Annotated in this window: 104 protein-coding genes and 1 pseudogene (2 of these 105 running past the window's edge); 52 read left to right on the top strand and 53 right to left on the bottom strand. The window is 60.4% G+C overall.

The genetic code is table 11. From position 1 onward, the window contains the following. The 4 genes from CAG02_RS21515 to CAG02_RS21500 all read left to right on the top strand — a co-directional run. A protein-coding gene (locus CAG02_RS21515; RefSeq protein WP_007954664.1) for an ABC transporter permease crosses the window boundary here: on the top strand, positions 1–542 show its 3' portion. Its footprint begins 394 nt before the window's first position; 542 of the gene's 936 nt are visible here — the last part of the coding sequence; its start codon lies off the left edge, out of view; the stop codon is at positions 540–542. Then, entirely contained in the window at positions 532–1,341 is an 810-nt protein-coding gene (locus CAG02_RS21510; RefSeq protein WP_085711626.1) for an ABC transporter permease, read from the top strand. The genes CAG02_RS21515 and CAG02_RS21510 overlap by 11 nt, the downstream gene beginning before the upstream one ends. A 50-nt stretch (positions 1,342–1,391) precedes the next feature. Then, on the top strand, positions 1,392–2,816 hold the full coding sequence (locus tag CAG02_RS21505) for a gamma-aminobutyraldehyde dehydrogenase (protein ID WP_085711627.1): 1,425 nt from the start codon (positions 1,392–1,394) through the stop codon (positions 2,814–2,816). A gap of 145 nt (positions 2,817–2,961) precedes the next feature. Continuing rightward, the gene (locus tag CAG02_RS21500; protein WP_085711628.1) at positions 2,962–4,446 is read left to right on the top strand and encodes an APC family permease; all 1,485 of its coding nucleotides are present in this window, start codon (positions 2,962–2,964) and stop codon (positions 4,444–4,446) included. A 58-nt stretch (positions 4,447–4,504) separates the two neighbouring features. On the opposite strand, the gene CAG02_RS21495 is transcribed toward CAG02_RS21500, so the two are convergent. Both CAG02_RS21495 and CAG02_RS21490 read right to left on the bottom strand, forming a co-directional pair. After that, complete coding sequence (locus tag CAG02_RS21495) at positions 4,505–5,062, bottom strand: hypothetical protein (protein ID WP_064382403.1); 558 nt, start codon at positions 5,060–5,062, stop codon at positions 4,505–4,507. A gap of 5 nt (positions 5,063–5,067) precedes the next feature. Continuing rightward, on the bottom strand, positions 5,068–5,649 hold the full coding sequence (locus tag CAG02_RS21490; RefSeq protein ID WP_085702555.1) for a ComF family protein: 582 nt from the start codon (positions 5,647–5,649) through the stop codon (positions 5,068–5,070). Between the two features lie 345 nt (positions 5,650–5,994). Here CAG02_RS21490 and CAG02_RS21485 point away from each other — a divergent pair, with 345 nt between their 5' ends. Both CAG02_RS21485 and CAG02_RS21480 read left to right on the top strand, forming a co-directional pair. After that, positions 5,995–6,507 carry a Bro-N domain-containing protein gene (locus CAG02_RS21485; RefSeq protein ID WP_085711629.1) on the top strand — a complete coding sequence of 171 codons (513 nt, stop codon included), beginning with the start codon at positions 5,995–5,997 and terminating at the stop codon, positions 6,505–6,507. Positions 6,508–6,607: 100 nt separating this feature from the next. Then, positions 6,608–6,811 (top strand): hypothetical protein, encoded by a 204-nt coding sequence (locus tag CAG02_RS21480; protein ID WP_011332629.1) that lies wholly within the window; start codon positions 6,608–6,610, stop codon positions 6,809–6,811. Positions 6,812–6,821: 10 nt separating this feature from the next. Here CAG02_RS21480 and CAG02_RS21475 read toward each other — a convergent pair whose 3' ends face one another. Beyond that, entirely contained in the window at positions 6,822–7,007 is a 186-nt protein-coding gene (locus CAG02_RS21475; RefSeq protein WP_085711630.1) for a hypothetical protein, read from the bottom strand. Between the two features lie 403 nt (positions 7,008–7,410). Between CAG02_RS21475 and CAG02_RS21470 the strand changes: the two genes are divergently transcribed. After that, the gene (locus CAG02_RS21470; RefSeq protein ID WP_085711631.1) at positions 7,411–9,039 is read left to right on the top strand and encodes a glucan biosynthesis protein D; all 1,629 of its coding nucleotides are present in this window, start codon (positions 7,411–7,413) and stop codon (positions 9,037–9,039) included. Between the two features lie 121 nt (positions 9,040–9,160). On the opposite strand, the gene CAG02_RS21465 is transcribed toward CAG02_RS21470, so the two are convergent. The 4 genes from CAG02_RS21465 to CAG02_RS21450 all read right to left on the bottom strand — a co-directional run bounded on the left by CAG02_RS21465 (position 9,161) and on the right by CAG02_RS21450 (position 13,437). Beyond that, on the bottom strand, positions 9,161–9,694 hold the full coding sequence (locus CAG02_RS21465; protein ID WP_085711632.1) for a GNAT family N-acetyltransferase: 534 nt from the start codon (positions 9,692–9,694) through the stop codon (positions 9,161–9,163). A gap of 91 nt (positions 9,695–9,785) precedes the next feature. Further along, positions 9,786–10,892, bottom strand: coding sequence for an NADH:flavin oxidoreductase/NADH oxidase (locus CAG02_RS21460; protein ID WP_085711633.1), 1,107 nt, complete (start codon positions 10,890–10,892; stop codon positions 9,786–9,788). A 238-nt stretch (positions 10,893–11,130) separates the two neighbouring features. Continuing rightward, positions 11,131–12,840 (bottom strand): single-stranded-DNA-specific exonuclease RecJ, encoded by a 1,710-nt coding sequence (recJ, locus tag CAG02_RS21455; RefSeq protein WP_085711634.1) that lies wholly within the window; start codon positions 12,838–12,840, stop codon positions 11,131–11,133. Between the two features lie 54 nt (positions 12,841–12,894). Then, positions 12,895–13,437, bottom strand: coding sequence for a YaeQ family protein (locus tag CAG02_RS21450; RefSeq protein ID WP_007954646.1), 543 nt, complete (start codon positions 13,435–13,437; stop codon positions 12,895–12,897). A gap of 146 nt (positions 13,438–13,583) precedes the next feature. Between CAG02_RS21450 and CAG02_RS21445 the strand changes: the two genes are divergently transcribed. Together CAG02_RS21445 and CAG02_RS21440 are read left to right on the top strand one after the other, a co-directional pair. Next, complete coding sequence (locus CAG02_RS21445) at positions 13,584–14,783, top strand: CaiB/BaiF CoA-transferase family protein (RefSeq protein WP_085711635.1); 1,200 nt, start codon at positions 13,584–13,586, stop codon at positions 14,781–14,783. Beyond that, complete coding sequence (locus CAG02_RS21440) at positions 14,731–15,690, top strand: TIGR02285 family protein (protein WP_256578225.1); 960 nt, start codon at positions 14,731–14,733, stop codon at positions 15,688–15,690. Before CAG02_RS21445 ends, CAG02_RS21440 begins: the two co-directional genes overlap by 53 nt. 175 nt (positions 15,691–15,865) lie before the next feature. Here CAG02_RS21440 and CAG02_RS21435 read toward each other — a convergent pair whose 3' ends face one another. The 7 genes from CAG02_RS21435 to xerD form a co-directional block, all read right to left on the bottom strand. After that, the gene (locus CAG02_RS21435) at positions 15,866–16,147 is read right to left on the bottom strand and encodes a DUF3509 domain-containing protein (RefSeq protein WP_085711637.1); all 282 of its coding nucleotides are present in this window, start codon (positions 16,145–16,147) and stop codon (positions 15,866–15,868) included. 164 nt (positions 16,148–16,311) lie between these two features. Beyond that, positions 16,312–16,719 (bottom strand): response regulator, encoded by a 408-nt coding sequence (locus CAG02_RS21430; RefSeq protein WP_085711638.1) that lies wholly within the window; start codon positions 16,717–16,719, stop codon positions 16,312–16,314. 118 nt (positions 16,720–16,837) lie between these two features. Beyond that, a complete protein-coding gene (locus CAG02_RS21425; protein WP_085711639.1) occupies positions 16,838–18,211 on the bottom strand; it encodes a transporter substrate-binding domain-containing protein in 1,374 nt (457 codons plus the stop codon). A 119-nt stretch (positions 18,212–18,330) separates the two neighbouring features. After that, positions 18,331–19,740, bottom strand: a complete 1,410-nt coding sequence (thrC, locus tag CAG02_RS21420) for a threonine synthase (RefSeq protein ID WP_085711640.1) — start codon at positions 19,738–19,740, stop codon at positions 18,331–18,333. Between the two features lie 66 nt (positions 19,741–19,806). Beyond that, positions 19,807–21,111 carry a homoserine dehydrogenase gene (locus CAG02_RS21415; protein ID WP_011332618.1) on the bottom strand — a complete coding sequence of 435 codons (1,305 nt, stop codon included), beginning with the start codon at positions 21,109–21,111 and terminating at the stop codon, positions 19,807–19,809. Between the two features lie 131 nt (positions 21,112–21,242). Then, positions 21,243–21,974: a bifunctional protein-disulfide isomerase/oxidoreductase DsbC gene (gene dsbC / locus CAG02_RS21410; RefSeq protein ID WP_085711641.1), complete on the bottom strand. Its 732-nt coding sequence runs from the start codon at positions 21,972–21,974 to the stop codon at positions 21,243–21,245. A gap of 141 nt (positions 21,975–22,115) precedes the next feature. Further along, positions 22,116–23,012 (bottom strand): site-specific tyrosine recombinase XerD, encoded by an 897-nt coding sequence (xerD, locus tag CAG02_RS21405; protein ID WP_085711642.1) that lies wholly within the window; start codon positions 23,010–23,012, stop codon positions 22,116–22,118. 108 nt (positions 23,013–23,120) lie between these two features. Here xerD and CAG02_RS21400 point away from each other — a divergent pair, with 108 nt between their 5' ends. After that, the gene (locus CAG02_RS21400) at positions 23,121–24,932 is read left to right on the top strand and encodes a sodium:proton antiporter (RefSeq protein ID WP_085711643.1); all 1,812 of its coding nucleotides are present in this window, start codon (positions 23,121–23,123) and stop codon (positions 24,930–24,932) included. 114 nt (positions 24,933–25,046) lie between these two features. On the opposite strand, the gene CAG02_RS21395 is transcribed toward CAG02_RS21400, so the two are convergent. The 6 genes from CAG02_RS21395 to ffh all read right to left on the bottom strand — a co-directional run bounded on the left by CAG02_RS21395 (position 25,047) and on the right by ffh (position 29,122). Continuing rightward, positions 25,047–25,460 (bottom strand): acyl-CoA thioesterase, encoded by a 414-nt coding sequence (locus CAG02_RS21395; protein WP_085711644.1) that lies wholly within the window; start codon positions 25,458–25,460, stop codon positions 25,047–25,049. 91 nt (positions 25,461–25,551) lie between these two features. After that, complete coding sequence (rplS, locus tag CAG02_RS21390; protein WP_009047143.1) at positions 25,552–25,902, bottom strand: 50S ribosomal protein L19; 351 nt, start codon at positions 25,900–25,902, stop codon at positions 25,552–25,554. A gap of 45 nt (positions 25,903–25,947) precedes the next feature. Continuing rightward, positions 25,948–26,700: a tRNA (guanosine(37)-N1)-methyltransferase TrmD gene (trmD, locus tag CAG02_RS21385; protein WP_085711645.1), complete on the bottom strand. Its 753-nt coding sequence runs from the start codon at positions 26,698–26,700 to the stop codon at positions 25,948–25,950. A 2-nt stretch (positions 26,701–26,702) separates the two neighbouring features. Beyond that, on the bottom strand, positions 26,703–27,239 hold the full coding sequence (rimM, locus tag CAG02_RS21380) for a ribosome maturation factor RimM (RefSeq protein ID WP_085711646.1): 537 nt from the start codon (positions 27,237–27,239) through the stop codon (positions 26,703–26,705). A 5-nt stretch (positions 27,240–27,244) separates the two neighbouring features. Further along, entirely contained in the window at positions 27,245–27,496 is a 252-nt protein-coding gene (rpsP, locus tag CAG02_RS21375) for a 30S ribosomal protein S16 (RefSeq protein WP_003198088.1), read from the bottom strand. Between the two features lie 249 nt (positions 27,497–27,745). After that, a complete protein-coding gene (gene ffh, locus CAG02_RS21370) occupies positions 27,746–29,122 on the bottom strand; it encodes a signal recognition particle protein (RefSeq protein WP_085711647.1) in 1,377 nt (458 codons plus the stop codon). Positions 29,123–29,331: 209 nt separating this feature from the next. On the opposite strand from ffh, the gene CAG02_RS21365 reads away from it, so the two are divergent. The 3 genes from CAG02_RS21365 (at position 29,332) to CAG02_RS21350 (ending at position 32,950) form a co-directional block, all read left to right on the top strand. Continuing rightward, a complete protein-coding gene (locus CAG02_RS21365) occupies positions 29,332–30,144 on the top strand; it encodes an inner membrane protein YpjD (RefSeq protein ID WP_085711648.1) in 813 nt (270 codons plus the stop codon). 12 nt (positions 30,145–30,156) lie between these two features. Further along, complete coding sequence (locus CAG02_RS21360) at positions 30,157–31,398, top strand: transporter associated domain-containing protein (RefSeq protein ID WP_085711649.1); 1,242 nt, start codon at positions 30,157–30,159, stop codon at positions 31,396–31,398. A gap of 235 nt (positions 31,399–31,633) precedes the next feature. Beyond that, on the top strand, positions 31,634–32,950 hold the full coding sequence (locus CAG02_RS21350; protein ID WP_085711651.1) for an MFS transporter: 1,317 nt from the start codon (positions 31,634–31,636) through the stop codon (positions 32,948–32,950). 46 nt (positions 32,951–32,996) lie between these two features. On the opposite strand, the gene purT is transcribed toward CAG02_RS21350, so the two are convergent. The 5 genes from purT to CAG02_RS21325 form a co-directional block, all read right to left on the bottom strand. Next, positions 32,997–34,178 carry a formate-dependent phosphoribosylglycinamide formyltransferase gene (gene purT / locus CAG02_RS21345; protein WP_024011715.1) on the bottom strand — a complete coding sequence of 394 codons (1,182 nt, stop codon included), beginning with the start codon at positions 34,176–34,178 and terminating at the stop codon, positions 32,997–32,999. 100 nt (positions 34,179–34,278) lie between these two features. Next, positions 34,279–34,746, bottom strand: coding sequence for a preQ0 transporter (locus tag CAG02_RS21340; RefSeq protein ID WP_085711652.1), 468 nt, complete (start codon positions 34,744–34,746; stop codon positions 34,279–34,281). Between the two features lie 96 nt (positions 34,747–34,842). After that, positions 34,843–35,052, bottom strand: a complete 210-nt coding sequence (locus tag CAG02_RS21335; protein ID WP_085711653.1) for a DUF1289 domain-containing protein — start codon at positions 35,050–35,052, stop codon at positions 34,843–34,845. After that, on the bottom strand, positions 35,049–35,573 hold the full coding sequence (locus CAG02_RS21330) for a gamma carbonic anhydrase family protein (RefSeq protein WP_034154816.1): 525 nt from the start codon (positions 35,571–35,573) through the stop codon (positions 35,049–35,051). The genes CAG02_RS21335 and CAG02_RS21330 overlap by 4 nt, the downstream gene beginning before the upstream one ends. 28 nt (positions 35,574–35,601) lie before the next feature. After that, the gene (locus tag CAG02_RS21325; RefSeq protein ID WP_085711654.1) at positions 35,602–36,201 is read right to left on the bottom strand and encodes a CoA pyrophosphatase; all 600 of its coding nucleotides are present in this window, start codon (positions 36,199–36,201) and stop codon (positions 35,602–35,604) included. Between the two features lie 147 nt (positions 36,202–36,348). Here CAG02_RS21325 and CAG02_RS21320 point away from each other — a divergent pair, with 147 nt between their 5' ends. From CAG02_RS21320 to CAG02_RS21280, 8 genes are all read left to right on the top strand, one after another. Continuing rightward, the gene (locus tag CAG02_RS21320) at positions 36,349–36,900 is read left to right on the top strand and encodes an NUDIX hydrolase (RefSeq protein WP_085711655.1); all 552 of its coding nucleotides are present in this window, start codon (positions 36,349–36,351) and stop codon (positions 36,898–36,900) included. Between the two features lie 103 nt (positions 36,901–37,003). Further along, positions 37,004–37,519 (top strand): murein L,D-transpeptidase family protein, encoded by a 516-nt coding sequence (locus tag CAG02_RS21315; protein WP_085711656.1) that lies wholly within the window; start codon positions 37,004–37,006, stop codon positions 37,517–37,519. A gap of 330 nt (positions 37,520–37,849) precedes the next feature. Next, a complete protein-coding gene (locus tag CAG02_RS21305; RefSeq protein ID WP_007954613.1) occupies positions 37,850–38,581 on the top strand; it encodes a GntR family transcriptional regulator in 732 nt (243 codons plus the stop codon). A gap of 30 nt (positions 38,582–38,611) precedes the next feature. Then, a complete protein-coding gene (gene nagA, locus CAG02_RS21300) occupies positions 38,612–39,718 on the top strand; it encodes an N-acetylglucosamine-6-phosphate deacetylase (RefSeq protein WP_085711658.1) in 1,107 nt (368 codons plus the stop codon). Beyond that, positions 39,699–40,721, top strand: coding sequence for an SIS domain-containing protein (locus CAG02_RS21295; RefSeq protein WP_139831898.1), 1,023 nt, complete (start codon positions 39,699–39,701; stop codon positions 40,719–40,721). Before nagA ends, CAG02_RS21295 begins: the two co-directional genes overlap by 20 nt. Positions 40,722–40,756: 35 nt before the next feature. After that, entirely contained in the window at positions 40,757–43,270 is a 2,514-nt protein-coding gene (gene ptsP, locus CAG02_RS21290; RefSeq protein WP_085711660.1) for a phosphoenolpyruvate--protein phosphotransferase, read from the top strand. A 23-nt stretch (positions 43,271–43,293) separates the two neighbouring features. After that, entirely contained in the window at positions 43,294–45,009 is a 1,716-nt protein-coding gene (gene nagE / locus CAG02_RS21285; RefSeq protein WP_085711661.1) for an N-acetylglucosamine-specific PTS transporter subunit IIBC, read from the top strand. A gap of 312 nt (positions 45,010–45,321) precedes the next feature. After that, entirely contained in the window at positions 45,322–45,537 is a 216-nt protein-coding gene (locus CAG02_RS21280; protein WP_085711873.1) for a hypothetical protein, read from the top strand. 162 nt (positions 45,538–45,699) lie between these two features. Here CAG02_RS21280 and CAG02_RS21275 read toward each other — a convergent pair whose 3' ends face one another. Then, positions 45,700–46,011, bottom strand: a complete 312-nt coding sequence (locus CAG02_RS21275) for a YqfO family protein (RefSeq protein ID WP_085711662.1) — start codon at positions 46,009–46,011, stop codon at positions 45,700–45,702. 5 nt (positions 46,012–46,016) lie between these two features. After that, positions 46,017–49,913, bottom strand: a complete 3,897-nt coding sequence (gene purL / locus CAG02_RS21270; RefSeq protein ID WP_085711663.1) for a phosphoribosylformylglycinamidine synthase — start codon at positions 49,911–49,913, stop codon at positions 46,017–46,019. Positions 49,914–50,198: 285 nt separating this feature from the next. On the opposite strand from purL, the gene mltF reads away from it, so the two are divergent. Then, positions 50,199–51,659, top strand: coding sequence for a membrane-bound lytic murein transglycosylase MltF (gene mltF / locus CAG02_RS21265; protein WP_085711664.1), 1,461 nt, complete (start codon positions 50,199–50,201; stop codon positions 51,657–51,659). Between the two features lie 43 nt (positions 51,660–51,702). Here the strand turns inward: mltF and pdxJ are convergent, their stop codons facing one another. From pdxJ to lptF, 8 genes are all read right to left on the bottom strand, one after another. Then, on the bottom strand, positions 51,703–52,446 hold the full coding sequence (gene pdxJ, locus CAG02_RS21260) for a pyridoxine 5'-phosphate synthase (RefSeq protein WP_038357694.1): 744 nt from the start codon (positions 52,444–52,446) through the stop codon (positions 51,703–51,705). Positions 52,447–52,493: 47 nt separating this feature from the next. After that, positions 52,494–53,183, bottom strand: coding sequence for a DNA repair protein RecO (gene recO / locus CAG02_RS21255; protein WP_039769514.1), 690 nt, complete (start codon positions 53,181–53,183; stop codon positions 52,494–52,496). Between the two features lie 168 nt (positions 53,184–53,351). Continuing rightward, positions 53,352–54,254 carry a GTPase Era gene (era, locus tag CAG02_RS21250; protein ID WP_011332590.1) on the bottom strand — a complete coding sequence of 301 codons (903 nt, stop codon included), beginning with the start codon at positions 54,252–54,254 and terminating at the stop codon, positions 53,352–53,354. Further along, positions 54,247–54,936: a ribonuclease III gene (gene rnc, locus CAG02_RS21245; RefSeq protein ID WP_085711665.1), complete on the bottom strand. Its 690-nt coding sequence runs from the start codon at positions 54,934–54,936 to the stop codon at positions 54,247–54,249. Before rnc ends, era begins: the two co-directional genes overlap by 8 nt. A 182-nt stretch (positions 54,937–55,118) precedes the next feature. Further along, positions 55,119–55,973: a signal peptidase I gene (gene lepB / locus CAG02_RS21240; protein ID WP_065261873.1), complete on the bottom strand. Its 855-nt coding sequence runs from the start codon at positions 55,971–55,973 to the stop codon at positions 55,119–55,121. A 9-nt stretch (positions 55,974–55,982) separates the two neighbouring features. Beyond that, complete coding sequence (lepA, locus tag CAG02_RS21235) at positions 55,983–57,779, bottom strand: translation elongation factor 4 (protein WP_085711666.1); 1,797 nt, start codon at positions 57,777–57,779, stop codon at positions 55,983–55,985. 173 nt (positions 57,780–57,952) lie between these two features. Beyond that, positions 57,953–59,014: an LPS export ABC transporter permease LptG gene (lptG, locus tag CAG02_RS21230; RefSeq protein ID WP_085711667.1), complete on the bottom strand. Its 1,062-nt coding sequence runs from the start codon at positions 59,012–59,014 to the stop codon at positions 57,953–57,955. Further along, positions 59,007–60,128, bottom strand: a complete 1,122-nt coding sequence (gene lptF, locus CAG02_RS21225; RefSeq protein ID WP_085711668.1) for an LPS export ABC transporter permease LptF — start codon at positions 60,126–60,128, stop codon at positions 59,007–59,009. Before lptF ends, lptG begins: the two co-directional genes overlap by 8 nt. A 308-nt stretch (positions 60,129–60,436) precedes the next feature. On the opposite strand from lptF, the gene CAG02_RS21220 reads away from it, so the two are divergent. The 5 genes from CAG02_RS21220 (at position 60,437) to rlmF (ending at position 66,963) form a co-directional block, all read left to right on the top strand. Then, the gene (locus tag CAG02_RS21220) at positions 60,437–61,927 is read left to right on the top strand and encodes a leucyl aminopeptidase (protein WP_085711669.1); all 1,491 of its coding nucleotides are present in this window, start codon (positions 60,437–60,439) and stop codon (positions 61,925–61,927) included. A gap of 60 nt (positions 61,928–61,987) precedes the next feature. Further along, the gene (locus CAG02_RS21215) at positions 61,988–62,416 is read left to right on the top strand and encodes a DNA polymerase III subunit chi (protein WP_085711670.1); all 429 of its coding nucleotides are present in this window, start codon (positions 61,988–61,990) and stop codon (positions 62,414–62,416) included. Between the two features lie 8 nt (positions 62,417–62,424). Next, positions 62,425–62,820: a DNA polymerase III subunit chi gene (locus CAG02_RS21210; RefSeq protein WP_085711671.1), complete on the top strand. Its 396-nt coding sequence runs from the start codon at positions 62,425–62,427 to the stop codon at positions 62,818–62,820. Between the two features lie 140 nt (positions 62,821–62,960). Beyond that, positions 62,961–65,807: a valine--tRNA ligase gene (locus tag CAG02_RS21205; RefSeq protein ID WP_085711672.1), complete on the top strand. Its 2,847-nt coding sequence runs from the start codon at positions 62,961–62,963 to the stop codon at positions 65,805–65,807. A 133-nt stretch (positions 65,808–65,940) separates the two neighbouring features. Then, positions 65,941–66,963 carry a 23S rRNA (adenine(1618)-N(6))-methyltransferase RlmF gene (rlmF, locus tag CAG02_RS21200; protein WP_085711673.1) on the top strand — a complete coding sequence of 341 codons (1,023 nt, stop codon included), beginning with the start codon at positions 65,941–65,943 and terminating at the stop codon, positions 66,961–66,963. Positions 66,964–67,084: 121 nt separating this feature from the next. On the opposite strand, the gene CAG02_RS21195 is transcribed toward rlmF, so the two are convergent. After that, the gene (locus CAG02_RS21195) at positions 67,085–67,366 is read right to left on the bottom strand and encodes an HU family DNA-binding protein (protein ID WP_003221909.1); all 282 of its coding nucleotides are present in this window, start codon (positions 67,364–67,366) and stop codon (positions 67,085–67,087) included. Positions 67,367–67,762: 396 nt separating this feature from the next. Here CAG02_RS21195 and yejK point away from each other — a divergent pair, with 396 nt between their 5' ends. Continuing rightward, entirely contained in the window at positions 67,763–68,767 is a 1,005-nt protein-coding gene (gene yejK / locus CAG02_RS21190) for a nucleoid-associated protein YejK (protein ID WP_085711674.1), read from the top strand. Further along, positions 68,767–69,117 (top strand): glutaredoxin family protein, encoded by a 351-nt coding sequence (locus tag CAG02_RS21185; RefSeq protein WP_085711675.1) that lies wholly within the window; start codon positions 68,767–68,769, stop codon positions 69,115–69,117. Before yejK ends, CAG02_RS21185 begins: the two co-directional genes overlap by 1 nt. A 30-nt stretch (positions 69,118–69,147) precedes the next feature. Here the strand turns inward: CAG02_RS21185 and CAG02_RS21180 are convergent, their stop codons facing one another. From CAG02_RS21180 to CAG02_RS21160, 5 genes are all read right to left on the bottom strand, one after another. After that, positions 69,148–70,083, bottom strand: a complete 936-nt coding sequence (locus CAG02_RS21180) for a glutathione S-transferase family protein (RefSeq protein WP_085711676.1) — start codon at positions 70,081–70,083, stop codon at positions 69,148–69,150. A gap of 738 nt (positions 70,084–70,821) precedes the next feature. Beyond that, on the bottom strand, positions 70,822–71,124 hold the full coding sequence (locus tag CAG02_RS21175) for a GIY-YIG nuclease family protein (protein WP_085711677.1): 303 nt from the start codon (positions 71,122–71,124) through the stop codon (positions 70,822–70,824). Between the two features lie 39 nt (positions 71,125–71,163). Further along, positions 71,164–71,637 (bottom strand): nuclear transport factor 2 family protein, encoded by a 474-nt coding sequence (locus CAG02_RS21170; RefSeq protein WP_085711678.1) that lies wholly within the window; start codon positions 71,635–71,637, stop codon positions 71,164–71,166. Positions 71,638–71,737: 100 nt separating this feature from the next. After that, a complete protein-coding gene (locus CAG02_RS21165) occupies positions 71,738–73,042 on the bottom strand; it encodes a CynX/NimT family MFS transporter (protein ID WP_085711679.1) in 1,305 nt (434 codons plus the stop codon). Then, entirely contained in the window at positions 73,032–73,691 is a 660-nt protein-coding gene (locus CAG02_RS21160) for a FadR/GntR family transcriptional regulator (RefSeq protein WP_085711680.1), read from the bottom strand. The genes CAG02_RS21165 and CAG02_RS21160 overlap by 11 nt, the downstream gene beginning before the upstream one ends. 166 nt (positions 73,692–73,857) lie before the next feature. Here CAG02_RS21160 and CAG02_RS21155 point away from each other — a divergent pair, with 166 nt between their 5' ends. Next, positions 73,858–74,166, top strand: coding sequence for a type II toxin-antitoxin system MqsR family toxin (locus tag CAG02_RS21155; protein WP_085711681.1), 309 nt, complete (start codon positions 73,858–73,860; stop codon positions 74,164–74,166). Continuing rightward, entirely contained in the window at positions 74,163–74,651 is a 489-nt protein-coding gene (locus CAG02_RS21150) for a type II toxin-antitoxin system MqsA family antitoxin (RefSeq protein WP_085711682.1), read from the top strand. Before CAG02_RS21155 ends, CAG02_RS21150 begins: the two co-directional genes overlap by 4 nt. Before the next feature lie 52 nt (positions 74,652–74,703). Here CAG02_RS21150 and CAG02_RS21145 read toward each other — a convergent pair whose 3' ends face one another. From CAG02_RS21145 to CAG02_RS21130, 4 genes are all read right to left on the bottom strand, one after another. Then, complete coding sequence (locus CAG02_RS21145) at positions 74,704–75,468, bottom strand: amino acid ABC transporter ATP-binding protein (protein WP_003221897.1); 765 nt, start codon at positions 75,466–75,468, stop codon at positions 74,704–74,706. A gap of 11 nt (positions 75,469–75,479) precedes the next feature. Beyond that, entirely contained in the window at positions 75,480–76,577 is a 1,098-nt protein-coding gene (locus CAG02_RS21140) for an amino acid ABC transporter permease (protein WP_085711683.1), read from the bottom strand. A 10-nt stretch (positions 76,578–76,587) separates the two neighbouring features. Continuing rightward, complete coding sequence (locus CAG02_RS21135; RefSeq protein ID WP_085711684.1) at positions 76,588–77,769, bottom strand: amino acid ABC transporter permease; 1,182 nt, start codon at positions 77,767–77,769, stop codon at positions 76,588–76,590. Between the two features lie 65 nt (positions 77,770–77,834). Then, a complete protein-coding gene (locus tag CAG02_RS21130; protein ID WP_085711685.1) occupies positions 77,835–78,866 on the bottom strand; it encodes an amino acid ABC transporter substrate-binding protein in 1,032 nt (343 codons plus the stop codon). A 467-nt stretch (positions 78,867–79,333) separates the two neighbouring features. Between CAG02_RS21130 and CAG02_RS21125 the strand changes: the two genes are divergently transcribed. The 5 genes from CAG02_RS21125 (at position 79,334) to CAG02_RS21105 (ending at position 84,525) form a co-directional block, all read left to right on the top strand. Then, positions 79,334–79,990 (top strand): alpha/beta hydrolase, encoded by a 657-nt coding sequence (locus CAG02_RS21125; RefSeq protein ID WP_085711686.1) that lies wholly within the window; start codon positions 79,334–79,336, stop codon positions 79,988–79,990. Positions 79,991–80,100: 110 nt separating this feature from the next. Beyond that, complete coding sequence (rhlB, locus tag CAG02_RS21120) at positions 80,101–81,579, top strand: ATP-dependent RNA helicase RhlB (RefSeq protein ID WP_085711687.1); 1,479 nt, start codon at positions 80,101–80,103, stop codon at positions 81,577–81,579. Positions 81,580–81,703: 124 nt separating this feature from the next. Continuing rightward, positions 81,704–82,648, top strand: coding sequence for an ornithine cyclodeaminase family protein (locus tag CAG02_RS21115; RefSeq protein WP_085711688.1), 945 nt, complete (start codon positions 81,704–81,706; stop codon positions 82,646–82,648). Positions 82,649–82,662: 14 nt separating this feature from the next. Then, positions 82,663–83,790 (top strand): FAD-binding oxidoreductase, encoded by a 1,128-nt coding sequence (locus tag CAG02_RS21110; RefSeq protein ID WP_085711689.1) that lies wholly within the window; start codon positions 82,663–82,665, stop codon positions 83,788–83,790. Between the two features lie 93 nt (positions 83,791–83,883). Next, a complete protein-coding gene (locus CAG02_RS21105; protein ID WP_085711690.1) occupies positions 83,884–84,525 on the top strand; it encodes a transcriptional regulator in 642 nt (213 codons plus the stop codon). Between the two features lie 108 nt (positions 84,526–84,633). Here the strand turns inward: CAG02_RS21105 and CAG02_RS21100 are convergent, their stop codons facing one another. The 6 genes from CAG02_RS21100 to CAG02_RS21075 form a co-directional block, all read right to left on the bottom strand. After that, positions 84,634–85,410 carry an ABC transporter substrate-binding protein gene (locus tag CAG02_RS21100; RefSeq protein ID WP_085711691.1) on the bottom strand — a complete coding sequence of 259 codons (777 nt, stop codon included), beginning with the start codon at positions 85,408–85,410 and terminating at the stop codon, positions 84,634–84,636. A gap of 278 nt (positions 85,411–85,688) precedes the next feature. Continuing rightward, positions 85,689–86,141, bottom strand: a complete 453-nt coding sequence (gene moaE / locus CAG02_RS21095) for a molybdopterin synthase catalytic subunit MoaE (RefSeq protein WP_085711692.1) — start codon at positions 86,139–86,141, stop codon at positions 85,689–85,691. A gap of 3 nt (positions 86,142–86,144) precedes the next feature. Beyond that, positions 86,145–86,387, bottom strand: a complete 243-nt coding sequence (moaD, locus tag CAG02_RS21090) for a molybdopterin converting factor subunit 1 (RefSeq protein ID WP_085711693.1) — start codon at positions 86,385–86,387, stop codon at positions 86,145–86,147. Continuing rightward, positions 86,384–86,857, bottom strand: a complete 474-nt coding sequence (moaC, locus tag CAG02_RS21085) for a cyclic pyranopterin monophosphate synthase MoaC (RefSeq protein WP_007957321.1) — start codon at positions 86,855–86,857, stop codon at positions 86,384–86,386. Before moaC ends, moaD begins: the two co-directional genes overlap by 4 nt. Before the next feature lie 101 nt (positions 86,858–86,958). Continuing rightward, complete coding sequence (locus CAG02_RS21080; protein ID WP_085711694.1) at positions 86,959–88,353, bottom strand: PhoH family protein; 1,395 nt, start codon at positions 88,351–88,353, stop codon at positions 86,959–86,961. 350 nt (positions 88,354–88,703) lie between these two features. Next, positions 88,704–89,828, bottom strand: coding sequence for a polysaccharide deacetylase family protein (locus CAG02_RS21075; protein WP_085711695.1), 1,125 nt, complete (start codon positions 89,826–89,828; stop codon positions 88,704–88,706). A 139-nt stretch (positions 89,829–89,967) separates the two neighbouring features. On the opposite strand from CAG02_RS21075, the gene yaaA reads away from it, so the two are divergent. From yaaA to CAG02_RS21010, 13 genes are all read left to right on the top strand, one after another. Further along, positions 89,968–90,747 (top strand): peroxide stress protein YaaA, encoded by a 780-nt coding sequence (yaaA, locus tag CAG02_RS21070; protein WP_085711696.1) that lies wholly within the window; start codon positions 89,968–89,970, stop codon positions 90,745–90,747. An 810-nt stretch (positions 90,748–91,557) separates the two neighbouring features. Beyond that, positions 91,558–92,874, top strand: a complete 1,317-nt coding sequence (locus CAG02_RS21065; protein ID WP_085711697.1) for a nucleotide sugar dehydrogenase — start codon at positions 91,558–91,560, stop codon at positions 92,872–92,874. 83 nt (positions 92,875–92,957) lie between these two features. After that, positions 92,958–94,439 carry a mannuronan synthase gene (alg8, locus tag CAG02_RS21060; protein WP_162803455.1) on the top strand — a complete coding sequence of 494 codons (1,482 nt, stop codon included), beginning with the start codon at positions 92,958–92,960 and terminating at the stop codon, positions 94,437–94,439. Positions 94,440–94,474: 35 nt separating this feature from the next. Continuing rightward, positions 94,475–95,644, top strand: a complete 1,170-nt coding sequence (locus tag CAG02_RS21055; RefSeq protein WP_085711699.1) for an alginate biosynthesis protein Alg44 — start codon at positions 94,475–94,477, stop codon at positions 95,642–95,644. Between the two features lie 9 nt (positions 95,645–95,653). After that, a complete protein-coding gene (gene algK, locus CAG02_RS21050) occupies positions 95,654–97,165 on the top strand; it encodes an alginate biosynthesis TPR repeat lipoprotein AlgK (protein ID WP_371856516.1) in 1,512 nt (503 codons plus the stop codon). After that, positions 97,162–98,643 carry an alginate export family protein gene (locus CAG02_RS21045; protein ID WP_085711701.1) on the top strand — a complete coding sequence of 494 codons (1,482 nt, stop codon included), beginning with the start codon at positions 97,162–97,164 and terminating at the stop codon, positions 98,641–98,643. Before algK ends, CAG02_RS21045 begins: the two co-directional genes overlap by 4 nt. A 26-nt stretch (positions 98,644–98,669) precedes the next feature. Continuing rightward, positions 98,670–100,256: a mannuronan 5-epimerase AlgG gene (gene algG / locus CAG02_RS21040; protein WP_085711702.1), complete on the top strand. Its 1,587-nt coding sequence runs from the start codon at positions 98,670–98,672 to the stop codon at positions 100,254–100,256. A gap of 10 nt (positions 100,257–100,266) precedes the next feature. Beyond that, positions 100,267–101,718 carry an alginate O-acetyltransferase gene (locus tag CAG02_RS21035; protein ID WP_085711703.1) on the top strand — a complete coding sequence of 484 codons (1,452 nt, stop codon included), beginning with the start codon at positions 100,267–100,269 and terminating at the stop codon, positions 101,716–101,718. Positions 101,719–101,726: 8 nt separating this feature from the next. Continuing rightward, positions 101,727–102,851 (top strand): mannuronate-specific alginate lyase, encoded by a 1,125-nt coding sequence (locus CAG02_RS21030; RefSeq protein WP_085711704.1) that lies wholly within the window; start codon positions 101,727–101,729, stop codon positions 102,849–102,851. A gap of 193 nt (positions 102,852–103,044) precedes the next feature. Further along, on the top strand, positions 103,045–104,610 hold the full coding sequence (locus CAG02_RS21025; protein WP_085711705.1) for an MBOAT family protein: 1,566 nt from the start codon (positions 103,045–103,047) through the stop codon (positions 104,608–104,610). A gap of 10 nt (positions 104,611–104,620) precedes the next feature. Beyond that, positions 104,621–105,796, top strand: a complete 1,176-nt coding sequence (locus CAG02_RS21020; protein ID WP_085711706.1) for an alginate O-acetyltransferase — start codon at positions 104,621–104,623, stop codon at positions 105,794–105,796. 14 nt (positions 105,797–105,810) lie between these two features. Beyond that, complete coding sequence (locus CAG02_RS21015; RefSeq protein WP_085711707.1) at positions 105,811–106,467, top strand: alginate O-acetyltransferase AlgF; 657 nt, start codon at positions 105,811–105,813, stop codon at positions 106,465–106,467. 105 nt (positions 106,468–106,572) lie between these two features. Beyond that, on the top strand, positions 106,573–108,024 hold the full coding sequence (locus tag CAG02_RS21010; RefSeq protein ID WP_085711708.1) for a mannose-1-phosphate guanylyltransferase/mannose-6-phosphate isomerase: 1,452 nt from the start codon (positions 106,573–106,575) through the stop codon (positions 108,022–108,024). A 79-nt stretch (positions 108,025–108,103) separates the two neighbouring features. On the opposite strand, the gene CAG02_RS21005 is transcribed toward CAG02_RS21010, so the two are convergent. Then, the gene (locus CAG02_RS21005; protein ID WP_085711709.1) at positions 108,104–110,947 is read right to left on the bottom strand and encodes an RHS repeat domain-containing protein; all 2,844 of its coding nucleotides are present in this window, start codon (positions 110,945–110,947) and stop codon (positions 108,104–108,106) included. A 111-nt stretch (positions 110,948–111,058) separates the two neighbouring features. On the opposite strand from CAG02_RS21005, the pseudogene CAG02_RS21000 reads away from it, so the two are divergent. Next, positions 111,059–111,205, top strand: a pseudogene (locus CAG02_RS21000) (hypothetical protein); the annotation flags it as partial. Between the two features lie 81 nt (positions 111,206–111,286). Here the strand turns inward: CAG02_RS21000 and CAG02_RS20995 are convergent. Beyond that, positions 111,287–113,992 (bottom strand): RHS repeat domain-containing protein, encoded by a 2,706-nt coding sequence (locus CAG02_RS20995; RefSeq protein WP_085711710.1) that lies wholly within the window; start codon positions 113,990–113,992, stop codon positions 111,287–111,289. Between the two features lie 183 nt (positions 113,993–114,175). Here CAG02_RS20995 and CAG02_RS20990 point away from each other — a divergent pair, with 183 nt between their 5' ends. Both CAG02_RS20990 and CAG02_RS20985 read left to right on the top strand, forming a co-directional pair. After that, a complete protein-coding gene (locus CAG02_RS20990) occupies positions 114,176–114,640 on the top strand; it encodes a multidrug transporter (protein ID WP_085711712.1) in 465 nt (154 codons plus the stop codon). 35 nt (positions 114,641–114,675) lie between these two features. Continuing rightward, positions 114,676–115,343, top strand: partial view of an SDR family oxidoreductase gene (locus CAG02_RS20985; protein ID WP_085711713.1) — the 5' portion only. It continues 157 nt past the right edge of the window; 668 of the gene's 825 nt are visible here — the first part of the coding sequence; it begins with the start codon at positions 114,676–114,678; its stop codon lies off the right edge, out of view.

Raw genomic sequence — 115,343 nt, 5'->3', positions numbered from 1 at the left:
CCAGTTACATCGTCAAGGCCTACGCCTGGACGCTGCTGCTGGCCAAGGGCGGCGTGGCGCAGTGGTTCGTGCAGCACCTGGGGCTGGAGCCGGTTCTGCAGTTCATTCTGGGGATTCCCGGAGTCGGCGGCAGCACCTTGTCGACCTCGCATCTGGGGCGCTTCATGGTGTTCGTCTACATCTGGCTGCCGTTCATGATCCTGCCGATCCAGGCCTCGCTGGAGCGCCTGCCGCCCTCCTTGCTGCAAGCCTCCGCCGACCTCGGGGCCAAGCCACGCCAGACTTTCATGCAGGTGATTCTGCCGCTGTCGGTGCCGGGGATTGCCGCAGGTTCGATCTTTACGTTCTCGCTGACGTTGGGTGACTTCATCGTGCCGCAACTGGTGGGCCCGCCGGGCTACTTCGTCGGCAGCATGGTCTACGCGCAGCAAGGCGCGATCGGCAACATGCCGATGGCTGCGGCGTTCACGCTGGTGCCAATCGTGCTGATCGCCATCTACCTGTCCATCGTCAAACGACTGGGGGCCTTCGATGCACTCTGACAAAGCATCCATAGGGCTGAAAATCGCAGCCTGGGGCGGGTTGGTATTTCTGCACTTCCCGATCCTGATCATCTTCCTCTACGCCTTCAACACCGAAGACGCCGCGTTCAGCTTTCCACCGAAAGGCTTCACGCTGCACTGGTTCAGTGTGGCGTTTTCCCGGCCGGACGTGCTGGAAGCGATCAAGCTGTCGTTGCAGATCGCCGCCATCGCCACACTGATTGCGATGGTGCTCGGCACCCTTGCTTCAGCGGCGCTGTACCGCCGGGACTTCTTCGGCAAACAGGGCATTTCGCTGATGCTGATCCTGCCGATTGCGCTGCCGGGAATCATCACCGGGATCGCGCTGCTGGCGACTTTCAAGACGCTGGGGATCGAGCCGGGGATGTTCACCATCATCGTCGGCCACGCGACCTTCTGCGTGGTGATCGTCTACAACAACGTCATCGCCCGCCTGCGCCGTACCTCCCACAGCCTGATCGAGGCGTCGATGGATCTCGGCGCCGACGGTTGGCAGACCTTCCGCTACATCATCCTGCCGAACCTCGGCTCGGCCCTGCTCGCCGGCGGCATGCTCGCATTTGCGCTGTCGTTCGACGAAATCATCGTCACCACTTTCACCGCCGGCCATGAACGCACCTTGCCGTTGTGGTTGCTCAACCAGTTGAGCCGCCCACGGGACGTGCCGGTGACCAACGTCGTGGCGATGCTCGTAATGCTGGTGACCATGCTGCCGATCCTCGGCGCCTACTACCTGACCCGGGGTGGCGAGAGCGTGGCCGGCAGCGGCGGCAAATGAATTCCCTGACCTTTCCCACCCTGAATTTGCAGTAGAAAGAGGACAACAACATGCAAACCAAACTCTTGATCAACGGCCAACTGGTCAACGGCGAAGGCCCGGCGCAACCGGTGCTCAACCCGGCGCGCGGTGAAGTGCTGGTGGAAATCAACGAAGCCACCGAAGCCCAGGTCGATGCCGCCGTGCGCGCCGCCGACAGTGCCTTCGCCGAGTGGTCGCAGACCACGCCGAAAGACCGTTCGCTGTTGCTGCTCAAACTCGCCGACGCCATCGAAGCCCATGGCGAAGAACTGGCGAAACTGGAATCGGACAACTGCGGCAAACCCTACAGCGCCGCGCTGAATGACGAGATTCCGGCGATTGCCGACGTGTTCCGTTTCTTCGCCGGCGCCAGCCGTTGCATGAGCGGTTCGGCCGGCGGCGAATACCTGCCCGGCCACACCTCGATGATCCGCCGCGACCCGGTGGGCGTGATCGCCTCCATCGCGCCGTGGAACTACCCGCTGATGATGGTCGCCTGGAAAATCGCCCCGGCCCTCGCCGCCGGTAATACCGTGGTGCTCAAGCCGTCGGAACAAACCCCGCTGACCGCGTTGCGTCTGGCCGAACTGGCGTCGGATATTTTCCCGGCCGGCGTACTCAATCTGGTGTTCGGGCGTGGGCCGAGCGTGGGCAGTCCGCTGGTGACCCATCCGAAAGTGCGCATGGTGTCGCTGACCGGTTCCATCGCCACCGGCTCGAACATCATTTCCAGCACCGCCGACAGCGTCAAACGCATGCACATGGAACTGGGCGGCAAGGCCCCGGTGATCATCTTCGACGACGCCGACATTGATGCGGCGGTCGAAGGCATTCGTACCTTCGGCTTCTACAACGCCGGCCAGGATTGCACTGCTGCGTGCCGGATCTACGCCCAGCAAGGCATCTACGACAAGTTTGTCGAGAAACTCGGCGCAGCGGTGAGCAGCATCAAGTACGGCTTGCAGGATGATCCGTCGACCGAGCTGGGGCCGCTGATCACCGCCCAGCATCGCGACCGCGTGGCCGGGTTTGTCGAGCGCGCCGTGGCGCAATCGCACATCCGTTTGATCACCGGCGGCAAGGCTGTCGAAGGCAACGGTTTCTTCTTCGAACCCACCGTTTTGGCGGACGCCCAGCAGGACGACGAAATCGTCCGCCGCGAAGTGTTCGGGCCGGTGGTGTCGGTGACCAAGTTCATTGATGAAGCTCAGGCGCTGGAATGGGCCAACGATTCGGACTACGGCCTCGCTTCCTCTGTGTGGACGGCGGATGTCGGACGCGCCCATCGCCTGTCAGCACGGTTGCAGTACGGCTGCACTTGGGTGAATACGCACTTCATGCTTGTCAGCGAAATGCCCCATGGCGGTCAGAAACTGTCCGGCTACGGCAAGGACATGTCCATGTACGGACTGGAGGACTACACCACGGTTCGGCATGTGATGTTCAAGCACTAAAGGCATTTCCCGGCTTCAAGGCAGAAACCGGTCATCCGCACTACCAAGGCATTCAAAACAACAACTACCGATCCGGGCGGCGCTCACCAAGCCCCGCCACGGCTTCGGCCATCCGAAATCTGCCGATTTCACGGAGCAAACACACATGAGTGCATCACCCGATCTCTCAGCCGCCGTTGCCGACAGCGATGCCGAACAACTGCGCCAACTGGGCTACACCTCCAACTTCAACCGCAGCATGAGCCTGTGGGAAAACTTCGCGCTGGGCTTCACGTATCTGTCACCGGTCGTAGGGGTTTATACCCTGTTCGGCCTGTGCCTGGCCGCCGGCGGGCCGCCGATGTTCTGGGCCTATTTGCTGGTCGGTTGCGGGCAATTGCTGGTGTGCCTGATCTTCGGCGAAGTGGTTTCGCAGTTCCCGATTTCCGGCGGTGTCTATCCGTGGGCGCGGCGCCTGGTGGGCAAAAAATGGGCGTGGATGGTCGGCTGGATCTACTCCATCGCCCTGTGCGTAACCATCGCCGCTGTGGCGGTCGGCGCCGGCCCGTACCTTGCGGCCATGCTGGGCTTTGAGCCAAGCAATAACACCAACATCGTCATCGCCCTGGTGCTGACCCTGTTCGCCACCCTGGTGAACCTCAGCGGCACCAAAGTGCTGGCGCGGATCGCCATGTTCGGCTTCCTCTGCGAACTGGTGGGCGCGGTGATCGTCGGCGTGTACCTGCTGATTTTCGAGCGTCACCAGCCGATCAGCGTGCTGTTCAACACTTTCGACATCAGCGTCGACGGCTCCTATCTGCCGGCGTTCCTCACCGCGTCGCTGGCGGGGATGTTCCTCTACTACGGCTTCGAGGCCTGTGGCGATGTGGCCGAAGAAACCCCGAACCCGAGCAAGAAAATCCCGGTGGCCATGCGCATGACCATCTACATCGGCGGCATCGCGGCGATGTTCGCTTGCCTGGCGCTGATCCTCGCCGTACCGGACATGCAGGCGGTGATCAACGGCACCGACAAGGACCCGGTCACCACGATCCTCAACAACGCCTTCGGCCCGATCGGCTCGAAAGTGGTGATGGGCGTGGTGATGATTTCCTTCATCTCCTGCGTCATCAGCCTGCAGGCGGCGGCGAGTCGTCTGCTGTATTCCTACGCTCGCGATGAAATGGTCATCGGCAGCCGACTGCTGAAAAAGATTTCTCCTACGACCCAGGTGCCGGTTGCTGCGCTGTTCGTGTCCGGCGTCCTGCCCGGCCTGATCATCGCCCTCGGCTTCTTCCTGCAAGACGCCGTGGCCACCATCGTCAGCTTCGCCGCCATCGGCATCTACCTCGCGTTCCAGATGATCGTGCTGGCCGCCCTGTACGCCCGCAGCAAAGGCTGGAAACCCAGCGGCAAATTCATCCTCGGCGCCTGGGGCTGGCCGGTGAACATCGGCGCGCTGGTCTACGGCGTCGGCGCAATCATCAACATGGCCTGGCCCCGCACGCCGGATGCGGCGTGGTACATCAACTACGCGATGGTGCTGAGCACGGTGATCGTGATTGGACTGGGGTTGGTTTATATGTGGATTGGCAAGCCGTATGACCATGGGAAGGCGCCGGCTGGGGATGCCTGGAAGGTGAGTCGCTAAAAGATTTTGGCCCCGGCACCGATAGAGTGCCGGGGTTCAAGAAAGCCGACGCAAAACATCAAAAGAAAAGCTCGGACTGATCGTATTTCAGCGAGGAAATACGATCGAACAGTTTGATTTTTTCGTTGGCTTTTTGCTTGGCGTGGTCAGACATGAATGCAATCAACTCTTCGAGCTGATTGACGTCTCCCACCACTTTGAATTCCTTCTCCTTGTTGACGAAGACAAGGGACTTCTTCTTTCTCGACAACAGTTCTATGACGTTGCTGAGCGTACCGGTGCTCTTCGCATCCCATATCATCAAGCCGTAGTCAGCGGCTTCGGCCATCACCACGTCTTTCTCGGTGAAGAAGGCCCTCGATCCTTTGGAATGTTTGGAGTCCACTGTTCTGGCAGGCCACTGTCCGAGGTTGTTCCGCGGCGCTGGACCGCTACAGAACACAGTAGTTTTGGATCGCTCAAGACTCAGCAGATATTCCTGAATGGAGGTATCGGCACCACCCGCATCACCAACGACCACCTCGAATTCAGACGCAACGATATTACTGATACGCTCCTTAACCTTCGGATCAAGGTTCTTGATGTTGATAGAGCCAGCAATAAATACAGTCGTCATTGAATTCACTTCCAGGTTAGCGCCGCTACGTAGATCTTCCCCACCTTCGGATATTCACGCAAGACAGCACAAGCCGCGTCCATCGACGCTCCGCTATCAAACAAATCGTCTACGACCAAAACATTCCAGCATCCCTCTGTCGTAATTTCGTCGTTGACGCTGAAACTGTTTCCAATCGCAGCAACCTTGTCTGCTTTGGAGTGCAAATCCTTGAGTGACTTTCCCGTAGTCGCTTTTCGAAGCAAATCCGAGAAAACCGGCCGCCCGACAATTCGTCCCAACTCCAGAGCGACCTCAGTTACCGGTTGTCGCTGACGGATATTTGAAGCAGGCATAGGCAGCACAAATCCTACTTGATCCAACATAGGGAACACATTTGTCGCCACCGCTTGGGCCAGTGGGCCGACCTGAGTCCAATCCTTCTGGTATTTGAGCTGGTAGGTCGCCTCACCAATCTCTGTGCGCTGATTATCGAAACATGGGTGTCCGCGATCATCGTTGCCGAGAAAGGTACTACTTACCATGTGCTTGTCTAGCACCCATCCCTGATCCCATGGGCCGTTGATCTGTTTGAGGGACACCTTCATTGAATTCTCCATTATTCACAAAAATCCTTTGGGCCCAGAGACCAAGGGCCGAGCATCCGGGGGATGCCTGAGATTCAGATAAATAAAGGAAAAATCACGCTTCAGGTGCAGTCTGGCTGGCGGCCATACAAAAACAGGCATTTCCTACAGACGCTACCTTCGAGAAAGATCTTCGATTCCTACAACAAGCGTCGATTAACCGGGCTTGGCACCATAAGCACCTGACCGATACGCTTCTTCTCGGCAGCGAAGTCGGCAGCCCGGTGTCGAAGCCGGAACAAAGTCAAAATGGCGCAACCGCACTCATTCGAGTGGCGGCTCTATTCTCAATATTGGAGTCGACGAATGCCCAATCAAACTCAAAATCCCTCTAAAGATCATCCTTACTTCATTCCCACCGTATTCACCCGCCACAACCGCTTCCTCCACGCTCTCCTTCTCGATCACCAAGCCTGGTTCTGCGCTCAAGATTTGGGCCGCATGATGGGCCATCCCTTGAACCCACGCGTCACCCTGAAACTCGACCCCGACCAACGCCGTACCGTCCGGCTGCGCAAGTACGGCAAAGTTATCGAGACGCCAATGGTCAGCGAATCCGGCATGTACGCGCTGCTCGTCCACCATTTCATCCCGGAAAACCGCAACCTGCGGCAATGGCTGAGCAATGAGGTGATTCCCATCCTGCGGGAAACCAGCTCAACAACAGCGGAAAACTGTCCGAGCCTGAGCTCGGTGCATTGGGCCGGCGTCACCGTGCCGCTGTTGCACTGGCAACAGCAGGCTTGGGTGAAATGGCGTGATATGCCGGAATTGGTGCTCGGTCAGCAGCCATCTCAGATATCGGGGACATGTAGCTGACGGCCTCACTTGGCCCAATGAAAAAAGGGGCGGACTCCAGAGCCCGTCCCTTCAATGTTCACCATCTACCTCGACCAATTTCTGACCGAGTCCCTAACAGATGCACAACGCCATCCCTGCACTACCGCCCATTCTCGAAATCATCCCGAGCGACGAGAATTTTGCTGAAGACTACCTGCAAAAACTCGTCAAACAATGTGCGGTTGCCGAGCATCTGCACGCAATCCATGTCGGCATCGCCGATGCTGACGCGGGTAAGTTGATTGATCTGGCCACCGTGAAAGCCAAATGGCTTTCACGGTGAACCTCCTGTTTCAAAACCGCGAAACACTCCTCATCGCATCCACCAGATACCGCATCGCAATCCGGTCGCTTTCCGACAACTCCCGGTAACGCTCCACCAGTTTCAGTTCATCGGGACTGAGCCGGCGTCTTCGCCGGACGTTGGTGAGGCAGGGAAAGATGCCCAATATTTCGGTGATGCCTTGTCCTTTTGTCATGGACGATGTCCTTTTCCAGTACGTCAGAAATTTTCGAAAACCGCATCGCCCTGCTCCTTTAAGCAGCGATTTGAGCCCTGCCGGTCGGATGGGTCGTGACCGGCGATGCCCATAGAATAGAAATTTAATCGGCGCTGAAAAGCGGTTTTTAGAGTAATTAGTCGAAAAAAGCAGATATGCCCTCTAAATCAGAAAAGGCTGTGGGATAAGTAACCGTAACGTCTTGTTTCATTGAGACGCTGTCGCCGTGTAATCAATGAATTTTGCAAAATCAGCGAACGGATTAAGCTAGCGCGCATCTGTTACTAGTCCGTAGCGTTTGGCCGAAGGCTTGTCCGAACCGTAATTTCTGATCCAGTACGTGCCAGGAACGGCGCGGGATTGTCCACGACAGGTTGTATCTATGCACCGCAGGAATTTGCTCAAAGCGTCCATGGCCATTGCGGCTTATACCGGCCTATCGGCCACGGGCCTGCTGGCCTCCCGCGCCTGGGCCGCCTCTGGCGGTGCCGCCGACGGTGAAGCCCAGGCCTTCGACTTCGAAACGCTGAAGCGCCAGGCCAAGCAACTGGCCGGCAGCGCGTATCAGGACACCAAACAGGTGCTGCCGCCGACCTTGGCGACCATGACCCCGCAGAACTTCAACGCGATCCGCTACGACGGCGAGCATTCGCTGTGGAAGGAGAACAAGGGTCAGCTCGATGTGCAGTTCTTCCACGTCGGCATGGGTTTCCGCCAGCCGGTGCGCATGTACAGCGTCGATCCCAAGACCCGTACGGCCCGCGAGGTGCATTTCCGCCCTCAGCTGTTCAACTATGAAAACACCTCGGTCGACACCCAGCAGCTCAAGGGCGACCTGGGTTTTGCCGGTTTCAAGCTGTTCAAGGCACCGGAACTGGATCGCCATGACGTGGTGTCGTTCCTCGGCGCCAGCTACTTCCGTGCGGTGGATGCCACTGGCCAATATGGCCTCTCCGCCCGTGGCCTGGCCGTCGACACCTACGCCAAGAAACGCGAAGAATTCCCTGACTTCACCAAGTTCTGGTTCGAGACTCCGGATCAGAACGCGACCCGCTTCGTGGTCTACGCCCTGCTCGACTCGCCGAGTGCGACCGGGGCCTATCGTTTCGACATCGATTGCCAGGCCGAGCGCGTGGTGATGGAAGTCGATGCTCACATCAACGCCCGCACCGCCATCGAACAACTGGGCATCGCCCCGATGACCAGCATGTTCAGTTGCGGCACCCACGAGCGCCGGATGTGCGACACCATCCACCCGCAAATCCATGACTCGGATCGTCTGGCGATGTGGCGCGGCAACGGCGAGTGGATCTGCCGACCGCTGAACAACCCGGCAACCCTGCAGTTCAACGCCTTCGCCGACACCGATCCGAAAGGTTTCGGTCTGGTGCAGACCGACCACGAATTCGCCAACTATCAAGACACCGTCGACTGGTACAGCAAGCGCCCGAGCCTTTGGGTAGAACCTACAACCGCGTGGGGCGAAGGCTCCATCGATCTGCTGGAAATTCCTACAACCGGCGAGACCCTCGACAACATCGTCGCGTTCTGGACGCCGAAGAAACCGGTGGCCGCCGGGGATTCGCTGAACTACGGCTACAAGCTCTACTGGAGCGCCCTGCCGCCGGTCGGCACGCCGCTGGCGCGGGTGCATGCGACCCGTTCGGGCATGGGTGGATTCGTCGAAGGCTGGGCACCGGGTGAGCATTACCCGCCAGTCTGGGCCCGTCGTTTTGCCGTGGACTTCACCGGTGGTGGTCTGGATCGCCTGCCCCAGGGCACCGGGATCGAACCGGTGGTCACTTGCTCCAACGGCAAGGTGCAGGACTTCAGCGTGCTGGTGCTGGATGACATCAAGGGTTACCGGATCCTGTTCGACTGGTACCCGACCAACGACAGCGTCGATCCCGTGGAGCTTCGCCTGTTCATCCGCACCAACGACCGCACGCTGAGCGAAACCTGGTTGTACCAGTACTTCCCGCCGGCGCCGGACAAGCGCAAGTATCCTTGATGATTCTCTAGCGTCAGATCGGGTCTCATCGCTGGCAAACCAGCTCCCACATGGATATCGATTAATCACAGAGTTTGTGTACAACCGAAAACCTGTGGGAGCGAGCTTGCTCGCGATGGCGTCAGTCCAGGCGACAGTAAAAGTGAATATCGTGAGGTTCGAGTGCAAACAGCTCGGGATCCGGTTGCGCCAGCAACCGGCAACCCTGGCGCTGATAGAACTCCACGGTATTGCGCGACTCGGTCGCCGAGACGTACAACGCATCGGCGCCGACCTCTCGGCCATACTCGCAAGCCAGGGCAAACAAGCGTCCGCCGTGGCCCTGTCCACGGTAAGCACGGCTGATGTGCAGGAACTTCAACTGCCGCATCCTCAGGCCCTGATTGTGAATAACACGGTTATCCACAACCACTGCCGCCACCAGAGTCTCACCATCGAAAAGGCCGTGTAGCCAGCCGCCGCTGCGCCAGCACTTTTCCAATACCCGCGCATTCTCCTCCGCCTCCCCTTCGGGCCAGCCGCGCATGTCGAAACGCGCCGGATAAAGAATCAGCTCACCGTTTTCCACGCGATAACATTCCTCGACCAACTCACTACGGTCGATCAGCGCCAGCAGTGGCAAGTCGGATTCAGTCAGCGCTCGTTCGATCAACATTGCGGTTCATTCCTTTGCAATCCCGGACAGCAGGCAAGAAAAAACCCGCCGGTTCAATGGCGGGTTTTATAGGCTTTACGACAGGTTGGAATCAATCCCGCAGATCAGACTCGTGAATCGGCTGATCCCGATGGGTCGCACGTTGATACTGCGCCGGCCATACCGCTTTGCGTCCGCCCAAGTCATCGTCGGCATGCAGTGGCCAGTAAGGGTCACGCAGCAGCTCACGGGCGAGGAAGATGATGTCGGCCTGACAGGTCCGCAGGATGTGTTCGGCCTGGGCCGGCTCGGTAATCATTCCCACGGTGCCGGTGGCGATGCCTGACTCCTTGCGCACCCGTTCGGCGAAGCGCGTCTGATAACCCGGTCCCACCGGAATTTCCGCGTTCGCTGCGGTACCGCCAGACGACACGTCGATGAGATCCGCGCCGAGGGTTTTCAGGCGTCGCGCCAGCTCCACGGTTTCATCGGGGTTCCAGCCGTCTTCCACCCAGTCGGTGGCCGACAGGCGCACAAACACCGGCAACTCTTCCGGCCAGACGGCACGCACCGCCTCGGTCACTTGCAGCACCAGACGAATGCGGTTTTCGAACGAGCCGCCGTATTGGTCGCGGCGCTGATTACTCAATGGCGACAGAAACTGGTGCAGCAGATAACCATGCGCCGCATGCACCTCGACCACACTGAAACCGGCGGTCAGCGCACGTTTGGCTGCGGCCACGAAGTCCTGGATGACTTGGGCGATCTGACTCTCATCAAGTTGTTTGGGTTGGGTGTGTTGCGGGTCGAAGGCAATCGGCGAAGGCCCGACCGGGGTCCAGCCGCCGTCATCCGGTTTGACGCTGCCATGCTTGCCGATCCACGGCCGATGGGTGCTGGCCTTGCGCCCGGCGTGGGCCAGTTGAATGCCGGCCACTGCGCCCTGCGCGTTGATGAATCGGGTGATGCGTTGCAGCGGTGCGATCTGTTCGTCGTTCCACAGGCCCAGGTCTTCGGCGGTGATCCGCCCGTCAGCCGTGATCGCCGTGGCTTCGGTAAACACCAGGCCCGCGCCCCCTACTGCACGGCTGCCGAGGTGCACCAGATGCCAGTCGTTGGCCAGGCCATCGACACTCGAGTACTGGCACATGGGCGACACGGCGATGCGGTTGGACAGGGTCAGTTGGCGAAGGGTAAAGGGTTCAAGCAGCAGACTCATGGGGCACCTCTCAAATCAGTGGTCAGGCTCCAGGGTTCTGTTTGAAAAGTCGACGAGTGACAGGAAAAAGGTGCAGCACCCGCCCCCGCGGGCAAAAAATTCGACAAGACGTCACAAGGCCAATCAAGCAGTGCTTAGAGCCTAGTCGACATCCGGGGATGAGGGTGGGTTCAGAGTGATTCTGTGTGTGTAAGTCCGCTTTCGTCGGAACGCCGCCCGGAGCAAGCTCGCGAAAGTGTCAGCGCGGTTCGATGTGGGCAATCATCAATTGCACGGTTTCATTACCGCGAAACTCGTTGAGATCGAGTTTGTAGGCCAGTTCGACCCATTTGATCGTCGGGTTCGGCCAGATATCGCGATCGATGCCGAACGCGATGCCATCGAGCTTCACCGAACCGCATTCGGTTTTCAGCACCACTTTCAGGTGCCGCTCGCCGACCACTCGCTGCTCGACCAACTGGAACACGCCGTGAAACAACGGCTCCGGGAAATGCTGCCCCCACGGCCCGGCGTGACGCAGAGCCCGGGCCAATTCCAGATGAAATTCCTCGACCGCCAGCGTGCCGTCCGACAGCAGGCGTCCGGTCAGATCCTCTTCGCGAAGCTGCCTGCGCACCTCGGCGTCGAATGCCTCGGCGAACAACGGAAAATTCTCCTGCGGCAAAGTCAAACCAGCCGCCATCGCGTGGCCGCCGTACTTGGCGATCAGATCCGGATGTTGCGCCGCGACCACGCTCAGCGCATCGCGAATATGAAACCCCTGCACCGAGCGCCCGGAGCCCTTGAGCAAGCCGTCGCCAGCATCGGCGAAGGCGATGGTCGGGCGGAAATACCGCTCTTTCATCCGCGAAGCCAGAATACCGATCACACCCTGGTGCCACTCCGGATCAAACAGACACAACCCGAACGGCATCGACTCGACCGGCAAATCCTTGAGCTGGGCCAGCGCCTCGCGCTGCATGCCCTGCTCAATGGATTTGCGATCCTGGTTCATGCCGTCCAGTTGCGCGGCCATTTCACGGGCCAGCGCAGCGTCGTGGGTCAGCAGGCATTCGATGCCCAAGCTCATGTCGTCCAGACGCCCCGCCGCGTTCAGACGCGGGCCGACGATGAAACCGAGGTCGGTAGACGTAATGCGCGAGGCTTCACGCTTGGCCACTTCCAGGATCGCCTTGATTCCTGGCCTTGCACGCCCGGCGCGAATCCGTTCCAGACCCTGGTGCACCAGAATCCGGTTGTTGGCATCCAGCGGCACCACGTCGGCAACGCTGCCCAGCGCCACCAGATCCAGCAGTTCGCCAATGTTCGGCTGTGGCTTGCTCTCGTACCAGCCGAGGCTGCGCAGACGCGCACGCAATGCCATCAACACATAGAAAATCACCCCGACCCCGGCCAGCGCCTTGCTCGGGAACCCGCAGCCGGGCTGGTTCGGATTGACCAGCGCATCGGCTTGCGGCAGTTCGTCGCCGGGCAAGTGGTGGTCGGTGATCAAAACCTTCAGGCCGTGACGTTTCGCGGCCGCCACACCTTCGACGCTGGAAATACCGTTGTCGACCGTGATCAACAGTTGCGGCTCGCGGGTCATCGCGACTTCGACGATTTCCGGGGTCAGGCCGTAGCCGTATTCGAAGCGGTTCGGCACCAGATAATCGACGTGCGCCGCGCCAAGCAGACGCAAACCGAGCACGCCCACGGTGCTGGCCGTCGCGCCGTCGGCGTCGAAGTCACCGACAATCAGGATCCGCTGACGCTGCTCCAGCGCCGTCAACAGCAGGTCCACCGCCGCATCGATCCCCTTGAGTTGCTGGAACGGAATCAACCGCGCCAGGCTCTTGTCCAGCTCCGCCTCGGACTGCACGCCCCGCGCCGCGTACAGGCGGGTCAGCAGGGGTGGCAGTTCACCGAGAAACGGCAGAGTGGCGGGCAACGGGCGAGGATCGATACGCATGGGGTGACAGAAGCTTCTCTTGAATACGTGGGATTTTTCGGGAGTAACGCGGACTTAGCCGCGCTCGCCTTGCAGCCAGGTGAGCTGGACTTCGTGCTGGCCGCGATCATCGGTGACGAAGATCGTGCCTTCACTGATCATCACGTCCCACTTGATGACGCGGGGCATGTCCTGGGCCAGGGTTTCCAGCACTTCCTGCGGAACGGCAGCAATGTTGACGTTCTTCAGGTTTTTGATCGCCGGGATCACCTTGCCTTCCCACACACGCAGGCTGCCGTAGGCCAGCAGGCTGGTGCGTTCGGTGCGACGGGAGCACCAGGTCAGGCGATCCGCATCTGGTTGGCCGACTTCGATCCAGTGCAGGACGCGGTCGTCCAGGCTCTTTTCCCACAACGCAGGTTCATCGACATCCGACAGACCACGACCAAACGACAGTTGCTCGTTGTACCAGAGCGCGTAGGCCAGCAGGCGTACGGTCATGCGTTCTTCGGTTTCCGAAGGGTGACGGGCGATGGTCTGCTTCACGTTCTCGTAGACGCTGCGGTCCAGATCGGTGAGGTTCAGTTCGAATTTGTAGGTAGTGGACGGCTGGGCCATGAACGGGCTTCTTGATACGAGGAAAGTCGGCAAGTCTAACCGATGCTGTAGGCAATCCACGAATTGATGGCGATCAACCTTGCGCGACTGACAGCCGGCTATGTTAAAACGCTGTATCTGCTCAGCCTTGTCCTACAGGATTTCGCATGCCGTTCGCCAACAAACCGCTCAGCGGTCTGAAAGTCATTGAATTGGGTACCTTGATTGCCGGGCCGTTTGCCTCGCGCATTTGCGGCGAGTTCGGTGCCGAAGTGATCAAGATCGAATCGCCGGACGGCGGTGATCCGCTGCGCAAGTGGCGCAAATTGTATGAAGGCACCTCGCTGTGGTGGTTCGTCCAGGCTCGCAACAAAAAGTCCCTGACCCTGAACCTGAAACACCCCGACGGCCTGGCGATCCTGAAAAAACTGCTGGGTGAAGCCGACATCCTGATCGAGAACTTCCGCCCCGGCGTGCTGGAAAAACTCGGCCTGAGCTGGGAAACCCTGCACGCGCTCAACCCGAAGCTGGTGATGGTGCGCCTGTCCGGTTTCGGCCAGACCGGGCCGATGAAGGATCAGCCAGGTTTCGGCGCGGTCGGCGAATCCATGGGTGGCCTGCGCTACATCACTGGCTTCGAGGACCGGCCGCCAGTGCGCACCGGGATTTCCATCGGCGATTCGATTGCGGCCTTGTGGGGTGTGATCGGCGCGTTGATGGCTTTGCGTCATCGCGAGGTCAACGGTGGACTCGGCCAAGTGGTCGATGTGGCGCTGTACGAAGCGATCTTCGCCATGATGGAAAGCATGGTGCCGGAGTTCGATGTGTTCGGATTCATTCGTGAGCGCACCGGCAACATCATGCCAGGCATCACACCCTCCTCGATCCACACCAGCGCCGACGGCAAGCATGTGCAGATCGGTGCCAACGGCGATGCGATCTTCAAGCGCTTCATGCTGATCATCGGTCGTGAGGATCTGGCCAATGACCCGACACTGGCCAGCAATGACGGGCGCGACAGCCGCCGCGACGAGCTGTACGGCGTGATCGATCGCTGGGTCAATTCGCTGCCGCTGCAAACCGTGCTTGATCTGCTGAACCAGGCCGAAGTGCCGGTCAGCCGAATCTTCAGCGCCGAAGACATGTTCAACGATCCGCAGTACCTGGCCCGGGAAATGTTCCTGCACGCCAAACTGCCGGACGGCAAACCTTTCAAGATGCCCGGCATCGTGCCGAAACTCTCTGAGACACCCGGCACGTCCGAATGGGTCGGACCGCAGCTCGGTGAACACAATGCGCAGGTACTCCACGATCTTGGCTACGACGAGAAGCAGATCGCCAGGCTGCGCGAAGACGGAGCCATCTGAGCTGAAACGCCGGCAGGCCTCAGCCTCCAACCGCGCCCGCCACTGGTGGACGTGGCGGCTGTTCGGCCTGCTTTTTCTGCTGGTGCTGCCAGCCTGGGCGCAGGCCAAGCCAACGCTGATCTGGCTGTTGCGCGACCTGCCGCCGCTGACCATTCTCGAAGGCCCGAAAAAGGGCCAGGGCGTCATCGATCAACTGATGCCGATGCTGATAGCCGGCATGCCGCAATACGAACACACCCTGATGCGGGTCAACCGCGCCCGGGGCCTCCAGATGCTCCATGAACATCCGTTTGCCTGCGATCCGTCGTTGCTCTGGAACAGGGAGCGGGCGCAGTGGATTGCATTCTCCATCCCTGCTTTTCGCGCAGTCAGCAATGGTCTGGTGGTTCGTCGCAAAGATCGCGAAATGCTGGAGCCTTTTCTGGTCGAAGAGCAAGTCGATCTGTCGGCGTACCTGGCCAACGGCGAGAGAAAAGTCGGGGTGGTGGCCGAGCGCAGTTATGGCGAATACGTCGACAAGCTGCTGCGCCAGGCACCCAGTGGCTCGCTGACGCCGCACTATGGCAACGATGCCCTTAGCAGTCTGCTGTCGATGCAGCGACTGGGTCGGCTGCAAGCGGTGCTGGGTTACTGGCCGGAAATCCGCTACCAGGCGCGTCAGGTTCAGATCGCCGAAGACGAGCTGGAGTTTTTCCCCGTTCACGGTGCGGAAAAATACATCTCGAGCCATGTCGGCTGCACCGACACCACCCAGGGTCGCCAGGCGATCCGCGAAATCGATCAACTGCTGCGCACCCTGCCCCACGAACACCTGAACCAGCTCTACGCCCAGTGGCTCGACCCTGAAATGCGCCCGGACTACCTGGAGCAGGCACGGACTTTCTTCCAGCAGCAGGCCGCGCAGTAGATTCCGGGCAAAAAGAAACCCCGAGAAGTGGGGAGACGACTCGGGGTTAAACGTGGTCTGTATCAAAGACCCGTAGCAGCAAGCGACAAGCACCGGAGCACAATGCTTGATCCTACTGTTATGGGGTCTGACTGACCTGGATGCAGGAAGGTTCCCACAAAAAAACCAATCAGTTTCAGAGCACCGGGCGCTTGTCGCGGGCAACGTTGCGCAATGCAGCGATCACACAGGGTTCCAGCCGGCCTTCGGCGATCAGGATGTCGCGATGCAAGCCATCGACCACATCCGTCAGCTGGCGCTTGTCGCTCAACTGCGCCCGATTGAATTCTCGTTCCACCACGATGGCGCCACTGCCGTTCTTCAGTGTCACCAGGCATTCGCCCTGCAGACCGCGAGGGGTCAGCGTTACCTGATACGGGCTCAGAGCCTCACCGAGCAATAGACTGATACTTTCCATCTCGATCTCCACTCAATAGTCCGAAAACATTGTGCCTGGGGCGTGTCCACAGTAAATGACCACCGGCCCGAGAAGAAAGTTCTGCATATCGGCGACCTCTGCGGGAGCGTCACCGACCTGTCGGAGCATGCATGGAGAAGATGACAGAAAAATAACCGATGGTTTCAGGCGCTGACCGAACGTCGGGGCGACGACAGATAGCGATCGAGCAGATTGCGCATCAGCACCGCCGAAACCGGCGTGTACAGTCGGCCCAGGAGCTGTACCCCGCTCTCATCCAATAAAGATTCCAGGTCGGCCAGTACGCTGGGAGCGACCACACCCAGCAGAATCAACGATCGAGCATCCCGTCGGGCAACCAGATGGTTGATCAGTGCCAGCCCCTCACCATTTTTGAGCTGCGGATTGCAAATGGCGATATCGACAGCCCCCCGACGATCCAGCGAGCGCTTTGCCGCTCCCAGCGAAGGCGCGGTCAACACGTCGTAGATTCCAATGGCGTTGAGCATCTGGTGCAACGCCATCAGTTGAAACGGGTCGGGTTCGAGAAGCAGGATTTTGAGCGAGCGCATTGGACGACCTCTTGCAAGACAATCGCGGTTTCTCGCCGCAGTGGCTTGTCACTCTAGGGCAGTCGTCCTAAGCCTCCCATCAGAAAAGTAGCCAGGCTTTATAGGACATTTCCTATCTTCAACGCAGACATCGACACCCGCTATCGGTCTGCCTTTGAATGATGTCCGTCCACCCCCCCAGCAAACCGCGCAGCGCACCATCGGCACCGTAAAAAGGCACCGTCCACTGATAGACCTGCCGCGAACCGCCCTTGAACATCAGCTGTCGCCTGCTGAAGCGCGTCTTGCGCGTGCGCAGTTGCGCCATGAACTCATCATGAAGCATCAATGCCGTGGCTTGCGGAAGCACGTCGAGCTCACACAACGTCCGTCCCTTCACCTGTTCAAGACGCACGCCGAGCGCCTCTTCATAACTGCGATTGCACATGATCAGACGCCCCTGCAGGTCACGTACGAACACCGGGTCTGGCAAGGCATCGATCAACGCATGCTGAAAAGCCAGTTGATCGCCCAGATCCTTCTCCACCTTACGTCGCTGCTTGATCTCGACAGCGAGACGGCGACTCCATAGCAGCAAAAACAGGCCGAACACGCCGAGTACGCCCATGCCCCAGCATCCCCACTTGATCACCAGCGTCCCGAGCGAGGGCGCTGGAGCAGGGGAAATCCCGTCCAGCCATTTCATCCGCATGGCACGCAATTCGGCTGCCGAGAAGGCCCCGAGGGCTTTGTTGAGAATGCTCAGCAACTCAGGCAAGCCCTTGCGCACTGCCAGATGATCCGCCTCCCACTTGCCCTCCACCAGACCTCCGACCTTGAGCAGGCCCGATGGAAACAATTGCGCACCCATTTCGTTTTCAATCGTGGCGTATGCCTCGCCACTCTCCACCAGCGCCCGGGCCTCGGCATAGGTTTTGACCGAACGTATTTCAATCAGCGGATGCTCGCGTCGGATAATGTCCTCCAGTGCATGCCTGGCCGGCAGCACCAGAACCCGTTTCTCCAACTCTTCAAGCGACTGCACCGCCGGCAAACCTGCCCGCCCGACGAATACCCACCCCGCTCCCCCGAAGGCATGGCTGAAATCGAGAAACTGCTTGCGCTCCTCGTTCATCGCCAGCGTGGTACTGATGTCGGCGACGCCACTTTCGAGCCGCTCCAGCATATGGTTGGTGGAGAACGACTCGTGATGCACGAACTGCAAACCGGTCATGGCGCTGATGTGCTTGAGCACATCGTTGTTCAGGCCGGTCCACTGACCGTGTTCGTCCTGAAACAGATACAAGGGATACTGCACCGAGGCGACTGTCACCCTGGGGTTTTCACGAATCCACTGTTGCTCCTGCGCGTCCAGCTCAATGGGCTGGATGTTCAACTCTGCCCCTTCTGAATGCATCGTCAGATGGGCCGCTTCGGTCAATTGCAGAACCCCCGACAGCCCCAATAAAAACAACCAGCTCAGCGCTGGCCTCAATCCTGAATAAAACCGCATTGCCACATCCTTCGTCATCGACTCGCCCGTCCTTCGTGGGCGAAACACGCGCAGTGTGGCATGCAAAAACAAGAAAGCCCGTCAGGAGACGGGCTTCAAAATGTGACAGCTTTCAGGGCTTAAAGCGGCTTGCCGCGATTGCCATGCTGGCTGACAAAGGCTTGCACGGCTTTCAGCTCGTTTGCCAGAACGGTGCAGCGCTCTTCTCTCTCAAACAAATCAGAAAGGTGTGCAGGCAGTTCGAGAGCTTTTCCTACGCCGGCTTTCTCCACCGCGTCCGGGAACTTGACCGGATGCGCCGTACCCAGGATCACCATCGGGATATCCAGGCTGCGACGGCATTCGCGAGCGGCTTTTACGCCGATGGCGGTGTGCGGATCCAGCACTTCACCGGTCTGCTCGTAGACTTCGGCGATGGTTTCGCAGGTTTGCGCATCGTCCACGGCCAGCGAGTCGAACAGTTTGCGGGCTTCGGTCCAGCGTTCCTGTTCAACGCTGAAACCGCCGCCCTGCTTGAACGAGTCCATCAGCCCGGCAATCGCCGCGCCGTTGCGACCGTGCAGGTCGAACAGCAGGCGTTCGAAGTTCGACGAAACCATGATGTCCATCGACGGCGACAGCGTGGCGTGCAGGGTTTCCTTGACGTACTGGTTGCCGCTCATGAAGCGGTGCAGGATGTCGTTACGGTTGGTGGCGACGATCAACTGGTTGATCGGCAGGCCCATATTGCGGGCCAGGTAACCGGCGAAGATGTCGCCGAAATTGCCGGTCGGTACCGAGAACGACACCGAACGAGCCGGGCCGCCCAGTTGCAGCGCTGCGTGGAAGTAGTAAACGATCTGGGCCATGATCCGCGCCCAGTTGATCGAGTTCACCGCCACCAGGCGCGTGCCCTTGAGGAAGCTCTGGTCGGCGAAGCTGGCCTTGACCATTTCCTGGCAGTCATCGAAGTTGCCTTCGATGGCGATGTTGTGGATGTTCTCGCCGAGGATGGTGGTCATCTGCCGACGCTGCACTTCGGACACACGGTTGTGCGGGTGCAGGATGAAAATGTCGACGTTTTCGCAGTGCTTGCAGCCTTCGATGGCGGCCGAGCCAGTGTCACCGGAGGTGGCGCCGACGATGACAACGCGCTCGCCGCGCTTTTCCAGCACGTAGTCGAGCAAACGACCGAGCAGTTGCAGGGCGAAGTCCTTGAACGCCAGGGTCGGGCCGTGGAACAGCTCCATGACCCATTCGTTGCCGTTCAACTGACGCAGTGGCGCAACCGCGTTGTGGGCGAACACACCGTAGGTTTCTTCGAGAATCCTTTTGAAATCGGCGTCCGGAATGCTGCCGGTGACGAACGGGCGCATGACGCGGAAAGCCAGCTCGTGATACGGCAGGCCGGCCCAGGAAGCGATTTCTTCCTGAGTGAAACGTGGCAGGTTTTCCGGGACGTATAGACCGCCGTCGGTGGCAAGACCGGCCAGCAGGACGTCTTCGAAATTCAGGGCCGGTGCCTGGCCGCGGGTACTGATGTAACGCATGACTGACTCCAATGGACAGTGTTCACAACACCGGGCCCGCAGACGGGCCCGGTGAAGGAGATCGGCTTAGTTCAAGTGCTCGACACGGATCCGCACGACCGGACCGACAACACCCGCCAGGGCTTCAAGGGCGGCGATCGCATCGTTGATGTGCTGTTCCAGCACGCGGTGCGTCAGCAGGATCATCGGCACCAGACCGTCGTGTTCCTCGACTTCCTTCTGCATGATCGACTCGATGTTGATGCCGCGCTCCGAGAGGATGCTCGCCACCTGAGCGAGTACGCCCGGATGGTCCTTGGCCTGGATGCGCAGGTAGTAGGCGCTTTCGCAGGCTTCGATCGGCAGGATCGGATGGGCCGACAGCGAGTCCGGCTGGAAGGCCAGATGCGGCACGCGGTTTTCCGGGTCAGAGGTCATGGCGCGAACCACGTCCACCAGATCGGCGATCACCGACGACGCGGTCGGCTCCATGCCGGCGCCGGCGCCGTAGAACAGGGTCGAACCGGCAGCGTCACCGTTGACCATTACCGCGTTCATCACACCGTTGACGTTGGCGATCAGGCGATCGGCCGGGATCAGCGTCGGGTGCACGCGCAGCTCGATACCGGCGGCGGTGCTGCGTGCCACGCCCAGGTGCTTGATGCGGTAGCCCAGCGCTTCGGCGTAGTTCACGTCGGCGGTGGTCAGCTTGGTGATGCCTTCGGTGTAGGCCTTGTCGAACTGCAGCGGAACACCGAACGCGATGGACGCCAGGATTGTCAGCTTGTGCGCGGCGTCGATGCCTTCGACGTCGAAGGTCGGATCGGCTTCGGCGTAACCCAGCGCCTGCGCTTCGGCCAGCACGTCTTCGAAGGTGCGACCCTTCTCGCGCATTTCGGTGAGGATGAAGTTGCCGGTGCCGTTGATGATCCCGGCGACCCAGTTGATACGGTTGGCGGACAGGCCTTCACGGATCGCCTTGATCACCGGAATGCCGCCGGCTACCGCCGCTTCGAACGCCACGATCACGCCTTTCTCGCGGGCCTTGGCGAAAATTTCATTACCGTGAACGGCAATCAGAGCCTTGTTCGCGGTGACCACATGCTTGCCATTCTCGATGGCCTTGAGTACCAGCTCGCGGGCAACGGTGTAGCCGCCCATCAGCTCTATGACGATGTCGATCTCAGGGTTCGTGGCCACTTCGAAGACATCGTTGGTAATCGCAATACCGGTCGTCTGGAACTGAGGCTTTGGCGTGCGCATGGCAATTTGTGCCACTTCGATTCCACGCCCGGCACGACGAGCAATTTCCTCGGCGTTGCGCTGAAGTACGTTGAAGGTTCCGCCACCGACGGTCCCTAACCCACAGATGCCTACTTTGACCGGTTTCACTGTGAACTCCCCATAAAACGGCCGACGCGAGGCCGGCCGTGAAAACAACCGCGCAATCGCGGCTCTCTATTGATGGCCCGGCCATGTTGCCGCCGGGCCACGCTCGTCACGCCTTGGCGCGACGATGCGAATTACTTCGCGCCCAGCGCCAGTTTGGCGACTTGTGGCGCAGGCTGGTAGCCCGGAATGACTTGTCCGTCAGCCAAAACGATGGCCGGCGTGCCGTTCACGCCGATCGACTGACCGAGGGCGAACTGTTTGGAAACCGGGTTCTCGCACTTGGCGGCCTTGATTTCCTTGCCATCGACCATTTTGTCCATGGCCGCTTTCTTGTCTTTCGAGCACCACACGGCTTGCAGTTGCTCGTCACCCGGCGAGCCCAGGCCCTGGCGCGGGAACGCCACATAGCGCACTTCGATGCCGCGCTTGTTCAGCTCAGGCACTTCGGCGTGCAGCTTGTGGCAGTACGGGCAAGTGGTGTCGGTGAACACTGTAATGTGCGACTTGGTCTCGCCCACGGCCGGGTAAACCACGGTCTCGGCGACCGGAATCCCGTTGATCAGTTTGGAAATGCCCAGGCGTTCGGTCTTCTCGGTCAGGTTGACCGGTTTGCCGTCCTTGAGCTGGAACATGTAGCCCTGAACGATGTACTGGCCGTCGGCGCTGGCGTAGAGCACGCGGCTGCCCTTGAGCTTGACTTCGTACAGGCCCGGCAGCGGGCTGGCGGTGATGGTGTCCACCGGAACGTCGAGCTGGAGGTTTTCCAGGCTCTGGCGGATGGCTTTGTCGGCCGCATCATCGGCGACGGCAAAGGTGCTGACCAACGCAATGGCTGCGGCGGCGAAAATCTGGGTCAGACGCATGTGAACTCCTGAAGGCGGACAAATGGAACGATCAGAACGCCCGTGCCGGAACACCGGGTCATAACCGTCCATCGTGCAAACCGGCAAAGCCTACCACATAAGGCTCCCGTGGCCGAATGCGCCTGTCGCAAGGCAGAACGCTCAACCGCGAGGGTGATGCTTGGCATGCAGATCCTGCAACCGCGCACGGGCGACGTGCGTGTAGATCTGCGTGGTCGACAGGTCGCTGTGGCCCAGCAGCATCTGCACCACCCGCAAGTCGGCGCCATGGTTGAGCAGGTGCGTGGCGAAGGCGTGACGCAGAGTATGCGGCGACAGCGACTTGCCGATCCCGGCGACCTTGGCCTGATGCTTGATGCGGTGCCAGAAGGTCTGCCTGGTCATCTGTTCGCCGCGCTGACTGGGGAACAGCACATCGCTGGGGCGCCCGCCCAGCAGTTCGCTGCGACCATCGCGCAGATAACGCTCTACCCAGACAATTGCTTCCTCGCCCATCGGCACCAAGCGTTCCTTGCTGCCCTTACCCATAACCCGCAACACGCCCTGGCGCAGGTTGACCTGCTCCAGGGTCAGGCTGATCAGCTCGGTCACTCGCAAGCCGCAGGCGTAAAGGACTTCGAGCATGGCACGATCACGCTGCCCGATGGCTTCGCTCAAGTCTGGCGCCTTCAGCAGCGCTTCGACGTCAGCTTCCGACAGGGATTTGGGCAACGGCCGGCCAAGTTGCGGCATGTCGACACGCAAGGTCGGGTCGACCGAGATCAGTTTTTCCCGCAGCAAATAGCGATAAAAGCCACGCACGCCCGAGAGAAATCTCGCGGTGGAACGGGGTTTGTAGTTCTGCTCCAGACGCCAGGCCAGGTGATCGAGGATCAACTCGCGACCCGCGTTGATCAATTCGAGGTTTTTCTCCTGCAGCCAGCCGTTGAACAGCGCCAGATCGCTGCGATAGGCATCACGGGTGTTGTCGGACAGGCCTTTCTCCAGCCACAGGGCATCGAGGAATTGGTCAATCAGCGGGTGGTCGATGGCAGACATGGGCACTCTGGGCGCGCCGGCACAGGCACGACGCGCAAATAAACAGTGAACGGTTGAAAGGCTCGCTAGTCTTTCATAGCCCGCTATTTCAAGGAACAGGGAGCTTCAATGAACGAGCAGCAAATCCTCTTGGCCTTCGGCGGTATCGGTGCTGCCGCTCTGGGCTGTCAATGGCTGGCGTGGCGGCTGAAGTTGCCGGCGATTCTGTTTCTGCTGCTGACCGGCATTCTCGCCGGCCCCGTGCTGGGCTGGCTCGACCCGCAGGAAATGTTCGGTCCGCTGCTGATGCCACTGGTGTCACTGGCAGTGGCGCTGATCCTGTTCGAGGGCAGTCTGACCCTGCACCTGTCGGAGTGGCGCGAGATCGGCAGCGTCGTGCATCGGCTGGTGACCCTCGGCGCGCTCTCGACCTGGACAGTGATTGCGGTGGCGACCCACTGGCTGCTGGGCTTCGACTGGCTGCTCGCCATCCTGTTCGGCAGCCTGACGCTGGTTACCGGGCCGACCGTGATCGTGCCGATGCTGCGCGTGGTACGACCGAAGGCTTCGATCGCCAACATCCTGCGCTGGGAAGGGATTGTGATCGACCCGATCGGCGCGCTGCTCGCGGTGGTGGTCTACAGCTTCATCATTGCCCGGACCGAAGGCCATGGCCTGGAACAGAGCCTGCTTACGTTCGGCGGGGTGATTGTCTGCGGCAGCGCGTTCGGCATCGCCGGTGGCTGGCTGCTCGGTACGATCATTCGGCGTCAATGGCTGCCGGAGTATTTGCACAATCTGGCATCGCTCGCCGCCGTACTGGGGATATTCATCGCCGCCAACCAGACCATGCACGAATCCGGGCTGCTGGCGGTGACGCTGATGGGCATGTGGCTGGCGAACATGAAAGGCGTGGATGTACGGCACATTCTGCACTTCAAGGAAAACCTCAGTGTGCTGCTGATTTCCGGTTTGTTCATTCTGCTGGCGGCGCGGCTGGACCTGAACGCGCTGATCGGTCTCGGGCCACTGGTGCTGATTCTGTTGTTGGTGATCCAGCTGATCGCCCGACCACTGAACGTCGTCTTGAGTACCGCCGGTTCGAGCCTGAGTTGGCGTGAGCGTGCATTGTTGTGCTGGATCGCCCCGCGCGGGATCGTCGCGGCGGCAGTCTCGGCGATCTTTGCGATTCGCCTGGATGCTGCCGGCCATGAAGGTGCGCTGTTGCTGGTGCCGCTGACCTTCGCCGTGATCATCGGCACCGTCGTGCTGCAAAGCGCGACTGCCCGGCCACTGGCACGTCTGTTGAAGGTGGCGGAACCGGCACCCAGCGGCTTCCTGATCGTTGGTGCAAACGGCCCGGCGCGCCTGCTCGGCAAGTCGCTGCAACAACTGGGCAGCCGGGTGTTGCTCACCGACTCAAGCTGGGAAAACATTCGGGCGGCGCGCATGGATGGTTTGCCGACCTACTTCGGTAATCCGGCCTCGCAGCACGCGGATGCGCATCTGGATCTGGTGGGGCTGGGACATTTGCTGGCGCTGTCACCGTCCGGCGAACTCAATACGCTGGCAGCCATGCGTTTTCGACATGACTTTGGCCATCAGCGCCTGTTCGGACTGGCCAGCGGTCATGAAAGCCGGCGCAGCGACAAGCATCGCGCCAGCCTGGAGCATCGTGGCAATCAACTGGGAAGCGAAGCGCTGACTTACGCCAGGCTGGCCAGCCAGTTGGGCCAGGGCGCCGATCTGTACAGCACGACGCTGACGGACGGGTTTGGCTGGGACGAGTACCGGGCGCTGCATGGCAACCGCGCGACACTGCTGTTCATGCGCGATGACAGTGGCTGGGTGCATGTGGTGACGCCGGAAACCGTGCTGAAACCGGGGCCGGGGTGGACGTTGCTGGCGTTGATTCAGCCTGAGATTAGCGGCGGCGCATAAATCCAATCGCGGGCAAGCCCGCTCCCACAGGGTTCGTGTCGAGCACAACACCAGCAGGCAACACAAAATCTGTGGGGGCGGGCTTGCCCGCGAATGCCGCGGTTCGGTGCCGGATCAGGCCGCGAAGCCCGGCAACACGGGCACCGGCCGCTTGTCATCATCAATCGCAACAAAGCTGAACTGCCCGTGAATGGCTTTCTCACGCCCGTCGCAGCTCATGCTTTCAACGAACACTTCCACCTCGACCTTGAGGCTGGTGTTGCCGACCTTGATCACCAGCCCGACCAGCTCGACGATGGAACCTGCCGGGATCGCATGGTTGAAATCGATCCGGTCGGTGGAGACCGTCACCAGCGGCAGACGGCAGAAACGCGTGGCAGTGATGAACGACACTTCATCCATCCAGGCCAGCGCGGTGCCGCCGAACAGGGTGTTGTGGTGATTGGTGGTCGGCGGGAAGACCGCCTTGGTCACGCGGGTCACCGAGAGTTCGGTACGGCGTTCGATTTCTTGCTCGCGAGATGTCATGGATACGGCCTGAAGCGATGGTGCTGTGGATAAATTGCGGACAACAAAAAAGCAGCCCGTAGGCTGCTTTTTTCTGCATCGGAAGCTGGACTTAAGCCAGTTTTTCCTTGATGCGAGCTGCTTTACCCGACAGGTCGCGCAGGTAGTACAGCTTGGCTTTACGTACGTCACCGCGACGTTTGACAGCCATGCTGTCGATCTGCGGGGAGTAGGTCTGGAAAGTACGTTCTACGCCAACACCGTTGGAGATTTTACGAACGGTGAACGCACTGTTCACGCCGCGGTTACGCTTGGCGATTACAACGCCTTCGAACGCTTGCAGACGGGAACGATCGCCTTCCTTCACTTTCACCTGAACGACAATGGTGTCGCCCGGGGCAAAGGCCGGGATCTCTTTGGTCATCTGCTCTGCTTCGAGTGCAAGGATGATTTTGTTGGTCATGCTGTGCTCCTAAGGTAAATCGTCGGATCTACCATCGATACGTTGTTAACTATCGTCCCGCTCGCGGATGTATTCCTCGAGCAGCTTCTTCTCTTCTCCAGAAAGCGAGCGGCTTTCCAGAAGATCGGCGCGTCGTTCATAGGTCCGACCAAGGGACTGCTGTAAACGCCAACGCCGGATGTGTGCGTGATTGCCACTTAGCAATACGTCGGGAACACGCTGATCCGCATACACCTCCGGTCGGGTGTAGTGCGGGCAATCCAGCAAACCATCCGTGAAGGAATCTTCCTCCGCGGAGTCCGCATGCCCTAAAGCTCCGGGCAGCAGTCGTGTAACCGCATCTATCAGGACCATCGCCGGCAGCTCGCCGCCAGACAGGACATAGTCCCCAATCGACCACTCTTCATCGACATGAGCATCAATAAAACGCTCGTCAATGCCTTCATAGCGACCGGCAATCAGGATCAATGCATCCGATTTCGCCAGTTCGCGTACCGCCGACTGAGTCAGTTGACGGCCTTGGGGGGACAGGTAAATCACCTTCGCCGCCTCCCCGGCTGCTGCCTTGGCCTGAACCAGAGCATCTTCCAGGGGCTTGATCTTCATCACCATGCCCGGACCACCGCCAAACGGGCGATCGTCCACAGTGTGATGCCGATCCGTCGTGTAATCCCGCGGATTCCAACAGGTCAGCTGCAAGAGCCCCTGTTTGACCGCTCGACTGGTGATGCCGTAGTCGCCGATGGCGGAAAACATCTCGGGAAACAAACTGATCACTTCTACGCGCAAGTTAGCCACGCTTAGAAGTCCGCGTCCCAATCCACCTTCATCTCGCCCGCTGCGAGGTCGACGGCCAACACGCATTGCTCCGTATAGGGCAACAGGCGTTCGCGATCATCCAGGCTGCCAGCGCAAGGCTTGACTACCATTACATCATTGGCGCCGGTTTCCAGAAGATGATCGATTTTCCCGAGCAGTTGCCCAAGTGTGTCGATGACCTTCAGACCTTCCAGCTGGTACCAGTAGTACTCGCCTTCGGTCAATTCAGCGAACAGGCTGCGCGGCACGCAGATCTCGTAACCGGCCAGAAGACGAGCTTCTTCACGATCATCAAGACCCTTGAGCTTTGCGACCAGGAACTTGTCGCTCCCGCGTCCACTGACCAGCTCGACCTGTTTGACATTGCCTTCGCGCTTGAGCGTCCAGGTTTTGTACTGCAACAGGTTTTCAGTCGGATCAGTAAAGGAATAAACCTTCACTTCGCCGCGAACGCCGTGAACAGAATAAATTTTGCCAATAACGATCAAATCATCGGCAACAGCAGGCGTCGCGTTCATATTGCTCAGGCCGCAGCCTTAGCCGATTCCTTCAGCAACTGAGCAACACGCTCAGAAGGCTGTGCACCAACGCTCAGCCAGTAGGCTACGCGCTCTTGGTTCACGGACAGACGAACTTCCTGACCACGGGCAACAGGGTTGAAGAAACCAACCTGTTCTTTGTGGGAACCGTCACGCGGGTTGCGGGAGTCGGTTACGGTCAGGTGGTAAAACGGGCGCTTTTTGGAGCCGCCAAGGGCAAGACGGATTGTTAGCATGTGAACATCGTTCCTGTAGTCGGTGCTGCAAATCTAAATGCACAGCGGGCATGGGTGCCCGAAAGGCCGCATATTCTAAGGAATATCCGGACTTTTGCAAATGACTTTTTCCGGCGCCTATGGCATGCCGTGCTGATTTGCGGTAGAGCCGTCAATGAAAACGGCCAGTCAGCTCCCGCCGAATGCGGGTTTGCTGTTGATCCCGCGTCCTTGCGGGGTCTGCGCCGGTACGACGACCGGCGAGTTCTTTTACAGTTTTGGCATGCCGCCGCCGGGCAACATACCGCCCATGCCGCGCATCATTTTCGCCATTCCGCCCTTGGCGGAGAATTTCTTCATCATCTTCTGCATCTGCTTGTGCTGCTTGATCAAGCGACCGATGTCCTGCACCTGGGTGCCGGAGCCCATGGCGATCCGGCGCTTGCGCGAGCCACTGATCAGCTCGGGGTCGCGGCGCTCGGCCGGGGTCATGGAGTTGATGATGGCCTCCATCTGCTTGAACTGCTTCTCTGCCGCACTCTGGGCATTGCCCATCTGCGACAGGTTGACGCCACCGATGCTCGGCAGCTTGTCCATGAGGCCGCCGAGGCCGCCCATGTTCTTCATCTGTTGCAGCTGATCGCGGAAGTCTTCGAGGTCGAAGCCCTTGCCCTTCTTCAGTTTCTTGGCCAGTTTGTCGGCCTTGTCCTTGTCGAGGGTCGCTTCAGCCTGTTCGATCAGGCTGAGCACGTCGCCCATGCCGAGGATCCGCGAGGCGATACGCTCAGGGTGGAACGGGTCGAGGGCTTCGGTCTTCTCGCCCATACCGATGAACTTGATCGGCTTGCCGGTGATGGCACGCACGGAAAGCGCGGCACCGCCACGGGCATCACCGTCGACCTTGGTCAGGATCACGCCGGTCAGCGGCAATGCATCGCCGAAGGCCTTGGCCGTATTGGCGGCGTCCTGGCCGGTCATGGCGTCGACCACGAACAGGGTTTCGACCGGGTTGATCGCGGCATGCAGCGCCTTGATCTCGCCCATCATCTCTTCGTCGATGTGCAGACGACCGGCGGTATCGACGATGACCACGTCGATGAATTTCAGTTTTGCTTCTTTAATAGCCGCGTTGGCGATGTCGACCGGCTTCTGGCTCAGGTCGGACGGGAAGAACGTCACGCCGATGTCGTTGGCCAGGGTTTCCAGCTGTTTAATAGCAGCAGGACGATAGATGTCCGCCGACACGACCATGACCGACTTCTTCTTGCGCTCTTTAAGGAAGCGCGCCAGCTTGCCGGCGGTAGTGGTTTTACCGGCACCCTGCAGACCGGCCATCAGGATGACGGCAGGCGGCACGGCGCTCAGGTTCAGGTCTTCGTTGGCCGCGCCCATCAGGCTTTCGAGTTCGGCCTGGACGATCTTCACGAACGCCTGGCCCGGCGTCAGGCTGCGCGACACCTCGGTGCCGACAGCGCGTTCCTTGACCGAATTGACGAAGTCCTTGACCACCGGCAGGGCAACGTCGGCTTCGAGCAACGCCATGCGCACTTCACGCAGGGTGTCTTTAATGTTGTCTTCAGTCAGTTTCGCCTTGCCGGTGACATGGCGCAGCGTCTGCGAGAGACGGTCGGTTAAGTTTTCAAACATTGCGCGATCCTTTCAGGCCCTGTGTAGACCGGGATAATGGCGGCCCGGACCGGAATCAACATGTACTCGGCGAGCCTGCGGCGTGGGCAGGTCGCGGATTATAGCGAAGACTGCGTCTGGCGGACACCTCGCTGTCAGCTTGCCGGTCTTTCGTGCGATGACCGTTCTATGCCAAACTCAGCGCCTTTCGGGCTTGCCTAACAGGATTTATGCTCCCCTTGTCACCGAGTTTGCTGACCACCCTCGCCGCCGCCCTTCTCTATGCCGCTGCGACCCTTTATCAGGGCACCCGCCTGGCCACTGGCGCCAAGGCCAACAAGCGCCTGCTGGTCACGCTTGGCGTGCTCGCCGTGCTGGCCCACAGTGCCAGCCTGCTGACTCATCTGCTGACGCCGATCGGTCTGGGCCTGGACTTCTTCAGTGCGTCGAGCCTGATTGCCGCAGCGGTCATTGCCCTGACCCTGCTGGCCTGCTCGCGGATCCCGGTGGAAAACCTGCTGGTCCTGCTGTTCCCGCTGGGGGCGATCACCGTGTTGCTGGCGCAGTTCGCGCCGACCGGCACCGTGCAAATCATCGATGAAGAGCCGGGCATCCTTGCGCACATCCTGCTATCGATCCTCGCCTACGGCATGTTCACCATCGCAGTGTTCCAGGCCTTGTTGCTGCTGGTGCAGGATCACCAGCTCAAGAACAAGCACCCATCCGGGCTGATCAAGAACTTCCCGCCGCTGCAAACCATGGAAAGCCTGCTGTTCGGCTTCCTCTGGGCCGGCTGGACGCTGCTGTCGCTGTCGCTGATTTCCGGCTGGCTGTTCGTCGAGAACCTGTTTGCCCAGCACCTGGTACACAAGACCCTGCTCGCTTGCCTGGCCTGGATCGTGTTCAGCGTGCTGTTGTGGGGCCGCAACCGCCTGGGCTGGCGTGGCCATAAAGCGATCCGCTGGACCCTCGCCGGTTTCTGTCTGCTGATGTTGGCGTATTTCGGCAGCAAACTGGTCCGTGAATACATCCTGCACATCTGACGGGCGGCATAAATGGACGGTTTGCCCATAGGGCCGATGCTCGCGGTATTTGTCCTGCTGATTCTCTGGTCGGGGCTGTTTACCGCCATCGAAGTCGCGCAACAGCATCTGCTGGCACAGCGCACCGCATCGCGCGCCAGTGACAAACCACTGGCGAAATTCAGCTTCCCGCTCGACAGCCTGATCCTGTGCAACACCCTGTGCCGCGCCCTCGCCGTGGTGCTTGCCACGCTACTGGCGATTTTCCTCTGTGAAGAAAACGGCCCCTGGGCAGCCACTCTGGGTGCCGGCGCCGTCCTGCTGGTGTTCGCCGACTATTTCCCGCGCACCCTTGCCCAACGTTATCCGGACGCCGTGCTGTCATTCGGCAACACGTTGCTGGCAGTGCCGCTGAAAGTGATCTATCCGCTCGCATGGCTGCTGAGCAGCATCAGTGGTTTGCTGCTGCGTCCGCTGGTGCGCAAGCAGCAGGTCGTGCAACAGAGCGAAGACGACGTCCCGCCGGAACGCCATGACGACCCGGAACATCCGTCACGCACGCACCCGGTTTCCGGTATCCACGCACTGGACAACATCACGGTCAACGACATCCTGGTGCCGCGCAGTGACGTCGACGGCATCAATCTCGACGATCCGATCGAAGAGATCATCGAGCAGTTGCGCCACAACAAGCGCACGCGCCTGCCGGTTTTTCACAGCGACATCAACCAGGTCGAGGCCGTCCTCAATACCCGGCAGGTCCGTCATTTGCTGGACAATCAAGCCCTGACCCGGGAAGCGCTGCTGGCCGCCAGCTACGAGCCTTATTTCGTACCGGAAAGCACGCCGCTGCAACTGCAGCTGCTGAACTTCCACAAGCAGCAGCGTCGTCTGGGCATGGTGGTGGACGAGTACGGCGAAGTGCTGGGGATCGTCACCCTGGAAGACATTCTCGAAGAAATCGTCGGCGAATTCGAAAGCGAGCACAGCCTCGACAATCCGCATATCCATCCGCAGGCCGATGGCCGCATGGTGATCGATGGCGCGGCGTCGATCCGCGAACTGAACAAATGCCTGGGCTGGCACCTGCCCAGCGACGGCCCCCGGACTCTCAATGGCCTGGTGACCGAAGCGCTGGAAACCATCCCGGAAAGCGCGGTCTGCCTGAAGATCGGCCGCTACCGGCTGGAGATTCTCGAAACCGAGGAGAACCGGGTGAGCAAGGTCCTGATCTGGCATACCACTTCGGCCCCGGCGCTGGCCACGGCGCGCTAGACAGCCCCTTGTTCAATCGTTAGCCACCTTCCTATAATCGCGGTGCTTACCCAAGCCCCGCCGAACCGCGTGCTTACCCCGCACCCGACAGGTTCCGGCCGGTTCATCGCCGCTTTCCGCATCACACCGACGACTGTTCCTACCTGAAACAGCGCTCGCGCCCTATCCCACATCCCCGGGTAGTCGACCATAATAATTCGCTCCAACGGAGCTCATGACTGTCAGGGATCACCGCATGACGACCAGCACAGCTTACAGCGACACCACGCCTGCCCAACCGGCCAACTCCACCACCCGGGTGGCCACCGCGAGCTTCATCGGCACGGCCATCGAGTTCTACGATTTCTACGTCTATGCTACCGCCGCCGCACTGGTGATCGGGCCGGTATTCTTTCCGCAGACATCCGGCACCGCGCAGATGCTCTCGGCCTTCCTCACCTTTGGTATCGCCTTCCTCGCCCGCCCGCTGGGTTCGGCGCTGTTCGGCCATTTCGGCGACCGGATCGGGCGCAAGTCCACACTGGTGGCTTCCCTGCTGCTGATGGGTGTCTGCACCACGCTGATCGGCGTGCTGCCAGGTTACGACAGCATTGGGGCGTGGGCACCGATCCTGTTGTGTGTGCTGCGCTTCGGCCAAGGCCTCGGACTGGGCGGAGAATGGGGGGGCGCGGCATTGTTGGCCACCGAAAACGCGCCAAAGGGCAAGCGGGCGTGGTTCGGCATGTTCCCGCAGTTGGGCCCTTCGATCGGCTTTCTGGCAGCCAACGGCCTGTTCCTGACGCTGGCCATGACGCTCAATGACGAACAGTTCCGCAGTTGGGGCTGGCGGATTCCGTTCCTGCTCAGTGCGGTACTGGTGATGGTCGGGCTGTATGTGCGCCTCAAACTCCACGAAACGCCAGTATTCGCCAACGCCATCGCCCGTCAGGAGCGGGTGAAAGTGCCGCTGGTCGAGCTGTTCAGCCAATACTGGGCGCCAACGTTGCTGGGGGCCGCCGCCATGGTCGTCTGCTACGCACTGTTCTACATCTCTACGGTGTTTTCCCTGAGCTACGGCGTGTCCACATTGGGCTACAGCCGCGAGACATTCCTCGGGCTGCTGTGCTTCGCCGTGCTGTTCATGGCAGCCGCCACACCGCTGTCAGCCTGGGCAAGTGATCGTTACGGGCGCAAGCCGGTGCTCATCGTCGGCGGTGTTCTGGCGATTCTTTCCGGATTTCTGATGGAGCCGTTGCTGACTCAGGGCTCGACTTGGGGCGTGGCACTGTTCCTGTGCATCGAGCTGTTCCTGATGGGCGTGACGTTCGCCCCGATGGGTGCCCTGCTGCCGGAACTGTTTCCGACGCACGTGCGGTATACCGGTGCATCGGCGGCCTACAACCTCGGCGGCATCGTTGGGGCCTCGGCGGCGCCATTCTTTGCGCAGAAACTGGTGGCGATGGGTGGTTTGAGTTACGTCGGCGGATATGTGTCGGGGGCGGCGGTGCTCAGCTTGATCGCCGTGCTGTGCCTGAAGGAAACGCGCCATAACGACCTGAATCAGGTGTCGTAAGCGCAATGATCGCTCCCGCACGGGCGGGAGCGATCAGATAGCGGGATTACAGCTCTACAACGACAGCCTGAGAAGCGCGGGTCGCCTTGGCACGAGCGGCCTCGATCGACTCGTCACGGGCCAGTGCAACACCCATGCGGCGCTGGCCGTTGACTTCAGGCTTGCCGAACAGACGCAGCGCGGTATCCGGCTCGCTCAGCGCAGCGCCGAGGTTGGCGAATGCGGTCTGGGTCGACTGGCCTTCCACCAGAATCACCGCCGATGCCGATGGACCGAACTGACGGATCAGCGGCACCGGCAAACCAAGGATTGCCCGGGCGTGCAGGGCGAACTGCGACAGATCCTGGGAAATCAGGGTCACCAGACCGGTGTCGTGCGGACGCGGCGACACTTCGCTGAACCACACCTGATCGCCCTTGATGAACAGCTCGACGCCGAACAGGCCACGGCCACCCAACGCCTCGGTCACGGCTTTGGCAACGCGCTCGGACTCAGCCAGAGCAATCGGGCTCATGGCCTGTGGCTGCCAGGATTCCTGGTAGTCGCCCTTTTCCTGACGGTGGCCGACCGGTGCACAGAACGTGGTGCCGCCGATATGACGCACGGTCAGCAGGGTGATTTCGTAGTCGAAATCGATGAAGCCTTCGATGATCACCCGGCCTTTACCGGCACGACCGCCTTCTTGTGCGTAGTCCCAGGCTTTCTGCACGTCATCGGCGCTGCGCAGCAGGCTCTGGCCCTTGCCCGACGAACTCATCACCGGTTTGACGACGCACGGGAAGCCGAGGTCCTGAACAGCCTTGCTGTAGTCCTCGAAGGTGTCGGCGAAGTGGTAAGGCGAGGTCGGCAGATCCAGCTCTTCAGCGGCCAGACGACGGATACCTTCGCGGTTCATGGTCAGTTGCGCGGCGCGCGCGGTCGGGATCACGGTGAAGCCTTCGGCTTCCAGTTCGACCAGAGTGGCAGTGGCGATGGCTTCGATTTCCGGCACGATGAAGTGCGGCTTCTCGGCTTCGATCACCGCACGCAGGGCGGCGCCGTCGAGCATGTTGATCACGTGACTGCGATGGGCAACCTGCATGGCCGGCGCATTGGCGTAACGGTCAACGGCAATCACTTCAACGCCCAGGCGCTGCAGCTCGATCACCACTTCCTTGCCCAACTCACCACAGCCACACAGCAATACGCGGGTCGCGGTCGGCGACAATGGAGTTCCGATACGGGTCATCTCAGGTCCTCAAAGAAGCGGATCATCGAGGAAAGCAACGCCAGACGCGCTTTCCATGGGGAGAAAGCGCGGCATTTTACATGAACCTGAGGGTTTGGCTTCAGCCGGCGACAGCCTGTTTGCGATCGCGCCAGGCCATGATCAGCCAGACCGCAGTCACACCGGCGAACTTCGAGGCCAGGGCGGTGATGATCACCGGCGGCGTCAGCAGGTCGATCATGCCGAAAAAGATGAAGGTATCGAGGGGAATGCTCAGCGCCGAACTGATCCACAGACGATCACGCAACGGACGCTTGGTGATGCTGAACACCAGCCAGTCAATGCACTCGGACACCGCGAACGCCGTGGCACTGGCCAGCGCGATCGATGGATCGGAGGTGACATAGGACAGCACCAGCGCCGCCAGCATCGCCACAATCGCGCCATGGCCAAAACGGATCTGCACCATGTCGCGCAGCACGAACACCAGCCCGCCCCAGGCAGACCAGATGATGTCCAGGTGCGGCGCGGTGGAGAACGCAAAGTTGATCAGCACGACGCTGCTGATGTAGGCAATGAGGAAAATCATGGGGAGCGACCTGTCAGATTGGCGCACAGGTTACTTGAGGAGGAGAGTCCGGCCAAGTCGGGGAGCAAATTGTATACACCTGACGCCAGACAAGCATCAGCGCTTGGCAGGGATCATCCAAATCAATCCACTCGCCTTCGCCCGCTCATGACACAACCCGAGCACCACCCGCCGCTCGTCGTTGGTCATCCGGCTCCAGCGGGTGATTTCCTCGACCGCGCGCTGGCAACCGGTGCAAATGTCATCCTCGTCCAGCGCGCAAATGCTCACGCACGGCGAGGCGACGGGTCTTTCCGGGGTTGTCATTCTTCCTGCTCGACCAGATCGCGCGCATAGCGCTGGGAGTTATGCACATAGTGCGCGGCGCTGGCTTCGAGCATCTTTTTCTGCGGCTCGGTCAGTTCGCGCACCACCTTGCCCGGCGAGCCCATCACCAGCGAACCATCGGGAATTTCCTTGCCTTCACCGATCAGCGAATTGGCGCCGATGATGCAGTTCTTGCCGATTTTCGCGCCATTGAGGATGACGGCGTTGATGCCGATCAGGCTGTAGTCGCCGACCGTGCAACCGTGAAGCATGGCGTTGTGGCCGATGGTCACGCCGGTGCCGATGGTCAGCGGAAAGCCCATGTCGGTGTGCATCACCGTGCCATCCTGCACGTTGCTGTTCTTGCCGATCAGGATCAGTTCGTTGTCGCCGCGCAACACGGCGTTGAACCAGACGTTGGCGCCCTCTTCCAGCTTGACCTTGCCCACCAGCACGGCGTTGGGGGCGACCCAGCTCTGCGGATGGGTTTCGACGCGGGCGTCGCCCAGGCGATATTTCATCTTGTTTTCCTCAGGGCTCACGATGGCTTCAGGTATTGATAAAGCTTTTTGGCGGTCGATGCAGGCTGATTTTGGCGTCATAGAGCAGGTTGATCAACTCGACGATCATGATCGCCGTCAGCCCCCAGATCTTGTATTCGCCGTAACGATAGCTCGGCACGTACCAACTGCGACCCTGATAGTCGATGCGGTGGGTGTGTTCGCGCGGGTCCTTGCGGAAGAATTCCAGGGGCACGCTGAACACCGCAGCGATCTCGGCATCATTGGCCTGATATTCGACGAAGTCGGGAATCACCCCGACATACGGCGTGACCTTGATGCCGTGCAGGGAAATCAGCGGGCTGAGCGGGCCGATCACTTCGACCAGGCCGGGTGGCAGGCCGATTTCCTCTTCGGCTTCACGCAGCGCGGTGAAGATCAGGTCCGGGTCTTCCGGGTCGCGCCTGCCACCGGGAAAGGCGACTTCGCCACCGTGGGTCGAGAGCCCGCTGGCGCGCAGGGTGAGGACAAGCTCGGGTTCGTCACTGCGAGTAATCGGCACCAGGACGGCGGCCTCGGGGAAACGCGTGTCGGTCTCCAGCGTGCGCGGCGTGTGATTGCTTACCCGGTGCAGTAGCTCGTCCAGCATAAGTGTTCTCGATCTGTGCCTTGCCCTGCATCATGCACCAATCAATGCGACCGCCCAAGCCCTGAACAGGGGTCATGTCGCGAAACGACAACTTGCCGACTGACACCGCTGCACGCCAAGATAGGCGCAGCATTCAGGAACCCCAGCATGAAATTTTGCAGCCAGTGCGGCAACCCGGTGACCCAGCGCATTCCCGAAGGCGACTCGCGGCTGCGATTTGTCTGCGACAGCTGTCAGACCATTCACTACCAGAACCCCAATATCGTGGCCGGCTGTGTAGCGACCTGGGGCAGTAAAGTCCTGCTCTGCCGCCGCGCCATCGAGCCACGTCTCGGTTACTGGACGCTGCCCGCCGGTTTCATGGAGAACGGCGAGACCATCGAACAGGCTGCCATCCGCGAAACCGCCGAGGAAGCCTGCGCCCGGGTGCGCAACCTGAGCATCTACACCCTGATCGACGTGCCGCACATCAGTCAGGTGCATGTGTTCTTTCGTGCCGAGCTAACAGACCTGGATTTTTCCGCCGGCCCCGAGAGTCTCGAAGTGCAACTGTTCGACGAAGCGCAGATTCCATGGGACGAGCTGGCTTTCCGCACGGTGGGCCGTACCTTAGAATGCTTCTTCGCTGACCGCCGCGCCGAGACTTACCCCGTGCGCTCGGAATCGATTCCGCCGCTCGCTCAACCGGCCATCACTTGATTTCAGCGCCAGCCGGCCGATAACCCGCGTGCGCAGCCCGCGACAGCGCCTGCATAAGATCTATAAATAAATTATCTGCATCACCTTCTGGGGAATCGTTTCAATGCGCTGGTTGCTTGCCCTGTTTTGCCTGTCGTTCGTCACCGTCTCCCAAGCGTCGTTCGTGACCACCGTGACGCCTTCGAACACCCCGCTCATCGAAAAAATACTGGTGCTCAAATCGGCTCATCAACTGCAGTTGATCGCCGACGGCAAACCGCTCAAGAGCTATCGCATTTCCCTGGGCAAGGGCGCGAAGAAAGGTCCGAAACTGATTGAAGGCGATAAACGCACACCCGAAGGTTTCTATTGGATCGACTGGCGCAAGACCAGCGACAAATTCAACCTGTCGATGCACATCTCCTACCCGAACATCAGCGACTCCGCCCGCGCCCGCCGCGAAGGCGTCGAGCCCGGCGGCATGATCATGATCCACGGCACGCCGGATTCCGCAGAGAACCCGGAAAACCTGTTCCACACCCTGGACTGGACCGACGGCTGCATCGCCATGCGCAACGTCGACATGCGCGAAGTCTGGAACCTGGTGCCGGACGGCACGATGATCGAAATCCGCCCCTGATTCTGTCACCAGGGCACCTGCTCTCCCCGGGCCGCGAAGCGGCCCTTCCCCCTGACCATTGGTCGCCCGCAAAAAAATAAATACAAAAGATCGCAGCCTGCGGCAACGCCTGAACGGTGATACCACTTTCACCCGCCGGAACTGCCGCAGACTGCGATCTTTTGCATTTCAGCACCCACCTCTAATACCACTTGAAACCACCCGCCCTCAAACACCCGATTCCAAAGGACCAGAGGCATTTCCACTGCGTTGACATGGTATTCAAGTGGTATTAGTTTTCGCCGAAACAGCGAGCGACAACAATTCAATATCAGCTCCGGAAGTGCCTGCATGAACGATCTCCACGCCCTGCGCCCTGACGACTCCCAGCCGACGCCGCTGTACCTGCAACTGGCGCGCAACCTGGAAGCGGCGATTCATGCCGGCCAGTGGAAAGCCGAACAGGCGATGCCGTCGGAGCGCAATCTCAGCGAGATGCTGGGGATTTCCCGGGTCACCGCGCGCAAGGCCCTGGAAGTCCTGCTCGATCAAGGTTTGATCCGCCGCCTGCAAGGTTCCGGCACCTTCATCACTCCGCGCCTTGAACAACCGCTGTCGCGTCTGTCGGGTTTCAGCGAAATGCTCCGTCTCAAGGGTTTCGTGCCCAGCTCGCAATGGCTCGAGCGTGAAATCACCCTGCCCACCCACGAAGAATTGATCCGCCTCGGCCTGTCGCCGAACGACAAGGTCGCGCGCATGAAACGCCTGCGCAAGGCCGACGACACGGTGATGGCCATCGAGATGAGCACCCTGCCCGCCTCGATCATGCCCAAGCCACAAGTGGTGGGCGATTCGCTCTACGAACACCTCGACAGCATCGGCAAGCCGATCGTGCGCGCCTTGCAGCACATCCAGGCGATCAACGCCTCGGACGAGTTCGCCGCGCTGGTCGGCATCGCCCCCGGCACCGCGATGCTGCTGATGACCCGGGTCGGCTACCTGGAAGACAACACGCCGATCGAAGTCACCGACACCTATTGCCGCAACGACTACTACGACTTTGTTGCAGAGCTGCGCCGCTGACCGGCAGCCAGGCCAAACGAGAGAAGCGAAATGTCCGAAGACAACATCCTCACCGCTGACGGCTGGATTCGCGGCCGGCTGATCCACGAACACGGCAGAGTCGTGTCCATCGAAGGCGTGCCCTGCGATCCGGCGGACAACGACCTGCCTTACCTGCTACCGGGTTTCATCGACCTGCACGTTCACGGCGGTGGCGGCAAAGACATCATGGAAGGCACCAGCGCCTTCGAGACCATCACCCGAACCCACGTGCGTTTCGGCACCACCTCGCTGCTGGCCACCACCATGACCGCGCCGAGTGCCGAGATTGCCAGCGTGCTCAAGGATGTCGGGGAATTCTGCGAGCAGCGTCCGAAAGGCGCCGCCCGGGTACTCGGCGTTCACCTCGAAGGCCCGTACATCAATCCCGGCAAACTCGGCGCGCAGCCGAACTTTGCCCACACCGCATTGATGGCCGAAGTTGAAGAGTATCTGGCACTGGCACCGATCCGGGTGATCACCATCGCCCCGGAAATCGCCGGTCACGGCGGTTTGATTCGTGAACTGAGCCGCCGAGGCATCCGCATGCAGATCGGCCACACCCTCGGCAGTTACGAAGAAGGTGTCGCCGCTCTCGAGGCCGGCGCCACCAGTTTCACCCACTTGTACAACGCCATGAGCCCGCTGCATCACCGCGAACCGGGCATCGTTGGCGCGGCACTGGCCCACGCCAAATTCGCCGAACTGATCCCGGACTTGCTGCACGTGCACCCCGGCGCGATCCGCGTGGCCCTGCGCTCGATTCCGTGCCTGTATTGCGTCACCGATTCGACCGCCGCCGCCGGCATGCCTGACGGCGAGTACAAGCTGGGCAGCCACACCGTCACCAAATGCCTGGGCGGCGTGCGCCTGCCGGACGGCACGCTGGCCGGTAGCACCCTGACCATGGATCAGGCCCTGCGCAATCTGGTGAAGATCGGTCTGCCGATCGCCGAGGCCTCGCAACGTCTTTCGCAATTCCCCGCCGACTACCTCGGCATCACCGAACGCGGGCGCCTTGCACCTGGCGCCTGGGCCGACTGCGTGCGGCTGGATCGCTCACTCACACTGACCGCCGTCATGGTCGAAGGAGAAGACATTGACTTCAAAAATGCTTGAGGAGGCGCTGTCCTCGTTCGAGGCCGTGCAAGCCCAACTGCAACAGCTCGATGCTTCGATGATCGAGATCGCCGGGCGCCTGCGTCGTCAGCCGCCGCAAGTGGCGATGACCGTCGCCCGTGGCAGTTCCGATCATGCGGCGAGCTACTTCGCCTACCTGACTATGCAGCAACTGGGGATTCCGGTGGCATCGCTGCCGATGTCGGTGGTGACCATGCAGCAGGCGCCGTTGAAGGTCAGCGGCCAGGTCGCGTTCGCGTTTTCCCAGTCGGGCCAGAGCCCGGATCTGGTCAACAGCCTGCGTCTGCTGCGCAAGCGCGGCGCCTTGAGCGTGTCGATGGTCAACGCCTCCGATTCGCCGTTGGAGGCCGCGTGCGAATTCAGCCTGCCTCTGCTGGCCGGCACCGAAAGCAGCGTCGCCGCGACCAAGAGTTTTATCGCCACCCTCAGCGCCAGCGCACGCCTGATCGCCCACTGGAAAGAAGACGGCGAATTGCTGGAGGCGCATAACGCCTTGCCCGAAGGCTTGCGTGATGCCGCGCAACAGGACTGGAGCCCGGCCATCGACGCCCTGCGCGATTGCGAGCGCCTGATGGTGATCGGCCGTGGCGCCGGATTTGCCATCGCCCAGGAAGCCGCATTGAAATTCAAGGAAACCTCGGCGATCCAGGCCGAAGCCTTCAGCAGCGCCGAAGTGCGTCACGGCCCGATGGCCCTGATCGACGCCAACTACCCTTTGCTGGTGTTTGCCCCGCGCGGCGCCGAGCAGGCCGGCCTGCTGAGCCTGGCGGCGGAAATGCGTCAGCGTGGTGCCCGTGTACTGCTGGCGGCGCCGGATGATGTGCTCGAACGCGACCTGACCCTGAGCCGTGCCGAACACCCGGCGCTCGATCCGATCCTGGCGATCCAGAGCTTCTACGTGATGGCCGCCAACCTGGCCGTGGCACGTGGCATGGACCCGGATCAGCCGCGCCATCTGAGCAAAGTCACCCGTACGCACTGAGTCCGAACCGAACGTTTTCCTGATGAGACCGAGCCATGCACAACAACAATAAAGAGCTGACTTTAAGCGCCCCGCTCAGCGGCCCGGTGCTCACGCTCGCCAAAGTTCCGGACGCGGTGTTCGCCAGCGGCGCGATGGGCGACGGCATTGCCATCGATCCGCTGAACGACACACTTTATTCGCCTTGCGCCGGCTTGGTGATCCACGTCGCCCGCACTGGCCATGCGCTGACCGTGCGTGCCGACAACGGCGCAGAAATCCTCCTGCACCTGGGGCTCGATACCGTCGAGTTGCAGGGCGAAGGTTTCTCGATGCTGGTCAAGGAGGGCACCCGGGTCAGCAGTGGCCAGCCATTGCTGCGCTATGACCTGGACAAGGTCGGCCGCCAGTGCAAAAGCCTGGTCAGCCTGTTGATCCTGACCAACAGCCAGGATTTCCAGGCGCGTCCCATCACTCTGAAAACGGTGAAGGTCGGCGAACCGCTGCTGCACATCGTCGCCCGCCACAGCACGGCGGCGAATGCGGAAGAATCCGGCGGCCCGGAAGTTTACGGTCATGTGCGGGTCGCCCATCGTGGCGGTCTGCATGCGCGTCCGGCGGCGTTGATTCGCCAGACGGCGCAAGGCTTCAAGAGTCAGTCGCAGCTGCATTTCGCCGGCAAATCGGCACCGTGCAACAGCCTCATCGGTTTGATGGGCCTGGCGATTGGCGAACAGGACGAAGTGCAAGTCAGTTGCCAGGGTTCCGACGCGCAAGCGGCGTTGCAAGCCTTGCTCACTGCCTTGGCCACCGCCCTGCCGGAGGATCATCACGCCGCTGCACCGGTTGCTGCCGCGCCGCGCAATCGCCCGGCCGAGGCCGGCGTGTTGCACGGTGTTTGCGCTGCACCGGGCTTGGTCGGCGGGCCGCTGTTTCGCCTGAACGCGATCAGCCTGCCGACGGATACAGGCAATCATCAGCCCGAGCAACAATTGCAGATCCTCGATACGGCGCTGAATCAGGTTCGCAGCGAAATCGACGGCACACTCGCCCAGGCGAAAAAACAGCGCAACGCCGACGAAGAAGCGATCTTCGCCGCGCACCTCGCATTGCTGGAAGACCCGGCCCTGCTTGACGCCGCGCAGCAATCGATTGAAACCGGCACTGCGGCGACTCACGCCTGGAGTCAGTCCATCGACGTGCAATGCGAAGTGCTGCAAAACACCGGCAGCCCATTGCTGGCTGAGCGCGCCAACGATCTGCGCGATTTGAAACAACGGGTGCTACGCGCGCTGCTCGGTGAAGCCTGGCATTACGAAGTGCCGGCCGGTGCCATCGTCGCCGCTCACGAACTGACGCCGTCGGACCTGCTGCAACTGAGCGCGCAAGGTGTCGCCGGCTTGTGCATGGCCGAAGGCGGCGCGACTTCCCACGTGGCGATTCTGGCCCGGGGCAAAGGCCTGCCGTGCATGGTCGCACTGGGCTCGGCGCTGCTTGATCAAACGCAAGGCCAATCGGTGGTGCTCGATGCCGACGGCGGACGCCTCGAACTGACACCGGACACCGAGCGCCTGGCCGAAGTCCAACAAGCGCAAATCGACCGTCAGCAACGTCGCGATGCCCAGCAAGCCAAAGCCCATCTGCCGGCTGAAACCCGCAACGGCGTGGCCATCGAAGTGGTCGCCAACGTCGCCTCCAGCCATGAAGCGGCGGATGCGTTTGCCAACGGCGCCGATGGCGTCGGCCTGCTGCGCACCGAGTTCCTGTTCGTCGATCGCCACACCGCGCCGGATGTCGAAGAACAGCGCGCCGCCTATCAAGCGGTGATCGATGCCATGGGCGACAAGTCGGTGATCATCCGCACCATCGACGTCGGTGGCGACAAACAACTCGACTATCTGCCGCTGCCAGTGGAGGCCAACCCGGTGCTCGGTCTGCGCGGTATTCGCCTGGCCCAGGCCCGCCCGGAAATCCTCGATCAGCAACTGCGCGCCCTGCTGCAAGTCAGCCCGCTGCAGCGCTGCCGGATCCTGTTGCCGATGGTCACCGAAGTCGACGAACTGCTGCACATCCGCCAGCGGGTCGATGCGCTGTGCCTGGAACTGGGCATCAATCAACGTCCGGAAATCGGCGTGATGATCGAAGTCCCGGCCGCTGCGCTGCAGGCCGAACAACTGGCCGAACACGCGGACTTCCTGTCCATCGGCACCAACGACCTGTCGCAATACACCTTGGCCATGGACCGCGACCACGCCGGCCTCGCCGCACGGGTCGATGCCTTGCACCCGGCGCTGCTGCGCCTGATCGCCATGACCTGCGAAGGCGCGGCGGTGCACAAGCGTTGGGTCGGCGTATGCGGCGCCCTCGCTTCCGATCCGCTGGCGACGCCGGTGTTGATCGGTCTGGGCGTGACCGAACTGTCGGTGAGCCCGGTACAAATTGGTGAAATCAAGGATCGCGTGCGCCAGCTGCACGAAGCCGAATGCCAACGCCTCGCCCGGGACTTGCTCAAGCTGAGCAGCGCCGCCGCGGTGCGTCATGCCTGTCATCAACATTGGCCTCTGCGCTAACAAAAACAACAAGGACAAACGCCATGTACCAACTCTTCATCGAAGGCCTGCAACGCCTCGGCCGGGCGCTGATGCTGCCGATCGCGATCCTGCCGATCGCCGGCCTGCTGCTGCGCCTGGGCGACACTGACCTGCTGAACATCGCGATCATCCACGACGCCGGCCAGGTGATCTTCGCCAACCTGGCGATGATCTTCGCCATCGGCATCGCGGTGGGCTTCGCCAAGGACAACAACGGCACCGCAGGTCTGGCCGGGGTGATCGGCTATCTCGTGATGATCTCCACCCTGAAGGTGCTCGACGCCAGCATCAACATGGGCATGCTCGCCGGGATCGTCAGCGGCCTGATGGCCGGCGCGCTGTACAACCGCTTCAAGGACATCAAGCTGCCGGAGTACCTGGCGTTCTTCGGCGGCCGGCGTTTCGTGCCGATCGTCACCGGTTTCGCGGCGGTCGGTCTGGGCGTGGTGTTCGGCTACATCTGGCCGCCGATCCAGCACGGCATCAACAGCTTCGGCAGCCTGATGATGGAAAGCGGCAGCTTCGGCGCCTTCGTCTTCGGCGTGTTCAACCGCCTGCTGATCGTCACCGGCCTGCACCACATCCTCAACAACATGGCGTGGTTCGTGTTCGGCAACTTCACCGACCCAACCACGGGTGCGCTGGTGACTGGCGACCTTTCACGCTACTTCGCAGGTGATCCGAAGGGCGGCCAGTTCATGACCGGCATGTTCCCGATGATGATCTTCGGCCTCCCCGCCGCGTGCCTGGCGATGTACCGCAACGCCCTGCCGGAACGGCGCAAGGTGATGGGCGGGATCTTCCTGTCGATGGCCCTGACCTCGTTCCTGACCGGCGTCACCGAACCCATCGAATTCGCCTTCATGTTCCTAGCACCGTTGCTGTATCTGGTGCATGCGCTGCTGACCGGCCTGTCGATGGCAATCACCAACGCCTTGAACATTCATCTGGGCTTCACCTTCTCCGGCGGTTTCATCGACATGGTGCTGGGTTGGGGACGTTCCACCAACGGTTGGCTGGTGATTCCGGTAGGCCTGGCTTATGCGGTCATCTATTACGCGGTGTTCGATTTCTGTATCCGCCGCTTCAACCTGAAGACGCCGGGGCGTGAAGACGTTGCCACCGCCGACAAAGCGGTCCTGACCGAAAACGAACGTGCCGGCGCTTACATCAAGGCACTCGGTGGCGCGGAGAATCTGGTCACCGTCGGCGCGTGCACCACGCGGTTGCGACTGGAAATGGTTGATCGCAACAAGGCGTCTGATGCTGACTTGAAAGCGCTGGGTGCGATGGCTGTTGTGCGTCCGGGCAAGGGTGGGAGTTTGCAGGTGGTCGTCGGGCCGATGGCCGACAGCATTGCTGATGAGATTCGACTGGCGATGCCGGCGTTGGGGCGTGCCGTAGTGGCGGCACCTGTTGCCGTCATCGAAACCATCGAACCCGTAACGGTAGCCACACCGTTGGCACAACAGTGGCTGACTGCTCTGGGCGGAAGCGACAACGTGCTGCAACTCGACTGCATCGCCATGAGCCGGATTCGCCTGCAACTGGCCGATGGCAAGATGTTGTCGGAAAGCCGATTGAAAGAGCTTGGATGTCTGGGTGTGAGCGCACTGGAGGATGGTGTTTGGCACCTGCTGGTGGGCGAGCGGGCGCAGAGCTTGAGTGCGGCGCTGGAGGGGTTGGTTAATCGGAGTGAGGTGAGTGCGAAGGTTTAGTTCGCTGATCCCCATCCATATATTCAAACTGAAAAACAAAAAGCCTGAGAGCCTGTTGATCATCGAATGCTCAACAGGCTTGTTCTTTAAATACCGCTGTAGATTGCGTTGTTTCAACCTCCATCCCGTATATTCAGTTTTTTAGATCTTTCCCTGTATCGCTGCCAACTAGATGCAAATAACCGTTAGCTTTCCCGCATATAATTATAAACTCTAAAAAACTGTCATTTTTTACAGGTTAAATTTAGTTCGACAGGTTTCAAGATCTAGATGTGTGTCTGCACCGCAGACAAAGCTCTGGAGGTCACCTTCATGCCAGTTTCTAAAGAAGAAATTGTAGAAGCTGTGAGTGCAATGTCCGAAGTTGAATTAAAAGAGATGGTTAAGGCATTCGAGGAGAAATTCGGCGTTAGTGCTGCTTTTGCTGCTCCTGCTAATCCTCTACCTGATCAATCTAGTCCACTAACGGACGCACTGAACAACATCGTTACTTTGGCAAAGAATAATGAGAAGGACAGTGCTCCCTAGGCATATTCGTTTCAATGAGATTTTTTGCCCTAATAGCGAACGGTTTCCAACCAAATGTAGGCGTGTCTAGTCCTGAAATAGGTGTAAACCTTATTCAGGACTAGACAGCGTTCGAAAAAAACCGCTTTGCATCAGGGTAGCGGCTTTTTTGCGGCCAGAAGATCAAAACTCCTCCAACCGCCAAACCTCATAAGCCGGCGTCTCGTAAGGATGGCTCAACTTAAGAGCCGCCACTACCGCGCGAATCAACTCATCACCAACGACAAGCTCAACCTTCCACTCCTCGACCCGCTCAACCCGCCCCGCCTCACCAATAAACGGCTGACTGCCATCCAAAGGTCGAAACTGGCCCAGACCAAGCACCTGCCACGCACAGTGGTCATAGTCACCAATCCGCCCGCCACCGGCAGCGAATACAGCGCCCTTGACCACCTCGACATGGCTGTCGGGAACAAAAAACGCGAGCTTGTACACAGCGCTTAGTTCACCCACACACGAGCGTTACGGAACATGCGCATCCACGGAGCGTCTTCGTTCCAGTCTTCCGAACGCCACGAGTTCTGCACGGCGCGGAACACACGCTCCGGGTGCGGCATCATGATCGTTACACGGCCATCACGGCTGGTGAGGCCGGTGATCCCGCGCGGCGAACCGTTCGGGTTGGCCGGGTAGGCTTCGGTGACCTTGCCGTGGTTGTCGACGAAACGCATCGCCACACAACCGGACAGATCGGCTTCGAGCAGTGCCTCTTCGCTTTCGAATTCGGCATGGCCTTCACCGTGAGCGATGGCGATCGGCATGCGCGAACCGGCCATGCCCTGCAGGAAGATCGAGTTCGATTCCTGGATCTGCACCATCGCCACGCGCGCTTCGAACTGCTCGGAGCGGTTGCGCACGAAGTGCGGCCAGAACTCGCTGCCCGGGATCAGCTCGTGCAGGTTGGACATCATCTGGCAACCGTTGCACACGCCGAGAGTGAAGCTGTCGTTACGTTCGAAGAAGCCCTGGAACGCATCGCGGGCACGGCTGTTGAACAGTGCGGACTTGGCCCAGCCTTCACCGGCGCCGAGAACGTCGCCGTAGGAGAAACCACCGCAGGCCACCAGACCTTTGAACTCGTTCAGGTCGACACGGCCGGCCAGAATGTCGCTCATGTGCACGTCGATCGCGTTGAAACCGGCGCGGTCGAACGCGGCCGCCATTTCCACCTGACCGTTGACGCCCTGCTCACGCAGCACGGCAACCTGTGGGCGAATGCCTTTCTTGATGTAAGGCGCGGCGATGTCCTGGTTGACGTCGTAGCTCAGCTTGACGCTCAGGCCCGGGTTGTCTTCTTCCAGCAGCACGTCGAATTCCTGCTGGGCGCAGTCAGCGTTGTCGCGCAGACGCTGGATCTGGTAGCTGGTCTCGGCCCACTGACGCTGCAGCAGACGACGCTGGCCTTCGAACACGGTGTCACCGTTGAAGGTGATGTTGATCTGGCCGTTGTTGATCGGCTGACCGATCACGGAAACGCAGTCGCCCAGACCGGCCGCGCTGAATTGCGCGAGGATGTCCGGCGTGGCGTCCTGGCGAACCTGGATCACCGCACCCAGTTCTTCGTTGAACAGGATGGCGGCGATTTCAGCGGCGTTTTCCGCAACGCTGTCGAGGTTCAGGCTCAGGCCGCAGTGGCCGGCAAAGGCCATTTCCACCACGGAGGTCAGCAGACCACCGTCGGAACGGTCGTGGTACGCCAGCAGGTGACCGTCGGCGTTGAGGCCCTGGATCACTGCGAAGAACGCTTTCAGGTCTTCGGCGTCGTCGACGTCCGGAGCCTGCTTGCCGAGCTTGCCGTGAACCTGCGCGAGGATCGAGGCGCCCATGCGGTTCTGGCCGCGACCGAGATCGATCAGGATCAGGTCGGTGGTGCCCTTGTCCATGCGCAGTTCCGGGGTCAGGGTCTGACGGATGTCAGCCACTGGCGCGAAACCGGTCACGATCAGGGACATCGGCGAGGTGACGGTCTTGTCTTCGCCATTGTCGTTCCAGCGGGTGGCCATGGACATGGAGTCCTTGCCCACCGGAATGGTCAGGCCCAGTTCAGGGCACAGTTCCATGCCGACCGCTTTCACGGTGTCGTACAGACGCGCGTCTTCGCCCGGGTGGCCGGCAGCGGACATCCAGTTCGCCGACAGTTTGATGTCGGAGAGCTTGTTGATGCGCGAGGCGGCAATGTTGGTCAGGGTTTCGCCGATGGCCATGCGGCCCGACGCCGGAGCGTCCAGCAGCGCCAGCGGAGTGCGCTCGCCCATTGCCATCGCTTCACCGGTGTAGACGTCGAAACTGGTGGCGGTGACGGCCACGTCGGCCACCGGAACCTGCCATGGGCCGACCATCTGGTCACGGGCCACGAGGCCGGTGATGGTGCGGTCGCCGATGGTGATCAGGAAGCTTTTGCTCGCCACGGCCGGGTGATGCAGGACGCGCTCGATGGAATCGGCGATGTCGAGGTTCGACGGATCGAAGTCATCGCCCAGCTCGGCTTCGCGAACCACCGAACGGTGCATGCGCGGCGCCTTGCCCAGCAACACTTCCAGTGGCATGTCCACCGGGTTGTTGCCGAAGTGGCTGTCGGTCACGGTCAGTTGCGGCTCGGCGGTGGCTTCACCAACGACAGCGAACGGGCAACGCTCACGTTCACAGATGGCCTTGAAGCGCTCGAAGTCGGCCGGGCCGACCGCCAGAACATAACGTTCCTGGGATTCGTTGGACCAGATTTCGTGCGGGGCCATGCCCGGCTCGTCGTTTGGAATGTTGCGCAGTTCGAAACGGCCACCGCGGTCGCCGTCGTTGACCAGCTCCGGGAAGGCGTTGGACAGACCGCCCGCACCCACGTCGTGGATGAAGCTGATCGGGTTCTTGTCGCCCAACTGCCAGCAACGGTCGATGACTTCCTGGCAGCGACGTTCCATTTCAGGGTTTTCACGCTGAACAGAAGCGAAGTCCAGATCTGCCGAGCTGGTGCCGGTGGCCATCGAGGAAGCAGCGCCGCCGCCGAGACCGATCAGCATCGCCGGGCCGCCGAGGACGATCAGCTTGGAGCCGACGACGATCTCGCCTTTCTTGACGTGCTCTTCACGGATGTTGCCCATGCCGCCAGCCAGCATGATCGGCTTGTGATAACCGCGAACTTCGTCACCGTGCGGAGTGGTGATCGACTGTTCGAAGGTACGGAAGTAGCCGGTCAGGGCCGGACGACCGAATTCGTTGTTGAACGCGGCGCCGCCCAGCGGACCTTCGATCATGATGTCCAGCGCATTGACGATGCGTTCAGGCTTGCCGTACGGCACTTCCCACGGCTGCTCGAAGCCCGGGATCTGCAGGTTCGACACGGTGAAACCGGTCAGGCCGGCCTTCGGCTTGGCGCCACGGCCGGTTGCACCTTCGTCGCGGATCTCGCCACCGGAACCGGTGGACGCGCCCGGGAACGGAGCGATCGCGGTCGGGTGGTTGTGGGTTTCGACCTTCATCAGGATGTGCACCGGCTCCTGCACCGCGCCGTACTGGCGGGTTTCCGGATCCGGGAAGAAGCGGCCGGCAACGTTGCCGACGATCACCGAAGCGTTGTCCTTGTAAGCGGACAGCACGCCTTCGCTGTGCATCTGATAGGTGTTCTTGATCATGCCGAACAGGCTTTTTTCCTGGCTCTCGCCGTCAATATCCCAACTGGCGTTGAAGATCTTGTGGCGGCAGTGCTCGGAGTTGGCCTGGGCGAACATCATCAGTTCGATGTCGTGCGGGTTGCGCTTGAGACCGTTGAAGGCGTTGACCAGGTAGTCGATTTCGTCTTCGGCCAGGGCCAGGCCCAGCTCGACGTTGGCCTTCTCCAGCGCGGCGCGGCCACCGCCGAGGATGTCGATGGCGGTCAGCGGCTTCGGCTCGGCGTGGCTGAACAGACCGGCAGCCTGTTCGAGGTTGCCCAGAACGATCTGGGTCATGCGGTCATGCAATACGTCTGCGATCTGCTGCGCCTGAGCGTCGCTGAACTGACCGGCCACATAGAACGCGATACCGCGCTCCAGGCGCTGGATCTTGCTCAGGCCGCAGTTGCGGGCGATGTCGCTGGCCTTGCTCGACCATGGCGAGATGGTGCCGAAACGCGGCAACACCAGGAACAGACGACCGGTCGGCTCTTGTACCGGAACGCTTGGACCGTACTTCAGAAGGCGCGCAAGCACCTGCTGTTCGTCGCCGGTCAGGACGCCGGTGACTTCGGCGAAGTGAGCGAATTCAGCATACAGGCCACTGACAGCTGGAACCTTCTGGCTCAGTTGCTCAAGGAGTTTGCTGTGGCGAAAGGCAGAAAGGGCAGGAGCGCCGCGCAGGATCAACATCTTCGGGACAGCCTCGGGAAGGGGTGTGCTTTGAGGCCGTGCATTCTAGCCTAAACCGCCCTCAACATCACCCGAAACGCTACGCACGGTTGCACTCGGACCTCAATCTGTGTTTCTGCCTCTGAAGTCAGATTTAAAGCCTGCGGGACAACAGCTTATTTTTTCTGTCACAAAATGCTGTCCGGCCCCATTCCTGCGGGGTTGCGGGCGCTTTTTCAATCGCTAGCAGACTACCCCTCCACTGTCGAGATATGGCGCCCGTTGCGCTTTGCGTATACTGCGCACATGTTTTCCCCAACGGCTTTGCGTCCGCGGTACGCCAAATGGCTGATCGCTACCGGACTCTTCCTGATGCTCAGTGGCTGTGTTGATAAACCCAACACACTCGAGCGCGTAAAGGAGGATGGTGTGCTGCGGGTGATCACCCGTAACAGCCCCGCCACCTACTTTCAGGATCGCAGCGGCGAGACCGGCTTCGAATACGAGCTGGTGAAGCGCTTCGCCGACGATTTGGGGGTGGAACTGAAGATCGAGACCGCCGACAACCTCGACGACCTGTTCGACCAGATCGGCAAACCCAACGGCCCGGTACTGGCCGCCGCCGGTCTGGTCAGCAGTGAACAGCGCAAGAAGCAGGTGCGCTTCTCCCATTCCTACCTCGAAGTCACCCCGCAGATCATCTATCGCAACGGCCAGTCCCGGCCGACCGACGCCAGTGAGCTGGTCGGCAAAAAGATCATGGTGCTCAAGGGCAGCACCCACGCCGACCAGCTCGCCGAGCTGAAACAGAAATATCCCGGGATCGAATACGAAGAGTCCGACGCCGTCGAAGTGGTCGACCTGTTGCGCATGGTCGATGAAGGCCAGATCGACCTGACCCTGGTTGACTCCAACGAAGTGGCGATGAACCAGGTCTACTTCACCAACATCCGCGTCGCCTTCGACCTCGGCGATGCCCGCAGCCAGAGCTGGGCGGTGGCCGCCGGCGAAGACAACAGCCTGCTCAACGAGATCAACAGCTATCTGGACAAGGTGCAGAAGAACGGCACCCTGCAACGCCTGAAGGACCGCTACTACGGCCACGTCGATGTCCTCGGCTACATGGGCGCCACGACCTTCGCCCAGCATTTGCAGCAACGCCTGCCCAAGTACGAACAGCACTTCAAGACCTACGCCAAGAAAGAGAAAGTCGACTGGCGCCTGCTCGCGGCCATCGGTTATCAGGAATCGCTGTGGCAACCGGCCGTCACTTCGAAGACCGGCGTACGCGGTCTGATGATGCTGACCCAGAACACTGCGCAGGCCATGGGCGTTTCCAACCGCCTGGATCCGAAGCAGAGCATCATGGGCGGCGCGAAGTACCTGGCCTACATGAAGGATCAACTGGATGACTCGATCCAGGAGCCGGATCGTACGTGGTTTGCACTGGCTGCCTACAACGTCGGCAGCGGCCACCTGGATGACGCGCGCAAACTGGCGTCCCGGGAAGGCCTGAACCCGGACAAGTGGCTGGATGTGAAGAAGATGCTGCCCCGCCTGTCGCAGAAGCAGTGGTACAGCAAGACCCGCTATGGCTACGCCCGTGGCGGCGAGCCGGTGCATTTCGTGGCGAACATCCGTCGCTACTACGACATCCTGACCTGGGTGACTCAGCCGCAGCTTGAAGGCGATCAGGTCGCCGAAGGCAATCTGCATGTGCCGGGGATCGACAAGTCCAAACCGGCGCAGGAAAACCCGCCGCTCTGATAAACACTGCGGGAACCAGCTCCCACAGTGTCTGTGTTGATGCTTAGTGTTTGGCGGCCGCCAGGATCAGCGCCTTCATCTCCGAAACCGCCGACTTGAAGCCGACGAACAACGCATGCGCCACCAGCGCGTGACCGATGTTCAGTTCGTTGATGCCCTTGATCGCCGCCACAGCTTCAACGTTGTGATAGTGCAGACCGTGACCGGCATTGACGATCAGGCCCTGGGCCAGACCAAACGCCACGCCGTCCGCCACACGTTTCAACTCTTCGGCCACTTCTGTCGGTGTTTCAGCATCGGCATAGCGCCCGGTGTGCAGCTCGATAGCTGGAGCGCCGACTCGTTTCGAAGCAGCGATCTGCCGCTCGTCAGCGTCGATGAACAGCGACACTTCGCTGCCGATCTTCGACAGACGCTCCACCGCCGCCTTGATGCGTTCTTCCTGCCCCGCCACGTCCAGACCGCCCTCGGTGGTCAACTCCTGACGGGTTTCCGGTACCAGGCAGATGTGCGCCGGACGGATGCGCTCGGCGAACGCCATCATCTCTTCGGTGACGCCCATTTCGAAGTTCATGCGGGTTTGCAGCACATCCTTGAGCAGCAGCACGTCGCGCTCCTGAATGTGGCGACGGTCCTCGCGCAGGTGCACGGTGATGCCGTCGGCACCCGCCTCTTCCGCGTCCAGCGCAGCCTTGACCGGATCCGGATAGCGTGTGCCCCGAGCCTGACGCAGGGTGGCGACGTGGTCGATGTTCACGCCAAGAAGAATGCGATTGCTGGTGGTCACGGATGCGCTCCTGAAGGGAAAGATTCGGCGCACAGCATACGGTGAGATCAGGGCTTGCGAAACAGCTCGCGACTGACAAGCGGACGACCGCCCAGATGCACGGCCAATGCCTGACGCATCAAACGCTTGGCGGCAGACAGAGCGCCCGGGGCAGACCAGTCGGCTTCGGCCATGGCCAGTAGCTCGGTGCCGTTGAACAGACCGGGTTGCAGCAGATAGACCCGCTCGAGTCCGGCGTCCACCTGCAAGCGATAGAGGCCGTCCGCTGCGATAGGCTCGTCATTGATGTCGGTGTTCAGGGAGAAGCCATAGCCGAGGTCGTCGAGCAGGCGCCATTCGAAAGAGCGCAGCAGAGGTTCCAGTGGCCGGCCTTCGGCGAGGGCCAGCAACGTGGCGGCGTAATGATCGAACACCGCCGGATGCGGATCTTCGGCTGGCAGCAGGCGGATCAGCAACTCGTTGAGATAGAGACCGCTGAACAGTGCCTCCCCGACCATCCACGTCGCGTTACCGACGCTTTCCATGCGACCGACATTCTTCAACTCACCCTTGCCGCGAAACTCCACTTCCAACGGCACGAATGGTCGCGCCAGTGTTCCTGCCTTGCCCCGCGCGCTGCGCAACACCGCCCGCAACCGACCTTGCGGCGTGAGGAAATCCACCAAGGCGCTGGTTTCGCGGTAGGCACGGGAGTGAAGGACGTAGGCGGGTTGGGCGGGAGGTGGGCTTTGCGACATTGAATTCTCGATGACGAAATGCAGTTTTACACACAACCCAAAACTACTGTGGGAGCGGGCTTGCTCGCGAAAGCGGTGAATCAGTCAAAGTATATGTCGACTGATACTGCGCATTCGCGGGCAAGCCCGCTCCCACAGGGGGTTCTTTGATATCGCAAAAAACCGGTGTTACAGGTCGCCGTAACCCAGCGAACGCAGCGCACGCTCATCGTCGGACCAGCCGCCTTTCACCTTGACCCACAGGTTGAGCATGATCTTGGAGTCGAACAGCAGTTCCATGTCCTTGCGCGCCTCGGTGCCGATGCGCTTGATGCGCTCGCCCTTGTCGCCAATGATGATTTTCTTCTGGCCGTCACGCTCGACGAGGATCAACGCATGGATGTGCAGTGTTGCACCCTGCTGCTTGAACTCTTCGATTTCCACGGTGATCTGGTACGGCAGCTCGGCGCCGAGCTGGCGCATGATCTTCTCGCGCACAAGTTCGGCGGCGAGGAAGCGGCTACTGCGGTCGGTGATCTGGTCTTCCGGGAAGAAGTGATCGTTCTCCGGCAGGTGATCGGCGATCACTTTTTCCAGCGCGTCGAGGTTGTGCCCCTGCTGCGCCGAAATCGGAATGATCTGCGCGTTCGGCAGCTGTTCCTGCAACCAGGACAGATGCGGCATCAGCTCGGCCTTGTCCTCGATACGGTCAGTCTTGTTCAGCGCGACGATCAGCGGGCCGGTCACGTACTGCACGCGCTCCAGGACCATCTGGTCTTCTTCGGTCCACTTGGTGCGGTCCACTACGAAGATCACCACGTCAACGTCTTTCAACGCCGCCGAAGCGGTCTTGTTCATGTAGCGGTTCAGGGCCTTTTCACCGCCCTTGTGCATGCCGGGAGTGTCGACGTAGATCGCCTGCACGTCGCCTTCGGTCTTGATCCCGAGCATGTTGTGGCGAGTGGTCTGCGGCTTACGCGAGGTGATCGCGAGCTTCTGGCCGAGGATGTGGTTCAGCAGCGTGGACTTGCCCACGTTCGGACGGCCGACGATGGCAACGTAGCCACAGCGAGTTGCGTTTGTATCAGTCATTGCCATTCTCCACACCCAGGGCAATCAGTGCTGCGGCGGCCGCTACCTGTTCGGCAATACGACGGCTCACACCCTGACCCCGGCTTTTTTCATTCAATAGGACAACTTCGCACTCGACGAAGAAGGTACGGCAGTGCGGCTCGCCCTGGATATCCACGACTTCGTAGCGTGGCAGCTCGCAACCGCGCGACTGCAGGAATTCCTGCAGGCGGGTCTTCGGATCCTTGTTGGTGTCGACCAGCGTCAAGCCTTCGAACTCGCCGGCCAGCCAGGCCAGGACGCGCTCGCGGGCGACTTCCATGCCGGCATCGAGGTAGATCGCGCCGATCAGCGCTTCCAGGGCATCGGCCAGAATCGACTCGCGACGGAAACCGCCGCTTTTCAGCTCACCGGAACCCAGGCGCAGGTATTCGCCCAGATCGAAACCACGGGCCAGCACCGCCAGGGTCTCGCCTTTCACCAGACGTGCGCGCAAACGCGACAACTGACCTTCGCGGGCCAGCGGGAAGCGCTCGAACAGGGCTTCACCGGCGACGAAGTTGAGGATCGCATCGCCGAGGAATTCCAGACGCTCGTTGTTGCGTCCGGCAAAACTGCGGTGCGTAAGGGCCAGGACCATCAGTTCCTGGTCCTTGAAGGTGTAACCGAGCTGACGCTCGAGACGGCTGAGAGAAACGCTCACGGTTTGACCACGCTGAGTTCGTGGCTGGATTCCACCGCCATCGCCGGGATACGGCGCAGGCCTGGGACAATTAACGCTGTGTTCAAAAATGACGTCCTGAATATCGTGGCTTCATGCCCCGGAGCCGGTTGTGCCGACGCCAGAAATGCATTCGGCGCTGTGGTCAACAGCGCCGTGATTGTTTACTTGATCAGGCCGACCCGCGAGAAATTCGGCAGGTGGCTGAGTTTCGGTTCCGGCCAGCTCATCCAGACCGCGAAGGCCTTGCCGACGATGTTCTGGTCGGGAACCATGCCCAGCAGATCCTTGGGAATGTTCGGGTCATCCCAGTAGCGACTGTCGTTCGAGTTGTCGCGGTTGTCGCCCATCATGAAGTAGTGCCCGGCCGGCACGGTCCAGGTATGGTCCGGCGTGGCGCGGTAGCGGCTCATTTCCTTGCGGATCAGGTGCTCGGCGGCACCGAGTTTTTCCTTGTAGAGTTCCGCACTGCCGAGGGTGCCCGGCTCGGAGCCGACCAGTTGCTCGGCAATCGACTCGCCATTGACGAACAGACGCTTGTCGGCGGTGTAACGCACCGTGTCGCCCGGCAGACCAACCACACGCTTGATGTAGTTGACGTTCGGGTCGCTCGGATAACGGAACACCATCACGTCGCCGCGTTGCGGATCACCGACTTCGATGACTTTCTTGTCGATCACCGGCAAGCGGATCCCGTAAGAAAACTTGTTCACCAGAATGAAGTCGCCGACGTCCAGAGTCGGTTTCATCGAGCCGGACGGAATCTGGAACGGTTCCACCAGGAACGAACGCAGCACCAGCACGATGAACAGCACCGGGAAGAACGACTTGCCGTATTCGACCAGCAGCGGTTCCTTGTTCAGCTTCTCCACCACCAGCACATCAGGCTGGCTGACGCTGCCCTGATAGGAAGCGATGGCGGCGCGCCGACGCGGTGCCAGGATCAACAGATCGAGCAACGCCAACAGGCCGCAGACGAACACGGCGATAACCAGCAACAGCGGGAAATTTAGTGACATAGGACCTGACTATTCCAACCTGAGCACAGCAAGGAAGGCTTCTTGTGGAATTTCCACGTTGCCGACCTGCTTCATGCGTTTCTTACCGGCCTTTTGCTTCTCGAGCAGTTTCTTCTTACGACTGACGTCACCGCCGTAGCATTTGGCCAATACGTTCTTTCTGAGCGCCTTGACGGTTGTCCGGGCGACGATCTGACCGCCAATGGCAGCCTGGATGGCCACGTCGAACATCTGACGAGGAATCAGTTCTTTCATCTTCTCGGTCAACTGGCGACCTTTGAAGTGCGAATTGTCACGGTGCACGATCAACGCCAGGGCATCGACCTTGTCGCCGTTGATCAGCACGTCCAGTTTCACCAGATTAGCCGATTGGTAACGATCGAAATGGTAGTCCAGCGAAGCATAGCCGCGGCTGGTGGATTTCAGACGGTCGAAGAAGTCGAGGACCACTTCGTTCATCGGCAGGTCGTAGGTCACCTGGACCTGATTGCCGAGGAACAGCATGTCGACCTGGACACCACGTTTTTCGATGCACAGGGTGATGACGTTGCCCAGATGCTCCTGCGGAACCAGGATGTTGGCCCGCACGATCGGCTCGCGCATGTCTTCGATGGACGACACGTCTGGCAGCTTCGACGGGTTGTCGACGTAAATCGTTTCACCGGTTTTCAGCACCAGTTCGAAGATTACCGTCGGCGCCGTGGTGATCAGGTCCAGGTCGTATTCGCGCTCCAGGCGCTCCTGGATGATCTCCATGTGCAGCATGCCGAGGAAGCCGCAACGGAAGCCGAAGCCCAGGGCGTCGGAGCTTTCCGGGGTGTATTGCAGCGACGAGTCGTTCAGGGTCAGTTTCTGCAGCGCTTCGCGGAAGTCCTCGAAGTCGTCGGAGCTGACCGGGAACAGACCGGCGTAAACCTGTGGCTGGATGCGCTTGAAGCCTGGCAGCACTTCAACGTCCGGGGTGGAGCTCAGGGTCAGGGTGTCACCGACCGGCGCACCGTGAATGTCCTTGATGCTGGCGATGATGAAGCCCACTTCGCCGGCCTTCAGGTCAGCGGTAGCGGTGTGTTTCGGGTTGAACACGCCGACGCTGTCGACCAGGTGCACCTTGCCGGTGGACTTCACCAGGATCTTGTCGCCCTTCTTCACGCGGCCGTGACGCACGCGCACCAGGGAAACAACGCCCAAGTAGTTGTCGAACCAGGAGTCGATGATCAACGCTTGCAGCGGATCTTCGATGTTGCCGGTCGGCGCAGGAATGGTGGCGACCAGACGCTCGAGCACTTCGTCGACACCCAGGCCGGTCTTGGCGCTGCAGGTGACGGCGTCGGTGGCGTCGATGCCGATGATCTTCTCGATCTCGTCCTTGACGCGGTCAGGCTCGGCCTGCGGCAGGTCGATCTTGTTCAGTACCGGCATGACCTCAAGGCCCTGCTCGATCGCGGTGTAGCAGTTGGCCACGGACTGGGCTTCTACGCCCTGACCCGCGTCGACCACCAGCAAGGCACCTTCACACGCGGCCAGGGAACGGCTGACTTCGTAGGTGAAGTCGACGTGGCCCGGGGTGTCAATGAAGTTCAGCTGATAGGTAACGCCGTCTTTGGCCTTGTAATAGAGGGTAACGCTGTGGGCCTTGATGGTGATCCCGCGTTCGCGCTCCAGCTCCATGGAATCCAGTACCTGGGCTTCCATTTCACGCTCGGCCAGGCCACCGCACATCTGGATGAATCGGTCAGCCAGCGTCGACTTGCCATGGTCAATGTGGGCGATGATGGAGAAATTGCGGATATGACTCAAATCACTCACGGATCAACACTCAAAAAGGCTGCAGGCTTGGCCCGCCGAAAAATAGCCGGGAATTGTACCTGATACACGGCGCAAGCGTCACGTTCGCCTGTCACCCGGATTGCATGCAAAAACGCCCCGATCTGGCGACCGGGGCGTTTTTCAAGGTTGAAGCCAGGGTGAAACCTTGTTCATCAACCGGCTCGACGCAGCAACCAGACACCCGCCAGCGCACAGACGCCGGCCGGCACCAGCACCGCAAACAGCGGCGAGAAGCCGAACACCAGGCTGGATGGACCCAGCAGATCCTGGACGATCCGGAAGGTGAACCCCACCAGCACACCGGTGAACACTCGCTGACCCAGGGTCACCGAACGCAGCGGGCCGAAAATGAAGGAGATCGCCATCAGCACCAGCGCAGCGGTCACTAGCGGCTGCAACACCTTGACCCAAAAAGCCAGCCAGTAACGACCATTGCTCAGCCCCTGATCCGCCAGGTAATGGATATACCCCCACAGACCGCTGATCGACAGCGCTTCCGGCGCCATGACCACGGTATTCAACAGTTCCGGACTGATGGAAACATCCCAGTCTTCAGTCGGTTTGTTGACGACTTCGGTGCTGCGCTCGTGGAACAGCGTGGTGGTGATATCGGTGAGCTGCCAGCGTTTGCCATCGAATTCGGCGCGCTTGGCGAAGCTCGAACTCTGCAGGTGGCGCTCTTTGTCGAAGTGATAACGGGTCACGCCATACAGCAGGCCATCGGGTTGAACGGCGTTGATATGGATGAACTCGTCACCCTGACGGTGCCACATGCCGTGCTTGGCGCTCTGTGCGTCACCGCTGCCCTGAGCCAGCGAACGATTGGCCTGAGCCATGCTCTCGGTAGCCGGGGCAACGTATTCACCGATCAGCACGCCGGCCAGCATCAGCACCAGCATCGGCTTCATCACCGCCCAGACGATACGCCCGATGGACACACCGGCGGCGCGCATGACAGTCAGCTCACTGCTGCTTGCCAGACTGCCGAGGCCGATCAGGCAACCGATCAGCGCCGCCATCGGCAGCATGTCGTAGAGCCGGCGCGGTGCGGTCAGCAGTACAAAGCTCAGCACATCGACCAGCGTGTAGGTTTCGCTGACGTCGCCCATTTCGTCGATGAAGGCAAACAGGGTGGCCAGGCCAAGAATGATCGCCAGCACCGCGATGATCGCGATGAATACACTGCTGCCGATGTAGCGGTCGAGTTTAACCACGGGCCACCTCCAGCGCAGCGCTGCGACGACTGGCCAGCTTCAGGCGCAGCGGCTCCCAGTACAGCAGGCCGATACCGATGGCCAGGAAGATCCCGTGCACCCACCACAGACCCAGGCTCGCCGGGATCTTGCCTTTTTCGAGGGCGCCGCGGGCGGCAATCAGGATGGTCAGGTAAGCCATATAAAGAAGAATCGCCGGCAGCAACTTGAGGAAGCGCCCCTGGCGCGGATTGACCCGCGACAGCGGAACCGCCATCAGGGTCACGATAAATACCAGCAGCGGCAGCGACAGGCGCCATTGCAGTTCGGTTTTCGCACGGATGTCGTCGCTGGCCATCAGGGTCGAAGTCGGCATCGCGTCACGATCGGTGACTTCCTCGCTGACATCAGGCTTTGGCAGCAGCACGCCATAGGTTTCGTAATGGATGGCACGGTAGTTGGCCAGTCCCGGGCTGCCGTCGTAGCGGTAGCCGTTGTGCAGGATCAGGTAACGGTTGCCGTCGGGACGGACTTCCTGCCGGCCTTTTTCGGCCACCAGCACGGAAATCCCGCGATCCGCCTGGTTGGCGCCGAGGTTTTTCTGCGAGATGAACACGCTGCCCAGATTGACCCGGTCATCGCTCAGGGTTTCGGTGTAGGTCACCCGGGTGCCGTCGCGCAACGCCTGGAAACGGCCCGGCTCGAGGGTGTCGAACTCGGTCAGGGCGTCCTGCTTGTTCAGCAGCAGCTGGAACTGGTTGGCGCCTTGCGGGGCAAGGCTCAGGCTGAGCCATGCCACCACCAGTGCCACCAGCGTGGCCGGGAACAGCGTCATGCGGAACAGGCGCTGCTGGCTCATGCCAGTGGCCGACAGCACGGTCATTTCGCTTTCCAGATACAACCGGCCGTACGCCAGCAGGATCCCGAGAAACAGGCCCAGCGGCAGGATCAACTGCATGAAGCCCGGCAGACGATAGCCCATGATCAGGAACAGCGATCCCGGATCGAGCTGGCCCGCAGCGGCCTGGGCAAGGTATTTGATGAAGCGACCGCTCATGATGATGACCAGCAGCACGGCGCTTACCGCACTCAGGGTCAACAGGACTTCGCGGGACAGATAACGGAAGACGATCAAACCAGACACTCCAGGGTTGTCAGGCTAAGGCGGCCAAACAAGCAAACGTATCGACAGGCCCGCAAGGCAGAGCCGTCGAAAAAAGATGCGGCATTATCCTGTGATTGAGGGCGCCTGTCACTGCGCACACTCACGCAAGCGTGCAATCCGTTGAAGATCGTACAACCGAGGGTTGTCAGGCGCGGTGAGCGAGGTTCAAACTGCCGCCTCTGTCGCAGGCACTGGCCTGCGCCTCTTCTCTCTATAAGCAGGCGACGGCGGACACCGTCGAACGCCTGCATGTTGACCATTCATTCAGGGATCCGGACATGGAACTGGTTGTAAAAAGCGTTAGCCCAGAAACGTTGAAAACCGCCACCCTGGTGGTTGCCGTCGGCGAAGGCCGCAAACTCGGGGTCGCAGCCAAGCAGGTCGACGAACTGAGCGGCGGCGCCATCAGCGCCGTGCTCAAGCGTGGCGACCTGGCCGGCAAGGTCGGTCAGAGCCTGTTGCTGCACAGCCTGCCAAACCTGAAAGCCGAACGCGTGCTGCTGGTCGGCGTGGGCAAGGATGAAGAACTGGGCGACCGCCCGTTCCGCAAGATCGTTGCCGGTATCCTCAACACCTTCAAGGGCCTGGGCGGCAGCGATGCCGTTCTGGCGCTGGATGAAATCATCGTCAAGGGCCGCGACAGCTACGGCAAGACCCGCCTGCTGGCCGAGACCCTGGTCGACGGCGAATACACCTTCGACCAGTTCAAGAGCCAGAAAGCCGAACCGCGCGCCCTGAAGAAAATCACCCTGCTGACCATCAAGGCTGCACAAGCCGAAGTGCAACGCGCCGTGAACCACGCCACGGCAATCGCCAACGGCATGGCCTTCACCCGCAACCTGGGCAACCTGCCGCCGAACATCTGCCACCCGACTTTCCTCGGCGAGCAAGCCAAAGACCTGGGCAAAGAGTTCAAGGATCTGAAAGTCGAAGTCCTCGACGAGAAGAAGATCAAATCCCTGGGCATGGGTTCGTTCTACGCCGTCGGCCAGGGCAGCGCCCAGCCGCCGCGCCTGATCGTCATGCAATACAACGGCGGCAAGAAATCCGAGAAGCCATACGCGCTAGTCGGTAAAGGCATCACCTTCGACACCGGCGGCATCAGCCTGAAGCCAGGCGCCGGCATGGACGAGATGAAGTACGACATGGGCGGCGCCGCCAGCGTGTTCGGCACCCTGCGTGCCGTGCTGGAACTGAAACTGCCGATCAACCTGGTGTGCATCCTGGCCTGCGCCGAGAACATGCCGAGCGGCACCGCTTCGCGCCCGGGCGACATCGTGACCACCATGAGCGGCCAGACCGTGGAAATCCTCAACACCGACGCCGAAGGCCGTCTGGTGCTGTGCGACGCCCTGACCTACTCCGAGCGCTTCAAGCCGCAGGCAGTGATCGACATCGCCACCCTGACCGGTGCCTGCGTCGTAGCCCTGGGTGCCCACACCTCGGGCCTGCTGGGCAACAACGACGAACTGATCGAGCAACTGCTGAGCGCGGGCAAGGCCGCCGACGACCGCGCCTGGCAACTGCCGCTGTTCGATGAGTATCAAGAGCAACTGGACAGCCCGTTCGCCGACATCGCCAACATCGGCGGGCCGAAGGCCGGCACCATCACGGCTGCATGCTTCCTGTCGCGTTTCACCAAGAACCTGAACTGGGCGCACCTCGACATCGCGGGCACCGCGTGGACCAGCGGCGGCAAGGACAAGGGCGCCACCGGCCGTCCGGTTCCACTGCTGACCCAGTACCTGCTGGATCGCGCCAAGGCCTGAAACCGATGACGGCAAGCGCCGCACCTTTCGAGGGGCGGCGCTTGCTGCTCAGGAACCGCAATGACCAAAGTCGACTTCTACATCCTGCCCAGCGCTGACCCTTCGACGCGTCTGGATTTTGCCTGCAAGCTCACCGAGAAAGCCTGGCGTATGGGCCACCGTATCTACCTGCATTGCAGCGATGCCGCCCAGCGTGACGATCTCGATGCGCGGCTGTGGGCGTTCAAGGGCGAAACCTTCGTGCCCCACGGCCCCGCCGAAAGCGAACCGGAAGGTTTGATCGTGCTCGGCTTGGGGGACGACTGCGGCCAGCATCAGGATTTGCTCGTCAACCTGGACCTGAAAGTCCCGGCCTTCGCCAGCAAGTTCGCCCGGGTGGCGGAAGTGGTGGTGGAAGATCCGGTGATCCGCGCAGCTGCGCGGGAGAGTTTCCGTTTCTACCGGGAACAGGGCTATCCTCTGCAAGACCACCGTTTACAGCGACTCTGAGTACGCCGATGGACACTCCAAAACCGCTGCAAAAACCCGCGCACCTGCTGGATGACCTAGAATCGATCCGCCAGTTGCTCGGCGATGACAACCTGCAACCGCCGCTTTTGACCGACACGGTCGATGATGGCGAACAGGAACAGATTCCGATGCTGTTCGACTCGGTCGCCACCGAGCCACCGGCCGTCGAACCGCCGCCAGCCCCCGTCGCGAAACCCGCCACCGCGCCCGCCGCACCTGTGGATAAGGGCCCCGACGCGCTGCTGCACCTGGACAGCGAACTGCGCGCCGCCGCGCAATTGATCATGCAAGACGTGATCGACGACTTCGCCCCGCACATTGAAAATGAAATCAAACGTCGCCTCGAGGCACGGATGGAACGGCTTCTCGGCCAGTACGAATAATTCCCCGATCTCCTGTGGGAGCTGGCGAGCCAGCTCCCACATTTAGTTCTCCACCCGGCCTCCCCCGCTCGCCCTGCGCCCCATGCCCCGCTATACTTCCCGGCTTTTCCTGAATAAATGCCAATAGGGTCCCGCCGCGCATGGATAAGACCTACCAGCCGCACGCCATTGAAACTTCCTGGTACAACACCTGGGAGTCCGAGAACTACTTCGCCCCGCAAGGCGCGGGCGACTCCTACACCATCATGATCCCGCCGCCGAACGTCACCGGCAGCCTGCACATGGGTCACGGTTTCAACAACGCGATCATGGACGCCCTGATCCGTTTCCGCCGCATGCAGGGTCGCAACACCCTGTGGCAGCCGGGCACCGACCACGCCGGTATCGCCACGCAGATGCTGGTGGAGCGTCAACTCGAAGCCCAGGGCCAGAATCGCCACGATCTGGGCCGGGAAAAATTCCTCGAGAAAGTCTGGGAATGGAAGGATCAGTCCGGTGGCAACATCAGCCGTCAGATCCGCCGCCTCGGCTCCTCCGTGGACTGGAGCCGCGAACGCTTCACCATGGACGACGGCCTCTCGGAAGCCGTTAAGGAAGCGTTCGTGCGCCTGCACGAAGACGGCCTGATCTATCGCGGCAAGCGTCTGGTCAACTGGGACACCAAGCTGCACACGGCGATTTCCGACCTCGAAGTGGAAAACCACGACGAGAAAGGTTTCCTGTGGAACCTGAAGTACCCGCTGGCCGACGGCGCGAAAACCGCTGAAGGCAACGATTTCCTGATCGTCGCGACCACCCGTCCGGAAACCATGCTCGGCGACTCCGCCGTCGCGGTGAACCCGAACGACGAGCGCTACAAAGCCCTGATCGGCAAATTTGTCGAGCTGCCGCTGGTCGGCCGCCGCATCCCGATCATCGCCGACGATTACTGCGACCCTGAATTTGGCACCGGCTGCGTGAAAATCACCCCGGCCCACGACTTCAACGACTACGAAGTCGGCAAGCGCCACAACCTGCCGCTGCTGAACATCTTCGACAAGAACGCCAACGTGCTGCCTGCGGCTCAGGTGTTCAACCTCGACGGCACGCTGAACGACAGCATCGACGGCAAGATCCCGGCTGAATACGCCGGTCTCGAGCGTTTTGAAGCGCGCAAGCAGATCGTGGCCGCGTTCGACGCCGCCGGCCTGCTGGTCAGCGTCGACGACCACAACCTGAAAGTGCCGAAAGGCGACCGCTCCGGCACCGTCATCGAGCCGTGGCTGACCGACCAGTGGTACGTGTCCACCAAGCCGCTGGCCGAACCTGCGATTGCTGCCGTTGAAGACGGCCGCATCCAGTTCGTGCCGAAGCAGTACGAAAACATGTACTTCTCGTGGATGCGCGACATCCAGGACTGGTGCATCAGCCGTCAGCTGTGGTGGGGCCACCGGATCCCGGCCTGGTACGACGAGTCGGGCAAGGTTTACGTCGGTCGCGACGAAGCCGAAGTGCGCGCCAAGCACAACCTGGGCGCCGACGTTGCGCTGCAACAGGACAACGACGTGCTCGACACCTGGTTCAGTTCGGGCCTGTGGACCTTCTCCACCCTGGGCTGGCCGGAAAAGACCGAGTTCCTGAAGAAATTCCACTCCACCGACGTGCTGGTTACCGGTTTCGACATCATTTTCTTCTGGGTTGCCCGGATGATCATGCTGACCATGCACCTGATCAAGAACGAGGACGGCACGCCGCAGGTTCCGTTCAAGACCGTTTACGTGCACGGCCTGGTGCGTGATGGCCAGGGCCAGAAGATGTCCAAGTCCAAGGGCAACGTCCTGGACCCGCTGGACATCATCGACGGTATCGAGCTCGAAACCCTGGTGCAGAAACGCACTTCCGGTCTGATGCAGCCAAAACTGGCGAAGAAGATCGAGAAGCAGACCCGAGAAGAGTTCGCCGACGGCATCGCCAGCTACGGCACCGACGCCCTGCGCTTCACCTTCTGCTCGCTGGCGTCCACCGGTCGCGACATCAAGTTCGACATGGGCCGCGTCGAAGGCTATCGCAACTTCTGCAACAAGATCTGGAACGCTGCGCGCTACGTTCTGGACAAGGGCGAAGACTGCGGCCAGAACGGCGAAGCCTACGAGCTGTCGCTGGCGGATCGCTGGATCATCTCGCAGCTGCAACGCACCGAAGCCGAAGTGACCCGTCAACTGGATCAGTTCCGTTTCGACCTGGCGGCACAAGCGCTGTACGAGTTCATCTGGAACCAGTACTGCGACTGGTACCTGGAACTGTCCAAGCCTGTGCTGTGGGACGAAAACGCGCCGGTCGAGCGTCAGCGCGGCACCCGTCGCACGCTGGTTCGCGTACTGGAAGTGGCGCTGCGACTGGCGCATCCGTTCATGCCGTTCATCACTGAAGAAATCTGGCAGCGCATTGCGCCGCTGGCCGGCATTCAGGGCAAGACGATCATGCTGCAAGCGTGGCCGGTGGCCAACGAAGAGCGCATCGATCCGGCGGCCGAAGACGACATCGAATGGCTCAAGGGCCTGATGCTCGGCACGCGCAACATCCGTGGCGAAATGAACATCGGCCCGGGCAAGCCGCTGCCGATCTACCTGAAAAACGTCACCGCTGAAGACCAGCGTCGCCTGACCGAAAACGAAGCGCTGCTGAAGAAGCTGGCGCGTCTGGAATCGATCACCGTACTGGCGGCCGGCGAAGAAGCGCCGCTGTCCGCCACCGCGCTGGTTGGCGAGATGGAAGTGCTGGTGCCGATGGCCGGCCTGATCGACAAGAACGCCGAACTGGCGCGTCTGGACAAGGAAATCCTGCGTCTGCAGGGCGAAGTCCAGCGGGTCGGTGGCAAGCTGTCCAACGCCGGTTTCGTTGACAAGGCTCCGGCCGAAGTCATCGAGAAGGAACGCGCCAAACTGGCCGAAGCCGAACAGGCTCTGGCCAAGCTGGCCGAGCAGCACGCGCGGATTGCCAGCCTGTAACGGCAAATCGCACTGAAAAAGGGAGGCCCGCAACGGCCTCCCTTTTTTGTGCCCGGCACTTTTCCGGCCAACAACGCGGCTCCCTGTGGGACAATAGCCGCCACTTTCAGCCCTACCCGAATCGACCACGCCCATGAACGCCCCACGTACACCGAAACCTGCGCGCAAGAAGCCTGACTCCGCCACCCCGGCCAAGCCCGTGGAGCCGCGTAAAGAAGCCAGCCTGCACCCGCGCAATCGCCATCAGGGTCGTTACGACTTCCCGGCGTTGATCAAGACCACGCCGGAACTGGCGAAATTCGTGATCACCAACCCGTACGGCAAGGAAAGCATCGACTTCGCCAGTCCCGATGCGGTGCGTGTGTTCAACCGGGCATTGCTCAAGTCGTTCTACGGCATCCAGCATTGGGACATCCCGGCCGATTACCTCTGCCCGCCGGTGCCGGGGCGTGCCGACTACATCCACTTCCTGGCTGACCTGCTGGCGAGCAACAACGACGGCGTGGTTCCGCGCGGTGCCATCGTCAATGTGCTGGATATCGGCATGGGTGCCAACTGCGTGTACCCGTTGATTGGTAACAGCGAATACCGCTGGCACTTCCTGGGCTCGGAAATCGATCCGACGGCCGTGGCCGCCGCCAGGGCCATTGTCCAGTCCAACGATTTGAGCAAAGTCATCAAGCTGCGCCAGCAGGAGAACCGCAAGCACATCCTGATCGACCTGCTGGAGCCCGGTGAGCGCTTTGACCTGACCATGTGCAACCCACCCTTCCACGCCTCGATGGAAGAGGCCACCAAAGGCAGCGAGCGCAAATGGCGAGCCTTGGGAAAGGCCGATCCGAAGCGCAAATTGCCAGTGCTGAACTTCGGCGGTCAGTCCGCCGAGCTGTGGTGTGAAGGTGGCGAAGCGCGTTTCGTGACGCAACTGATCGCCGAAAGCGCGACCCTTGCGCACAAGGTGTTGTGGTTCAGCACCCTGGTCTCGAAAGCCTCGAACCTGCCCGCCATCGAGACAGCGCTGAAGAAGGCCGGCGCGCTGGAAAGCCAGGTAGTGGAGATGTCCCAGGGGCAGAAGCAGAGCCGCTTTGTCGCCTGGACCTTCCAGACCAAGTCCGAGCAGCAGATCTGGCGACGTGAGCGCTGGGTTCGCAAGTAATACGTTTCAACCGGGGCGGCGCTTGATTGCAAGCAGCCGCCACTACTGCCGAACACAATCGGCAGGCACAAAAAAACCGTGCCCGGATCACTCCGGCGCACGGTTTTTTTATCGCTGCGTCTTACTTGTTCACAGCGTCGGTCAGGCCTTTGGCCACAACCAGCTTGATCACTTTCTTGGCAGGGATTTCGATGGCAGCGCCAGTCGACGGGTTACGGCCAGTGCGGGCAGGACGCTCGGTCACTTTCAGCTTGCCGATACCTGGCAAGGTGATTTCGCCGCCGTTTTCCAGCTGATCAGCAACGATTTGGCCCAGTTGGTCCAGAGCGTTACGCGCGGTGGTTTTCGGCGCGTCGATAGCTTCAGCGATGTCGGCGATCAGTTGGTCTTTAGTAAGAGCCATGTAGTGTTCCTTCCCTATCAAATTCATATGGATTGCAGAGTGCAGTGTCAGCCATCGAGCCCGATCTTCTGGATCTGGCACCCTCGGCGATAACCACGACGAGTCGGGGTTATAGATGCCGAAATCAGGGTTTGGTTCGACCTGACAAATGCTGAATGCACGCTTAACGCAGTGACTACGCGTAAGACCGGGCAAAACTAGCACAGAGACAAGGAAATATCCGCCTCTAGCTAGCCAAATGGTCAGGTTTATTGCGCTAAATCGGTAAATAAATGCATAAGCGCCGCCCCATGACCCCGAATTGCCCTTCAACCCGCGCCAAAACCAGTGGTTGCGGTACACTGAGCGCTTTTTCGGGGGAGCCCGCCCTCCTCCCTTTCACTTGCCGAGAAGCCCATGCCGATCCGTCATTGCATCGTCCACCTGATCGACAAAAAACCCGATGGCACGCCCGCAGTCCTGCACGCCCGTGACTCCGAACTGGCCGAGTCCGCCGCCATCGAGAACATGCTCGCCGACCTCAACGAGAGCTATAACGCCAAACAGGGCAAAGCCTGGGGCTTGTTCCATCCGGAGTCCGGTGCGTTCCCGTTCAGCGGCTGGCTGAAGGAATACATGGAGGGCGGCAAGGACTTCACCGCGTTCAGCAAGGTCGCGGTCGAGCACCTGCAAAAGCTGATGGAAGAATCGAACCTGTCGGTGGGCGGCCACGTGCTGTTCGCCCACTACCAGCAAGGCATGACCGATTACCTGGCCATCGCCCTGCTGCACCACAGCGAAGGCGTGGCGGTAACCGATCAACTGGACGTGACCCCGTCGCGCCACCTCGACCTCGGTCAACTGCACCTGGCGGCACGGATCAACGTCTCCGAGTGGCAGAACAACAAGCAGTCCAAGCAGTACATCTCGTTCATCAAGGGCAAGAACGGCAAGAAGGTCTCGGAATACTTCCTTGACTTCATCGGTTGCCAGGAAGGCGTCGACGGCCCGGGCGAGACCCGCACGCTGCTCAAGGCCTTCAGCGACTTCGTCGAGAGCGAAGACCTGCCGGAAGATTCCGCCCGCGAGAAGACCAAGACTCTGGTCGACTACGCCAGCAGCCAGGCCAAGCTCGGCGAGCCGATGGGCCTGGAAGAACTGTCGGAGCTGATCGACGAAGAACGCCCGAAGGCCTTCTACGACCACATCCGCAACAAGGACTACGGCCTGTCGCCGGAAATCCCGGCAGACAAGCGCACGCTCAACCAGTTCCGCCGCTTCACCGGCCGCGCTGAAGGCCTGTCGATCAGCTTCGAAGCGCATCTGCTGGGCTCGAAAATCGAATACGACGAAGAAGCCGGCACCCTGGTCATCAAAGGCCTGCCAACTTCGCTCACCGATCAGCTGAAGCGCCGCAACTGATGCTCGGCAATGTGCTGAAGAAAGTTGCGCTGGTTCTGCTGGTGGTCGTGGTCTATCAGAACTGGGGCAAGATCGAACGGATGTTCAACCCGTCGCAGATGGCCTCCGAGCAGGTTCGCGCCAACGCCAAAGTGGTGCTGTACACCACCGACTGGTGCGGCTACTGCAAGCAGACCAAACGCTTTCTCGATCAGAAAGGCATTCCGTTCAGGGAGTTCGACATCGAGAAAGACGCCGAGGCACGCAAGGCGTACGAAGCGCTGGGCGGGCGCGGGATCCCGCTGATCGACGTCAATGGCACGTTGATTCGCGGGTTTGATCCGGACGACATTCTCGCCGCACTGAAATGAACGAGGGAGCCAATCGGCTCCCTCTTTTTTTCAGCGTTTCTCGATTCGGAAACCGAACCGCGGAAAGTGCACATGCACCACGCCGCCACGTTCGTCTTCACGGCGCAGGATCAGCTCCTCGCGACCTGCAAATACCAGCTCTCCGGCAACCGGATCAACGCCGTAGTCAGTGGCCGCGATCACGACTTGCTGGCTCGCTTCAAACCCGTTCGGATCGACAAATACTTCTTGCGGCAATGCCGCCGGGGTCGAACTGCGCGCAATTTCCAGCGCTTCTTCCGACGTCATCGCACTCGCCGCACCATGGCCGAAGCCCAGCACCCGCCCAAGCCACGCGGACACCGCCGGGTAGTTATCCACCAACGGCGCGGTGACGTGCGTAGCTTTGAGGAACCACAACGGATGCGCCATGGCGAAGTCGGCAATCGACGCTTCACCGAACAGGAAGTCGCCGTCCTCACGTTGCAGCTGCTGCTCCAGACGCGCCATGATGGTTGGCCAATTGTGCTTGGCTTGCTCGGCCGAAATTTTGGTCGCGCTGCCACCACTGAACAGTCCGGCACGATCGGCGAGGAAGGCCTTGATCGCTTCCGGCGGCAACTTGCCGAAACGCACCGCTACCGATTCCGGCTGGAACACCAGACTCACCGCATGCTGGAAAACCACCGAGTCAGCCCAGGCAGCGAAACTGGCGGCGATCATTTCCTGACCTTCCGGGAAGAACGAAGGCTGGGCCTTTTCCTGCTCCAGACGACGGGCGATCAACGCGGTGTCGCAGTAGATATCGGCGCCGATCTGCAGCACCGGGGTCTTGCGGTAGCCACCGGTCAGGGCGGTCAGATCCGGTTTTGGCATCACCGGCGAAATGTGCACCGAACGCCAGGACAAGCCCTTGAAACCCAACAGCAGCCGGGCCTTTTCGGCGAATGGAGAGGTCGGGTAATGATGGAGGATCAACTCGGACATGCTCGGCTCCGCCGCACAGAAAGTGAACCAGCAGCTTAGCGCGCAAATCGTTCGCAGCCTACGGATCCGGCTGATGGGAACTGATCAGTCAGGTTGATAAGGCACTCGAGAGTTCTCGAAAAAAACCGTCTCAGCGAAACCGAGACGGTTTTCCCGCTGCAATGGCCTTACATCAGGTCATCGAAGTGATCTCGCAGGAACTCGTAAAAGCGAAACGCTTTGAACGACCTCCATACGAGGCTCAGAGTACGCAGCAAAAGCTTCATACGTTTTGGCCTCCGGTTGGGGGCCAAACCTCCAGCGTGCTTACCGGACCACGTACGCCTTCGGAATACACGCCAATGTACCCAATGAGGCGGCCGGTTGTGATCCCCCTGAAAAATCATTCCGGCACGGGAGCAACCCCATGTCAGAGGGCATGAAACCGTTACGTCGATCAGCCAGACCTCAAAAGCTGCATTGGCATGCGAGCGGACGAATAGTAATCGGATTGCTATACCGCCATTTAAACAAATGAGCTCAAAATCGCATTCCCTGGAATGGGTGTTTCAAGGCTTGCCTGGTGACGTAAAGACGAATACTCTTGGCCTGCGCCAGTGTATCCAGTGAGATGCTAAACCCCGGCCGCAAACCGAGGTTTACAGAAAAAACCGCCTACAAGGGCGGTTTTTTCTTGCCTGTCGTTTATGCAACGTGTCGCCTCTACGGAAGGGATATCTACAAGGATTGAGGGCTTATTCAGTCCGGCTGATAAGACGCCACCAGACACTCCTTCGCGCTCTTCCTGAGCTTCTTGATCAACCGTTCCTGGCGCAACGCATCACTCTTGTCGCGGCACCGCTCGGTATAGACCAGCGCCATCGCCGGGCTCGAGAGAAAGAATCGCGCACCCTTGCCGCTCTGGTGCTTGGCGAAACGGCGCACGGGATCATCGCTGATCCCGCAGTACAGCGAACCGTTGGCGGCACGAACGAGGTAGACGAACCAGGACTTGCTCACTGGAACGTCGGCTTCGGGAGGATTTTCGCTGAGGCTGGTCACGGGGTAATTCAGGCGCAAGGGAAACAGGCGGCGATCTTATCAGCGACTCGCCTGAAATGCCTTCAGCCCTTTCAGCGCCTGGGCGCGGACGGCGTTGCGCACCAGCGGCGTCCAGCCCAGCAGCAGGCCCTTGAAGCCCAGTGCCTGGCGAGACCAGCGCCACAGGTCGAAGTGGTCGTGGTGTTCACAGATCTTGCCGTCACGGAAGACGAAGCGTGCCTGGATGTCGTTGATCACGACGTTGCCGGTCTGGCTGAACAGGTAGGTCGCCACCCAGTGGGCGCCGCCGCTGCGCTCGTCGGCGCGGACGTTGTCGAAGGTCAGGGAGAAGTCCTTGGCCCGGGTGGTGAGCATGCGCCACATGTCGCCGGCATCGCGGCCGCGCAGCTCGCCGAAGGCCGGATCGCTGAACACTACGTCTTCGGTGTAGCAGGCGGCCATGGCCTCGGCGTCGAGGCGCTGAAAAGCCTGGTAGAAACGGGTGATCAGGGCGCTGTGGGCTTCTTCACTCATGGGCAATCTCCAGGAAATGTACAGATTGCCAGCACGATAATCCGCAAACGCCCGAAACACTATCGGCATTCGCATTCCGAATACCGACAGTGTGTGCACATCAGACCTTTTCGCTTTCCACCTGCACGTACAACGCACGACCGGCACCGAGGCCGGCGAGGATCGCACCGGCACCGACGATGCCGAAGATCCAGCCCACGGCGTTCCAGCCGCCGGTCCAGTCGTGCACCACGCCGACCGCGAACGGCCCCATGGACGCGAGGGTGTAGCCGAAGCCCTGGGACATGCTCGACAGGTTCGCCGCGACATGGGAGTCCCGCGAGCGCAACACGATCAGGGTCAGCGCCAGGCTGAACGTACCGCCCTGCCCAAGGCCCAGCAGGATCGCCCAGCCCCACAAGCCTTCGATCGGCGCATAGAGGCAACCGAACAGGCCGCCAAGGGTCAGCGCCATTACCACCACGATCGCCAGCCGCTGATCCTTGCCGCGTGTGGCCAGCCACGGCGCCGCCAGCGAACTGGCAAGCTGGATGATCACCGAACCGGACAGCACCAGACCGGCCTGGGTCGGCGTCAGCCCGCGACCGATCAGGATCGACGGCAACCAGCCGAACACGATATAGGCCAGCGACGATTGCAGGCCCATGTACAAGGTCACCTGCCAGGCCAGCGGATCTCGCAGCAGCCCGCGCACTCGGTACGCGACGTTGTGCGCGCCGTGCTTCTGGCCGATTTGCGGCAGCCAGAACACCGCAGCGACCAGTGCCGGAATCACCCAGAACCCGAGGCCCATGGCCCAGCTATGGTCGAAGTGCTCGCTCAACGGCACGGTCGAACCCGCCGCCATTGCCGCGCCCAGGCACAGGGCCATGGTGTAGACACCGGTCATGGTGCCGGCGTGTTTGGCGAAGTCGCGCTTGACGATGCCGGGCAGCAAGACGCCGATGATGCCGATACTTGCACCACCTAGAACGCTGCCGGCAAACAGACCGATTTCACCGAAGTTGCTGCGCAGGATGATGCCGCCGGCCAGTGTCAGCAGAATCCCCAACACTACTCGTTCGGCACCAAAACGCCGCGCCAGCACCGGAGCCAGCGGAGCGAAAAGACCAAGGCACAGCACCGGCAACGTCGTCAGCAACCCCGCCTGAGCGGCGGACAAGCCAAGGCTTTTCGACACTTCACTGAGCAGCGGCGCCATGCTCGACAGCGCCGGGCGCAGGTTCAACGCCACCAGAATCAGCCCCAGCAGCAACAGCCACGGGCGCCGCACCAGCGGATGACTTTGCTGCACCTGCTCGTCATCGGCCTCGGCATCGATCAGCAGCTCCTCCAGTTCGGCGGTGCGCTTGGGGGCGTTGGCGGTTTCAGGGCGGGACATGGTTTTCTCGGTTTCAGGGTTCATTGATCAGTTGCCTCGACAGGGCCTTGGCCCGTTCCGGGTCACGCTGTTCGACGGCTTCGAACAGGGCGATGTGCAAATCGAAGACTTCCTGTCGACGAGGGACGATGTTCAGGGTCTGACGCAGTTGCGCGCCGACGATGCTGGAGAAATAGCGATACAGCTCGCTGAGGGTCGGGTTGTGCGCGGCGTCCACCAGACGGCGGTGAAACACCAGGTCACAGGCGATGTAGCTGTCGAGGTCACCGTGATAGTGGCTGCCGGCAACGCCAAGCGCCTCGCGCAGACCCGCCAGATCCTCATCGGTACGGCGCAACGCCGCCAGGCCGATGGCCTCGACTTCAAGGATGTGCCGGGTTTCCCGGGCCTGATCCAGCGAGCACTTGGACAGCGCCTTGAGCGTGTCCATCGGATCGACCACCGCCCGTAGATAACTGCCGTCGCCCTGGCGGATTTCGATCAGCCCGGAGAACGCCAATACCCGCATGGCCTCGCGCACGGTATTGCGGCTGATGCCGAGTTCTGCGCACAGCTCGGGCTCGGTCGGCAAACGCTGACCGACCTGCCAGGTGCCATCTGTGATGCGTTGGCGCAATTGATCCAGGGCCTGATCGACCAGGGATCGCTTAATAAGTGGAGAAATGTCTGACATAGGATTCGCCCTTTCATCCAATCATGGGATGAATTTTCTGACATGTTAGTCAGCTCCGTGTAGGACGGCAACCACCTAGGTTGATTGGGAGGGAAATGAAGCGGGATTTTCGATTGGTCAAAATTACCCTTTAAGGGTAATTTCAGGGACAGGGTTTGGGTTTCTTATGGAAAAGAACACACCCCATTATGACTTGGTGGTGATCAAGGCTGAGGTCAGGCGACTTGGCAAAAAAGCCTTCACCAGGTCTTCGGCAAAATCCGGTGAGAAGCTCGGCTTTAGCTTCAGAGAGATGCAAGAAATCGTTTTCGAGTTACAGAACAGGATGTTGTACAAATCCATGACCACTTATGACGATCATCGAGTCTGGCAGGACGTGTATCACATCACTTCACAAGATCAGGAGATTTACATCAAGGTGACCTACCGCCCAGGCGGCCCACCGGTAATTTCCTTCAAGGAGAAAAACCCATGAAAACCCAGCAATGTGTCAGCTGCGGTGCACGTGAGGGAATGAGGCATTTCGAGGGTCGCGCCGAAACCTTGAGTGTCAAAGGCATGGAGCGCCGTGTAGATAATCTTTCTGGCTGGGAGTGCCAGAAGTGCGGTGAGGTCGAGTGGGACTTCGACACTGACAGCGCAGAACGTTTTGGGGAAGCAGGGGATGAACTGGTATTCGCTGCCAGGCAAATGATCGGTGACGAGATGAGGCGTATCCGTCGAAAATTGCACCTTACGCAAAAAGAGACGGTGCAATTATTGTCGGGTGGTGGACATAACGCTTTCTCTCGCTACGAGCGCGGCGAAATATTGCCGCCCAAAGCACTGATACTGCTGATGCGACTGTTGGATCGTTACCCGTACTTGCTGACCGATGCAAAGTCTCTCGGTGAAGGGGCAGACTTGAGAGGCTTCACACACACCGTCCACAAAGAACACGAAACCCTCACCGTGTCCTGATCCCCAAAAAACAAACCCGGCACAAGGCCGGGTTTGTTTTATGCATCAGATCTCAATGCAGGATCTGACTCAGGAACAGCTTGGTCCGATCATTCTGCGGATTGTCGAAGAAGTCGTTCGGTGCCGCCTGCTCGACGATCTCGCCCTTGTCCATGAAGATCACGCGGTTGGCCACGGTGCGGGCGAAGCCCATTTCGTGGGTCACGCAGAGCATGGTCATGCCGTCTTCGGCCAGGCCGATCATGGTGTCGAGAACCTCTTTCACCATCTCCGGGTCGAGTGCCGAGGTCGGCTCATCGAACAGCATGATTTTCGGTTTCATGCACAGCGCACGGGCAATCGCCACGCGCTGCTGCTGACCGCCGGACAGTTGCCCCGGGAACTTGTGCGCCTGCTCCGGAATGCGTACGCGCTCCAGATAGTGCATGGCGATTTCCTCGGCCTTGCGCTTGGGCATCTTGCGCACCCACATCGGCGCCAACGTGCAGTTCTGCAGAATGGTCAGGTGCGGGAACAGGTTGAAGTGCTGGAACACCATGCCGACCTCACGACGGATCGCTTCGATCTGCTTGAGGTCGTTGGTCAGCTCCACGCCATCGACCACGATGCGGCCCTGCTGGTGTTCTTCCAGGCGGTTCAGGCAGCGGATGGTGGTGGACTTGCCGGAACCCGACGGGCCGCACAGCACGATACGCTCGCCCTGTTTGACGTTGAGGTTGATGTCTTTCAGCACGTGGAACTGGCCGTACCATTTGTTCACGCCCTGCATCTGAATGATGCCTTCCGGGCCCACTGGCTTTTTGATTGCTTCGCTCATCGAAAAAACTCCTAACGCTTGTGGCCAGTGTCGAGCTTGCGTTCCAGATGCATGGAATAGCGCGACATGCCAAAACAGAAAATCCAGAACACCAGGGCGGCGAACACGTAGCCTTCGGTGGCCATGCCCAGCCATTTCGGATCGGCAGCGGCTTGTTTGACGCTGTTGAGCAGGTCAAAGAGGCCGATGATGATCACCAGGCTGGTGTCCTTGAACAGCGCGATGAAGGTGTTGACGATGCCGGGAATCACCAGCTTCAGGGCTTGCGGCAGAATCACCAGGCCCATGGCGCGCCAGTAACCGAGGCCCATCGCGGCCGCGGCTTCGTACTGGCCTTTGGGGATCGCTTGCAGACCGCCGCGCACCACTTCGGCGACGTAGGCCGACTGGAACAGGATCACGCCGATCAGTGCCCGCAGCAGCTTGTCGAAGTTCATGCCTTCGGGCAGGAACAGCGGCAGCATCACCGATGACATGAACAGCACGGTGATCAGCGGCACGCCGCGCCAGAACTCGATGAACGTCACGCAGACCACACGAATGGCCGGCATATTCGAACGTCGTCCCAGGGCCAGCATGATCCCCAGCGGCAGCGCGCCGGCGATACCGACGGTGGCGATTACCAGAGTCAGCATCAGGCCGCCCCACTGGCTGGTGGCAACGGCGCTCAGGCCGAACACGCCGCCATGCAACAGGCACCAGGCAACGATCGGATACACCACCAGGAAGCTCAGCCCGTACACCGCTTTACGCGGCACACGTTTGATGAACAGCGGCGCCACGCCGATGACCGCCAGCCACACGGTCAGGTCCACGCGCCAGCGCAGCTCCGCCGGGTAGTAGCCGTACATGAACTGGCCGAAACGCTGCTCGATGAACACCCAGCAGGCGCCCGCCTTGGTGCAGTCGGCACGGGTGGTGCCAACCCAGTTGGCATCGAAGATCGCCCAACTGAGCAGTGGCGGAATCACCAGGTAGATCAGGTAGAACGCAAACAGGGTCAGCAGAGTGTTGAGCCAACTGGAGAACATGTTTGCGCGGATCCACGCCATCGGGCCGAAGACCTTGGCCGGCGGTGGCATGTCGGGTTTGAAAGTATGAGTACTCATGCGCTATTCCTTACCGCTCGATCAGCGCAATGCGCTTGTTGTACCAGTTCATCAGCAAGGAAATGCTGATACTGATCGCCAGGTACACGCTCATGGTGATGGCAATGACTTCGATCGCCTGGCCGGTCTGGTTCAGCACGGTGCCGGCGAACAGCGAAACCATTTCCGGGTAACCGATACCGGCCGCCAGCGAGGAGTTCTTCGCCAGGTTCAGGTATTGGCTGGTCAGCGGCGGAATGATCACGCGCAGCGCTTGCGGGATGATCACCTTGCGCAGGGTCGGGCCGTTGCGCAGGCCGAGGGAACGAGCCGCTTCGGTCTGGCCGTGGCTGACCGACTTGATCCCCGAACGCACGATCTCGGCGATGAACGCTGCGGTGTACACGGTCAGGGCCAGGGTCAGGGCCAGCAGTTCCGGGATCAGCACCCAGCCACCGACGAAGTTGAAGCCTTGCAGCTTCGGCATTTCCCAATGCAACGGAGCGCCGAAGATCAGCGCGCACAGCGTCGGGATCACCAGGAACATCGCCAGGCCGACCCAGAACTTGTGGAACGGCTCGCCGGTTTCCTCAAAACGTTTGGTGGCCCAACGGCTCATCAGCACGATGGCGACAATAGCCACCACGACACTGATCACAAACGCCCAGAAGCCGTCAGCCATTTGCGCGGCCGGCATGTTCAGGCCACGGCTGCTGACGAAGAAGGTGTCGCCGAAGTTGTGACTGTTGCGCGGCCCCGGCATGGTCAGGAATACCGCGAAATACCAGAACAGGATTTGCAGCAGCGGCGGAATGTTGCGGAAGACTTCCACATACACGGTCGCCAGTTTGCTGATGATCCAGTTCGGCGACAGCCGCGCCACACCGATGATGAACCCCAGCAAAGTCGCCAGGATCACGCCGATGAAGGTCACCAGCAAAGTGTTGAGCAGGCCGATCACGAACACGCGGGCATAGCTGTCCGCTTCGGTGTAGGAGATCAGGTGTTGAGCGATGCCGAACCCGGCACTGCGCTCCAGAAAGCTGAACCCGGACGTGATGCCCCGGTGCTGCAGGTTGGTCTGGGTGTTGTCGAACAGATACCAGCCCATGGCGACCACCGCCACGACGGTGATGATCTGGAATAGCCACGCACGCACACGCGGATCGCTGAGGCTGAACCTCTGCTTTGGTGCGCCGATTGAATTTTGCATGAAGTGCCCCGCAAGAAATGGAACAGAACATCACCCGGCGGTTGGCCCGCCGGGTGATAGAACCATTAGCGCACTGGTGGTGCGTACTGAATGCCGCCGTTGTTCCACAGCGCGTTCAGGCCACGGTCGATTTCCAGCGGAGTGCTCTTGCCGAGGTTTTTCTCGAAGATTTCGCCGTAGTTACCCACCTGGGAAACGATTTTCACCACCCAGTCCTTCGGCAGTTTCAGGTCCTTGCCGTACTCGCCGTCGCCACCCAGCAGACGGGCAACGTCCGGGTTCTTGGTGGACTTGGCTTCTTCGAGTACGTTTTTCGAAGTGATGCCGGCTTCTTCAGCGTTCAGCAGCGCGTAACCAACCCAACGAACGATGGCCAGCCACTCGTCGTCGCCGTTACGCACGACCGGGCCCAGAGGTTCCTTGGAAATGGTTTCCGGCAGAACCACGTAGTCCTTCGGCGAAGCCAGTTTGCTGCGCTGGGCGAACAGCTGGGACTTGTCGGAGGTCAGCACGTCGCAACGACCGGATTCCAGCGACTTGGCGCTTTCATCGGAGGTGTCGAAAGTGATCGGGGTGTACTTCAGGCCGTTGGCGCGGAAGTAGTCGGACACGTTCAGCTCGGTGGTGGTACCGGCCTGAATGCAGATGGTCGCGCCGTCGAGTTCCTTGGCACTTTTCACGCCCAGCTTGTTGTTGGCCAGGAAGCCCACGCCGTCGTAGTAAGTGATGAAGCCAGGGAATTTCAGGCCCATGCCCGCGTCACGGGAGCTGGTCATGGTGGTGTTGCGCGACAGGATGTCGATCTCGCCGGACTGCAGCGCGGTGAAGCGCTCCTTGGCGTTCAACTGACTGAACTTGACCTTGGTCGCATCGCCGAACACGGCAGCGGCCACGGCACGGCAGACGTCGGCGTCGATGCCGAGGATCTTGCCGGTCGAATCCGGTACGGAGAAGCCTGGCAGACCGTCGCTCACGCCACACTGCACGAAACCTTTCTTCTGTACCGCATCCAGGGTTGCACCCGCCTGAGCGAACCCGCTGACACCCAGTACTGCAGCAGCAGTCACGATCGCCAGCGTGGATTTCAACATCTTCATTCAAACCTCCAGTTTTGCTCTTGTTGTGTCGGAGCTTGAGTCCAGTCGCACCCTTTTGAGGCGTTGTTGACCCGTGTTGGCTTTTTATAGGGTCAACCGACGCAGGACCTTCGCTATGAGTCTAGTAGGAGAAAATCCACATCATGGACAACTCACTTCTCACCAGTCGGCCGAACGGGCGGTAGCCCTTTCACGTTCGCGAAGCCCGTTGCGGCCATTGGCGAACATCCATCACCGGATTCTTTGCTATCCCGTCGCCGGGCGTTCACTGATAGTGTTACCGCCAGGCGCGAGATCGATTGCACGACTACCTCATAGCAAAGCCCGTACCACACCGCTCGCTGAAGCGATTGAGCGACAGGTCAATAGCAAAACTTGTAGCCTTGCGACATCTTCTTAACGGATCAACCGGGCGCGCACCCCAATCACGCACTTAATGAGAGCGCCCGCACATTTTTGGAGCAGCCATGACCGAGCCCTTGATTCTTCAGCCTGTTAAGGCAGCCGACGCCTGCGTGATCTGGCTGCACGGCCTCGGCGCCGACCGCTATGACTTCCTGCCGGTGGCCGAGGCTTTGCAGGAAAGCCTGCTGAGCACGCGCTTTGTCCTGCCTCAGGCGCCGACCCGTCCGGTGACCATAAATGGCGGATATGCCATGCCGAGCTGGTACGACATCAAGGCCATGAGCCCGGCCCGGGCCATCGACCGCGATGAGCTGGAAGCATCCGCCGATCACGTCATCGAATTGATCGAACAACAGCGCGCCAGCGGAATAGACGCTTCGCGGATTTTCCTCGCCGGTTTTTCCCAGGGCGGCGCCGTGGTCTACCACACCGCTTTTCTGAAATGGCAGGGACCGCTGGGCGGCGTGCTGGCGTTGTCGACCTACGCGCCGACCTTCAGTGACGAACTGGAGCTGTCCGCCAGTCAGCAACGGATTCCGGCACTGGCGCTGCACGGCCAGTTCGACAACGTGGTGCAGAACTCCATGGGCCGCACGGCGTATGAGTATCTGAAGGCCCATGGTGTCACCGTGACATGGCAGGAATACCCAATGGAGCACGAAGTGTTACCCGAAGAAATTCGCGACATCGGCGTATGGCTGAGCGAACGTCTGCGCTGATCGTCCGGGGCTCGATTTTCCGGTGGTCGGGCCCCTTTGATCATCCCACTACGCCGCGCCCGTTTCTTGCATTACACTGGCCGGCGTACATTCCTTAACCAATTGATGAGATGACCGTGCTCAAAGCACTCAAGAAGATGTTCGGTAAAAGCGAGGCTGAGCAGCTCGCGCCCGCTCCCAGTGCGCCGTCGCACGCCCCCGGCCATCGCAGCGATGGCAAACAGGCCGACCGCCAGGCTCCCGTAGCCACACCGAAACGCGAACCGAAAACCGACCCTGTCGCCGCTCCGGTCACTGAACCGGCCCGCAGCGAAGCACCAAAACCGGCCAAGCCACGCCGCGAACCGAAGCCCAAGGCGCCGGTCATTCCCTGGAAACTCGAAGATTTCGTCGTCGAGCCACAGGAAGGCAAGACCCGTTTCCACGATTTCAAACTCGCCCCGGAACTGATGCACGCCATCCACGACCTGGGATTCCCGTATTGCACGCCGATCCAGGCCCAGGTGCTGGGTTTCACCCTCGCCGGCAAAGACGCCATCGGCCGCGCCCAGACCGGCACCGGCAAGACCGCCGCGTTCCTGATCTCGATCATCACCCAGCTGTTGCAGACCCCGCCGCCGAAAGAGCGCTACATGGGCGAGCCACGGGCGCTGATCATCGCGCCGACCCGTGAACTGGTGGTGCAGATCGCCAAGGACGCCGCCGACCTGACCAAGTACACCGGCCTCAACGTCATGACGTTCGTGGGCGGCATGGACTTCGACAAGCAGCTCAAGCACCTCGAAGCCCGCCACTGCGACATCCTCGTCGCGACCCCGGGCCGTCTGCTCGACTTCAACCAGCGCGGCGACGTGCACCTGGACATGGTTGAAGTGATGGTGCTGGACGAAGCCGACCGCATGCTCGATATGGGTTTCATCCCGCAGGTACGGCAGATCATTCGCCAGACCCCGCCAAAAAGCGAACGCCAGACCTTGCTGTTCTCCGCGACCTTCACCGATGACGTGATGAACCTCGCCAAGCAGTGGACCACCGATCCTGCGATCGTCGAAATCGAGGTCACCAACGTGGCCAACGAAAACGTCGAACAGCACATTTACGCGGTGGCCGGTGCCGACAAATACAAACTGCTCTTCAACCTGGTCAACGACAACGGCTGGGAGCGGGTCATCGTATTCGCCAACCGCAAGGATGAAGTGCGCCGCATCGAAGAACGTCTGGTGCGCGACGGCATCAACGCCGCACAACTGTCCGGCGACGTGCCACAGCATAAGCGGATCAAGACGCTTGAAGGTTTCCGCGAAGGCAGAATCCGCGTGCTGGTTGCCACCGACGTGGCCGGTCGCGGCATTCACATCGACGGTATCAGCCATGTGATCAACTTCACCCTGCCGGAAGTGCCGGACGACTACGTGCACCGCATCGGCCGTACCGGTCGCGCGGGCGCCGATGGCGTGTCGATCAGCTTCGCCGGCGAAGACGACTCCTATCAGTTGCCGTCCATCGAAGAAAAACTCGGTCGCAAGATCAGCTGTGAAACCCCGCCGACCCATCTGTTGCGGGCAGTTGAGCGCAAGCGTCCACAGTAAGCGACGCCATAAAGAGAAGCGCAGCCGGCAACGGACTGCGCTTTTTTTTCGCCCGGATATTGTTCAACAAAACTAAAAGTCCATAATGGACAAATTAGTTTAGAAACAGTCTCCGGAGTCCGACATGTCCACTACGCCGTACGTGATTGATCAAACCCAGGCCCGCGAGCTTCTGGCCCGGATCGATGTGCCGCAGATCCTGCGCAAGCTGTTCCGCGATCTGGCGGCCGGGCATGCGGTGCAACCGGCGCAGCAACTGGTGGAGTTCCCCCAGGGCGCCGGGGACTTCATCAACTATCTGGGCGTGCTGGCCGAAGACGGCGTGTACGGGGTCAAGACTTCGCCGTACATCATTCGCGAGCAAGGCCCGCTGGTAACGGCGTGGACGCTGCTGATGTCGATGCAGACCGGCCAGCCGCTGCTGCTCTGCGATGCCGGTGAACTGACCACTGCACGCACGGCTGCAACCACAGCTGTCGCGGTCGATGCCCTGGCCCCTTCGAACGCACAACGCCTGGCAATCATCGGCAGCGGCAAGGTCGCCCAGGCGCACCTTCATTACGCCAAGACATTGCGCGACTGGCAGAGCATCAACGTGTACTCGCCCTCCTTGAGCGAAGACCCGGAAACCACCCGCCAACTGCAAACTCTCGATCCACGGGTGAGCATCGCTGACAACCGTGAAGCCGCCATCGCCGACGCCGACGTGATCATGCTCTGCACCTCCTCCGCAGGACCTGTGATCGACCCGGCAACCCTGAGCAAACCGGCGCTGATCACCTCGATCAGCACCAACGCACCGCGCGCCCACGAAGTGCCGCCGCAGAGCCTCAACGACATGCAGGTGTTCTGCGACTATCGTCTGACCACACCGGGTTCGGCCGGGGAAATGCTGATCGCCAGCGAACAGCATGGCTGGGACAACCGCGCGATCCTCGGTGACCTCGCGGATCTGCTCAGCGAAAAAGTGCAACGTCCGGGTTACGACCGTCACGTGTTTTTCCGCTCCATCGGCCTGGGCCTGGAAGACATCGCCCTGGCCAACGCCGTCTATCAATTGCAGCGCTGACACCGGAGATTTTCATGAGTCATGCAGATTTCATCATCATCGGCGGCGGGATTGCCGGCGCGTCCACCGGTTTCTGGCTGTCGCAGCACGGCAAGGTTGTTGTGCTGGAGCGCGAATCGCACCCGGCCTATCACTCCACCGGACGTTCCGCTGCGCTGTTTACCGCCGCTTATGGCACTCCGCAGGTTCGGGCGCTGACCCAAGCCAGCCGGGCGTTTTTCGATCACCCGCCCAGTGGCTTCTGCGAACATCCGCTGCTGACCCCGCGCGGTGAAATGACCGTGGATTTCACCGGTGACGCCGCCGAATTGAACAATCAATACCTCAGCGCCAAAGCTACGGTGCCGGAGATGCAACTGCTCAGCGCGGAAGAAGCCTGCGTGCGATTGCCGATTCTGCGTCGGGAAAAAGTCCACGGCGCGATCTACGACCCGACCGCCAGCGACATCGACACCGATGCGCTGCACCAAGGCTATCTGCGCGGCATCCGCCGCAATAACGGGCAAGTCCTGACCGATTGCGAAGTGCTCGGGCTGAGCCGTGATGCCGACGGCGTCTGGCAAGTGCAGACCAATGGCCAGACCTTCAGCGCGCCCATCGTGATCAACGCGGCAGGTGCCTGGGCCGACAAGATCGGCGCTCTCGCCGGTGCGCGGCCGCTGGGCCTGCAACCGAAACGCCGCGCCGCGTTCATCTTCGCCGGCCCCGAAGGCGTCGACATCCACCATTGGCCGATGCTGGTCAGCCTCGACGAGTCGTTCTACATGAAGCCCGACGCCGGGATGTTCCTCGGCTCCCCGGCCAACGCCGATCCGGTCGAGCCCCACGACGTGCAGCCGGAAGAACTGGACATCGCCATGGGCATCTACCAGATCGAAGAAGCGACGACCCTGACCATCCGCCGACCGACCCGCACCTGGGCCGGCCTGCGCAGTTTCGTCGCCGACGGCGATTTGCTGTCCGGGTTCGATCCGCAGGTGCCGGGGCTGTTCTGGGTTGCGGCCCAGGGCGGCTACGGCATTCAGACTTCGCCGGCGATGGGCATGGCCAGCGCAGCGCTGGTGCGCGGTGAATCGCTGCCCGAGCACCTCAAGCAGTTCGGCCTGAACGCCGCCATGCTCTCCCCTGCCCGCCTGTCCTGACCGCCCACCCGGATGACTCGCCCAACGGATTGCGGCACACTCGCAACGCCCCCGGACCACGGGGGCGTTGACGTTGCCTGGAGCTCCACAGTTATGACCGCCCCCGAACAAACGCCCGAGCCGAATGACGCCGCGCTGGATAACTATCACGCCATCGCCGATGCCATCGCCACCCTGTTCTTTCCCCACGCCGAAGTGGTGCTGCATGACCTGCGCACACAGAAGGTCGACTACATCGCCAACAACCTGTCGAAACGGGTGATCGGTGATGAATCGTCACTGGAAGACATGCTCAGCGACGACGTCAGCGAACGGAATATCGGTCCGTACGAAAAGCTCAACTGGGACGGCCAGAAGATTCGCAGCCTGAGCACCGTGCTGCGCGACAGCGAAGGGCGTCCATTGGCGGTGCTGTGCATCAACCTGAATATTTCGCTGTTCGAGAACGCCAAGGCTGCGCTGGATCTGTTCCTCTCGCCGAGCAAGCTGATTCCGCAACCGGACTCACTGTTTCGCGATGACTGGCAGGAGCGCATCAACACTTTCCTGCACGCCTGGCTGCGCGAGCGGCAACTGAGCCTGAACCTGCTGACCCGCGATCACAAACGCGAACTGGTGCTGGCGCTGCACGCCGAGGGCGCGTTCAAGGGCAAAAGCGCCTCGAACTACGTGGCCAATGTGCTGAATATGGGGCGGGCGACGGTGTACAAACACTTGAAGGAATTGAAGGGCTGAAGATTTTGCGGTGAATCTGACGGCCTCATCGCTGGCAAGCCAGCTCCCACAGGTTTTGTGTACACCGAAAATCTCTGTGGGAGCTGGCTTGCCAGCGATGGCGGACTATCAGTCGCCGTAAATGTCCGACTTGAAGTACTTCTCGGAAATCTTCTGATACTCGCCACTGGCACGAATACCGTCGATGGCAGTGTTCAACTGGCTGACCAGCTCGGTGTTGCCCTTACGCACCGCAATCCCCGCGCCCTCGCCCACGTATTTCGGATCCTTCAGCTCCGGCCCGACAAAGGCGTAACCCTTGCCGCGCGGCATCGACAGGAAATCGGTCAGCGGAATGGTGTCGGCAAAAATCGCGTCGAGACGGCCGGCCGCCAGGTCCATGTAGATTTCTTCGTTGTTGCCATAGCGCTTGACGTTGATGCCCTTGGGCTCGAACACCTCGGTGGCGTAGCGATCGGTGGTGGTCGCACGCTGCACGCCGACGGTCTTGCCCTTGAGGCTGGCGTACTGATCATCCACCGTGGCGCCTTCCTTCATCACCAGCCGCGACGAGGTGAAATAGTACTTGTGGGTGAAGTCCACAGACTTCTTGCGATCCTCGTTGATGGTCATGGACGACAGCGCCATGTCGATTTTCTTCACTTTCAGGGAAGGAATCAGACCGTCGAACTCGCCCTCGACCCACACGCACTTGACCTGCATCTGCGCGCACAGGGCATTGCCGATGTCGTAGTCGAATCCAACGATTTCACCTTGGTCAGTCTTTGAGGCGAAGGGTGGATACGCCGCTTCGATACCGATGCGCAGGGTTTTTTCGGCGGCAAACACGCTGCTGCACGCCAACAGGCTCAGCGCCAGACCGGTGATGAGGGGGAGTTTCTTCATGTTCGTTCTCTCGCGGGTTGTTGTTGGTTTGGCAAGACAGAAGAAAGAGCTGAAACGGGAAACACTTTATTTGTACTTGTAAATCCATACTGGACTTTTACGTACAAACCGTCAATTGGGCAAAAGAGATTGCTTCCTGCTGTTGGTCAGGTGGGTAATTCATAGCATTTTCGGTGTTGCGGATGGCGCCTTCGCGAGCAAGCCCGCTCCCACATTGGAATGCATTTCCCTGTGGGAGCGGGCTTGCTCGCGAAGAGGCCGGGAGAGCAGCGCAGAATCTACTGCTTCCAGCGATCCGCAGCCGCATGATCGCTGTCACGGCCTTCGACCCAGCGCGGGCCGTCGCTGGTGTTCTCTTTTTTCCAGAACGGTGCGCGGGTCTTAAGGTAATCCATGACAAAGGCGCAGGCGTCGAATGCCGCCTGACGATGGGCGCTGGCGGCACCGACGAACACGATCGGTTCGCCCGGCTCCAGCGCGCCGATGCGGTGCAGCACTTCCAGCTTCAACAGCGGCCAGCGCTGTTCGGCCTCGACGGCGATCTTGCCCAAGGCCTTTTCGGTCATGCCCGGATAGTGTTCGAGAAACATCCCGGCGACATCGAGGCCGTCATTGAAGTCGCGCACATAGCCGACAAAACTCACCACCGCGCCGACGCCGACATTGGCCGCGTGCATCGCGTTGACTTCAGCGCCGGGATCGAACGCCGTGGACTGCACACGAATCGCCATGTTTCAGCCTCCGGTCACGGTGGGGAAAAACGCCACTTCGTCGCCATCGACCACCGGCTCGTCGAGCTGGCACAGGTCTTCGTTGCGCGCGCACATCAGGTTCTGTTCGCTCAGCACCTCGGCGCCGTCACGCTTGGCGAGCAAGGCGCGTACGTCTTCCACAGTCGCGAATTCACCTTGGACCTTCACCGAATCCACGCCCAGCGCCTCGCGGTAACGGGCAAAAAACTTCACGGTCAGGTTCATGGCTGCTCCGCCTGGAAATGCCCGCTCTTGCCGCCGACTTTCTCCAGCAGGCGCACGCTTTCGATGGTCATGCCACGATCCACGGCCTTGCACATGTCATAGATAGTTAGTGCGGCGACGCTGGCGGCGGTCAGTGCCTCCATCTCGACGCCGGTCTGCCCGGACAGTTTGCAACGGGCCACGATGCGCACGGCGTCGTCGCCTTCGGCGCTGAGTTCGACCTTGACGCCGGTGAGCATCAGCGGATGGCACAGGGGAATCAGGTCACTGGTTTTCTTCGCCGCCTGAATGCCGGCGATGCGCGCCACGGCGAACACGTCGCCCTTGGGATGGCCGCCGCTGACGATCATCTGCAGGGTGTCGGGCAGCATGCGCACCAGCGCTTGGGCCGTCGCCTCGCGGAACGTCACGGCTTTTTCGGTGACGTCGACCATGTTGGCGCGACCTTGGGAATCGAGATGAGTCAGCACGGGATTACTCCTGATCAGGAGCGCCGATTGTAAACCCGAGGGTCAGAATTGCGCACACAAAAAACCGGGCGACTTTGCAGTCGCCCGGCTCCTTTGTAGGGTTACAGATGCGATTCGGCGTATTCGGCCAGAATCGAACGAGGTACCCCTTGCAGCGTGATGTGTACGCCGTTGGGGAAGTCTTTGAAGCGTTCAGTCAGGTAGGTCAGCCCGGAACTGGTCGCGGACAGGTAAGGGGTGTCAATCTGTGCCAGGTTGCCCAGGCACACCACTTTGGAACCGGCGCCGGCCCGGGTGATGATGGTTTTCATCTGGTGCGGCGTGAGGTTCTGACATTCGTCGATCAGGATCAGGCTCTGCTGGAAGCTGCGACCGCGAATGTAGTTGAGCGATTTGAACTGCAACGGCACTTTGCTGAGGATGTAGTCGACGCTGCCATGGGTGTTTTCGTCATCCATGTGCAAGGCTTCGAGGTTGTCGGTGATGGCGCCGAGCCAAGGCTCCATTTTTTCCGCTTCGGTGCCGGGCAGGAAGCCGATTTCCTGGTCCAGGCCCTGCACGCTGCGGGTGGCGATGATGCGGCGATAACGCTTGCTGACCATGGTCTGCTCGATCGCAGCGGCCAGCGCCAGGATGGTCTTGCCGGAACCGGCGGCGCCGGACAGGTTGACCAGGTGAATGTCCGGGTCGAGCAAGGCGTACAGCGCCAGGCTCTGATAGATGTCACGGGGTTTGAGGCCCCAGGCTTCCTGATGCAACAGTGGTTCCTGGTGCAGATCGAGGATCAGCAGACGGTCCTCTTCAATCTCCTTGATCCAGCCGACAAAGCCCTGCTCATCGATGATGAACTCGTTGATGTGCACGGCCGGCAGGTTGTCGATCAGTTGCACCTGATGCCAGGTGCGGCCATGGTCCTGACGGGTTTCGACCTTGCTCACGCGGTCCCAGAAGGAGCCGGTCATGTTGTGATAGCCGTTGGGCAGCAGGGACACGTCATCGACCAGCTGGTCGGTGCTGTAGTCCTCGGCGTCGATCCCGCAGGCCCGCGCCTTGAGGCGCATGTTGATGTCTTTGGTGACCAGCACCACCGGTTTCTTCGGATCGCGGGTGTGCAGATCGATCAACTGGTTGATGATTTTGTTGTCGTTCAGGTGCTCGGGCAGAATCAGGTTCGATTCGGCCTGTTTGCTCATCAGAATTGACAGCAACCCTTTAGGCCCGCCCTTTCCGCGCTGGATCGGCACCCCTTGCTCGACGTCTTCGGGCGAGGCATCGCCCAGCGTCTTGTCGATCAGCCGGATGGCCTGGCGGCATTCGGCGGCCACGCTGTGATGCCCGCTCTTGAGCTTGTCCAGCTCTTCAAGCACGGTCATCGGGATCGCGACGTGGTGTTCTTCGAAATTCAGCAGGGCGTTTGGATCGTGAATCAGTACGTTGGTATCGAGTACATAAAGGATTGGCTGGTTGGAGGAAGGGCTACGTCCGTGATCATCCATACTCGGTCACCTTTGTGGGAGCCATTCGACGCAATACCTGGGCGGTGCTGCGCCTCGAAGTGACTGCCGAATCCACCTGCGAAGCTTTTGTTCGGAATAGCAGGTGAATTGCACACAAAATGGGTCTTGGAAGACGCCACCTGTGTTGCAGGTTTCGGCGGTCTGACTTCGTAATACTCCAAAACCCGTGACAGAAAAAAGCACTTTGACGCTTTTTTGAAGTTTATTTTGCAAAGTGACGAAAAGCCCTTGGCGGACCGCCCTGCCCCCGTTAGAGTCGGAAGTCCGCCTGCATCGAATCCTGCAAAAAATTTACCCCAAGCCCACTGTTTCCGGGCTCTTGCCGTTTGTCAGCGAAAAGCGTCCTGACAGTCTTCCCAGCCGATGCCGCTTTGCGCGGTCTGCGTGATCAGCCACGGCAACGCCGTCTTCACCGCGTCCTGCTTCATGTTGAAATTGATCACTCCGTGCCGCCACAACAGCATCAGGGTCAGCACCCGCTGCGCGCTCGGATTGCCCTTGAGCTTGCCGGCGCCGTCCTGGGCATCGATGTCCCACAGCGCCACTTGCAGGCCCTGACTGCGCAAGAAACTGCCGGCATCACTGCGGCGCTGCCCCTCCGGTGGACGGAACAGCGGTACGTAGTTTTCCGGCAGCTTGCTTTTCACCAGATCGCTGCTGCGGCGCACCGAGTCCTGCCAGTCCTGCCAGTGGCTGTGGGAGCGGAACTCCCAGCCCTGCACGCCCACGCAGAGTTTCGAGAATTCCGATTGCAGGTTGTTCACCGAGCGATCCGCCAGCCGCGCCTGCACATCCTTGCCCAGCAAAAAGAAGGTGCCGCTCAGACTGGATTTGCGCAGGTAGTCGGCGATCCAGTCGGTGTTGTCCGGCTGCAGGTTGGCGGCGCTGTCGAAACTCAGCAGGAACAAGCGGTCATGCATGTCGTCGCCGTTGCGCTCGTAGTCACCGAAATGATCGACTTCACTGGTGGTCTGCGGCGACAGCGCCGCCTTGCGCATCAGTTCATCCAGATACTGCTGATGGAAGATCCGGCTCGGCTCGGCCCACTTCGTGTAATAGCTTTCCTCGCTGACCACGAACTTGGCTGCCTGCTCGCGCAGGGTCGGCAGGTCTTCGACGAGGAAGCAGAAGGAGGCGTCCTGATCGCAGCTCTGCTGGGCGTAGTTGTAGCTGGTCAGCAACCGCTGCCACAGACGCTCGCGCAGACTGTTGATCGCCTCCAGATTGACCGTGCGCAGCCCCAGACGCTGGGCCAGCGCGGCCTCATCCAGTGCTTCACTGCCCAGCAGGCCCCGGGCGAACATCAGGACTTCCGCCCGGGAGGCGACGTCGAACAGGGTCGGGTTGTCGAGTTTCTCCGGCCAGGTGCTGCGATCAAGCGTGGCAATATCGCCCGGCGCCGCGACGGCCCCGAAGCTCAACAGCCACACGGTGAGTAAAAGAACAATGCGCAAAGGGGTGTCTCCATAACAAAACCCGCGCGGCACTATAGCCGATCCGGCTGGCGAACCGCCGATCACCTATGGACCTGATAGCTGGAGTCATCCGCCCCAACCCCCTAGAATCGCCCCCACGATTAAAGGAGACGACTTCATGCTGATGGTGATTTCCCCCGCCAAGACCCTCGATTACGAAACACCGCCGGCGACCCAGCGCTTCACCCAGCCGCAATACCTCGACCATTCCCAGGAGCTGATCCAGCAGTTGCGCGAACTGACGCCTGCCCAGATCAGCGAACTGATGCACGTTTCCGACAAGATCGGCGGCCTCAATGCTGCACGCTTCGGCAGCTGGACACCGGCGTTCACCCCGGCCAACGCCAAACAGGCACTGCTGGCCTTCAAGGGCGACGTCTACACCGGGCTCGACGCCCAGAGCTTCAGCGAAGCCGATTTCGATTACGCACAACAGCACCTGCGCATGCTCTCCGGCCTTTACGGCCTGCTGCGCCCGCTCGACCTGATGCAGCCGTATCGGCTGGAAATGGGCACCAAACTGGCCAATGCCCGGGGCAAGGACTTGTACGCGTTCTGGGGCACGCGCATCAGCGAATGGCTGAACGAAGCGCTGGCCGACCAGGGCGATGACGTGCTGCTGAACCTGGCCTCCAACGAGTATTTCTCGGCGGTCAAGCGTACGGCCCTGAACGCGCGGATCATCAACACCGAGTTCAAGGACCTGAAGAACGGCCAGTACAAGATCATCAGTTTCTACGCCAAGAAAGCCCGTGGCCTGATGAGCCGCTTCGTGATCCAGGAACGTATCAACGATCCTGCGGCCCTCAAACAGTTCGATGTGCAGGGTTATCGCTACAGCGCCGAGCAATCAAAACCGGACAATCTGGTGTTTCTGCGCGATCACGCACCCGAATAAAGCATGCCCATTGCACGACTCTTTATATAAAGAGTCGTGCACCTCGCACGACGTCAAAAAAACCTCCCTTCTTTTCGCCGATTTATTGGCGCCATAAAAACATCACCCCCATTTCTATCTTTTCTTTCACTCGACAGTTGTCATTTTTTTCAGTAGTGGCACCCAAATTTTTTCCGGGTAGTGGCACAAAACCATCTAACGCGATTATCTGCCTATTAATAAAGGGCGAAATGGAAAGTGCTATCAATATGAGAGCAGTGCCATCTTTCTCAATATTTCAAAAAATTTCAGATTTCGCGATGAGCGGACAGGAACTATGTCCAAATGCATAGCTCATACCACCGGTAACGATTCTCGCCGAATATGTACGAGATAACTTACGCAGAGATCAAAACCATGCAACCAAGTTGTCACAGCAACTTGCCTGAATGGATAACAACTCTGGACAACTAGCGAAGGACAGGAGATACGCACCATCAATATCCCCTACAAGGCCAAGGCCGCGCCCTTATAAACGTGCTCGCCTGAGCACCCAACCGCCCGATCTACAGGCCTGCGCCTGACATCGGGCGCGCAATACGAGATTGCACAAGAGTCCTCTTGCCAGAGGATCCGCTGCATAACAGGGCATGTCACAACAATAAGGCCTGGTTGCGCACATCTTGAGTGCACTTATTTAGACACTCGAAACTTAGTATGCCTGCACACGGCATTGTGACGCCTGCAAGTCACACTTTCGAGTGCACTAAGACCGCTGAACACCATTAACTCCGGCCCTCTAACGGCCTGATATATACAGAGGTAATTGCGATGCGCATCAGCATATTTGGTTTGGGTTACGTCGGTGCAGTCTGTGCCGGTTGCCTGTCTGCACGGGGCCATGACGTGGTTGGCGTCGATGTTGCCAAAGACAAGATCGACATGATCAACGCTGGCAAATCCCCCATTGTCGAACCGGGCCTGGGCGAGTTGCTGGCGCAAGGGATCGAGACCGGTCGTCTGCGCGGCACGACCAACTTCGCCGAGGCGATTCGCGACACCGACCTGTCGATGATCTGCGTCGGCACGCCGAGCAAGAAGAACGGCGACCTGGAACTGAACTACATCGAAGCGGTGTGCCGCGAGATCGGTTTTGTCCTGCGTGAAAAATCCACCCGCCACACCATCGTGGTGCGCAGCACCGTACTGCCGGGCACCGTGGCCAACGTGGTGATCCCGATTCTCGAAGACTGCTCCGGCAAGAAGGCCGGCGTCGATTTCGGCGTGGCGGTCAACCCTGAGTTCCTGCGTGAGTCCACCGCGATCGCCGACTACGACCTGCCACCGATGACCGTCATCGGCGAGTTCGACAAGGCCTCGGGCGACGTTCTGCAATCGCTGTACGAAGAACTCGACGCACCGATCATCCGCAAGGACATCGCTGTCGCCGAGATGATCAAGTACACCTGCAACGTCTGGCACGCGACCAAAGTGACCTTCGCCAACGAGATCGGCAACATCGCCAAAGCGGTGGGCGTCGATGGCCGTGAAGTGATGGACGTGGTCTGCCAGGACAAGACCCTCAACCTGTCCCAGTACTACATGCGTCCGGGCTTTGCCTTCGGCGGCTCGTGCCTGCCAAAGGACGTACGCGCCCTGACCTACCGCGCCGGTTCCCTGGACGTGGAAGCGCCGCTGCTCAACTCGCTGATGCGCAGCAACGAATCGCAAGTGCAGAACGCCTTCGACATCGTTGAGAGCCACGACAAGCGCAAAGTCGCCCTGCTCGGCCTGAGCTTCAAGGCCGGCACCGACGACCTGCGCGAAAGCCCGCTGGTGGAACTGGCCGAGATGCTGATCGGCAAGGGTTACGACCTGAGCATCTACGACAGCAACGTCCAGTACGCCCGTGTCCACGGCGCGAACAAGGATTACATCGAGTCGAAGATCCCCCACGTGTCGTCGCTGCTCAATGCGGATTTCGACTCGGTGATCGACAACTCCGACGTGATCATCCTCGGCAACCGCGACGAGAAGTTCCGCTCCCTGGCTCAACAGGCACCGCACGGCAAACAGGTCATCGACCTGGTCGGCTTCATGGCCAAGGCCACCGATGCCGGCACCCGCACCGAAGGGATCTGCTGGTAACGCAGCAGCAAGCCTCGAGCTTCAAGCCGCACGCCGTGAATCGGCGGGCGGCCTGAAGCCCCCATCACCTTCGGATGACGGTCATGTCCAAGCTCAAACATTTTTTTCTGCAATCCGCCGGCTGGCTTTTGTTTCTGAGCCTGCTGATGGGCCTGGCCCTGATGCTGCCCGAGTCCACGTTCGACTCCGAGTCGAAGGACTTCATTTTCCTGATTGGCGCCGTGGGTATCTGGCGCTACTCGATGGGTGCCACGCACTTTGTGCGCGGCATGATTTTTCTCTACATCGTCTACCCGCACCTGCGCCGCAAGGTTCGCAAGCTGGGCAAGGCGGCAGACCCGTCCCATGTGTTTCTGATGGTCACCAGTTTCCGCATCGACGCGTTGACCACCGCGCAGGTCTACAGCTCGGTGATCCGCGAAGCCATTGACTGCGAACTGCCGACCACCGTGGTCTGCTCCATCGTCGAAATGTCCGATGAACTGCTGGTCAAGGCACTGTGGGCGCGGATGAATCCGCCGGACCGGGTCAAGCTCGACTTCGTGCGCATTCCCGGCACTGGCAAACGCGATGGCCTGGCCTACGGCTTCCGTGCGATCTCCCGCCACCTGCCGGATGACCGCGCCGTGGTGGCCGTGATCGACGGCGACACCGTGCTCGCCGAAGGCGTGGTGCGCAAGACCGTGCCGTGGTTCCAGATGTTCGGCAATGTCGGCGGCCTGACCACCAACGAATTCTGCGAAGTGCGCGGCGGCTACATCATGAGCGAGTGGCACAAGCTGCGTTTCGCCCAGCGCCACATCAACATGTGTTCGATGGCCCTGTCCAAGCGCGTGCTGACCATGACCGGCCGGATGTCGGTGTTCCGTGCCTCCGTGGTGACCAACCCGGACTTCATCGCCGACGTCGAAAGCGACTCGCTGCAACACTGGCGTCTGGGCCGCTTCAAGTTCCTGACCGGCGACGACAAGTCGAGCTGGTTCAGCCTGATGCGCCTGGGCTACGACACCTTCTACGTGCCAGACGCGGCGATCAACACCGTTGAGCACCCGCCGGAAAAGAGCTTCATCAAGGCCAGTCGCAAACTGATGTTCCGCTGGTACGGCAACAACCTGCGGCAGAACTCGCGAGCCCTCGGCCTGGGTGTGAAACGCCTCGGCGCCTTCACCTCGGTGGTGCTGTTCGACCAGCGCGTGTCGATGTGGACCTCGCTGCTGGGCCTGACCGTGGCGATCATCGCCAGCTTCAAATACGGCGGCGCGTTCATCCTCGCGTACCTGCTGTGGATCGGCATCACCCGTCTGATTCTGACGCTGCTGCTGTCGTGCTCCGGTCACCGCATCGGCCCGGCCTACCCGGTGATTCTCTATTACAACCAGATCGTCGGCGCGCTGGTGAAGATCTACGTGTTCTTCCGCCTCGACCAGCAATCCTGGACTCGCCAGCCCACTTCCCTGACCCGTGATCTCGCCAGCTTTCAACGTTGGTTCAACACCTGGTCGTCTCGGACCATGACCTTCTCCGCCGGCAGCATTTTCGTCGCCGTGCTGCTGATGATGGTCTGACCTGCCCCTCTTGAATTAACAAGGAAATCGCCCCCATGAATACCGCCGTCAACGTCAACGTAGTGCATGAATCCGAAGCCCAGCGTCAGCACGCCCGGGTGAAAATCCCGGCCAAGCTGCGGTTCTTCGGCCCTGACCGCGCACCGGTCGAAGCACGGGTCATCGACCTGTCCGCCGGGGGTCTGGCGTTCAACGCCGGGCAACTGCCGCTGACCGTCGGCCAGGTGTACAAGGCGCGCCTGCAATTCGTCATCGACAACCTCGGCATCGCCATGGACGTTGAACTGCAAGTGCGCTCCTACGACCGCCAGACCGGCCGCGCCGGTTGCCAGTTCCAGAACCTCGAACCGCAGGACATTTCCACCCTGCGCCACCTGATCACTTCGCACCTGGCCGGCGACATCGTCAGCATCGGAGAAGTGCTGGCAACCCTGCAGCGCGACAACTTCACCAAGGCACGCAAGACCAAGGACAGCGGCCACGGCATGACCCCGTTCGGGCGTCTGAAAGCCGTGACCTTCAGCGCCGGCATTTTCGCGATCGGTCTCGTGGCGGCGGGTTTCGTTTTCAAGTCGGTGTACAGCATGTACTTCGTCAGCCACGCGCAGGCCGGTCTGGTCAGCGTGCCGGGCATGAACATCACCATGCCCCGCGACGGCACCGTGCAGAGCCTGGTGAAGTCCGACGGCGTTGCCGCCAAGGGCGCGCCGCTGGCGACGTTCAGCACCAGCATGCTCGACGTGCTCAAGGGCCATCTGGATGAAGATCAACTGCAACCGGCCAAAGTTGAAGAGCTGTTCGGCAAGCAGATGACCGGCACCCTCACCTCGCCGTGCGATTGCACCGTGGCCCAGCAACTGGTGGCTGACGGTCAATATGCGAGCAAGGGCGACGTGATCTTCACCCTGGTACCGCGCAACACCCAGGCCACCGTCGATGCGCGTTTCTCCTATCGCCAGTTCGGCGACGTGCGTCCGGGTACACCGGTGAGCTTCCAGATCGCCGGCGAAGACAAGACCCGCACCGGCAAGATCATCAGCAGCACCAGCCTGAAAAGCGCCGACCTGTCCTCCGACATCCGCGTGCAGATCCAGCCTGACGAGCCGCTGGACAGCACCTTCGCCGGCCGCCCGGTGGAAGTGAACAGCGACCGTGGTCCGAACCTGAACTGGCTGATCGACAAAGCCATGGCTGCCGGTCTTTAAGTCGAGGACATGCCTGTGACTACTCCACCCATCTCGAGCACACCACAAACCCTGTGGGAGCGAGCTTGCTCGCGAATGCATTCTGACATTCAGCCTCAGTGCCGACTGACACACCGCTTTCGCGAGCAAGCTCGCTCCCACATGGGTTCAATGTGCGCATTGGCATTGGCAGTGAGTCTGGCCGGTTGCGCCGGCCTGCCCGACCAGCGTCTGGCCAACGAAGCGCTGAAGCGCGGCGACACCGCGACCGCCGCGCAGAACTACCGTGCGCTGGCCGATCTGGGTTACAGCGAAGCTCAGGTGGGTCTGGCCGACATCCAGGTCGACAGCCGCGACCCTGCGCAGATCAAACAGGCCGAGGCGACCTATCGCGCAGCGGCCGATGTGTCGCCACGTGCCCAGGCCCGACTCGGCCGTTTGCTGGTGGCCAAGCCCGGCTCCACCGAAGCCGAGCATCACGAAGCCGAAACCCTGCTGAAGAAAGCCGCCGCCAATGGCGAAGGCAATACGCTGATCCCGCTGGCGATGCTCTACCTGCAATACCCGCACAGCTTCCCGAACATCAACGCCCAGCAGCAGATCGACCAGTGGCGCAAATCCGGTTACCCGGAAGCAGGCCTGGCGCAGGTGCTGCTGTATCGCACCCAGGGCACTTACGACCAGCATCTGGATGACGTGGAAAAGATCTGCAAGGCCGCGCTGCACACCACCGATATCTGCTACGTCGAACTGGCCACGGTCTATCAGAAACGTGCCCAGCCAGACCGGCAAGCCGAGCTGATCAAGCAACTGCAGGCCGGTTACAGCCGTGGCAGCGTCAGCGCCCAGCGCGTCGACTCCGTTGCCCGTGTGCTCGCCGATTCGACCCTCGGCAAGACCGACGAAAAAACCTCGCAATCGCTGCTCGAACCGATCGCACCGGGCTACCCGGCCTCGTGGGTGACGCTGGCGCAACTGCTCTACGACTTCCCGGAACTAGGCGACATCGACCAGATGATGAAGTACCTGGACAACGGCCGCGCCGCCGATCAGCCCCGCGCCGAGCTGTTGCTGGGCAAGCTCTACTACGAAGGCAAACTGGTGCCGGCCGACGCGAAAGTCGCCGAGGAACATTTCCAGAAAGCCGTCGGCCGCGAAGTCGCCGCCGACTACTACCTCGGCCAGATCTACCGCCGTGGCTACCTGGGCAAGGTCTATCCGCAGAAGGCTCTCGACCACCTGTTGACCGCTGCGCGCAACGGCCAGAACAGCGCCGACTTCGCCATCGCCCAGCTGTTCTCCCAAGGCAGGGGCACCCAGCCCGACCCGCTCAACGCCTACGTGTTCAGCCAGTTGGCCAAGGCCCAGAACACCCCGCAAGCCGATGAACTGGCGACCACCCTCGCGGCGCAATTGCCCCCCGAGCGCCTGGCCGAAGCCCAGCGCCTGTTGCAACAGGAACAGGCCAGCCGTGGTGCCTTGAATCAAAACACGCTGCAACTGCACGCCCTGCAAGAAGAAGACGGCGAGGAAAAATTATGAAGTTGAATCCATTCGTGAAGGCCGGCATTGGCCTTACGTTCGCGCTGATCTGGTCTTGCCCGACACTGGCCGCGATCACTGAAACCAAGAACTTCGGCCTCGAAGTGAAAATCACCGGCCAGTCCGAAGACGACCGTGATCTGGGCACCGCGCCCGGCGGCGACGTCAACGGCGTCGGCCTCGACCTGCGTCCGTGGATCTACGGCGAAAGCGGCGCGTGGAGTGCCTACGCCATGGGCCAGGCCGTGACCTCGACCGACATCATCGAGACCGACACCCTGCAACAATCCGACGGTGCCGAAACCACCGACAGCGGTGATCGCAAGACCAAGAAGAACTACCTGGCGATGCGCGAATTCTGGGTCGGCTACAGCGGCCTGACGCCCTACCCCGGCGAGATGCTCAAGTTCGGTCGCCAGCGCCTGCGCAACGACGACGGCCAGTGGCGCGACACCAACATCGAAGCGCTGAACTGGACCTTCGACACCACCCTGCTGCGCGCCAACGCCGGTGTCGCCGAACGCTTCAGCGAATACCGCACCGACCTGAAAGAGCTGGCGCCGAAAGACAAGGATCGCCTGCACGCCTACGCCGATGCGGCGTATCAGTGGACACCGGGCAACTGGGTCGGCATTCGCGGCCATCACACCCACGATAACGGCAAACTCGATTACGCCGAACCGGGCGTGCCCCGCGACACCCTCGACAAAACCCAGAACGGCGACATCAGCTGGCTCGGCCTGACCGCCGACAGCGACGCCTACAACTGGCGCAACACCAACACCGTCAACTACTGGGGCAGCATCACCGGCATGAGCGGCGACCGCGACACGGTCAACCCGCTGAACGCCGACGGTACCCGCCCGGCGCAAGCCAAGCGCAGCGAAGACATCAACGGCTGGGCCACCGACATCGGCGTGCGCCTGCGCCTCGATCCGCAATGGCAGGTCGGTGCGGCCTATGCCCGCGCCAGCGCCGATTACCAACAGAACGGTCTGGAGAGCAACCGCTCGAACTACACCGGTACGCGCTCGCGGGTACACCGCTTCGGTGAAGCGTTCCGTGGCGAAATGAACAACATGCAGACCGCCACGCTGTTCGGTTCCTGGATGCTCAACGACCAGTACGACGCCAGCCTGATCTACCACAAGTTCTGGCGCGTGGACGGCAACAAACCGGTGGGCAGCAACGGCATCAACGCGGTGGAAAACAACACCGACGACGTCACCGGCGCAATCCTCTCCAGCACCTCGCTGCCACTGCAGGACGGCAACAAGGATCTGGGCCAGGAAATGGATCTGGTGGTCACCAAGTACTTCAAGCAAGGCCTGCTGCCGGCGGCGTTGAGCCAATCGATCGACGAGCCTTCAGCGCTGGTGCGGTTCCGTGGCGGCGTGTTCAAGCCGGGTGACGCCTATGGCAGCCAGGTCGATTCGTACATGCACCGCGCGTTCATCGACGTGATCTGGCGCTTCTGATGCAAACCGCGAAGGGAGTGCCCGACATGAACAACCCAAGGAAAGGCTCGCTCAGCCTGTTGGCCGGCGCGATGCTGCTGGCCTCGACTGGCGCCTTCGCCACGGTCGAACCGGCGGCCCCTCAGCCAGGCAAGCCCGTCACCATCGCCAAGGAGCTGCAACAGGCCAAGACCTACACCGTCAGCAGCGCGCCAACTGAAGCGCTGGAGCTGGCCAAGCCGAAACTGCCCGACCTCTCCGGCTTCACCGCCGAAGCCGCCGCCGCGAAAATCGTGCGCAGCAAACCGGGCAAGATCAGCGTGCGCCGGATGATGCAGGAAGACGCCCTGAAGGACTTCATCGGCGGCGACAACAAGATGGCCGAATGGGTGGTGCGTCAGCACGGCATCCCGCAGGCGATCTTCGTCGATGACGGCTACATGAACCTCAAGGAACTGGCGCAGAAACTGCCCAAGCAGTACTTCAGCGAAACCTCGCCGGGCGTGTACCTGGCCAAATTGCCGATCGTCGTGGGCCGCAAAGGCATCCTCGAAATCGACGGCCAGACCCAGGAATTGCGCCTGTCCCAGGAGGCCGGTTCGTTCCTGGTCAATGACGGCCAGTTGTTCGTGCGTGACACCAAAGTCACCGGCTGGCGCGAGAAGGACAACGGCCCGGCAACGTTCCGTTCGCCGAAGGAATTCCGCCCGTTCCTGCTGGCCTGGGGCGGCACCGAGACCTACATCGTCAACAGCAAGATGGCCAGTTTTGGCTACGCCAACAGTAAGTCCTACGGGGTGAGTATTTCCCAGTACACGCCGAACATGGCCAAGGTGCTCAAGCGTCCCGAGCCGACCGGCTGGATCGTCGGTTCCGAGTTCTCGGACATGTGGTACGGCTTCTACTGCTACGAGACCCGCGACTTCGTGGTCAAGGGCAACACCTACAAGGACAACATCGTCTACGGCATCGACCCCCACGACCGTTCCCACGGTCTGATCATTGCCGAGAACACCGTCCACGGTACGAAGAAGAAGCACGGGATCATCATTTCCCGAGAGGTGAACGACAGCTTCATCTTCAACAACAAAAGTTTCGACAACCACCTCTCGGGCCTGGTGATCGACCGTAACAGCGTGAACAACATCGTCGCCTACAACGAGATCTACAAGAACCACACCGACGGCATCACGCTTTACGAGTCCGCCGACAACCTGCTGTGGGGCAACAAGGTCATCAGCAACAAGCGCCACGGCATCCGCATTCGTAACAGCGTGAACATCCGCCTCTACGAAAACATCGCCATGGCCAACGGCCTGACCGGCGTCTACGGCCACATCAAGGACCTGACCGACACCGACCGCGACATCAAGCTCGACCCGTTCGACGCCCAGGTTTCGCTGATCGTGGTCGGCGGTGAACTGGCGGCCAACGGCAGCGGCCCGATGGCCATCGACTCGCCGCTGAGCGTCGAGCTGTACCGCGTGTCGATGCTGGCGCCGACCAAATCCAGCGGCATCAGCTTCAACGGCGTCTTGGGTGACCGACAGGATGAAATTCTCGACCTGCTGGTGCGCCAGCAGAAAGCCGTGCTGATCGACCCTGTCGAACGCCAGACCGAAATGCGGGACTGAGGATAATTTTATGCACCCACACCTGATCAAATTACTCAGCCTGTCGGCCCTGACCGTGGGCATTCTGGCGGCCAGCAATGGCGCCCGCGCGGATGAGGTCCAGCCACCGAAATTCACCGCCGAACCCTGCTGCAGTCTGTGTCCGGCCGCTCATGACGCGAAGAACTACACCACGCGTTATCAGCAGAACTTCACCACGCTGGTGCAAGCCCAGGGCGACTGGCTGTTCCGGACCCAGGAAGACCTGCGCACCGAGTTCAACACCACCCCGGCCGGCTACAAGCGCCTGCAACAGCTGCACGATGCGTTCAAGGCCAAGGGCGTCGAACTGGTGATCGTCTACCAGCCGACCCGTGGCCTGGTGAACCGCAACAAGCTCAACCCGGCGGAAAAAGCCGCGTTCGATTACGAGAAAGCGCTGGGCAACTACAAGACCATGCTCGGTCGTTTCGCGCAGATGGGTTACGTGGTGCCGGACCTGTCGCCGCTGACCAACGAATCGCTGCCCGACACCCTGCCCGCCCACGATTTCTACTTCCGTGGCGACCAGCACTGGACGCCCTACGGTGCACAGCGCACGGCGAAAATCGTCGCCGAGAAGGTCAAGCAGATCCCGGCCTTCGCCGACATTCCCAAGCGCGAATTCGAAACCAAACGCTCCGGGCGCATGGGCAAGACCGGCACCCTGCACAACATGGCCGGGCAGCTGTGCGGCACCAGTTACGCGATCCAGTACATGGATCAGTTCACCACCGAACCGAAAGGCGAAGCCGGTGACGGCGACCTGTTCGGCGATTCCGGGAATCCGCAGATCACCCTGGTCGGCACTTCGCACAGCGGCAAGAACTACAACTTCGCCGGCTTCCTCGAAGAAGCCATCGGCGCCGATATTCTCAATGTCGCCTTCCCCGGCGGCGGTCTGGAAGGTTCGATGTTGCAGTACCTGGGCAGCGACGAATTCCAGAAGACCCCGCCGAAGATTCTCATCTGGGAGTTCTCGCCGCTGTACCGCCTCGACCAGGAAACCATCTATCGCCAGATGATGTCCCTGCTCGACAACGGCTGCGAAGGCAAAGACACGCAAATGTCCGCCAGCACCACGCTCAAGCCCGGCGGCAAACAGGAACTGCTGGTCAACAGCAAGAACCTGAACCTGCAGAACAGCGGCCATCAGGTCGACATCCGCTTCGCCGACCCTTCGGTGAAAAAACTGCAAGCCACCCTCTGGTACATGAACGGTCGCCACGAGGACATCAAGATCGAGAAACCGGAAACCTCCGACACCGACGGTCGTTTCGCCTTTGAGTTGCGCACGGACGAAGACTGGGCCTCGCAGAACCTGCTGGCGGTCGAAGTCCAGGGCCCGGATGCGGGCACCGCGCCACAGAAAGTCGAAGCGAAAATCTGCAAACGCAACGTATTCCCGGGCGCTGGGCAACAAACCGCTCAGGTCGGGCAATGAGGTCTGCCATGCGAAACCGAACGATCAAACATCTGCTTGCGCCATCCCTGCTGACCCTGGCGATGTTCGCCGGGGCCACTCAGGCCGCCGCGCCACTGCGTCCGCCTCAGGGCTACTTCGCCGCTGTGGATAAATTCAAGACCGGCGACAAGAGCGAAGGCTGCGACGCGATGCCGGCGCCCTACACCGGCCCGCTGCAATTTCGCAGCAAATACGAAGGCTCGGACAAGGCCCGCGCGACGCTGAACGTGCAGTCGGAAAAAGCCTTCCGTGACACCACCAAAGACATCACGACGCTTGAGCGCGGCACTGCCAAACGCGTGATGCAGTTCATGCGCGACGGTCGCCCGGAGCAGCTCGATTGCACACTCAACTGGCTGACTGCTTGGGCCAAGTCCGACGCGTTGATGTCCAAGGACTTCAACCACACCGGCAAGTCGATGCGCAAATGGGCGCTGGGCAGCATGGCCTCTTCGTACATTCGCTTGAAGTTCTCCGACTCCCATCCGCTGGCCCAGCACCAGCAGGAAGCGCAGTTGATCGAAGCCTGGTTCAGCAAGATGGCCGATCAGGTGGTCAGCGACTGGGACAACCTGCCGCTGGAAAAAACCAACAACCACTCGTACTGGGCAGCGTGGTCAGTGATGGCGACGTCCATCGCCACCAACCGTCGCGACCTGTTCGATTGGGCGGTCAAGGAATACAAGGTCGGCGTCAATCAGATCGACGCCGACGGCTACCTGCCGAACGAACTCAAGCGCCAGCAACGCGCCCTCGCCTACCACAACTACGCCCTGCCGCCGCTGGCGATGATCGCCAGTTTTGCCCAGGTCAACGGTGTCGATCTGCGTCAGGAAAACAACGGCGCGCTGAAACGCCTGGGTGACCGGGTGCTGGCCGGGGTGAAAGACCCCGAGGCCTTCGAGAAGAAGAACGGCAAAGAGCAGGACATGACCGACCTGAAAGAGGACATGAAATTCGCCTGGCTTGAGCCGTTCTGCACGCTCTACACCTGTTCGCCGGATGTGTTGGAGAAGAAGCACGGGATGCAGCCGTTCAAGACCTTTCGACTGGGTGGCGACCTGACCAAGGTCTACGACCCGTCCCATGAAAAAGGCAACAAAGGTTCTTGAGTACACCGATAAACCCTGTGGGAGCGGGCTTGCTCGCGAATGCGGTCTGACATTCAAAAAATATGTCGACTGACACTCCGCTTTCGCGAGCAAGCCCGCTCCCACAGTGAAGTGATGTCGCCCTCTGAATTTTTGTGGGGGGTTTGGGGGGGCTTTGGCCCTTGACTGTTGGTTCAAACATGGAGAGATCGGGATGGTATTTTCATCCAACGTGTTCCTGTTTCTGTTCTTGCCGATCTTTCTCGGCTTGTACTACCTGAGCGGGCAACGCTATCGCAACCTGCTGCTGCTGATCGCCAGCTACGTGTTCTATGCGTGGTGGCGGGTGGACTTCCTGGCGCTGTTCGCCGGCGTCACCCTGTGGAACTACTGGATCGGCCTGAAAGTCGGCGCCGCCGGCGTGCGCACCAGACCGGCCCAGCGCTGGCTGCTGCTCGGCGTGGCGGTGGACCTGTGCATCCTCGGCTACTTCAAGTACGCCAACTTCGGCGTCGACAGCATCAACGCGATGATGACGTCGGTCGGTCTCGAGCCGTTCATCCTGACCCACGTACTGCTGCCGATCGGTATCTCGTTCTACATCTTCGAGTCGATCAGCTACATCATCGACGTGTATCGCGGCGACACCCCGGCGACCCGCAACCTGATTGACTTCGCGGCGTTCGTGGCGATCTTCCCGCACCTGATTGCCGGTCCCGTGCTGCGTTTCCGTGACCTGGCCGACCAGTTCAACAACCGCACCCACACCCTCGACAAGTTCTCCGAGGGCTGCACGCGGTTCATGCAGGGTTTCATCAAGAAGGTGTTCATCGCCGACACCCTCGCCGTGGTCGCCGACCATTGCTTCGCCCTGCAAAACCCGACCACGGGCGATGCCTGGCTAGGCGCGCTGGCCTACACCGCGCAGCTGTATTTCGACTTCTCCGGCTACAGCGACATGGCGATTGGTCTGGGCCTGATGATGGGTTTCCGCTTCATGGAAAACTTCAAGCAGCCGTACATCAGCCAGTCGATCACCGAGTTCTGGCGCCGCTGGCACATCAGCCTGTCGACCTGGCTGCGCGACTACCTCTACATCACCCTCGGCGGCAACCGCAAAGGCACGCTGATGACCTATCGCAACCTGTTCCTGACCATGTTGCTCGGTGGTCTGTGGCACGGCGCGAACATCACGTACATCGTCTGGGGTGCGTGGCACGGCATGTGGCTGGCGATTGAAAAAGCGTTGGGCCTGAATACTTCGCCGCGCAGCCTCAACCCGATCCGCTGGGCGCTGACCTTCCTGCTGGTGGTCATGGGCTGGGTGATCTTCCGCGCCGAGAACCTGCACGTGGCCGGGCGCATGTACGGCGCGATGTTCAGCTTCGGCGACTGGTCGCTGTCGGAACTCAATCAGGCCAGCCTCACCGGTCTGCAAGTCGCGACTCTGGTTGTGGCTTACGTGACCCTGGCGTTCTTCGGCCTGCGTGATCTGTACACCAATCAGCCTCCGGTCAAAACCAAACCTGCGGTCAACGTCGAGTCCGATGGCCCTGCCGCAGCGACCCCGGGCCTGATCAAGGCTGCCCCCGGCGAAAACCCGGCGAGTATCCACGAACCTGGCTACACCGTCGGCGTCGACGCCCAGGTGCAACCGGCGTACTGGACGGCGGACTGGTCGCGCTACGTGATGCGCGGGCTGATCCTGCTGCTGTTCATCGCCTCGATTCTCAAACTCTCGGCGCAAAGCTTCTCGCCGTTCCTTTACTTCCAGTTCTGAGGGATCTGCCATGACCCGCTCATTACGCATCTTCTACATCGCGCTGTTTCTGGTGACCCTGCTGGTGCTCGGTCTGTGGTCGGTGCGCAGCTTCTTCGGCTTCAGCACCAATGCCGACGCGACGGTACTCAACGGCCGCTGGACCAAAGCCGTGGAAACCCACTACGACGATGAATTCCCGATCAAGCGTCTGGGCACCAATCTCTGGGCCGCGCTGGATTTCAAACTGTTCAACGAAGGTCGTCCGGGCGTGGTGCTCGGTCGCGATCAGTGGTTGTACAGCGATGAGGAATTCAACCCGATCGTCAACGAAGAGCTGAACCTGCAAGGCAACTACGCGCTGGTCGAAGGCGTGCGCCAGACCCTGAAAGAAAAAGGCGTGAAACTGGTGATGGCGATCGTGCCGGCCAAGGTTCGCCTGTACCCGGAACACCTGGGTGAAGTGAAACCGGCGAGCATCCACGCCAACCTCTATCAGGACTTCCACGCCCGTGTCGCGGCCGACAAGATCCTCGCCCCCGACCTGCTCGGCCCGCTGCAAAAAGCCAAGCAGAACGGACAGCAAGTGTTCCTGCGCACCGACACCCACTGGACCCCGGAAGGCGCCGAAATCGCCGCCAACACCCTGGCGAAGACCATCGCTGAAAAATTCCCGCTCAGCGGCGAGCCGCAGCGCTTCGTCACTACGCCGGCGGAGAAGGTCACGCACAAGGGCGACCTGCGTCTGTTCCTGCCGCTGGATCCGCTGTTCGAAAACCTGATGCCGGCGCAAGAGCCGCTGCAAAAGCGCAACACCGTGGCCGCTACCGAACAGCCTGCCGGTGACGACGCGCTGTTCGCCAACAGCGAAGTGCCGGTCGCGCTGATCGGCACCAGCTACAGCGCCAACCCCAACTGGAACTTTGTCGGTGCGCTCAAGCAAGCGCTGCACAGCGACGTCGTCAACTACGCCGAGGACGGCCACGGCCCGATCCTGCCGATGCTCAGTTACCTGAAAAGCGATGACTTCAAGAACAGCCCGCCACAGGTGCTGATCTGGGAGTTTCCTGAACGATATCTGCCTGTGAACAACGAAATCGGCGACGCCGACCCGCAGTGGGTCGCAGAGCTTAAACAAGCCGGCGCGCGCCAACAAAACGTAGCAATCAACACTAAATCCGAGACGCCCGATCGGGCGCAAAACTGAAAGAGAGGTACACCATGACTTTCACTACAACTCCTCGTCGTCTCGCCAAACGCATTGCTCTGGTCGCTGGCCTCAGCGTGCTGTCGGTCCAGGCCTTCGCCGGTGGTGACGCCGCGCTGTACGGCCCGACCGCACCGAAAGGCTCGACCTTCGTACGGGTCTACAACGCCAGCAACGCTGAAGTCAGCGCCACCGTCGGCAGCACCAATCTGAGCGATGTTGCGCCGCTGGCGAGCAGCGATTTCAGCTTCATGCCGGGCGGTGACTACAGCGCCAAGGTCGGCAGCCAGACCCTGCCGGTAAAACTCGCCGGTGACCACTACTACACCCTGGTCAACAACGCTTCCGGCGCGCCGCAACTGATCGAAGAACCGCCGTTCAAGAACAAGCAGAAATCCCTGGTGCGCGTGCAGAACCTCAGCGACAAGCCGCTGACCCTGAAGACCGCCGACGGCAAGACCGACGTGGTTCCAAACGTGGCCGCCAAGGGCCGTGGCGAACGTGAAATCAACCCGGTGAAAGTCAGCCTCGCGCTGTACGAAGGCGACAAGAAAGTCGGCGACGTGAAACCGGTCGCCCTGGAGCGCGGTGAAGCCGCGGTGCTGTACGTCACCGGCAACGGCAGCAACCTGTCGCCAGTCTGGGTGAAGCGCCCGGTGTCGACTCGCTAAGCACATGAAACCGGGCAGCCGTCGCTGCCCGGCACGGAATAACAACAAGAGTGAAACGACACAGGCTCGTGGCTCTAACCCAATCGATTTTATGGAGTAAACAATATGATTCCGGTGATCTTGTCAGGTGGTAGCGGTTCACGTCTTTGGCCGCTTTCGCGCAAGCAGTTTCCCAAGCAGTTCCTCGCCCTGACCGGCGAACACACACTGTTCCAGCAAACCCTCGAGCGTCTGGTGTTCGAAGGCATGGACACCCCGATCGTGGTCTGCAACAAGGATCACCGCTTCATCGTCAACGAGCAGCTGAGCAACCGGAACCTGGAATGCCAGCGCATCCTGATGGAACCGTTCGGCCGCAACACCGCGCCGGCCGTGGCGCTGACCGCGATGATGCTGGTCAATGAAGGTCGCGACGAACTGATGCTGGTGCTGCCGGCCGACCACGTCCTCGAAGACCAGAAAGCCCTGCAACGCGCGCTGGCCCTGGCCACCGTCGCTGCTGAAAACGGCGAGATGGTGCTGTTCGGCGTACCGGCCACCAAACCGGAAACCGGCTACGGCTACATCAAGTCGACCGGCGATTCACTGCTGCCGGAAGGCGTCAGCCGTGTCTCGCACTTCGTGGAAAAACCCGACGTCAAACGCGCCACCGAGTACGTCGAGTCCGGCGGTTACTACTGGAACAGCGGCATGTTTCTGTTCCGCGCCAGCCGCTTCCTCGAAGAGCTGAAAAAGCACGATCCGGACATCTACGACACCTGCCTGCTGACCCTCGAGCGCAGCCAGCAGGACGCTGACACCATCACCTTCGACGAAGCCACCTTCGCCTGCTGCCCGGACAACTCCATCGACTATTCCGTGATGGAAAAAACCCAGCGCGCCTGCGTGGTGCCGCTGTCGGCAGGCTGGAGCGATGTCGGCTGCTGGTCGTCGTTGTGGGAAGTCAACGAGAAGGACGCCAACGGCAACGTCAGCAAGGGCGATGTGGTGATTCAGGACAGCAAGAACTGCATGATCCACGGCAACGGCAAACTGGTGTCGGTGATCGGCCTGGAAAACATCGTGGTGGTCGAAACCAAGGACGCCATGATGATCGCCCACAAGGACAAGGTTCAGGGCGTCAAGCAGATGGTCAACACCCTCAACGAGCAGGGCCGCAGCGAAACCCAGAACCACTGCGAGGTGTACCGTCCATGGGGTTCCTACGACTCGGTGGACATGGGCGGGCGCTTCCAGGTCAAGCACATCTCGGTCAAACCGGGTGCGTGCCTGTCGCTGCAGATGCACCACCACCGCGCCGAACACTGGATCGTGGTCAGCGGCACCGCCGAAGTGACCTGCGACGAGAACGTGTTCCTGCTTTGCGAAAACCAGTCGACCTACATCCCGATCGCCTCGGTCCATCGCCTGCGCAACCCGGGCAAGATCCCGCTGGAAATCATCGAAGTGCAGTCGGGTTCGTACCTGGGTGAAGACGATATCGAGCGCTTTGAAGATATCTACGGTCGCTCGACCCCGATCGAACGCGGCGTGTCGGTGAAAACCATCGCGCAGTGATCGCTCTGTAATAAAAAGCCCTCGCCCGACCCTCTGCGTCCCCTATCCGCAGTGGTTTGGGCGGGGGCTTTTTTTTACTTCAGCCAAACGACTGCCGCCGGGAAGGGGAAGACTTTGCTCGCGCCCCTCGTCTGAGCGAATGCCGATTGCCGGCATAAGGCGTCGGCGCAACCAGCTCGATCAAGTCCTGATTTCTGTTCAGTGCCTGAACAACGACCGGAGTCTGCGCCGACAGCTGGGCTACCTTTTCGAAGACCTCCCCCGTTACATCGCTGGACACAGCCAGTTCGTCCTTGATCGCCTGTGTTCTGAACTCCAGCATTTCGATCACTGCTGGCGTTTGTTCATAAGCTTCGCTCAGCGCCGCTGCATTCAATCCTTGCGAGGCACCGTGGAACTCAATCCCGATTCGAATCAGGCTTGATGCTTGCGAACCCAGCTTGCCACCCAGTTTGCTGCCTACCTTGTCAATCGCTCTATCGCCCGCCTTTCTGGTGAGTCGGGCGCGTCCTTCGGTTGTTCTTGGGTCCAATGCCTCGAGCTTGGTTTTTATCATTGCGAGGCCCGGCCTCGTTTCGGACTCGACGCTTTCGATGAACACCGCAGGATTCATTTCATTGCCTTTGAAATTGATCGGACGATCAAGCTGATAGGGGGCCACCACTTTGGAAACAAGCCTGTCTGCTGCCCTTGACGCAGTCTTTCCCCCGACATAGGCACCCGCTGCCAAACCAAACGGACCCAACAGCCCCCCACCAATGAAGCCCCCTGCGGCGGAGCCTGCTACAGCGGCGCCGCTTTTGACTGCGGAACGGCCCAGTTGCGTGACGACGCGCCTGCCCAGCGCCTTGAAACGTTGACGGGCATATAGTTGATTCATGATCGAATGGCGGGTGTTCGCAACGGCCGTTGATACTATCGACAACAAGGCCTGCTGTTTATCCACGCTACTGTTCAATTCATCAGCTTCGTTTTTGCCTCCCCCGTCGCTGTCGAAAAAAGTGACCGGTGAATTGGTGACCATAGCGTACAGATTGGGCCCGTCGATCATGCCTTTGGGGTCTGGATTCAACCAATGCTGCAACCAAGGGATGTAGTAGCGCAGACCAAAGTAGTCGAGCCCGCTGGCATCGCGTTCCTTGCCCGAGTAACGGATGTATTTGTAGCTGAATTCTCCGTCCTGCCAGGCACTGGTTCCGAATGGATGAAACGTTTCCCGACTGATCATCGCACCGTTATCGGCGGTTTCCAGACTGACCGAACCCAGGTGATCGGCATGTTGGTATCGATACCGATTGTTGAGTCCCGAAGGCGGCGGGCTCTCCCAATGCAGTACTTGAGCGTTGTCGGCAGTGATGACTTGCAACCGTTCGCCGGTGCCGTTGCTGGTGCGCAATTCCAGTCCAGGCAAATAGCGCACATCGGTAATCAGGGTTTGGGCACCGGTTAACGAAGAGCGGATCTTGCGTACCCGCTGACGGCTGCCATCGTAGAGGTAGACCTCCTGGTCGTTGAGCCCGGACGCACGCTCCACCGGGCTGACCGATCGCAGTTGGTTGCGCAGGTTCCAGCTCAGCATCCGCCCCGGTTCCAACAGCAGCAGGTTGCCTCTGCGGTCGTAGGCGGCTTCGATTTCCGGGTCGCCGGGAGGTACGCCCTCGTAAGGCAAAGAGCGATTGCTGTAACTCGCCGGTTGCAGTTTGCGCCCGTGGCTTTGCGGGCCGACATGAATCAGGTTGCGCAGGTTTCCACCGGGATCATATTCGTAAGTCTGGTGATAGTTGCTGATTGCCGCCGGATCGACGCGCCCCATCGATTGCGGGCCTTGACTGGCACTCCCGGCTTCCCAGCCGGACGCCTTGGTCAACTGATAAAGACTGTCGTAGACAAATCGACTGACCGGCTCGATGCGCTGGTTGGCGAAGTAACGAATCGGCAATGCCTTGTCTTCGATACTCAGCACATTGCCCATTCTGTCGTATCCATAACTCAGGTGTTGCAATACGAGACCGTGAACGTCTTCGGTCCACAGGCCCAGCAGGCGATCGTCTTCGGGGCGATAGGTCCGGGTGGTGTGCACGCCGTTGCCGGCGGTTTGCCGAGTGACATTGCCTTGTGCGTTGTAGCGAATGTCAGTCATCAGGATCTGCTCAGGCTCCCCCTTCAACTGCAAACGGCGCTCGCGCAAGCGGCCATCGACGATCAGCGCAAATGTATGCTGGTTGTCTCGGGCATCCGTCTGTTCCAGCACATCCCCCAGCGCACCATGGCGCCACCGCGATGTCGCACCTGCGCCAGGCTCCAGAAGCCGCAGACGATCCGCCTCCTGCTCCGGCCAGTCAGGTGTCAGCGGATCCAGAGTGAAATGGCGGGTGTCTTCGGTGCAGGGGCCGCTGATTGCAAATGCGTTGAACAGCACACTGCCCGCCGGATGGTCATGACGAATCAGCTGACCGTACTGGTTATGCGACTGGTCCCCGCTGCCGGGATGACCGTAGGTCAGTCGCTCGACACAACGCCGAGGTTCCCCTGTTCCTTCTTCGAATATCGCGACGGGGCGCAGCAAATTGTCGTACTCGATCTCGCGTCGCGTCTGACGGCTGTCCCAACTGAACACCGTTTGCGTGGCGAGCCCCTTCAACTCGATTTGCGTACCGGCATCGACGCTGTCCGAGCGAATCACCGTGGCATCCAGAACAAATATCTGGGTCAGATTGGCCGGCGTCAGCGGGTCGCCGGCTTGCGACAGCCAAAGCCGCGGGTCCCACTGTTTCACCGCGCGCCCCGCAGAGTCATGCAGGTTGCGGTTGATCCGGGGCTCGACCGGTCCGCTCTCAATGGTTCGACAATAGTCGACCGTGCGGACCGGCAAACCGCGCGGCTCGAACACAGACATCCTCGGCGTATTGATGTGCAAGCTCATTAACCGTGCACCCCCGCGCGACCGACGTTCTTTGTAGCTCTGGCATCTGAACAAGCACAGCGCTGTTTCGGCTACTGTAAGAAATTACAGTCACGACCAACGGTCTCCTTCGCGCACCCGGGCAAGATCCCGCTGGAAATCATCGAAGTGCAGTCGGGTTCGTACCTGGGCGAAGACGATATCGAGCGCTTCGAGGATATCTACGGTCGCTCGACTCCGATCGAACGCGGCGTGTCGGTGAAAACCATCGCGCAGTGATCGCTCTGTAATAAAAAGCCCTCGCCCGACCCTCTGCGTCCCCTATCCGCAGTGGGTTGGGCGGGGGCTTTTTACTAACGCTCATGCAGCCCTGGAAGCCCCGGTCTGTACGTTTTTATGCCAGATACTGACTTTTACCGATCCAGGAATTTTGATTTCAAGTGTTCCGTGGAATGACTTGTCGAGACTGTCCAACATTGTCCGTGCATTCATTCTTCCCACCTGCACCGGACTGATTCCCGAATTGCCTATCAACAATGCCTTCAAATCTTTCAATCGGCCTTTGATCATCGGAACTGCGCTCAAGTCGGATGAGTGCTTCGGATCCAGTACATCCGGAGAAGCAAAAAACTCCAGGCTGTCGTAGCTGTCACCAAAGGCGTTCTTGAGTGCCTTGTCGTCCTCAAGGTCGTACTCTGCAAAATGCGTCATGCCCGCTAGAAATCTGCGCTCGTTCACTTCTCCGTTGATGGATAACAGAAAGAAGGTGAACCCTATGTTCCCAGCCTTGGTCCAATCCTTTTCGCTGGTATTGCCACCTTTTCCACCCAACGCCTTCAATTTGCTGTTGACCAGAGAAAAGTTTGACTTGATGTCCATATGTGACGGTGCCGCGCCCTTCGTCGCGAAGTTGTATGAGTAATGACGCAAGGTAAATCTCAAGTCTTTGGTCTTTTCGAGCACCGCAGGTGGTGCCTTTGTTGTTTTGAACTTGAGCTTGCCTTCGGTTATGCCATTCATCATCGTGTAGGGCTTCACTCTGTCCGTATCGCTGTGCTTGTCTTTGTACGATTCAAATATCTCGATGGCCGTACGTACCGCCGAATTGGACTTTGATTCCTCGCCTTGCTCGTCAAAAAACGTCAACGGATTATTTCTCACCATTCGGAAAAGATTGATGCCATCTGCCTTCACACCCGCCGGATCCGGATTGCTCCATTTTTGCAGCCACGGGATGTAGTAGCGGTAACCGTAGTAATCAAGCCCGCTGGCATCGCGTTCCTTGCCCGAGTAACGGACGAATTTGTAGCTGAGTTCGCCGTTCTGCCAGGCGCTGGTACCAAAAGGATGAAACGTTTCGTGGCTGATCACCGCACCGTCATCGGCGGTTTCCAGACTGACCGAACCCAGGTGATCGGCATGTTGGTATCGATACCGATTGTTGAGTCCCGACGGCGGCGGGCTCTCCCAATGCAGCACTTGAGCGTTGTCGGCAATGATGACCTGCAACCGTTCGCCGGTGCCGTTGCTGGTGCGCAATTCCAGTCCAGGCAAATAGCGCACATCGGTGATCAGGGTTTGGGCACCGGTTAACGAAGAGCGGATCTTGCGTACCCGCTGACGGCTGCCATCGTAGAGGTAGACCTCCTGGTCGTTGAGCCCGGACGCACGCTCCACCGGGCTGACCGATCGCAGTTGGTTGCGCAGGTTCCAGCTCAGCATCCGCCCCGGTTCCAACAGCAGCAGGTTGCCTCTGCGGTCGTAGGCGGCTTCGATTTCCGGGTCGCCGGGAATGACGTCCGTGTAAGGCAAAGAGCGATTGCTGTAACTCGCCGGTTGCAGTTTGCGCCCGTGGCTTTGCGGGCCGACATGAATCAGGTTGCGCAAGTTTCCACCGGGATCATATTCGTAAGTCTGGTGATAGTTGCTGATTGCCGCCGGATCGACGCGCCCCATCGATTGCGGGCCTTGACTGGCACTCCCGGCTTCCCAGCCGGAAGCCTTGGTCAACTGATAAAGACTGTCGTAGACAAATCGACTGACCGGCTCGATGCGCGTGTTGGCGAAGTAACGGATCGGCAGCGCCATGTCTTCGATACTCAGGACATTGCCCATCCTGTCATATCCATAACGCAAGTGTTGCAACACTCCACCGCGAGTGTTTTTGTCCCGACGGACCATCAGGCGACCGTCTTCAGGCCGATATAAGCGGGTGGTTTGCACACCGTTGCCAGCGGATTCCTGCTCGATACTGCCGTAAGCGTTGTAGTGAATATCGCTGATCAGGACCTGCTCAAGCTCCCCCTTCAACTGCAAACGGCGCTCGCGCAAGCGGCCATCGATGGTCAGCGCAAATGTATGCCGGTTGTCTCGGGCATCCGTCTGTTCCAATACATCGCCGAGCGCGCCATGGCGCCACCGCGATGTCGCACCGGCGCCGGGTTCCAATAGCCGTGCACGATCCGCCTCCAGCTCCGGCCAGTCAGGTGTCAGCGGATCCAGAGTGAAATGGCGGGTGTCCTCGGTGCACTGACCACTGATTGCAAACCCGTTGAACAGCACGCTGCCGGCCGGATGGTCATGACGAATCAGCTGACCGTACTGGTTTCGCGACTGGTCCCCGCTGCCGGGATGACCGTAGGTCAGTCGCTCGACACAACGCCGAGGTTCCCCTGTTCCTTCTTCGAATATCGCGACGGGGCGCAGCAAATTGTCGTGCTCGATCTCGCGTCGCGTCTGACGGCTGTCCCAACTGAACACCGTTTGCGTGGCGAGCCCTTTCAACTCGATTTGCGTACCGGCATCGACGCTGTCCGAGCGAATCACCGTGGCATCCAGGCTAAACGCCTGCGTCAGATTCGCCGGCGTCAGCGGGTCCCCGGCTTGCGACAGCCAAAGCCGCGGGTCCCACTGTTTCACCGCGCGCCCCGCAGAGTCATGCAGGTTGCGGTTGATCCGGGGCTCGACAGGCCCGTCTTCGATGACCCGACAATAGTCGACCGTGCGGACCGGCAAACCGCGCGGCTCGAACACAGACATCCTCGGCGTATTGATGTGCAAGCTCATTAACCGAGCACCCCCGCGCGACCGACGTTCTTTGTAGCTCTGGCATCTGAACAAGCACAGCGCTGTTTCGGCTACTGTCAGAAATTACAGTCCCGACCAACGGCGCTCTCGATCAATCCGCGAATGTCCATTCCCGCGCCCCTTCGGTAGGATGGTCATCAAGAGTTCAAGGAGTGTTCGAACATGTTCATCGGCGTCTTGCTGGTCATCACCTGGCTGATCCTGCTGTTGCGCTATCCGGCCAAAGCCTTGCCGGTGTCGATGGCTGCCGCTGTCGGCCTCGGGCTGGTGGCGATGTGGGTGGTGTGGCTGGACAACCGCGAGATCAAGCAACTGGCGCGGCTCGAGTTGCGCATCAGCTATGCACCCGGGCAATGCCCGGCGGACCGTCCGCTGCAACTGAAGATGAACAACGGCAACGACGTGCCGCTGACCGAACTGCGCTGGCGCATTGCGGCCTACGCGCCGGGCGACACGGTGAATCTGGCTGACAATCAATACGCCGCCCCACGTTATCGCGGCCCCGGCGAACTGCAGGCCGGCGGCAATTGGGAAGACTGCTTGCCGCTGCCGCCCCTGCGTCCCGGTTATCGCCCGCAAACCCTGGAGTTTCGCGCCGAGCGGTTGCAGGGTAGTTTCTCCGACTGATCCCCTTCCCTCACATTTTGCACAAGGAATGCGCCATGCCCGTTGCGTTGATTACCGGTTGTTCCAGCGGCATCGGCCGCGCCCTCGCCGATGCCTTCAAAGGCGCTGGCTACGAGGTCTGGGCCAGTGCGCGCAAGGCTGAAGATGTCGCGGCACTCGGTGCGGCCGGGTTCACGGCCGTGCAGCTCGACGTCAATGACAACGCAGCGCTGGAACAACTCGCCGAGCGTATCAACCAGCAACACGGCGGCCTTGACGTGCTGATAAACAACGCCGGGTACGGCGCCATGGGGCCGCTGCTCGATGGCGGAGTGGCGGCCATGCAGCGCCAGTTCGAAACCAATGTGTTTTCGATTGTCGGCGTCACTCGTGCACTGTTCCCGGTGCTGCGCCGGGCCAAAGGCCTGGTGGTGAATGTCGGCAGTGTTTCCGGGGTTCTGGTCACACCGTTCGCCGGCGCGTATTGCGCGTCAAAAGCAGCGGTGCATGCGTTGAGCGATGCCTTGCGCATGGAACTGGCGCCGTTCGGCATTCGCGTGCTGGAAGTGCAACCGGGGGCGATTCAGTCCAGTTTCGCCAAGAATGCCGGGCACGAGGCCGAACAACTGATCAACGAACAATCGCCGTGGTTTCCATTGCGCGAAGGCATCCGGGCACGGGCCAAGGCGTCCCAGGACAAACCGACGCCGGCCAGCGAGTTTGC

The organism is Pseudomonas sp. R43(2017) (assembly GCF_002112345.1).
Lineage (GTDB): Bacteria > Pseudomonadota > Gammaproteobacteria > Pseudomonadales > Pseudomonadaceae > Aquipseudomonas > Aquipseudomonas kribbensis.
Note: the sequence above shows the minus strand (reverse complement) of the source record. Positions and strands in the feature narration are given on the sequence as shown.

Coding starts and splice junctions, on each gene's coding strand:
- CAG02_RS21020 (WP_085711706.1), top strand. CDS start 104,621: ATGACCCGCTCATTACGCATCTTCTACATCGCGCTGTTTCTGGTGACC.
- algK (WP_371856516.1), top strand. CDS start 95,654: ATGCCTGTGACTACTCCACCCATCTCGAGCACACCACAAACCCTGTGG.
- CAG02_RS21465 (WP_085711632.1), bottom strand. CDS start 9,694: ATGTTGATCGAACGAGCGCTGACTGAATCCGACTTGCCACTGCTGGCG.
- rimM (WP_085711646.1), bottom strand. CDS start 27,239: ATGAACGCGACGCCTGCTGTTGCCGATGATTTGATCGTTATTGGCAAA.
- CAG02_RS21425 (WP_085711639.1), bottom strand. CDS start 18,211: ATGCGGTTTTATTCAGGATTGAGGCCAGCGCTGAGCTGGTTGTTTTTA.
- CAG02_RS21350 (WP_085711651.1), top strand. CDS start 31,634: ATGACGACCAGCACAGCTTACAGCGACACCACGCCTGCCCAACCGGCC.
- thrC (WP_085711640.1), bottom strand. CDS start 19,740: ATGCGTTACATCAGTACCCGCGGCCAGGCACCGGCCCTGAATTTCGAA.
- CAG02_RS21035 (WP_085711703.1), top strand. CDS start 100,267: ATGCACCCACACCTGATCAAATTACTCAGCCTGTCGGCCCTGACCGTG.
- CAG02_RS21490 (WP_085702555.1), bottom strand. CDS start 5,649: ATGAAGGTGTCCCTCAAACAGATCAACGGCCCATGGGATCAGGGATGG.
- recO (WP_039769514.1), bottom strand. CDS start 53,183: ATGTCGCAAAGCCCACCTCCCGCCCAACCCGCCTACGTCCTTCACTCC.
- CAG02_RS21315 (WP_085711656.1), top strand. CDS start 37,004: ATGCGCTGGTTGCTTGCCCTGTTTTGCCTGTCGTTCGTCACCGTCTCC.
- CAG02_RS20995 (WP_085711710.1), bottom strand. CDS start 113,992: ATGAGCTTGCACATCAATACGCCGAGGATGTCTGTGTTCGAGCCGCGC.
- CAG02_RS21305 (WP_007954613.1), top strand. CDS start 37,850: ATGAACGATCTCCACGCCCTGCGCCCTGACGACTCCCAGCCGACGCCG.
- CAG02_RS21185 (WP_085711675.1), top strand. CDS start 68,767: ATGCTCGGCAATGTGCTGAAGAAAGTTGCGCTGGTTCTGCTGGTGGTC.
- alg8 (WP_162803455.1), top strand. CDS start 92,958: ATGTCCAAGCTCAAACATTTTTTTCTGCAATCCGCCGGCTGGCTTTTG.
- CAG02_RS21125 (WP_085711686.1), top strand. CDS start 79,334: ATGACCGAGCCCTTGATTCTTCAGCCTGTTAAGGCAGCCGACGCCTGC.
- CAG02_RS21500 (WP_085711628.1), top strand. CDS start 2,962: ATGAGTGCATCACCCGATCTCTCAGCCGCCGTTGCCGACAGCGATGCC.
- CAG02_RS21395 (WP_085711644.1), bottom strand. CDS start 25,460: ATGACATCTCGCGAGCAAGAAATCGAACGCCGTACCGAACTCTCGGTG.
- CAG02_RS21325 (WP_085711654.1), bottom strand. CDS start 36,201: ATGCTGGACGAGCTACTGCACCGGGTAAGCAATCACACGCCGCGCACG.
- xerD (WP_085711642.1), bottom strand. CDS start 23,012: ATGTCTGCCATCGACCACCCGCTGATTGACCAATTCCTCGATGCCCTG.
- CAG02_RS20990 (WP_085711712.1), top strand. CDS start 114,176: ATGTTCATCGGCGTCTTGCTGGTCATCACCTGGCTGATCCTGCTGTTG.
- CAG02_RS21065 (WP_085711697.1), top strand. CDS start 91,558: ATGCGCATCAGCATATTTGGTTTGGGTTACGTCGGTGCAGTCTGTGCC.
- CAG02_RS21365 (WP_085711648.1), top strand. CDS start 29,332: ATGCTCCCCTTGTCACCGAGTTTGCTGACCACCCTCGCCGCCGCCCTT.
- CAG02_RS21100 (WP_085711691.1), bottom strand. CDS start 85,410: ATGAAGAAACTCCCCCTCATCACCGGTCTGGCGCTGAGCCTGTTGGCG.
- CAG02_RS21150 (WP_085711682.1), top strand. CDS start 74,163: ATGAAAACCCAGCAATGTGTCAGCTGCGGTGCACGTGAGGGAATGAGG.
- CAG02_RS21130 (WP_085711685.1), bottom strand. CDS start 78,866: ATGAAGATGTTGAAATCCACGCTGGCGATCGTGACTGCTGCTGCAGTA.
- CAG02_RS21495 (WP_064382403.1), bottom strand. CDS start 5,062: ATGACGACTGTATTTATTGCTGGCTCTATCAACATCAAGAACCTTGAT.
- CAG02_RS21505 (WP_085711627.1), top strand. CDS start 1,392: ATGCAAACCAAACTCTTGATCAACGGCCAACTGGTCAACGGCGAAGGC.
- CAG02_RS21435 (WP_085711637.1), bottom strand. CDS start 16,147: ATGGAAAGTATCAGTCTATTGCTCGGTGAGGCTCTGAGCCCGTATCAG.
- CAG02_RS21330 (WP_034154816.1), bottom strand. CDS start 35,573: ATGAAATATCGCCTGGGCGACGCCCGCGTCGAAACCCATCCGCAGAGC.
- CAG02_RS21180 (WP_085711676.1), bottom strand. CDS start 70,083: ATGTCCGAGTTGATCCTCCATCATTACCCGACCTCTCCATTCGCCGAA.
- nagA (WP_085711658.1), top strand. CDS start 38,612: ATGTCCGAAGACAACATCCTCACCGCTGACGGCTGGATTCGCGGCCGG.
- CAG02_RS21155 (WP_085711681.1), top strand. CDS start 73,858: ATGGAAAAGAACACACCCCATTATGACTTGGTGGTGATCAAGGCTGAG.
- CAG02_RS21145 (WP_003221897.1), bottom strand. CDS start 75,468: ATGAGCGAAGCAATCAAAAAGCCAGTGGGCCCGGAAGGCATCATTCAG.
- CAG02_RS21485 (WP_085711629.1), top strand. CDS start 5,995: ATGCCCAATCAAACTCAAAATCCCTCTAAAGATCATCCTTACTTCATT.
- recJ (WP_085711634.1), bottom strand. CDS start 12,840: ATGCGTATCGATCCTCGCCCGTTGCCCGCCACTCTGCCGTTTCTCGGT.
- CAG02_RS21195 (WP_003221909.1), bottom strand. CDS start 67,366: ATGGCTCTTACTAAAGACCAACTGATCGCCGACATCGCTGAAGCTATC.
- purT (WP_024011715.1), bottom strand. CDS start 34,178: ATGACCCGTATCGGAACTCCATTGTCGCCGACCGCGACCCGCGTATTG.
- CAG02_RS21115 (WP_085711688.1), top strand. CDS start 81,704: ATGTCCACTACGCCGTACGTGATTGATCAAACCCAGGCCCGCGAGCTT.
- CAG02_RS21105 (WP_085711690.1), top strand. CDS start 83,884: ATGACCGCCCCCGAACAAACGCCCGAGCCGAATGACGCCGCGCTGGAT.
- dsbC (WP_085711641.1), bottom strand. CDS start 21,974: ATGCGTCTGACCCAGATTTTCGCCGCCGCAGCCATTGCGTTGGTCAGC.
- CAG02_RS21510 (WP_085711626.1), top strand. CDS start 532: ATGCACTCTGACAAAGCATCCATAGGGCTGAAAATCGCAGCCTGGGGC.
- CAG02_RS21280 (WP_085711873.1), top strand. CDS start 45,322: ATGCCAGTTTCTAAAGAAGAAATTGTAGAAGCTGTGAGTGCAATGTCC.
- CAG02_RS21080 (WP_085711694.1), bottom strand. CDS start 88,353: ATGGATGATCACGGACGTAGCCCTTCCTCCAACCAGCCAATCCTTTAT.
- CAG02_RS21460 (WP_085711633.1), bottom strand. CDS start 10,892: ATGAGTCTGCTGCTTGAACCCTTTACCCTTCGCCAACTGACCCTGTCC.
- CAG02_RS21015 (WP_085711707.1), top strand. CDS start 105,811: ATGACTTTCACTACAACTCCTCGTCGTCTCGCCAAACGCATTGCTCTG.
- CAG02_RS21215 (WP_085711670.1), top strand. CDS start 61,988: ATGACCAAAGTCGACTTCTACATCCTGCCCAGCGCTGACCCTTCGACG.
- lepB (WP_065261873.1), bottom strand. CDS start 55,973: ATGTCACTAAATTTCCCGCTGTTGCTGGTTATCGCCGTGTTCGTCTGC.
- CAG02_RS21320 (WP_085711655.1), top strand. CDS start 36,349: ATGAAATTTTGCAGCCAGTGCGGCAACCCGGTGACCCAGCGCATTCCC.
- CAG02_RS21430 (WP_085711638.1), bottom strand. CDS start 16,719: ATGCGCTCGCTCAAAATCCTGCTTCTCGAACCCGACCCGTTTCAACTG.
- CAG02_RS21140 (WP_085711683.1), bottom strand. CDS start 76,577: ATGAGTACTCATACTTTCAAACCCGACATGCCACCGCCGGCCAAGGTC.
- ffh (WP_085711647.1), bottom strand. CDS start 29,122: ATGTTTGAAAACTTAACCGACCGTCTCTCGCAGACGCTGCGCCATGTC.
- moaE (WP_085711692.1), bottom strand. CDS start 86,141: ATGGCGATTCGTGTGCAGTCCACGGCGTTCGATCCCGGCGCTGAAGTC.
- rpsP (WP_003198088.1), bottom strand. CDS start 27,496: ATGCTAACAATCCGTCTTGCCCTTGGCGGCTCCAAAAAGCGCCCGTTT.
- ptsP (WP_085711660.1), top strand. CDS start 40,757: ATGCACAACAACAATAAAGAGCTGACTTTAAGCGCCCCGCTCAGCGGC.
- yaaA (WP_085711696.1), top strand. CDS start 89,968: ATGCTGATGGTGATTTCCCCCGCCAAGACCCTCGATTACGAAACACCG.
- CAG02_RS21170 (WP_085711678.1), bottom strand. CDS start 71,637: ATGAGTGAAGAAGCCCACAGCGCCCTGATCACCCGTTTCTACCAGGCT.
- CAG02_RS21005 (WP_085711709.1), bottom strand. CDS start 110,947: ATGAGCTTGCACATCAATACGCCGAGGATGTCTGTGTTCGAGCCGCGC.
- CAG02_RS21335 (WP_085711653.1), bottom strand. CDS start 35,052: ATGACAACCCCGGAAAGACCCGTCGCCTCGCCGTGCGTGAGCATTTGC.
- yejK (WP_085711674.1), top strand. CDS start 67,763: ATGCCGATCCGTCATTGCATCGTCCACCTGATCGACAAAAAACCCGAT.
- CAG02_RS21045 (WP_085711701.1), top strand. CDS start 97,162: ATGAAGTTGAATCCATTCGTGAAGGCCGGCATTGGCCTTACGTTCGCG.
- CAG02_RS21055 (WP_085711699.1), top strand. CDS start 94,475: ATGAATACCGCCGTCAACGTCAACGTAGTGCATGAATCCGAAGCCCAG.
- moaD (WP_085711693.1), bottom strand. CDS start 86,387: ATGAACCTGACCGTGAAGTTTTTTGCCCGTTACCGCGAGGCGCTGGGC.
- CAG02_RS21025 (WP_085711705.1), top strand. CDS start 103,045: ATGGTATTTTCATCCAACGTGTTCCTGTTTCTGTTCTTGCCGATCTTT.
- CAG02_RS21400 (WP_085711643.1), top strand. CDS start 23,121: ATGAACGAGCAGCAAATCCTCTTGGCCTTCGGCGGTATCGGTGCTGCC.
- CAG02_RS21030 (WP_085711704.1), top strand. CDS start 101,727: ATGCGAAACCGAACGATCAAACATCTGCTTGCGCCATCCCTGCTGACC.
- rplS (WP_009047143.1), bottom strand. CDS start 25,902: ATGACCAACAAAATCATCCTTGCACTCGAAGCAGAGCAGATGACCAAA.
- CAG02_RS21475 (WP_085711630.1), bottom strand. CDS start 7,007: ATGACAAAAGGACAAGGCATCACCGAAATATTGGGCATCTTTCCCTGC.
- rlmF (WP_085711673.1), top strand. CDS start 65,941: ATGAACGCCCCACGTACACCGAAACCTGCGCGCAAGAAGCCTGACTCC.
- purL (WP_085711663.1), bottom strand. CDS start 49,913: ATGTTGATCCTGCGCGGCGCTCCTGCCCTTTCTGCCTTTCGCCACAGC.
- rhlB (WP_085711687.1), top strand. CDS start 80,101: ATGACCGTGCTCAAAGCACTCAAGAAGATGTTCGGTAAAAGCGAGGCT.
- era (WP_011332590.1), bottom strand. CDS start 54,254: ATGACTGATACAAACGCAACTCGCTGTGGCTACGTTGCCATCGTCGGC.
- CAG02_RS21135 (WP_085711684.1), bottom strand. CDS start 77,769: ATGCAAAATTCAATCGGCGCACCAAAGCAGAGGTTCAGCCTCAGCGAT.
- CAG02_RS21470 (WP_085711631.1), top strand. CDS start 7,411: ATGCACCGCAGGAATTTGCTCAAAGCGTCCATGGCCATTGCGGCTTAT.
- CAG02_RS21480 (WP_011332629.1), top strand. CDS start 6,608: ATGCACAACGCCATCCCTGCACTACCGCCCATTCTCGAAATCATCCCG.
- mltF (WP_085711664.1), top strand. CDS start 50,199: ATGTTTTCCCCAACGGCTTTGCGTCCGCGGTACGCCAAATGGCTGATC.
- CAG02_RS21010 (WP_085711708.1), top strand. CDS start 106,573: ATGATTCCGGTGATCTTGTCAGGTGGTAGCGGTTCACGTCTTTGGCCG.
- CAG02_RS21220 (WP_085711669.1), top strand. CDS start 60,437: ATGGAACTGGTTGTAAAAAGCGTTAGCCCAGAAACGTTGAAAACCGCC.
- CAG02_RS21205 (WP_085711672.1), top strand. CDS start 62,961: ATGGATAAGACCTACCAGCCGCACGCCATTGAAACTTCCTGGTACAAC.
- CAG02_RS21340 (WP_085711652.1), bottom strand. CDS start 34,746: ATGATTTTCCTCATTGCCTACATCAGCAGCGTCGTGCTGATCAACTTT.
- CAG02_RS21450 (WP_007954646.1), bottom strand. CDS start 13,437: ATGGCCCAGCCGTCCACTACCTACAAATTCGAACTGAACCTCACCGAT.
- algG (WP_085711702.1), top strand. CDS start 98,670: ATGAACAACCCAAGGAAAGGCTCGCTCAGCCTGTTGGCCGGCGCGATG.
- nagE (WP_085711661.1), top strand. CDS start 43,294: ATGTACCAACTCTTCATCGAAGGCCTGCAACGCCTCGGCCGGGCGCTG.
- CAG02_RS21165 (WP_085711679.1), bottom strand. CDS start 73,042: ATGAACCCTGAAACCGAGAAAACCATGTCCCGCCCTGAAACCGCCAAC.
- CAG02_RS21445 (WP_085711635.1), top strand. CDS start 13,584: ATGCCGTTCGCCAACAAACCGCTCAGCGGTCTGAAAGTCATTGAATTG.
- CAG02_RS21360 (WP_085711649.1), top strand. CDS start 30,157: ATGGACGGTTTGCCCATAGGGCCGATGCTCGCGGTATTTGTCCTGCTG.
- CAG02_RS21210 (WP_085711671.1), top strand. CDS start 62,425: ATGGACACTCCAAAACCGCTGCAAAAACCCGCGCACCTGCTGGATGAC.
- CAG02_RS21160 (WP_085711680.1), bottom strand. CDS start 73,691: ATGTCAGACATTTCTCCACTTATTAAGCGATCCCTGGTCGATCAGGCC.
- CAG02_RS21110 (WP_085711689.1), top strand. CDS start 82,663: ATGAGTCATGCAGATTTCATCATCATCGGCGGCGGGATTGCCGGCGCG.